The organism is Bifidobacterium dentium JCM 1195 = DSM 20436 (assembly GCF_001042595.1).
In the GTDB taxonomy this organism is placed as follows: domain Bacteria; phylum Actinomycetota; class Actinomycetes; order Actinomycetales; family Bifidobacteriaceae; genus Bifidobacterium; species Bifidobacterium dentium.
The window spans coordinates 2,189,597-2,304,939 of the sequence record NZ_AP012326.1; the positions used below are offsets into that span (position 1 = coordinate 2,189,597).

A 115,343-nucleotide genomic window follows, 5' to 3' on the forward strand; every position below is an offset into this window, starting at 1 on the left:
AACGCTCACTATTCTAAACGGAAAGCATCGACCACACAAGTCCGCCGTGTCCTGCCACTCCATGCAATTCGCCTGATTCCAGAAAACGGGGGACATTCAAATCATCCTCGGCAGACCTCATCCGTCCGATTCACCAAAATCGGACAACCAGAGAACGACAAACGGCTTGTGGGTGTCCGAATTTGAAGATTCGGACACCCACAAGCCAAAGAGTCACGAGCAACGGAACTCAGCGGTGGCGTACAGGCCCCAAAGAACTGCGATTCATGACTTTGGCGGGGATAAGACCCACACCATGCTGCGAGATGGAGAACGAGTTCTCGTCGCCCTCCCCAAGCAGATACAGCGCCTCACGCATGGCTGCGGTACCAAGTCGTTCGAAGTCCGGGTGAATCGTGGTCAGGGGCGGGAACATATTGTCCATCGCCGGCATGTCATCAAAACCGACGACGCTGACATCCTGCGGAATGCGCACACCGTGCTCGTGCAACGCGCGAGCCACGCCCACGGACTGGCTGTCGTTCGCGCACACCACACAGGTCGGCAGTTCACCGCCGGTGCGTCCGATATTGTCAAGCACATGATTCATTTTGCCGTACGCTTCCGTGGCATCCCACGATTCACATTGCACGGTCACGGAACTGATCGCGTTCGCCCCGCATAGCTTGTTCCAAGCGAGCAAACGGGTCGCCGCATCCCGCCATTCCTTCGGACCGGCGAAATACAACACCGAACGGTGGCCATATTCGCTGACCATTCGCATCACGTCAGCCATGGCACCCCACTGATCCACGCCCACCACGGAAACATGACGGCGGTCGGTGGACGTCATCAGCCGCAAACCGTCCTGCACGCTTACGCCTCCGTGAGTGGAAGTGACGATCACACGCGGCTGCGAAATCTGCGCACGGCATGCGGCGGAGAACATCACATCGGTCGGCGTCAGGAAAATGAACGCGTCCACGTTCTGTTCGTCGAAGGTGCGGCATAAATCGTCAAAATCACCTTGCGTACACAACGCCTCGTGCACCATGCTCACCGACATGAACAAACCATGCGACCGAGCCATGGACTCGATGGCGGAAATCGCGGAAATCGGACCATAGAAACGCTGGCCGCCGGCAATCAATCCGATGGTACGCGAGCGGCGCGAAGCCAGAGCGCGCGCGGAATTGCTCGGTCGATAGCCAAGTTCGTCAATGGCCTTCTGCACTCTCTCCCGCGTGGCGTCCGACACATCAGGCGAATGATTGATGACGCGCGACACCGTCTGATGACTCACTCCGGCAAGCTTGGCGACCTCGAACATGGAAGGACGCTTGTTCGCCGTTTTACGCCTGACTGCCATGCCTCATTGCCCTCCACACGCGACCATTGTTGCCTTCGACCATTCTACACGCAACTTCAGTTAGCGCTAACAGGCGTTCTCTCGCGTTCACTTAGTGCAGCATTCGTGCATGCCGGCAACCACCGGCGAACTTACTTACCGAGCTGCCAGACGGGCAAGTCGAGCCGCAAAATTCGGCCAGTCGGTACGCATGGCGGTCAGGAGCCTGCGATTGGGGACCTCGTCGATCGGAACCCATTCGACTTCCATGCTTTCGTCGTCATTCGCAGCCGGATGCACATGATGCCCGGGCTTCTCGAAGGCGAAGACGGTGGTATATGCCCACGGTCCGTGATCCTCACGGTAGGAGCCGACCACTTCAATGTCTTCCGGAGTGATGTTAGCTTCCTCGTAGGATTCCCGCAACGCACCTTCGATCGGGCTCTCGCCGTCGGCGGTGGCGCCTCCCGGAATGCCCCACGTGCCGCCTTCCGCGCTCCAGACCGCACGATGCTGCATGACGATATGCGTCACCTTGCCGGTCTCTTCATCGCGTCGGGCCAGCAGCACGCCGGAAGCGCCGTTGATGCCCCAATGCTTACGTCCGCAGGCGCAGTCCACCCAGCCGTCGCCAGGCTGATGCACATTTTCTTTGGGCGGCAACGGTTTCGCCGCTCCCGTTTTCGCATCATGAGTCACGCGCGGATACTGGTCCTCACGCGTCACATTCCACAAATCGGTCCATTCCACACCCAGTCCGGCCGCCAGTCGGCGCACCAACGGCAGGCTCAATCCGATGATGCCGTGTGGATCGCCCTCGATGGAATCGATGAACGCGCCACCGAAACCTTCCAGCGTAAAGGATCCGGCAACCTCCAGCGGCTCACCGGTGGCAATGTAACGCTCGATGTCAAGGTCGGAATATTCGCAGAAATGCAATGTGGCCTTACTCGCGCCACGGACCATGCGACCAGTGGCGAAATCAATCAGGCAGTGGCCGGTCCACAGTTCGCCGGTGGCGCCTCGCATGGCACGCAACCGCTCACGAGCGACGGCTTCGCTGTGCGGCTTGCCATAGCATTCGCCATCAAGCAGAAACATGGAGTCGCAGCCGAGAATCAACGGGCCGACGGTGGCGCGGGTAAGTCCCGGCTGACCTTCGACCGCATCGGTGATCGGCTCGGTGACGGTCGGAATGGCGACATCGGAAAAATCACGGGTCTGCACATCGTCGGAATCCTGCACGACTTCCGGTCGCAACGTAACGACATCGGCCGCGGATCCGGTCTCAAAACCGGCGACGGCCGTATCTCCCGCAATCTCACGGGACTTCAGCGGATATCCGATGATCCTCTCGCCCGAAGCGGCGGCTGCGGTCGCCGCGACGTTACGGTACGCCTCATGTACGGCCTCGGCCTTGGCGGAAGCCAGAATCATCACTCGCCGCTCGACCGACAGATCGGCGACGCGAACCCCGGCTTCGGCGGCGGCACGTTCCAGCGCAGCCGGCTCGTCGACGTTCGAAACGCGGATGGTCGGGCAGATGCCGGCTGAGAACAGCACGTCGCGACGTGGCTTGGATTTCGAGGCGAGAATCAGCGGAATGGAAGTACTCATGCGCGCTCCACCTGCACGCCCTTGGTGTCGACGCCGAGATGCAGCACGCGCCAATGGCCGGAGGAAAGCTCTTCCGCCGCAATCCGTTCGAGTTCCTCGCGGGCGTCGCCATGATGCAGCACCAACACGCACGGTCCGGCGCCGGAAACGGTGGAGGCGAACCCGTAGGAGCGCATCTTCTCGATCAGGGCCCAGGACGGTTCCATCAGCGATGCACGATACGGTTGGTGCAATCGATCCTGCGTGGCGGCGTACAGCAACGCATTGGCGTTCTTCTTCTGGCCAAGGGCGAGCATGCCCGGATTCATGGCGGCCGGCAACAGGCTCACACGGGACACATTGTGCACGGCATCCTTGAAGGCGACCTTGCCCGGCAGGGCCTGACGGGCCTTTTCGGTGGACAGCTCGTAATCCGGAACGAACACGGCGGCGGTCAGGTCATCGGCCACACGGTAGTTGATGGTGTGGAAGCCATTGTGGAGCGGATCACCGCCCGGGATCGGCACGGAACCGACACCTTCCGCGGTCTCCATATCCCACGACATGGTCAGGCCTCCGTACACGGCCGGCGCCACATTGTCGGGATGGCCTTCGATGGCGGCGGCCAGCTCGAACACGGCGTCACGATTGAGTTCGTCATCCTGCGCGAAAGCGGCCGCTGCGGCGATGCCGGCCACGATGGCTTCGGCGGAGGATCCCATGCCCCGTGCCTGCGGAATGCGGTTGTTCGCCTGAAGGATGAAGCCCATGCGCCCCAGCCCGAAGGTCTGGCATGCACGGCGGAAGGTGGAGACCACCAAGTGGGTTTCGTCGCGCGGCAGGGTGTCGGCGCCCTCGCCTTCGATCATCACCTGCGCCGCGGTGTTCACCGGGTCGGTGCACAACGTGAATTCAAGTTCGTCGTGGTAGTCCAGAGCCAGTCCGACCGTATCGAAGCCGGAGCCGAGGTTGGCGCTGGTGGCCGGAACGCTTACACGCACCTTGCGAGTAACTGGAGTCATGTCTCGTCGTCCTTCGTCACATCTTCATTACAAATCATGCACCGTATACCCGAACCGGTACAACGGTCAAATCACGGCACGCAATCATCATCGAAGTCGGGGCCCACGTTTGCCTTGCCTGCAATCGTGGGCCCCGCACCGCAATCAGTTCAATACGCGCAAAATCGACGGCTCGCCGACCACGCAATCGAGTTCACACACATCTTCGACGGTCTTGCGCAGGGTGAGCTCGTCGGTCATATGCGTGACCAGACGCAGCTGCTGCAGCTCGCCGTCATAGCCCGGATCCTTGAGGGTGGGCTTCAGATCCTGATTCACACCGTTGATGGACACGCCATGCTCGGCGAACTTGGCCGCGATGGCGGCGAGCACGCCCGGATTGTCGTGAATCACGAAACGTACGGCGAACTCGGCCTTGGACGCTTCGATCGGCGCCTTCTTCAAGTCGTTATACAGCGGAATGACCGGGCCCGTGCAGCCTTGCGCGATATGACGCGCCTCGGTGACCACGTCGCCGACCACCGCGGAGGCGGTCGGAGCGCCGCCCGCGCCACGACCGTAGAACATGAGGTCGTCGGCCGCCTCGGCCTTGACGAACACGGCGTTGAAGGAACCGTGAACGGATGCCAGCGGATGGTTGTTGGAGATCAGCGCCGGATACACTCGCGCGGAAACGCCGGCTTCGGTATTCTCCACGACGGCCAGCAGTTTGATGACCTTGTCTTCGGCGGTGGCCGCGGCGATGTCATCGGCGGTGATCTTGGTGATGCCTTCGACGGACACGTCGTCGATGGTCACATTGGTGTGGAAGCCTAGGGTGGCCATGATGGCGGCCTTGTTGGCGGCGTCATAGCCTTCGATGTCGCCGGTCGGGTCGGCTTCGGCATAGCCCTTGGCCTGAGCGTCCTTGAGCACGTCGTCGAAGTCGAGGCCCTTGGTGGTCATCTCGTCGAGAATGTAGTTGGTGGTGCCGTTGACGATGCCGAGCATGCTCGTCACCTTGTCACCCACCAGCGATTCGCGCAACGGCTTGAGGAACGGAATGGCACCGCCTACGGAGGCCTCGAAGTAGATATCGACGCCCCTGGCTTCGGCGGCCGCGTAAATCTCCGGACCGTACTTGGCGAGCAGAGCCTTGTTGGCGGTGACCACGGAAGCACCGGATTCGATGGCGGCGAGCACGAACTTACGGGCTACACCGGTACCGCCGATCAACTCGATGACGATGTCCGAACCGGTGGCCACGCTCATGGTGTCGGTGGTGACCACGGACTTGTCGATCCATGGGAACGGGTCGGTTTCGGCGGGGTCGAGGCAAGCGACGCCGGTCAGTTCGATCGGTCGGCCGATGCGCGCTGCGAGTTCATCCTTCTGCTCCACCAGCAGACGTGCGGTCTGGGAGCCGACGGTACCTGCACCCAGCAATCCAACGCGAATCGGTGCAACATCTTCCTGTGCCAAGGCATCCTCCCTCGAATGTGAAATATTGGTATAACGTTGCTCATTGTACGGGGCCGATATGACGAACAGCGGCGAAATTCCAAGAAAGAAATCGCTATTTGCGACAATTCTGCCGTGAACGTCCCCATACGTGACGTACCATGTTCAGTAGAAGGTAACCACGAACGCGTTCGTGCCGGCTTCAACGTTGAGCGCCCGCCGAACAAAGTCCACGAAAGGACATGCAATGGCAGGATTCTTCGCCTCTCTGTTCCACAAGAAGGCCGACGCCTCCGTCTCGAATCCCGATGAGGGGGCCTTTGTCGAGTCGCCCGCCGACGATTCCCGCACGGCATCGTCGCAGGAGGAACATCTGCCGACGCGAATCGCACTCTGCTCGCCTGCCGACGGCGCCGCGAAATCGTTGGAGGAAGTGGCCGACGACGTATTCTCCACAAAGGTGCTCGGCGACGGTTTCGCCGTAACGCCGAGCAATGGGCTGATCGTGGCACCGGTCAGCGGCACCATCTCGACCATCGCCAATGCGAGGCATGCCGTGGGCATCACGATGGAGAACGGCATTGAAGCGCTGGTGCACATCGGCATCGATACGGTGCAGCTCAAGGGCGGGCCGTTCACCTTGCTGGTACAGCCCGGGCAGAAGGTCAACGCCGGTGAGCCAATCGACGAAGTCAATCTGGCGGCCGTGCATGCGGCCGGAAAGCTCACCGACGTGATCGTGGTGTTCACGAACGCCGACGACATCGATGCAATCGACATCACCGCCCACGGTGCCGTACTTGCCGGCGGTCCGGTGGGCACGTTGATTGCGCGCTGACGTTCCGTCGATACGCGCCGTTACCGGCTGACGTCCCAGCTGAGGAGATCGTCGATGCTCTGACGGCGAATCATCACATGCGCATCGGTCTCGCCGATGCCGACGACCGCCGGAATCAACGCCTGATTGTAGTTGCTGGCCATGGTGCGCCCATACGCGCCGGTGACCGGCACCGCGAGGATGTCGCCGCGCGTGATGTCGGCCGGCAGCCGCACTTCGTTCACGACGATGTCGCCGGATTCGCAGTGCATGCCCACCACACGGCACAGTTTGGTGTCGTCCGAACCCTTACGGTTGGCAAGCCGTGCGGTGTAGTCGGAGCCGTACAGGGCGGGACGAATGTTGTCGCTCATGCCGCCGTCGACGGATACGTACACACGTTCATGCACCGGATTGCCGGCCTTGTCGGTAGCGTCGCCATTCAGCCGCACCGGTTTGACGGTGCCCACACGGTAGAGCGTCACGCCGGTCGGCGCGACCGTCCAACGACCCGGTTCGAAGGAGATGACCGGGGCGGGCATGCCGAGCGCACGGTTCACGGTGGTGACCGCGTCGGCAAGACGGCCGAGTTCCACGTCGATGTCCATGGAATCCTCGCCATCGGTGTAGGCCACGGAATAGCCGCCGCCCAGATCGACCTCCGGCAACGTGTACGCATCGGTGGCGTAGAAGGTCTTGCGTAGGAGCATCATGCGTTTCGCGGCTTGAATGAAGGCATCCGCATCATGAATGTTGGAGCCGATATGCGAGTGCACGCCGACCAGTTCAAGTACGTCCTGATGGCGTTGGATATCCTTCAGCACGGCGAGCGCCGGTCCGTCGGCCACCATGGTCATGGCTTCGGCAAGTTTGCGATCGCCTTCCGAAACCTTCTCGTGGCTCATATCATACGGGTATTTGATGTCATACCGCAGGGCACGGTCGGAACCGGCCTCGCCCGACTGCTCCCCCAGCCTTGCATTGCTTCCTGCCGGAGTCACGTCGGTCAGATCGTCCAGCACGCTCAGCTTGCTCGCGTCGGCGTCCACCGGCAGCAACGCCACGCCGAATTTCTGATCCTCGTGCGCGGTCGAAACGAATTCGTGACCGCCCGCATGGATGCCGGAGGTGACGCGCAGCATCACCCGTGCTCGCTTGCCAAGACGTTTGGCGATGTCGGCGATGCGAGCGGGCTCGTTCGGCTCGTCCACCACGATTTTGGCGAATCCCTGTTCGATGGCGAGCGCGATTTCCTCATCGGATTTGTTGTTGCCGTGCAATACGAGCCTACGGCCCGGAACGCCTGCGGCGAGCGCGATGCGCATCTCGCCCATGGTGCAGGTGTCGATGAGCATGCCCGCTTCGGTGACGATGCGGCAGATCTCCTTGGACAGCAATGCCTTGCCGGCGAAGCTTACGTGCGTGACGGTGTTGTTGAACGCATTGCCTGCGGATGTTACGAATTTCGAGGCGCGCGCACGCACTTCATCGGTGTCGATGACGTAGAGCGGCGAGCCGAATTCGTCGAGCAGGCTTTCGGCGGTGCGACCGTGGAAGGTGATTTCACCGTTGTCGTTCACGGCCGACCCGGCCGGCCAAATCGGGGTGATGGGCATGTTCGGCCTCACATCCTGTCGGGGGCGGTGACGCCGAGTAGGTCAAGACCTTCGGCGATTACGGTCCGGACGGCGTCGTTGAGCTTCAGGCGTGCGGCGGCGCGAGCCGGTTCCGGAGCCTTGGCGATGCGCACGGCCTCGGCGTCCTCTCCGCGGGCTTCCGGGTCGGTGAGTGCCATCGGCACCACGCGTTCCACGTTGTACCACTTGTGGTAGGTGGCGGCAAGGTCCTCAAGGTAGTGGGCCACGCGGTGCGGCGCGCGCAGATCGCCGGCTTCCCGAAGCAGGGCCGGCCACTGGGCCAAGGCGGCGAGCACTTCGCCATCGGCCACGGTGTCGAGCAGGCTCACGTCGGCGCCATCGTAGGTGATGCCGGCCGCGGCCGCGTTGCGGTCCACGTTGCAGGAACGGGCATGCGCATATTGCACGTAGTACACCGGATTTTCGTTGGAATGCGATGCAAGCAGGTTCAGGTCGATGTCGACCGGGGAGTTGTAGTCGGTGCGGGCCAGCGAGTAGCGGGAGGCGTCCACACCGATGGCCTCGGTCAGATCGTCGATGGTCACGACGTTGCCGGCGCGCTTCGACATACGTACGGCCTTGCCGTCCTTCATCACGTTGACGAGCTGGCCGATGAGAATCTGCATGTTCCTGCCCGGTTCGTCACCGAATGCGGCGCACATGGCCATCATGCGGCCGATGTAGCCGTGGTGGTCGGCGCCGAGCATGTAGATGGCCACGTCCGCCGGATCGGCTTCGCGATGGCGCTTGTTGCGATAGTAGGCGATGTCGGCGGCGAAGTAGGCGTAGTTGCCGTCGGACTTGATGATTACACGATCCTTGTCGTCGCCATGCTTGGTGGATTCGAACCAGGTGGCGCCGTCCTTTTCGTAGATGTCGCCGCGTTCGCGCAGGTCGGCGATGGCCTTGTCGACCTCGCCGTTCGAGTACAGGCTGTTCTCGTGGAACCACACGTCGAAGTTCACGCGGAAGTTCTTCATGGATCTGCGGATTTCGTCGAACATCATCGGCACTGCGCGCTTGCGGAATTCCTCACGCTGTTCGGAGTCACCTTCGCCGAGCGGTTCGCCCTTGTCGTCCTTGCCGCCGTCGATGCGCGGCAGATCGAGGATGTCGATGCCGTCGGACTTGGCTTCATCGATGACGCGCTGCGCGATTTCATCGATATAGGCACCCTTGTAGCCGTCGATCGGGGTCTCTTCGCCGTGGGCGGCCGCCACGAGGGATTTGGCGAAACGGTTGATCTGCTCGCCATGGTCATTGAAGTAGTATTCGCGCACGACCTTGGCGCCATTGGCTTCGAGCACGCGGGCCATGGAGTCGCCGACGGCGGCCCAGCGAGTGCCGCCGATATGGATGGGGCCGGTCGGGTTGGCGGAGACGAATTCGAGATTCAGGGTCTCACCGCCGAGATGGTCGTTCTTGCCGTAGGCGTTGCCTGCCTCAAGCACGGCATCGACCACGGCCGCTGCGGAAGCGGAGTCGAGCACGATGTTGATGAAGCCGGGACCGGCCACTTCCACGGACTTGATACCGTCGGACTGGGCCAGTTCGGCCGCGAACAGCTCAGCCAGATCGTGAGGTTTCATACCGGCTTTTTTAGCCAGCTGCATGGCCGCATTGGAGGCCCAGTCGCCGTGTGCGCGGTCCTTCGGGCGCATCACGGTGAGCTTGGACACCGGGGGGATCAGCTCGTCGGTCAGGGTGCCTGCCTTACCGGCGGCAACGAGAGCATGGGCAATCTTGGAAATCAGTTCACTTAACGCTTCTGGGCTCATTCTCCCCAGTCTACCGAGCGCGCCGACAGAACCCCGGCCCGAGCCCGCACGCCTCTTCCTCTCCTAGTCGGAATCGGAGGAATCGAATCTGGTCTTGAGGTAGTAGCCGGCATAGCAGAGGGCCACAAACGGAATCATGTACAGTAGCGTGGAACGCTGGGAGGGGTCGAGTACGACCAATGCCAGAGCCCCGACGCACATCACGATCGCGGCGATCGGCACGAACGGATAGCCGGGCGCCCGGTACCTGAGTTCGTCAACCGCATGCCCTTCCGCCAGCCATTGACGGCGGAAGCGAATATGGCACACGGATACCGACGCCCACACCACCAGCGTAGCCAGACCCGACACGGCTACCAACGCCAGATACACGGTGGAGGCGGCCACTACGGAGGAAAGCAGCGCCAGCAGGCTTCCCGCCATGCTGAACATCACCGCGAACACCGGCACGCCATGGAAGTTCGTTCTGCCCAGCACACGTGGAATCATGCCCTCCCTGGCCAGAGACCACACCATGCGCGAACACACATACAGACCGGAATTCGCAGCGGACAGCACGGCCGTCAACACCACGAAATTCATTACGTCACCGGCAAACGGCATGCCTATCGACTGGAACACCAGCACGAACGGACTGGTGTCGACACCCGACTTGTGCCACGGAATCAACGCGGCCATCACCGCAATCGAGCCGATGAAGAAAATCGCCAGACGCAACACCGTCGTATGCACGGCCTTCGGAATCGCCTTCGACGGATCTTTCGTCTCTCCGGCCGCAACACCGACGACTTCGGTTCCCGAAAACGCGAACACAACCGTCAGCAGCGTCGAGAAAATCGGCAGCACACCGTTCGGCAGCCATCCGTCGGCGGAATAGTTCCCGAACAACGGCGCATGCGTATAGCCGGCAATCGGAATCACGCCGAATATCGCCAGCAAACCGATCACGATGAACGCAATGATCGCGAAGACCTTGATCGACGCGAACCAGAATTCCGATTCACCATACAACCGTACCGACAGTACGTTGAGCAACAAGACGACCGCGATGAACATGGCCGACCATGCCCAAGCGGGAGAACGCGGAAACCACCGTTGCATCAACAGGCCGGCGGCGGTGAATTCCGAAGCGAGCGCCACCGCCCAATTGAGCCAGTACAGTACGGCGATGGTGAAGGCGGTGCCGGGGCCGATGAACCGCTTCGCATACAGGTGGAAGCTGCCGGCATACGGCATGGCCACCGACAGTTCGCCGAGGCTGAGCATGATGAAATATACGAGCACGGAGCCGATGCCGTATGCGATGATCGCGCCAAGCGGCCCCGCCTGATGAATCGTGTAGCCGGAGCTCAGGAACAGGCCCGTGCCGATTACGCCGCCCAGCGAGATCATGGTCAGATGGCGGGTCTCCATCTTGCGTTCGAGCCCGCCCTGCTCGCGTTCGACCGCGGTTTCATCGCCGCTTCCGGACTGCATGGTCATTCGTTCCAACTCCTTGCCTGCCTCCGCATGTGCGCCATGGCCGGGCGCGTCCATCATGACATTACACGGCATGTCTGAAGTCGGCCGGGACGAATCGGCACGAACGAATGGAAGAGTAAGAGCGCCATACGCCGTTGTACGGCACCCGATTGGTGAGGAATCCCGCCTTACACGATGCCTCGGGCAATATGCGCGAGGCATTCCCATGCGGCGGGATTCGGCATACCGTCTGATGGATCAGAGAACCGCGATGGCGTCGATCTCAACAAGAGCGCCCTTCGGAATCATATTGTTGCCGAAGGCGACTCGTGCCGGCTTCACGGAGCCGATGAACGCCTGCGCATAAACGGCGTCGACCTCTTTGAAGTCCTCGACGTCCTTCAGGTAGATGGTGGCGCGGCACACATGTTCGATGCCGGTTCCGGCAGTGTCGAGAATGTGCTTGATGTTCTTCAGGGCCTGTGCTGCCTGCTCGCCCGCGGTGTCACCCGCCAGTTCGCCAGTGGTCGGATCGATGCCCAGCTGACCGGAGACGAATACGAATCCATTGGCCTTGACTGCCTGGCTGTATGCTCCCAGGGCGGCAGGCGCTTCGGAAGTCGCCACCGCTTCCATCTTCTCGCTCATATTTTCTCTCCTTTGAACGCACACCGTTGCGCGGCGAACGCGAGTGGGCTTGATGGGGATCGAACCCACGACCTTCTGTTCCGGAGACAGACGCTCTATCCACTGAGCTACAAACCCGTGCGTCACCCTACTTTACACGCTCTTTTCCGCAATATGCGCAATCGTGAGCAAATTCCGTTGAAAAAACCTGTGATTCGGCCGAAAAACATTACGTTCTCGCCGTTTTCCAAGAATGTCGACATTACACTGGGGCTATGGGAGAGCATATGAACGATTTCGAGTACACGCGCCGTTTCTTCTGCCGCGCGATGCCCACCGAATTGGATGATGGGGACAATCCCACTCTGATCGTGCAAAGCTATTACGTGCACGAAGGCGGCTACGCGCTGCGCGTACGGCTGAAGACGCGTTCCGTGCGTCTTGACATGTCGCCCGACGTTCAACCGTTGCAGATTCTGGAACGGTATCGCGACGACTTTCGTTCCGGCTCAATCAGCGTGAAGGGCCCTTCCGTCGGCGGCACGCGTTATGAAGCCAGCCGCGACATCGACGCCCGCATCGCCGGCGAACTGATCCGTCGTGGCGGCGAGGTGACCATCAAGAACCGGTTCAGCGATTGGATCGACGAGGATGGCTGGAACATCGACGTATTCGGCGGGGCCAACGCTCCCCTGATCATCGCCGAAGCGCAACGCATCGGACCGGTCACGAACCTGGTGATTCCGAAATTCTGCACCACCGAAATCACCGATCAGCCCCGCTTCAGCAACGAGGGACTGGCCGCGAAGCCATACTCGCTGTGGCAGTCGGAGTTCGAGCGGGAACTGGAGGCGCAGGGGCCCCGGTTCCTTGAACTGTTCGGCAAGAACCGCATGGAATAGCGGTCCGACCGCCATTGAGCGCCGGTCGCGATCAGTACGATCAGTACATGAGCGTGGCCAGACGGCGCCGCGCACGCTTCAGACGCTCATCGGATGGTTCCGGAATGGTGAAATATTCAAGCAGACGCTGGCGTACCGGCTCGATATCGGCCTTGTGCCCGGCGGCCACGAAATCCAGCAGACGATCGAAGGCGTCCTGAATCTGGCCGCCGATCATGTCGATGTCGGCCACGGCAAGCTGCGCATCCACATCATTCGGATGCTCGGCGGCCGCAGCACGCACCTCACGCACGTTGGCGGAGCCGGAACGGGCCAGCAGCAGCGCCTTCGCACGTTCGCGAGCCGCGCGGGAGTCGTTCGGATCGGATTCCAGCACCTTTCCGTATGCGGCCGCGGCACCTGCATAATCGCCTTGCTGGGCCAACATGTAGGCCTCCTGATGTTCCGGCGGTATCTGGTCCTGGGCGGAAGCGGCGGATGCGGAATTGGCCGCATCGGAATCCGGATCGCCCGAATACGGCGCGGAACCGGTCACACCGGCCTGCTGGGCCGCAGCGATCAGCTTCGGCACCACGACTTCGGTGATCTGCTGCAGCTCCTCATCGGACGGCAGGCCCTGCAGAATCGGCATCGGACGACCGCCGATCAGTGCGAAAAGCGCCGGCGCTCCCTGCACTTGGAAGGCCTGCGCAATCGAAGGATTGGATGCGATGTCGATACGGGACAACTGGATCTGGCCGTTGAGCTGGTTCACGGCATCGCCCAGTTTGCGGGCCATGTCGAACAGACGGTCGTCGGTCGGCACCCACAGCAATAGCAGAATCGGGAACGTGGTCGAAGTCTGCACCATGGCCTGGAACGTGCCCTCCGTGGTGTCGATCACGTAGCCGCCCGCAGCCGGAGCACCGCCGGCCTGCCCGGGCTCGGCCTTCACCTGATGCTTAAGCGCCTCCAAATCAACGGCTCCAGCCAATGAAACTCCCGGATTGAACGGCCTTTGTTCTGCCATGATGCCTCCCAAGACACAAAAATCGTTGCTGGCACCCACTATAGGTACCAGCAACGATTTCAGTTCGGAGGTAGGGCCGCTTTCAGTTCCGGCCCGTCATGGCATCGTTCAGAGTGCTTCGACCTTGATGGGCTGGCGTTCCGAGCCCACGGCGGTAACCTGCTTGCCTGTGTTCGCCTTCGGAATATACAGCGCCACGACGTTCACATACGTGGTCTTCATGATGCTGGTGGCCTTGCCGTCGCCGAACAACGCCTTTTCGGCGTCGGAGGCCGGCTGCGATTCGCGGCCTTCGCCGGCGGAACGCGTCCATTCGGAATTGATCTGAGCCACCACCAGATCACCGCCGTCGGAGGAGCGCATCACGCATATTGCGTCATCCACCGGGGTGAAGGTCTGTTCCTGGGTGCCCTTGTTGAGTTCCATGGCCTTCTGCACCTGATCGGTCAGTTCCGATAGCTTCGTGCGCAAATCATCGTCGGCGAACTGCGAGGCATACTTGCTGTTCGCGCCGTGCTGCAACACGTCGGCGTATTCTTTGACCGCTTCCTTCGGCGTCATCAGCAGACCGGAATCCTTGTCGGTGCCCTGCTGGCTGCCGAGGCTCGCGATCTCGAACTTCGGCATCTTCACACCGGAGAACAGACGCGCCACACCCCACAGCTTGTAGTTCTGATGCGCGGAATCCTGCTTGAGCACCAGAAGACGCTTGGACTGCTGGTCCTCGGTGGTGGTGGTGATGGAGAACACCGTACGCGGCCAGCCGCTCTCGGTGGAGATGACGGTCTGCGCCAAATCGGTCGGAATGGTGGTCTTGCGGTCCAGATTGTCGGTGGCACGCGCCACTTCAAGCTCGCTGGTGCGAATGGTCAGTTCCGGGCCTGACAGGATCGTACCAAGTTCATCGGTATTGCGATCCTGATTGTACTGGTCGAGTGTTTTGAGGATCCGCGTACGGATCTTCTTTTCCTGTTCCGCAGTCAGATTCGGTGCCGCGGAGGACGACGACGTGGACGACGACGCTTTCGGTAACTGGCCTTCGCAGCCGCCCATGCCGATCATCAGTCCGACGGCGAGTACGGCCGCCGCGATTTTGCTGAAACGCTTACTCATCACTTGGCCTCTTCCGTTTGATCGTTGCCGTCGGCACCGTCGTCGGTATTCGACTGTACCTGCTCCTGCGCGAGTCGCGCGAAATACGCCTGCAGCTCATCCGCCGAAATTACGGAGGTAGCCTCGCCGTCACTGTTGCCGGCGGTATCCGTGGTTGCGCCGCCATCGGACGGCACGGCGTTCGCCTGCTGATCGGCGACCAGATTGCGCGCCGCCGGATCGATGATGGTCGGCTGCTGATCGTCTGGTTCCTGAGCGCGTGCGCCGGAACGATGCGACGCATGGCGACGGCGCTTGCGCTTGGCCGTCGAGGCCTTTTCATTACGGGAGGCGCTGGTTTCGGCGTTCTTCACCCATGTCGACACCGCTTCGCTGTCGCCCTGTTCGGAGCCGACGCCGGCAACGGCCGCGGCCGCCCGATGACGGCGCTTGTGCGGAGGCATGGCGAAGACCGAGGCGGCAAGTATCGCTAGGATCACGAACAGACCGCCCGCAAAATACAACGGCATGGCGAAATCAGGAAGCGTCTGTCTGGTCCAATCCAATGAAACGGTGGCGTTCTTCGCATCACCGAAATCAATCAGTGCAACGGCATTGGTGCCGTCATCGGTCGAGGTGCCCTTGATCTGCAGATTGGCGGTTCCGTTTCCGCATGAGGTCTTCGTCCACATATCGGAGTCCTGCACCGCCACCTGGTTGTCGGATTGGTCCGCGGTTCCCTGGGCCGCGGCCTTTTGCGTGGATAGCGCGGACCAGTCGGACAGTCCGGTGATACGCGTGTATGGCGTGCCTGCAATCCAGCCGGCGACATCGCGGGCCGACCCGATGACGATGCATACGTTCGCGGATGCATCCGAGGCCTTTGCCGTGATGTTCACGCGCTTGTCAATCAGGGAAAGCACACCGGGATCGGTCACGACATAGCGTGAACCGTTCACCGACGAACTGGCGGTGATCCGCGCGCTCGGCTTCCACATGGTGGCGTTCAATACGCCGAGAACGATGCACGCGACGGCGAGCAAACCAAGAATGGGCGTAACGATGCCACGCATGATCTTGGCATGGCGCGTGGGGCCTGCCTTAACCTGTGGCTGTTCTTGTTCTTCTTGCGGTAAAGTCATAGCACCAACCATTCTACAGTCTCCCCATATAAAGCCCCCTGAACCGAGGAAAATCAAGGTTTGCCGGTATGGTTGAACCCATGCGCAGAACTACTTTCCTGAAAGCCGCAGCGGCAGCCTGCACCATGATCATGTGCCTGGGCGTCTCAGCCTGCGGCAATGGCTCCGATTCGAAGGCCTCGTCCTCCTCATCGGCCTCGTCATCCGCGTCTTCCTCCAGCTCATCATCGACCAAAATGCATCAGATCGCGGGCGTGACCGCCACCGGCGAGCTCGGCAAGAAGCCGACCGTCGCCTTCAAAACCCCGATGACCGTCGAGAACAACAGCTATGCCATCCTGCAGAAGGGTGACGGCGCCGTCATCGAAGACGGCGACCGCGTATGCTCGCAGGGCATCGCCATCAATGTAAAGGACGGCTCGGAACTTATGAGCACGTGGGAGAAGAACACTCCGGATTGCTCCACCGTGGTCTCCTCCGACACCAGCCAGATGACCGCGGCCTACTACAATCTGATCAAGGGCCAGAAGCTCAACTCCACCATCGCCATCGGCGTCAATGATTCGAATTCCTCAGGCACCTCGTATCTGATGGTGCTCACCTTCGTGTCCAAATCGAAGGATCTGACAAAGGCCGAAGGCACCAAGGTCATGGATGTGCCGTCCGACCTGCCGAAGGTGACGCTCGACAAGGACGGCAAGCCGTCGATCGACATGAACGGCTACAAGGGCTCCGATTCGCTGGTGTCGCAGGACCTGATCAAGGGCAACGGCGCGGAGGTCAAGGACACGCAGACCGTTGTGGCGAATTACACCGGCTGGCTGCTTGACGGCACCCAGTTCGATTCCTCCTGGGACCGTGGCGAATCCAGCTCCTTCTCGCTGGACAGCGTAATCAAGGGATGGAAGCAAGGTCTGGCAGGCCATACCGTAGGCTCGCAGGTGCTGCTGGTCGTGCCGCCGGATCTCGGCTATGGGAACAAGAAGCAAAGCTCCATTCCGGCCAACTCCACGCTGGTGTTCGTGGTCGACATCCTCGCCGCGTACTGATCCGCCGTTCAGGTGCATCATCCGATAGTGGGGGCCTTCCCGTTTCTGAACCGCACCCCGATTATTGGACTGAAGAAATTCGGATTCGATGATTGGAGGTGTGGTTCTTTCGTATGCGTGAGGATCGGAGGAAGCACTATGACGACGGGTTCCGGCGCGAGGCGCTGAGGCTCATTGAGGCCGGCGTGGGCAAACGCTCCCTCGCCCGTCGGTTTGCGATGCCCGTGCAGACTGCGGAAAAATGGATCATGCTGTACAGATCCAACGGCGGGGAGGCGGTCATGGGAACCACCGGCAACAGGCGTTATGACTGGGAGACGAAGGTCGCGGCGGCGCGGGACCACGTCGAGAACGGCTTGAGCGTGGCCGAGGTCATGGCCAGGTACGGGATAGCGAGCATCGCCCCGCTGCAGCGTTGGTGCCGCGAATACCGTGCCGGTGGCGCGGAGGCGTTGAGGCCGAAGCCCAAGGGCAGGCCTAAAGGCGCGAAATCCAAGCCAAGGCCGAAACCCACGCGGGAGCAGGAGCTGACCGAGGAGGTCGCCTACCTGAAGGCGAAGGTCGCGTACCTGGAAAAACTCCGGGCCCTGCGGGCGCAGAAGTCACGAAGCGCGAGCGAAGCGCCGTCGTCCGACTGCTCGCAGGGCAGGGGCACCGGCTCGACCACCTGCTGAAGATCAGCGGGTTGGCGAGATCCACGTATTTCCACCATCTGTCGCATCCGGCGCATGAGACGCGCCCCGACCTCGATCCCATGGTCGCAGAGATCTGGGAAAGGACGGCCAACGGGTGCGGCCACCGGCAGATCCATATGTGCCTGGTCCACGAGTTCGGACAGAAGGTGTCGGCCAAGAGCGTCCTGAGGGTCATGCGCCGCATGGGACTCAGATGCCCGATCCGCGCCAGGAATCCATGGAGAGGCTACAGCTCGTACAGGGGCGACGCTGGCGGAGGGGTGCCGAACCTGCTCAAACGCGACTTCACCGCCGGCAAGCCGTTCGAAAAACTCGGCACCGACGTCACCGAATTCAAGGTCGCGGGCGGCAAGGCCTACCTCGCGCCCGTGTACGACATGGCCAGCAAGGAAATCGTCGCCTGGGACGTGAGCCGGCACCCCGGCATGGGGCAGCAGCGGCGTCTGCTCGCCATGCTCGAAGCCAGGCTGCCCGGGGGCGCGAACCCGATCCTGCACTCGGACATGGGATGGCAGTACCAGCACCCGTGGTGGCGCGGGGAGCTCGAACGGCTGGGCATCCGCCAGTCCATGAGCCGCAAGGGCAACTGCCTGGACAACGCCGCCACCGAACAGGTCTTCGGACACCTCAAGGACGAGTTCTACCGGGGGCGCGAATTCGACTCGTACGAGCAATTCAAACGAGAACTTGACGCGTACGTCATCCACTGGAACACCAGACGACGCCAGATACGACTCGAGGGACACACCCCGGAGGAATTCCGAAGCGTGTCCCTCGCAGCCTAGACCTGTATCCTATTTAACAACGTCCAACAATCGGGGCGCAGTTCATTTTGCCGGGAAGGCCCCCACTCGTTATCTACGCTCACATCACGCAGCACGGCCTTGCCCTTGATGGTTTTCGACACGTGATCAAGATCGACATACATGATTGCTCTCCTTACGAGATGAATGATTCAAATGATTTCCAGCCGATTGAACAGCACGTAATTGGCCGCGACCAGCACAATGGTCAGAATGCCCAGCACCACACCCCAATTCGGCACAAGCAGTGAGGATTTCACAAGCCAACGCATCACCGGCGCGCAAGACAACGGCGCAAGGACCATCATCAACACCGCAAGATAGCCATAGGCGCGATTCCCACCGAGATAACCAAGATTGATTGGTCAGAACCAGCACCAACAACGTCCACCCCGCGCACACGCGAAAACGCGTCTGATCGGCATAAACAAGTCGTTAATCATGGCGCTTCCTTTGCAACCAGCACAATACGGCGACTATCGTCGGAAGACCAACCAGGGTCATGGCGATGCCGATAAGGTTCGCGACGTTCGCCCCGGGCGTTTCGAGACCATCAAGTTGGAGATAGAGAATGGGATTCAACTCTTCCACATGGCTTGAGAAAGAGCATATGGAGGAAAACTGGATTATGCCCGGAAGCATCCACCACAACAACAGGAAGGCAACCGGCACCAGCACTTCCACGTTCCGATGCCTTACGAATGGCGAAATCGCAACAGCCAAGCAAGCGAACAATCCCGACAGCGCTGCCATCAGCAATCCGACGACGACAATACACAGCACCTGGTTGAACCGATATATCGGGTAAATCCATCCATTCGCTGAAATCAGAATGAACTGGAAGCTCGCAATATCGGCATCCGAACTCTCCACGCCATCGATAAACGACAGACGGGGATTTCCCGCAGCGGCAAGCAGAACATCGATGACGTAGGGAAGCACGCCTCCCAAAGCTCCCAGCAGAAAACCCGAGCACAAGGAGGTGCGTTCCACGACGCCATAGCTTGAACGGGCTTGCAGGAACGTCAATCTGCCGCTGCGACGTTCCACGGCCAGCGTGCTTCCTCCGGCCAACGCAGCCAGGAATGGGAACAGAAACTGATATAGCGTGGTCCCGCTGCCATATGTCGAGAACAACAACGTCTCGTCCAAAAACGTCGGCTGATGATATGGCAGCCTGTATCCCGCATGCCGCATCGTCCACCACTGGAACACGGCCATGAATACCGCCAGCGCCAACACCAACAGGAAACGGATGCTCAATAACCCGCGTCTGATCTGCCCGCAAAGCAAGGAACCATTGACCATTCTCACACAACCTTCTCCAACGATTCGACGGTTGGAGGCACAAACATCATGCACCTCCAACAATCGATTTCAGACAGAATCCGGGCTCCACACGCCCCAGGCCTGAGTCGCATCACTGTACTTAGCCGTATTCTGCAGCCTGAGATGAATATGGCACGGCTTGTATCCATTATTTTCAAAAACATATTGACCGTTCTTCCTATAATTGGCCAGTAGGTGGCACGGAATACCCTAACGGCTTCAGCTGTGCATCAATCGGTCAAGCGGCATGTAGTCGACCACTCGCCATCGAATGGAACTGATCAGCGATGAGGTTCAACTCATCACGGTGATGCGAGGCGATGATTACGGTCTTCCCCTGTTCACGCTGACGCCGCATCTCCTCCAGGAACACGCCCACCGACTGTTCGTCCAAACCATTGGTCGGTTCGTCCAACAGAATCAGATTCTGATGCTCCATCAGCGCCTGCACAATGGCCAGCTTCTGACGCATGCCCAGCGAATATGATTTCATTTTTTCGTCGGCGTGCTCCCACAACCCAAATTCTTTCAATAGCCGTTCCGTCTCATCAGAATCGAAATCCTTGTTGATGCCGGCCAAGTATTTCAGGTTCTGCATACCCGTCTCCGACAGCACGAAACCTGGGTTCTCGATGATTACTCCCACGGAATCAGGCAGTTTCCGGTTGAATTCGACCGACTTGCCGTTCATGCTCACCGTGCCCGTATCCACATGGATGAATCCACAGATTGCGCGCAGCAGCATGGTCTTGCCCGACCCGTTCGGACCGACCACCCCATAAATCCGACCACGCTCGAAACCCGCGTTGACTTCGCACAGCACCTGCTTGCCTTTGATGGTTTTCGATACATTCTCGATGGTGACGTACATAGTTCCTCCTTGTTATGTTCGAGGTGGTTAGATAATTTCCAAACGCTTGAACAGTGCATAATTCGCCACGACCAATGCAATGGTCATAACCAACAACACAGCAATCCAACGCGGTTGGCCGAACGACACCGAAACACCGACCAGCCAGCGCATCAACGGCACATACGACAACGGCACAAGGTACGACACCATCGCTGCAAGATATCCGAATGCACGGTTCCCGCCGAGATAGCCAAGATTGACGGTCAACAGCAACGCCATCACCGTCCATCCCGCACACACCGCACCAGCCGTAAGCGATGCACTGTGTTCTTTCACTATGGCCAAGGCCACTGCCAATTGCAGCCCGGCATATGCCAGACAGTACGCAGACAGAACCATGCAATAGCTCACGAACCTCGACCATCCGCGACGACGGCGCACATACACCATTGTCTCGGGAATGCTCAGATACTTCGACGGTTGCTCCAGCGGCAGCACCACACCGAACACCATGAAACAGATGGCATACAAGTTGCTCATGAGACTGGAGCCCGAAGCAGCGTCGGGCATACGAAACATGCCGATGAAGATTCCGCGGTCCTGTCCGCTCGTATAAAAGCGGTACGTCAACACAGCATAGATGGACACCAGCGCCAACCTTGTGCCAGTGCCACCACGCAATGTTTGGAGGACTCGTTTCCATACCATCATGACATCCTCAAACGATCACGACAGTTGAACACCGCGATATTGGCGATGCCCATGAGCAGGCAATAACCGATGAACGGCACTACTTGCTGGATGAACACCAACGTCAGGGAATCACCAATCGGATACCAGAAATAGAAAACATATCTGGTCAGGTCGCCAGGCATCAGTTTCAGACAGAAATCGGCAATGATGGGAATGGCAATGGCTGGCGGCAATATTTGTCCCCATGCTATGCCCAGATTCATCAGTAACCAAACGAACAACGTGACCGATGCGTTCATCATGAGTAACTGCAACAACATGATGGCACATAACGTCCACTCCTGTGGAGTGCTTACACTTTCTCTCAGCACACCTGCCACCACAAACAACACCGACACAGGAAGTGCCGTGACGAATGTCGAGAATACCAGCCACCGAGTATTCAGACGGAATTCGTCAACCGGATTGCGACGGACACGTTCAAAGGAATCGAACCGCGCAGCCCCCATGCAGAATAGTACGAGGCACGCCGGCAGCATCGTTCGCTCCGCAACCTCTACCATGAATCCGTAGTACATAGTATTCAAAGGAAATGGTTTGCACGCGATTAAGACAATATACGCCACACCACAAGCCAAGCCGAACCTCATAAGATTCTTCACGCGTCTAGAAACGCGGCCGAGAGGCACAAACAATTCGCTACTCATGAAATTTCCTTTGCAACCAGCACAGCATAACAACGATTAGGGGAAGACCTGTCAGTGTCACAGCGACTCCTATAAGGTTGGTCAGCGTCGAACCTGACGCGGTAAATCCATTGACCTGCAAATAGAGAATCGGATTGATGTCCTCCGCATGGCCAGGATGAGGAACCAGTACCGGAAAAGCCCACCATAACAACAGGAAAGCGGTAGGAACCAATACCTCAACATACTTATGTGTCATAAAAGGTGATGACGCTATGGCAAGGCAAGTGAATAATCCCGAAAGAACAGCAACCAACAAACCGACAGTTGCAATGCACAGTACTTGATTGTATCTGTAGATCGGATAGACCCATCCTTCCGACCAAACAAGAATATATTGGGAGCTGGCGGCTTTCGCATCAGAATTCATCACGCCATCAATGAACGACAAATGCGGATTCCGAATCGCGCAAAATATAATACTGGTAAGAAAGGGAAGCACACCGCCAAACGCCCCCAGCAGAAAACCCGAGCATAAAGATGTGCGCTCCACAACACCATAATTTAAGCGAGCTTCCAGTAATTCCAGCCGATGACTCTGCTTTTCCGTAGCTAATACGCTGCCGCCAACCAATGCAGCTAAAAACGGAAAAAGAAAAAGATATAACGCCGTACCACTGCCATCAGGCGAAAACAGCAGCACCTCATCCAAAAATGTAGACTCATGATCATGTATTCTGTATCCCAAATGCCTTATCGACCACCATTGAAAGCCGACGATAAAAAGCGATAACGCAACAACGACCAGGCAACGTACGTTACGTAATCCGCTTTTAATCTGAGCACGCATCAATCCAATATTCACCATCGCAAATCTCCTACACAGATGAAGGTGCTCCGGCTGAACCTTATAGATTCAGTCAGAACACCTTTTTGCAACATCAAACTGAATCAGGACTCCACCCGCCTTGAGCAAAAGTTGTTCCAGCATAGGAGCCAGCATTCTGCAGACGAAGATGAATCTGACGAGGCTTGTAGCCATTCCACCCGTATGCATACTGGCTGATGAATCGCCCTTGCCCAGTCGTAAACTGCACCGTGTCGGAGCCAACATCACCATTGCTAAAAGATAATGCCCATGCGCGGATGAGGTGGTTACCCGTAACACTGTTCGCTTTGATATACGCTGAAGAGGCATCCTGCTTTTGCCTATTAGGCGTATCATATGTCTGCCAACCCTTCATGTACGCACTCCATGCGGTATCGCCATGATTGTTAGCCAGGCGGGAGCCGCAAAACAACACATAGAGGCAACAGCAGCGAGAATAGCCACACAGCATCTCATCATTCTGCTCATACGTAATGATTTCATCACTGAAACCTTTCTTCCGCAATGATTCACAAAGCGGATGCCTTGCAGGTTCCAATGTAGGAAGACCGTAATGGAAAGCATAGGCTGTCTGCAGATAACTGCAGGGAAAACCACTGTTCCATGAAACGTCCGAGCGGCAACCTCGAGCGACGCGATACACTGCAACCATGGCATTCAGGGGGAATACGAACATTCGCAGCATACGCATCGGCGTGCTTGACAATGATGCCTGCGCATTGAATTACATCATGCTGATGCTCAAGCAGCTCAACAACCGAAACGGCATGACGCTGGCCCCATGGACCACTACCTTTCCGGCACGTGCACTGCAGGAATGCCAGCATGGCATGCAACATACGGATATTCTACTGCTCGACATGGCTCTGAACGGCATCACCGGCCCACAGGTCGCGCAATCGATCCACCACATCTCACCGACCACGGCGATCATCGGAATGACCTCGTATGAGCCGGAACTCTACCAGACAGAAGCATTGAAGGCCGGCATCACGACGATATTGGACAAGACGACGCTTGCCGACAATCTTCCCAAAGCGATCATCGACGCATTGGTCGCTCCCCCAGAGTCACTGGAGTCCGAATACGAATCATCCAGCGCACAAGCGCCTTTGCCAAAACTCACTGATGCCGAGCAACGCATCCTTACGCTCAGTGCCTCGGGCCTGAACGCCAAACAAATCGCAACCCACCTTGGCATTTCCGCCGACACCGTTTTCTCACACCGGCGTAATATCAAGACAAAATTCCATATTTCCGACTGGTATGACGTCATCGCACGGAGCCAACAGCTACATATCATCTGAACCTATTGCAATGATTGCGGTACCAGCGATAACGCACAGTTCACTCTCAAGGAAGAGGACGATGACGGCACACACCTCTATGCTCCGACGGCTCCCGCATGCCATGCCACGCACAGCACTTGCCGCATGCACATGCGTGCTCGCCATTGCGGCGACCGTCAATATAGGCGTTGATTGGGCGATCGACGACTCAGAATGGGCACGATACCTATGCTGCGGCCTCGTCACCACAGTCGCCGCCATATGGTTCGCATACAAACCACAACAAGGTAGCTACGTGATCATCGCCGTGGCCGTAGGCGATTTCCTAATCGGAGGTACGGCGTTTGCGCCCATGCTGATTCTGGCACTGCTTGCCACCGGAAGTATCGGCTATACAAGTCTTGTGGAAGGGGTTCTGTCCGGTATCGCATTGCTTGCGGCCGTGTTCTTCTCGCCTTATACGGTTGCGTTCCCCGTCATTGACGACAGTCTGCTCTCGTTCCCCTGTCTTGTCGCTCTGACTTTAAGCATCAGTGCGCTGATCCGCAGGAACGGGGAACGGCAACGCCAATTGCAACGGGAGCAAACACTGCTTGCCAACGCCGGAATCGCGCAACGTTTGCACGACTATACAACAAACGATCTGAGCGACATCGCTATGATGGCCGATCACCAGCTCGCAATATGCGACAGCGAGCAGCGGGAAGCATGGTCCAGCGTCAAAAACCTTGCCCTTGATGCACTGACGCATACCCGAAAGGCCATTCGCACGCTTGAAAGCGACAAGACAACCGTCAAGCGGTACAACGGCACAAAGACGGATGACCGCCATCAGAACCAGTTCGTCTCCCCGCGGCACGGCAACGCCACGCCAATGCAGGTCTCCGGGGCCACCGGAATCGACAGGCTCGGCGAACTTAACGAGCTCATCGCCACCTGCCGGAGCAATCTGGCGGCAAACGGCTACACAGGCGAGGTAATTCGTTTCGGTACGGAACCGACGCAGCTGGGCGACGCGACGGCAACACTTGTTATCGGTCTCGTCCGCGAACTGTTCGGCAACATCGCCAAACATGCCCGGGCATATGCTGGCTATATCATGCTGATCAGTTGGGCCGACGCCGCTTTCGTGATCGAGCTTTCCGACGTTCCGAAACCGAGTGCCGATGCCGGTCTGCGGTCCGGCCTGGAACGATACCGTCGGACCATCGAGTCGATGCAGGGGCAATGGAACGTCGAGAGTGCGGACGACCATTGGAGCATCCATGCAGAGGTTCCGTATCGGCGCACAATCTGTTGACACCCATAGAACACGATTGAGAAAGTCCTGGAAGTCGCCCGACACTCAAACTGGGCCAATTGCCCCAATCTACCGACGCTTACGGGGCGCTCACCGTCGGTGGTTTGAGAACGCCGGCTTGGGATTGGGGAAACTTCCCGGAATCTTTGTCAGAACAGACGCAGGAAGTCGTCCTCCACGCCCTTCATCTCCTCGTAATCGAGGATCAGGCAGCGGAAGCCACGGTCCTCGGCGAGTACGCGGGCCTGCGGGGTGATGGTCTGCGCGGCGAAGATGCCACGGACCGGAGCAAGCAGCGGATCGCGGTTGAGCAGTTCGCAATATCTGGTGAGCTGCTCGACGCCGTCGATACCGCCGTTGCGTTTGATCTCGATGGCCACATGCGTGCCTTCGGCGTCGGTGGCCATGATGTCGACCGGGCCGATGGCGGTCGGATATTCACGACGCACGAGCTTCGCCCCCTTGCCGATACGTTCGATCTGTTCGGCCAGATAGCGTTGCAGATGATCCTCGACGCCATCCTTGGTAAGTCCCGGGTCCTCGCCCAGATCGTAGGATTCGTCGGAATAGATGTGCTGCAACGTCACCTCGAGCACGTCGTTCGACTTGTCGGCCGAGGCTCGGATGACTTTCTGTGGCACGGCGGTGTCGACGTCATCGTCGGCATTGTCGGGCGTGATGTCCTTGATGGTGCAGGGCGCGGCCATCCAGTTCAGTGGCTTGTAGGAGCCGAGTTCGGAGAAGATCAGCAGGCTGTTGTCCGCCTTGATCAGCAGCACGCGTTTGGCGAGCGGCAGGAAGGCGTTCAGTCGTCCGGAATATTCGGCGGAGCAGTCAGCAACAATAATTCGCACGAGGCACTACCCTACCATGACCGGATGTGGGCGAGCGGAACCCCGCATACGCAAAGCGGCCTCCCGCCTCGATTGAGGAGGAAGGCCGCTTGCAATCACGCTGCCTGAAAGGGATTACTCGGCGCGCTTGACGTCACGTCCACGCTCGACCGCAACGGTGAGCTTGTTCGAGTCGAAGGAGATGAAGCCGTCGGTCACTTCGAAGGAGTGACGTTCGCCTTCCGGATCCACCACTACGATGGTTCCTTCCTTGATCACGGTCAGCACAGGCTCGTGGTCGGGCAGGATGCCCATTCCGCCCTCAGAGGCCGGAATGGTAACGGACTTCGCCGTACCGTGCCACACGGGGTGGTCGGCGGCGACGATGTTCACCTGCATGATCGATCCGGCCATCACGCACCGAATTCCTTCTGCATGTCGTGCCACTTCTTCTCGAGATCCTCGATGCCGCCGATGCCGGAGAACGCCTGCTCCGGAACGTCGTCATACACACCGTCGCAGATGCGGGTGAAGGCTTCGATGGTCTCGTCAGCCGGCACGTAGGAGCCCGGACGACCGGTGAACTTTTCGGCGACGTAGAAGTTCTGGCCAAGGAACTGCTCGATCTTACGGGCGCGGTTCACGGTGGTCTTGTCTTCTTCGCCGAGCTCGTCGATGCCGATCAGGGCGATGATGTCCTGCAGCTCCTTGTTACGCTGCAGAATCGCCTTGACGCGGTTCGCGCAGTCGTAGTGGGCCTGGCCCACGTAACGCGGATCGAGGATTCGCGAGGTGGAGCTCAGCGGGTCCACTGCCGGATAGATGCCCTTGGAGGCGATGTCACGGGACAGCTCGGTGGTTGCATCCAGATGGGCGAAGGTCGTTGCAGGGGCCGGGTCGGTGTAATCATCGGCCGGCACGTAGATGGCCTGCAGCGAGGTGATGGAGTGGCCGCGGGTCGACGTGATTCGCTCCTGCAGCGAGCCCATCTCATCGGCCAGGTTCGGCTGGTAGCCCACTGCGGACGGCATACGGCCGAGCAGGGTGGACACCTCGGAACCAGCCTGGGTGAAGCGGAAGATGTTGTCGATGAACAGCAGCACGTCCTGGTTCTGCACGTCACGGAAGTACTCCGCCATGGTCAGTGCGGTCAGCGGCACACGCAGACGGGTGCCCGGCTGCTCATCCATCTGTCCGAAGACCAGTGCGGTCTTCTCGAGTACGCCGGCCTCGTCCATTTCGCCGATCAGATCGTTGCCCTCACGGGTACGCTCGCCGACGCCGGCGAACACGGACACGCCGCCGTGGTTCTGGGCGACTCGCTGGATCATTTCCTGAATCAGCACGGTCTTGCCCACGCCTGCGCCACCGAACAGACCGATCTTGCCGCCCTGCACGTACGGGGTCAGCAGGTCGATGACCTTGATGCCGGTCTCGAACATCTGGGTCTTGGACTCCAGCTGGTCGAATGCCGGCGGGTTGCGGTGAATCGGCCAGCGCTCGGACACGGTGATGGTCTCGCCGGGCTTCTTGTTGAGGATGTTGCCGGACACGTCGAACACGTGGCCCTTGGTGACGTCACCGACCGGCACGGAGATCGGACCGCCGGTGTCGTGTACGGTGGCGCCGCGCACCAGGCCATCGGTCGGCTTGAGCGCCACGGTACGCACGGTGGAGTCGCCGAGGTGCTGTTCGACCTCGAGGGTGATCTTGTGCGTGGTCTCGCCCTCTTCGTGAGCGCCGGTGTTGGTCAGCTCAACGGTAAGTGCGTTGTAAATGTCGGGCAGGTGGCCCACCGGGAATTCGACGTCGATGACCGAGCCCTGGATGCGCGTAACGCGTCCAGCGGTCGGCTCTGCAGCCGTCTCGGGAGCCGCTGTGGTCTGATTGTCAGCCATATGCGTTCCTACTCTTCCTTCTTATTCAGCGCGTCGGCGCTGCCGATGATTTCGGTAAGTTCCTGGGTAATCGAAGCCTGGCGGGAAGCGTTGAGCTTGCGGGTCAGGTCGTCGATCAGGCTGCGGGCGTTGTCTGTGGCCGTATGCATGGCGTTCTGTCGGCTTGCAGTCTCGGATGCCGCCGCGGTGAGCAGGCATTCATGGATGCGGGACTGAATGTACTTCGGCAGGATCGCGTCAAGTACTTCGTCGACGTTCGGTTCGAACGCATAGAGCGGGGTCGCGGCGTCGGCATCGGATTCGGACACAGGACCGGAGCCCTGCTGTTCCGGAAGCACGAGCTCAACGGGCAGCATACGCAGCACACGCACCTTCTGGACCACCATATTCACGAATTCGGTGAACACGATGTAGAGTTCGGAAACCCCACCCTGGTCCGCCGGCTTCATATAGGCGTCCATCAGTGCCTTCGAGATGGATTCTGCGACTTCCACGCCGGGCTGGTCGGTATCGCCCTCCCAAGTACCGGCAACATCACGGTTGCGGTACTTGTAGTACGTCACACCGCGGCGACCATACACATACAGTTCCGGCTGCTTGCCTGCCGCGTCGAGGCGGGCGAGCAGCGATTCCGTTTCGCGGATGATCGAGGAGGTGTACGGGCCTGCCATACCACGGTCCGAGGTGAGGGCGAGGACAGCCACGCGAGGGTTGTCCTCGTCCTTCTTCACGATCGGATGATCGATATGGGTGTGCGCCACCAGCGCTTGCACGGCGTCGAAAATCGCATCGGTATACGGCTTCGCGTTCAGGGCCACGTCACGTGCCTTGGCGATATGCGAAGACGCGATCATCTCCTGCGCGTTGAAGATTTTCTCCAGCGACGCAGTGGAGGCGATCCTAGATTTCAATGCGAGTTGCGAGCCCATGAATCACTTCTCTCCTGCGACGATCTTTTCCTGCTCAACCGGAGTGGCGTTCTTGACGTCAGGCTTCTTCTCGACCAGCGGTTTGCCCGCGCTGGTCACGAAGGTCTCACGGAACGCTTCCACTGCCTTGTCGAGGGCTGCCTCGGTGTCGGCGGTGAAGTCTTCGGTCTCACGGATGGTCTTGAGGATATCGGTGTTGTGATCCAGATAATCCAGCATGGCCTTCTCGAACGGCAGCACGTCGCCCAACGGCAGGTCATCCATCTTGCCATGGGTGCCGGCCCACACGGAGACGACCTCCTGCTCCATCGAGTACGGGGAGAACTGAGGCTGCTTCAACAGCTCGGTCAGATGCGAACCACGGTTCAGCTGAGCCTTCGAAGCCGCATCCAGATCGGAGGCGAACATGGCGAAGGATTCCAGCGAACGGTACTGTGCCAGCGAAATCTTCAGCGTGCCGGAGACCTTCTTCAAAGCCTTGGTCTGGGCGGCGCCACCGACTCGAGACACGGAGATGCCGACGTCCACTGCAGGACGCTGGTTCGCGTTGAACAGGTCGGACTGCAGGAAGATCTGGCCATCCGTGATGGAGATGACGTTGGTCGGAATGTACGCGGACACGTCGTTCGCCTTGGTCTCGACGATCGGCAGACCGGTCATCGAGCCGCCGCCGAGGTCATCGGAAACCTTGGCGCAACGTTCGAGCAGACGGGAGTGCAGGTAGAACACATCGCCCGGGTAAGCCTCACGTCCCGGCGGGCGGCGCAGCAGCAGGGAGATCGAACGGTAGGCTTCGGCCTGCTTCGACAGATCGTCGAAAACGATGAGCACGTGCTTGCCGTTGTACATCCAGTGCTGTCCGATGGCGGAACCGGTGTACGGTGCGATGTACTTGAAGCCTGCGGAATCGGATGCCGGGGAGGCCACGATGGTGGTGTACTCCATGGCGCCGGCCTCTTCGAGGGACTGCTTCACCGATGCGATGGTGGAGCCCTTCTGGCCGATGGCGACGTAGATGCAGCGGACCTGCTTCTTCGGATCGCCGGATTCCCAGTTACGCTTCTGGTTGATGATCGTATCGATTGCGATAGCGGTCTTACCGGTCTGGCGGTCGCCGATGATGAGCTGGCGCTGGCCACGGCCGATCGGCGTCATTGCGTCGATGGCCTTCAGGCCGGTGGACATAGGCTCGTCAACCGGATGACGATGCATAACGTCAGGTGCCTGGGCCTCGAGAATACGACGGCCTTCGGTCTTGATTTCGCCAAGACCGTCAATCGGGTTGCCTAGCGGGTCCACGACGCGGCCGAGATAGCCGTCGCCGACGGGCACGGAGAGCACTTCGCCGGTACGACGCACTTCCTGGCCCTCCTCGATACCTGCGAAATCGCCGAGGATAACCACACCGATCTCGCGGGCGTCAAGGTTGAACGCCAGGCCAAGCGTGCCGTCTTCGAAGGTCAGCAGCTCATTGGCCATGCAACCAGGCAGTCCCGTCACGTGCGCAATGCCGTCGCCAGCAGTCGCGACGTAACCGACCTCCTGGGTCGGCGTATCCGACGGCTTGTACGACTCGACGAAATCATCGAGCGCCTTGCGTATCGTGGTGGGATCAATGGTAAGTTCTGCCATGATCACTCCTTATTGTTGTTTTTAAATTCAGTCAAGTCTTGTTTCAGGCTTGTTCACCGTGCGGCGAACCGCGTCAGGCGGTTGCCTTCACCGTGCGCTGAAGATGCTGCAGTTGTGCGACCACCGTGTTGTCGGTGACCTCGTCGCCCACCTGGATGCGCATACCACCCATGACGGTCGGATCGACCACCGAGTTGATATGCACCGGATGGCCGGTCTTGGCCGAGTAGACGGCGACGAGCTTGTCGACCTGCTCATCGGTCAGTGGCTTTGCCGTGGTGACGGTGACCATGGACTCGCCCATATGGCGGGAGAGCTTGTTGATCAGCCACTGAATGGTCTGCAGATAGCGACGATTGCGCAGATTGCAGGTCGCATGCTCCGCCAGACGCTTGGTCACCTGATTGAAGTCCGCATCGCCAATCAGGCTGTACAGCAGCTTGATGCGGGCTTCGGCGGGGACGGTTGCGTCATAGAGCTTGGATCGTACGACCGGAAGGTTGAGCAGTGCGGAATGCAGCTGGGCAAGTTCAATGGAAACCTGCAGCGTGGCATTGGTGTAATCCGCGTAGTACATCATGCCGTCAACGCCGAAATCCTCCACGGCGTTGGCGATGTCGGACACGCGGCTCCAACGGCGGGATACCAAATCGCTCATGATCTCCATCGTGAGCGGATGGGACTGTTCGCCGATCAGGGTCTTCAGCACTGCGACCTTGTCTTCGACAGGGCGCGACGGGTCGGTGAGGGCACGTTCAAGCTGGATGTTGTGGTCGAGCACGCTGGTGATCGTGAACAGCTCGTTCCCGATACGCCATGCATCCTCGCCGGAGCCACGCAGCTTGGGGGCCAGCGAGTCACGCGAAACGCGATCTGCGATGCGCGATGCCTCTCCTCGCATTGGTCACCTCCCTTTCTTGAAGGTCTTCAATCACTTCTTGTCGCTGTCCATGTCGGCGATCATCCGGTCGATCATCGACGACTGCACATCATCATTCTCGAGCTTGCTGCCCAGGATCTTGCCGGCCAGTGCCGTTGCCAGCACGCCGACCTCACCCTTCAGGCTGACCAGCGCCTGCTGCTGCTGAGATTCGATGGAGCGCTGGGCGGTGGCGGTGATCTGCGCGGCGTCGCTCTCGGCACGGGAGCGTGCGTCAGCGATGATGTGCGATGCCTCCGCACGTGCATCATCACGGATCTTGGAAGCCTCGACGCGGGCGGTGCTCAGCTGGGCCTCGTACTTCGCCTTGGCTTCATCGGCATCCTTCTGGGCCTGCTCGGCCTTGGCGATGCCACCCTCGATCTTCGCGGCGCGCTCATCGAACACGGCCTGGAACTTCGGCAGGAAGAACTTGTAGAAGAACACGGCGACGATGATCAGAATGACCAACGACCAGAAAATGTCGTAGCTTTTCGGAAGGAACAGTTCCATCTCGCTAGCTGCGGTCACCATAGTGTCTTCCTCCTTTCACGTTCGTTTGCGTCTTCGGTGTTACCTTGGGTCAAGGCTTACTTGATGAAGGCGAGCACGAAGCCGAGCAGTGCCAGCACCTCGACGAATGCCAGACCCAGGAACATGAGGGTCTGCAGACGGCTACCGAGCTCAGGCTGACGGGCGGTGCCTTCGATGGTCTTGCCGATCAGGATGCCCAGACCGATGCCAGGGCCGATTGCGGCGAGGCCGTAGCCAACGACGTTCAGGTTGCCGGCAACCTCAGCGAGGGTAACGATATCCATGATTGTTTCCTTTCTGGTTATTGCTTAGCAAAGCAACACTTACAAAGCCGGCGATCAGTCAATCTCCGGATAGCTCATATTGATGTAGGCGGTGGTCAGGATGGCAAAGATGTAAGCCTGCAGGCAGGCGACCAGCGCCTCGAACAGGAACATGAACATGCCAGCGGCAAACGTGATGATGCCGAACGGCATCATGAGCTTGTTCACCACATCAATAAGGAAGAACTGCGTGGCCGAGAGGCACAGCGCAAGGATCAAATGGCCCGAAACCATGTTGGCGAACAGTCGGATCGTCAACGAGAACGGGCGGATAATCAGCAGCTCAAGCAGCTGAATCGGGGACAGCAGAATGTAGATCGGAGCCGGCACGCCCTTCGGGAAGATCTCATCCCTCAGGAAGTGGCCAAGGCCCTTTTCACGGATGCCGGCAATCCAATACTGGCAGAAGCACCACATGGCAAACACCAACGGCAACGTGATGGACGCGCTTGCCGCGATATTGAAGCCCGGAATGATGCCGCACAGATTGAAGATCAGCAGCGTGCAGAACACGGTGGTGATCATCGGCACATAACGTTTGCCGCGCAACTCGCCCATCACCTGATAGACGATGTTGTCGCGGACGAATTCGATCAGCCATTCGACTGCGCCCTGCCAGCGGCCGGGAATGAGCTTTGCACGGCTAGCCGTGATACCGAGAACCAGCATCATGATGACGGTCGCGAGAATACGGACCAGAATGATGCGGTTGATGGCGAACGGCGTGCCCTGGAATACGAACGGATCGGGAAGGAAGTCATTGATACTCGGCATCTCGGGACCATCAGCAATGGTCAGCATGCCCTCTCCCAATGCACCAATCATTCACGCCTCCTGCTCTTGTGTCAGCTGTTAGTTTAGCCCAACAACCGAGTCGAATGTGACGTTCTGGTTACTAAACCAGTTCGTCCTTCGAAGCATGTGTCAACGTGACCGGAACCGCATCGACACATTCAACTCCGAATGGCTGGAAAGGATTATTAGCCTGTGTCTCGACAACATCTCCACGCACGGCCCCTCCTTTACTGCCATCTGACGTTTCCGGCGTTTCGCACGGAGCTGCGACAACTAGACACGGCTTCATGTTCTGTCGGTGGCGTCAACGTTTCGTCGCTAACCATCATTAATGATAAAACGCTTTATCGAAGTCTATCCCACCTTTGGAATACCAAGATAAACACTAGCAGACGTATCGCAATCGGAAAAATTCCGAATACGACATGGCCGGCCTGGAAGACGCGACCTGAATCAGCCCCGAATCACACCGTATCCATCGCGCGAGAACGGCGTGAACGCGTCGACGCGCGGACTTCCGGGCTCATGCCGAATGGAGCGATCCGTACCAAGGCGTTTCTCGGCGCGCAACTGCGGCACCTCGCCCAAATCGTACGGCGTGGTCTGATAAACCCAGTTCAGCCAGTTGCGCCACAGCAGATTCGCATGGGCGCGCCAGGCGAACACCGGCTCGAGCTGCGGATCGTCATGCGGGAAGTAGTTCTCGGGGAATGGCACATTGGTCATGCCCTTCTTCATATCACGCTCATACTCTTCGGAGAGCGTATATTTACCGTATTCCCAGTGACCCAGCGCGAACACCTCGGAGAAGTCTCGCGTGGCGATCAGCCCCGGACCGGACTTCGGCCCCCAGGTAAGCACCTGCAGATCCGGATTGCGCGCGATGTCGCCCTCATCCACACCGGCAAGACGAGAATGCGGCTGCAGGCTGATCTCATCGAAACCGTTCGTCAGAAAGCAGTACTCATCCTGCAGATACTGCGGGAACACTCCGAAGATCTTCTCGGGAAGATTCACCTTGCGCACGCCGTAACGGTAGTTGAGCGCACCCATCGCACCCCAGCACAGATACATGGTGGAGAAGACGTGACTGCCCGCCCAGTCAAGAATCCGCTTGAACTCGTCCCAATAATCAACCTGTTCGAAGTCAAGGTGCTCCACCGGCGCGCCCGTCACCACGAAGCCGTCATAATAATTGTCTTCGAAAGTATCGAGCGTCTCGTAGAACTTCACCAGATGGTCGGCGCTCACGTGCGTGGCCTCATGCGTAGAGGTCTTCATGAAGTCGATCTCGACCTGCAGCGGACTCTTCGAAATCAGGCGCAGCAGCTGCGTCTCCGTCTCGATCTTCTTCGGCATGAGATTCAGGATCACCAGTTTCAGCGGGCGCACACGCTGACGCTCCGCTTCTGGCTTTTCAAGCGCGAAGATTCGTTCCGAATCGAGGATGGCTCTGGCCGGCAGGCCGCTGGGGATCTTGATAGGCATAGTCCCTATTATGGTGCGGGCACGGATATGGAACGCTCCCCTAACGGGCCTACCGATATAGGAAATATTGATAATGCGTTATCCGACGGGGGTTCACGACATCAACCAATTACGACACGCCGACTTGACATTTATTCGCTCATTCGTAAAGTAGATAGAGCTGTCACGAAGACAAGCCGTCGCGGGGTGGAGCAGCTCGGTAGCTCGCTGGGCTCATAACCCAGAGGTCCATGGTTCAAATCCATGCCCCGCTACCAATTGAGATAAGCCGTCAGATGAATAATCTGGCGGCTTTTTCGTTCACGGCAATGGCAGTTTCGCATTACGAGCGGGTACTGCACACTCCAGCACCACATAGCGCCGTTATCACCGCACAAATTGGCCCATTCCCACGGAAAACCGATCCGTTTCCACAAAAACCGACCTGTCTATGACATCAAACGCTGGAATCAGACCACTTTTTATGGGAATGGGCCACTCAATCACGGAAAACGGAAACCAGGTGGTTTCCCACGCTTTTTGCAAGATCCAGCCGCGTGACGCTCCTCAGCAATCCGCCCAAAGCCAAAGGTTGTTCCTACTGGCTGAAAATCCCGCAATCTCCAAGGTTCAACGGGATACATTGACCTCGTTGACTACAACAAGGAGGTCACAAATGACACAAGATACCGCTCCCCTCAAGGGAATCAAGGTCATCGACTGGACTCAGGTGCAGTCCGGTCCTTCCTGCACGCAGATGCTCGCCTGGATGGGCGCTGAAGTCATCAAGGTGGAGAAGGTTCAGGGCGGAGACCCGACGCGTAACGAAATGAACGACGTGGACGGATCGTATTCCCTGTACTTCCTTCAGCTCAATGCCAACAAGAAGTCCATCACACTGAACATGAAGGATCCAGAAGGCAAGAAGATCCTCGCCGATCTGCTGAAGGATGCCGACGTATTCGTCGAGAACATCGGCCCGGGCGATGTCGAAAAGCTCGGCTTCGGCTGGGACGAGGTGCACAAGATCAATCCTCGCTGCATCATGGCATCCCTCAAAGGATTCAACAAGGGCAGCCGCTTCGAGCATGTGAAGGCATTCGAGCCCGTCGCCCAAAGCGCCGGCGGTGCGGCTTCGACCACCGGCTGGTATGACGGCGAGCGCAATGTGCCAACCCAGTCCGGTGCGGCTTTGGGCGATTCCAACAGCGGCATGCATCTGCTGATCGCCATCCTGTCCGCACTGCTGCAGCGCCAGCGCACCGGCGAGGGCTGCTACGTCTACCAGTCCATGCAGAACGCCGTGCTGAATCTGTGCCGTGTCAAGCTGCGTGATCAGCTGATTCTCGATCGTCTCGGCAAGCTCTCCTATTATGACTGCTATCCGAACTACAAGTGGGGCAAGGCCATTCCGCGTGCGGCCAATGCCGAGGGCGGTCTGGTGCTCGGCTGGTGCTATCGCGCCAAGGGCTGGGAGACCGATCAGAACGCCTATGTGTATATCGTGATCCAGCAGTCCAAGAAGGGCTTCGAGAACTTCTGCCACGCCATGGGCTTCGAGGATTGGATCACCGATCCGCGTTTCAACACCGCCAACGCCCGCGATGAGCATAAGGAAGAGGTGTACAAGCGCGTCGAGGAATACACCATGCAGTACGACAAGTACACGCTGACCAAGGAGCTGGGCGCCAAGGGCGTTCCGGTCGGCCCGGTGCTGGACTGGAACGAGCTGGAGAACGATCCGGATCTGAATGATGACGGTACCATCGTCACCATCGATCAGCAGGATGCCCGTGGTGACTTCAAGACCATCGGCATGCCGTTCACCATGAGCAACTTCACGCCTGATTACCAGCGTGCGCCGAAGCTTGGCGAGAACAACGAGGAGATCCTCAAGGGTCTGGGCTATAGCGACGACCAGATCTCCGAGCTGCTTTCCAATGGTGTCATCGGTGGCAATGATGGCGTGAAGGCTGATCTGAAGTAGCCTTTGCCGCTCGTCGCGACTTTCCTCAGGGGTCGAATCCTTCCGGTTCGGCCCCTTTTTATGTTTTACCGTGGATTGGCGCCCCATACGCCGCGTGGCTTTTTCATATCGATTCGAATGCAGTGGGCATTCACTGGCATCTGATGCAACCACCATATGATCGGCATGCACTGCGTTATGCGCGTTGCTCACACATGCAGCAAAAAGCCCCGCACCTTTCGGTACAGGGCTCATCAAACCTATGGAAACGGTTCAGTGCACGCAGAACGGTACGAGCCAGATCCACAGCAGGCAGGTGGCTGCGAACACGACGGTCGAAACGGCCGTGGTCGAAGCGCCTTCCTTGACATAGATGTTGTAGCGGCTGGAAATGATGATTCCGGAGAATGCCGGCGGCAATGCCACCGCCATGACCAGCATGGAGATCTTGTCGATGTCGCCGCCCATGCCACATAGCAGACCCACGCCCAGGAACACGGCCGGGGTGAGAATCAGGCGGAAGAACGTGTTCCAAATGGTTTCCCAGCCGAGAGAGAACTTCACGGTGGACAGCGCCAAGCCTGCGGCGAGCACGGCCACACCGGAGTTGGCCTTGGCGATCAGGTCGAAGGTCGGCGCCACCTGATCCGGCACGTGGACGCCCAGCAGCACCAGGATGATAGCCAGCAACGGCGCCCAGCAGACCGGCTGCTTCAGTGCATTGAGCAGAGCCTGAAGGTTGCCGTTCTTATTCTTGCCCGCATTCGAGGAGCCGTGTACCAGGAGTTCAGCCGTCTTATCCGCCTTGGCATCCTTGGACGGATCGACCGTGACATCACCCTTTGCGTCGACCACGGTTTCGGCGGACAGTTTCGCACGGTCCTTGGCCTGGCCGAGATTGATCAGATACATGCCGATAGGAATGGTCACGGCGTTGACGACGATGGAGATGATGGCGATGACCAGATTCGTGCTCACGGTGTCGCCGTAAATCGGGTCGAGCACTGCGAATCCGAGGAATCCGATGGTCGGAGAGCCTGCGATCAGCGCACTGACGGCCGCTTCCTGGATGCTGCGGTGAAACAGCAGACGGCACAGGTAGTAGCAGACCATGAACATGACGATGACGCCGATGAAGCCGATGGCGGTCAGCGTTGCGTCCTGTGCGAGCATTTCGCGGGTGGCCTTGATGATGGATACGAACAATGCCGCAGGAAGGGCGATGTTGAGCACCACTTTATTGAGACCTTGACGCTGATCATCGTCAAAGTAGCTGAATTTGCCACAGATATAGCCCAGTGCCATGATGACGATGATCGGCACAATATCGTTTATCAGAATATTTACCATTATTCAGTTCTTTCGATCTGGAGCACAGACCCGCGGGCGCACGCATCCCACCGTTCGCACGCCCGCGGACTCGCACTCACCTGGTTACATGCGTGCACCGGAGACGTAATCGTGCGAGGTGACTTCGGAATCGACCAGAGGACCGACCACTGGCTTCGGGTTCAGCGCGCCGATGTTGCCGGATTCCTTGCCCGCATATTGCGCGATCTGCACGTGCACGAAGCTCGGACGCCCGGATTTGACCGCTTCCTCGACCATCTTTTCGACATCTTCAGGGGTTGTGGCGTAATAGCCCTTGCCGCCAAAGGCTTCGATCATCTTCTCGTAGTGTGCCTCATAGGTTAGGGTCAGCGGCGACGGGTCGCCATCATTGCCGAGGTTTTCGAAGTCGCCACGGTAGATGCCGCCGTTGTTGAGCACCACGAAGGTGATTGGCAGGTTATAGCGGCAAGCCACTTCCACTTCCATGCCGTCGAAGCCAAAGGCGGAGTCGCCGCCTACGTACAGCACCTTCTTGCCCGTGGAGACCGCAGCGCCGATGGCGTAGCCTGTGCCGCAGCCCATCACGCCCCACGTGCCGCAGTCCAGACGATGACGTGGCTCGTACATATTGATGATGTTGCGGCAGTCATCCAACGAGTTGGCTCCCTCATTGGTGAGGATGAGATCCTCATGGTGACGGTCGTAGACCTTCTTGATGGCGCCAAGCGCGTTGTAGTGCCCCATCGGCACCTGATCGGAGTTCTCCTTCGCCGCGAACTTGGCCACGTTCTTGGCACCGGCTTCCTTCAGCATGCCGAGCCATTCCTCAGAAGCCTTGAACGGGAACTCAGCCAGCGAGCCGTTGAGCATGGTCATGGCGGACCTGATGTCTCCGACCACCGGAACGGCGATCTCACGGGCGTTCTCGATCTCTTCCGGATCGATGTCGATCTGGATGAACTTCACATCCTTGTTCCACAGCTTGCCCTGGCCGAAGGAAAGCATCCAGTTGAGGCGTGCGCCCACCAGCAGCACCACATCGGCGCTGCCCAGGGCCAGGGAGCGGCAGCTGGCGGTGCTGTGCGGATCATCGTCCGGAATCACGCCCTTGGCCATGGACATCGGCTGGAACGGAATGTCGGTCTTCTTGACGAATTCGCGCACTTCCTCTTCGGCGCGGGCCATCGCCGCACCCTTGCCGACGACCATCAGCGGACGCTTGGCCTGACGGAGCAGTTCCAACGCCGCATCAACGGATTCGCGTGCCGGCGGCATGGACGGAGCCGGATCGGTGGCGGTCCACAGCAACCTGTCGGCATCATCCTGGCTCAGCGTCTGGGCGACGGTATCGTCCGGGAAATCGATGTACACGGCACCCGGGCGACCGGAGGAAGCGACATGCATGGCGCGCGCCACGACCAGCGGAATGTCCTCGATCCTGTCCACGCGGAACGATGCCTTGCAGAACTGCTTGGCATAGCTCATCTGGTCAAGACCCTCATATTCGCCTTCGGAAAGATCCACGACGTGGCGGGTGGACGATCCGCCGATCATGATGACCGGATAACCGTTCGTAGTCGCCTCAAGCAATGCCGGCAATCCGTTGAGGAAACCGGGGGCGGATACGGTCAGGGCCACCGATGGCCTGCCGGTAATGAATCCATCGGCCGCGGCCGCGTTGACCGCATCCTCCTCATGGCGCATACCGATGTAGCGCATGCCCATGCCTTGGGCGATGCGGGCGAAATCGGTGACCGGGATGCCGACCACGCCGTACATGTTCCTGATGCCGTTCTCCATCAGGACCCTTGCAAGGTAGTGAGGGGAATCGGTCAGATTCTGACGCTGCACGTTCTCGTTTTCGTCTGTCATTGTTACCTCCAATCAAAACGACAACGTCATGATTGTAGATAGGCAAAAATGTGAATTCGTCGGTAGTAAAAACCGTTCGTCAGTGGCTTAAAATCAACGATTTCCCGGTATCGAAGTCGTATGCTTGATTTTTTTGGAGGGGGTTCCCCGAAGTCTTTCGATAGCACCCCCTATCACATGGATCGAAACACCCTTCATCGACGTTGCACGGCAAACAGCATGAATGCCCCCGTCGCCAGCGCGGCGATCACTATACCAAGCGCCAGCATGAACGAGCTTCCCGTTTTCGGCATCTGCATCTCGTCGGCCGCCACCACCCTGACGCGCTCAAGCTCATCGGCATATGAGCTGACCGTCGCCCCGACACGACTGTCGCCTTCATATTTCCAGACGAATACGTACCAACCCGACTGCTGTGCGCTGATGTGCACCGGATTGCCATGGGCATCCTTTTCACCGTCGCCCACACGAAAGGTGCCGCTGACGGCCGGGTAGTCCCAGGTGCCGATCAACCGGTGATTGTCATCCTCCTCAGGCTCTTCATGGGTGTCCGGCTCGCAATCATCGGCGGCCCACCACACACTTACCTGCGCATATGGCGTATCCGCACCGAATCCATAGTCTTCGTTGCCGGAGAATGTCCCATGATCGTCCGGAAAGCCAGATACGGTGATGCTGTCGGAAATCTCCTGCCCTATCGTTGCGGTTTGTCGATCCGCCTTGGATCGCACCTCGAGCCGTGCACGATTCACGTTCGTCTCCTCGGCGTCGAGGAACGCACTGACCACATCGCCTTCCAACGTCCGTTTGACCGCATCCGTCTGCAGGTCGCGTTCGATGGCCCACACCCATGTACCGAAGCCGCCATCACCTCGCGCCGCATATGCCGTTGATCCAGACGGCTGGGTGACCGCGAGCGCCTCCCGCTGCGGTTGTTGGGCATTCAACGTGATTGAACCGTATGCCGAAGGGGTGTATCCGGCCACCGCAAGCCGTGCTATAAACGTCTGCGCGTCTTCGCCATCATCGGGTACGATGCGTTGACCGAGCCGTTCGCCTTCCAGCCCATCGAAATACCAGCCAGTGGCCTGATATGCGGCGTCTTCCGGCCATGTTTGGCCTTCAGGCATGTCGAGACGTACGGTGTCGCGCACCTCCTGACCTGCATCGACCTGTTTCGAGGCGACCGTCGTCGAAATCCGCGGATGCGTCGGCATGACGACGTCGAAGGTCAGCAGGTCGGCACTGTATTGCGTCTGATCGTCGAAGGTGACCATCTGCTGTGCGGTGGTGGCCTGTTCCGAAGCAAGCCGTTTATAGGTCACCTGAACATTGACGTCGCCGCTGCCGGTCGCTTTCCAATGCAGTCTCTGCGCCTCCTTGGCCGTGACACCCGTCACTTTGGCCTTGTCATTGTCGAATACGGCGGGTCCGCTGATGACGGCGGTGAAACGAATGCCCGCCAAGGAATCACCGTTGGCATTGCGGGCCATGATATTGACGTCGCCCTCACTCAGTCCTTTCGTGTTCTCCCGTGTGACGACCATGGAATCACAGACGTTGGCCGCGGCTTCCTTCCAGAGTTCGTTCACTTTCTGTTCCAGCCCGGCGTAGATGCCGAACAGGTATGTCTCATGACGACCCCAGACGGTCTGATCATCGTAGGCGCGATGTACGAGTACGCCGATGGCGGCATGCAGCAATGCATCGGTTTTCAGACGGTTGCCGTTAATCAACCAGGCCAGACGACGTGAGGTGTCGTCTGAGGCCATGATGACGGAATCGGTGGTGATGTAGTCCGTTTCCATTGCGATTTGCCGACAATAGTAGTTGTGCCCTTGTGTGCCTCGGGCACTTACCCCAATGGTGTATTCCCTGCCATCGAGCGTATATGGGTAGTAGGTTCCCGCCCTGGCTTTTTCCAGCTGAGCGGCTTGCGCCGTCGGACATCCCGCGGCCACGACCATTATCAGTGCCAGCACCATGCTGACGAGGATGGCGAGGCTCCGTTGCTTCATCGCATTCATGACATTTCCTTAGTGAAGATGTTGTCGCACGTTTTTCGTGAGGTAAGTCGAGGGTGCCATATGAGCGTTGCGATGATGGCGATTTTCGGAGGTTGTGGACGACTCAACGTCTGCTTCGGCGTGTTGTGGATAACTTGGTGGCCGAAACAACGCAAGTTATCCACAAAAAACGATTCACCCGACGCAATCGTCGAAGTTATCCACCGAAAAAATGGATTTAGGGTGCATCAAGTTCCCTTCGGGAGCGTCACGCCTCTATAATCGGCGGTATGGCAGTAGAAAAGAGCGCATCCGCGCACACCAGCAAAGCAGCACCGGCAACCGACAAGAAGCCGGTCCGCAAACGTCGTACGACCAAGGCCAAGGCCGCGGTACCACAGGTGGTCGGAGAGGCTCCTGCGCCCATTATCGAACGCACGACACCGGAACAGTTCGGTCGTGTCAATGTCATGGATATCACCCCGGCCGCCGACAACGGCCTGTTCCCCGCTAGGGTGGAGCTCGGGGAAGCATTCACGGTGACTGCCCAGGTATTCATCGAAGGCCGCACCAAGGCCGGCGCCACCGTGTCGGTACGCAGCGCCCGCGGCCGTGAAGTGAGCCGCACCCCGATGATCTGCTCGAACCCTGGTCTGGACCGTTGGACCGCGATGGTCAGCATCGGTGAACACAGTGACCTTAAGCCTTGGGACGCCGACTACGCGTCCGTCAAACGCCAGCTGGGCGATTGGAATGTCGTGATCGAAGGCTGGGAGGACACGTATCAGTCCTGGCTGCATGACGCCGCCATCAAGGTCGAGGTGGGCGATGATGTGGAGAACGCGCTGGAAAGCGGCGCGCAACTGCTCGCCCGTTGGGCCGGCGCCAAGGATTCCAAACTCTCTGCGGCCGACAAGAAGATTCTGCAGGCGGCCGCCAAGACCATAGCCGACAAGTCACTGTCTCCGGCCGACCGTCTCGCCGCCGCCGAAACAGCTGATATCCAGCGCCTGCATGAGACCAATCCGCTACGAGACGGCCTGTCCGAATCGAATCCGCAGCGGTTCCGCGTGGAACGTCCGAAGTCCAGCTTCGCCGCATGGTACCAGTTCTTCCCGCGTTCGGAAGGCGCCTACTACGGCGAAGACGGCAAAATCGTGCAGGGTAATCTCAAGACCTCTCTGGCCGGCTTGGAGCGTGCGGCCGCCGAAGGGTTCAACATCGTGTATCTGCCACCGATCTTCCCCATCGGTGTGACCAATCGCAAGGGACGCAACAATTCGCTGATCGCAGGCCCGAACGATCCGGGCTCCCCGTTCGGCATCGGTTCCGAATTGGGTGGCCACGACACCGTGGATCCGTTGCTCGGCACCATGGATGATTTCAAGGCGTTCTGCGAGCGCGCCCATGAGTTGGGCCTTGAGATCGCGCTTGATTTCGCTCTGCAGTGCTCGCCGGACCACCCGTGGGTCAAGCAACATCCGAACTGGTTCCGCACCAAGCCCGACGGCACCATCGCGTTCGCCGAAAACCCGCCGAAGAAGTATCAGGACATCTACCCGATCGACTTCAACGCCGACATGGAAGGCATCGAGAAGGAAGTCGAACGCATCATGAACCTGTGGATCGAGGCGGGCGTGACCATCTTCCGCGTCGACAATCCACACACCAAGCCGGTACGTTTCTGGCAGGATGTGATTGCCGCCGTGACCAAAAAGCATCCGGAGGTGCTGTTCCTGGCCGAGGCATTCACCCGTCCGGGCATGATGCGCGCCCTGAGCTACGTCGGATTCACCCAGTCGCACTGCTACTTCCCATGGCGTAACGGCAAGGGCGAACTTGAGGAGTACCTCGAGGAGACCAACGGCGACGGCGGTTTCTACCAGCACAACACCTTCTGGCCCACCACGCCCGACATTCTTACCGCCTACGTGCGGGACAACGGCATCGCCGGTCATGCGGTGCGTGCGGTGCTCGCCGCGATGGGAAGCCCAAGCTGGGGCATCTACAACGGCTTTGAGCTGATCGAGAACAAGCAGCGCCCGGGCTTCGAGGAGCAGATCGACAACGAGAAGTACGAAATCAAGGTTCGTGATTGGGCCGAAACCGACAAGTACGGCATTGCGGAGCTGCTGGGTTCGCTCAACAAGATCCGCGGCGAGCACCCGGCGTGCCGCAGCTATCACAATCTGCATGTTCTGCCGAGCGACGATGCGAACATCATCGCATTCCTGCGCCAGACCCCGGCCGAACTGACCGGCACCGGCAAGGCGGATACCGTGATCGTGGTGGTCAATCTTGACGGACACAACGCACATCAGGCCATCGTGCACTTGGAGCGTGGCGAATTCGGTCTGCCGACCGACAAGCCGGTGAAGGTACGCGACGAACTGACCGGCCGCGAGTTCGAGTGGGGTTGGGACAACTTCGTCTCACTCGCACCGTGGGCCGACGTGGCGCACGTGCTGACGGTGGTCGAGGACTGATTCCGCTCAGCCCGTCGCACCTGATTGAACAAGGTCCCCCAAGCGAAAGGCGTCGTGGTACGTTCAGCATCGGAGAGGCCGGCAGGCCGTCCGAGATGCCGATTGCAGCAACAAACTCCATTACGCAACATATCGAATGAACAACACCGATGATGCCCGGAAGCGGGTATCCTAAGTAACGAACTACTGCTGATCACACCGATCAAGGAGAAAACAATGGCAGAAACTTTCAACGTCGTGGTGGAAATCCCGCGTGGATCCAAGAACAAGTACGAAGTGGATCACGAGACCGGTCGCGTGTTCCTGGACCGCACCCTGTTCACCTCTATGGGTTATCCGGATGATTACGGCTACATCGAGGGCACTCTGGGCGAGGACGGCGACCCGCTCGACGCCTTGGTCATGATTCCGAATTCCGTGTTCCCGGGCTGCGTGGTCGAGTGCCGCGCCGTCGGTCTGTACCACATGGTTGACGAAGCCGGTGGAGATGACAAGGTGCTGTGTGTGCCGGCCGATGTGCGTTTCGATGACATCAAGGACGTTGATGACGTTTCCGAGTACCACAAGGCTGAAATCAAGCACTTCTTCGAGCAGTACAAGGCTCTGGAGCCGGGCAAGGAGGTCCTGCCGGGCGATTACTGGACCGGTGTCGCCAAGGCCGAGGAAGAGATCGTGGCCGCCCGCAAGCGCCTCGAAGAATCCGAGAAGTGATTCTTTTCCACAATGAGTAAGGCTCGCCGATATCAATCGGCGAGCCTTTTCTGTTCCCATAGCGGCCCAAAACCTCCATACACTGGAGGAATCACCCCGCTCAAGGCCCTTTCAGCGGCCCAAATCAGCCAGCCACTGGAACAATCCACCCGTTCAAGGCCCACTCAGCAACTAGATTCATCCAGTCACTGGAGGAATTATCCCACTCAAAGCCCTCCCAGTGACTCAAAACCTCCAGCCGGTGGATGAATCACCCCGCTCAGGCCTCTCCAAACGGGATGATTCATCCAGTCACTGGAGGAATCACCCCGCTCAGAACCCATGCAACGACCCGAATCATCCAGCGACTGGAGGATTCGCCCCGCCACATGGCCATATTTTCGCGAGATGCGCTATAGTGGGGTCTTGTAATTCACGGCATGCGAACAGTATTCGCTGAATTCAAAGCCCGCTGGAAGCCATTGGCCCGCGTGCGGCAGTTCTATGTCGGTACCCCTAGGCGTAGGCGGAAATAACGAACCGTCGAGGCCCATCCCGTGGGGAGACCGGCGGGATGAACCTATTTACCAGCTATGTTGATTCAAACCCTACTTATCGCCGTTTCCGTGTCCATGGACGCTTTTGCCGTCTCCATCGGCAAAGGCCTGACCGTCAAGAAGCTGCGCGGCATCGACGCATGCAAAACCGCGCTGTGGTTCGGCGGATTCCAAGCGCTTTTCCCTCTACTCGGCTATTTTGCGGCCTCCACCTTCAGTAAATACGTAACCGCCGTGGACCATTGGATCATTTTCGGACTGCTCGCCCTGATTGGCGGCAACATGGTGCGCGAAGCGTTCGGCGAGGATGAAGAGAACGCCAAGGAGACTGCGGAATTCGATTGGCGCCACATGCTGCCGCTCGCCGTGGCATGCAGCATCGACGCGTTTGCGGTCGGCGTGAGCTTCGCCTTCATGACGCTCAACATTTGGATTTCCGTAATCATCATTGGCGTGACCACCGGCCTGTTCTCCGCCGCGGGACTGTATATCGGCCGTGCATTCGGATTGCGTTGGCAGAAGCCGGCGCAGATCGCAGGCGGCGTAGTGCTGATTCTGATTGGCGTGAAGGTGCTGCTGGAACATCTGGGAATGCTGGCATTCTAAGGGCATCCTTCCTCGGATGCGTTTCCCACGACGGCTAGCTCACCGGCACTCATGGTGAAGGGGTCCGCAATCGCAATAATTGCGGACCCCTTCACCATGTATTCGGCTTCAGAACATATTTCAGAACATGACGGTGGCGAGAGAAGCGATGCCCACCGCAGCACCGGCAAGCATGACCGGCACCAGCGCAAGTCCGATCCATGGTTTGTTGGCTTTCGGATCGGGATCCGCATCGCGCCGCCACAAATAGGAGCACACGCCGAACGCTACGATGACGGCCAACGTCACCACCGAGGCGATCACCCATGCCAACATCGACCCATATTCGGTGGAGGCGGCATTCTCACCGGTATGCACCAACGGCAATATCGTCGGCAGGAAGCACCAGCCGGCGGACGAAATCATCGCAACGCCTTCGAGCACATTATGCGACAACGAACGAATCAGATGCGTACGGTTCTCGCGCGCCATCTGACGGCCAAACACAATCACGATCAGCAGCACCAACAGTCCTCCGACGCCGGCGATCCAACCCTCCTGCATCCAGAACGTGTCACGGTGAGCGATGTCGGCAGGGAAAATCGCGCGCCCCAGCATCATCGTCGTGGCGCACACCACCGACAGCAAACCTGCGATCACGGAGATCACATGCCCGACGGTGCCGTCACGGAACGGACTGAACACCGTAAGCAGCACGATCATCACGACCGAGGCGACGACCGTGTACGAGACGATAGCGGGATTATCGGGGTTTCCATAGGAGATACCGGGAATCAACGCCAACACGACCAATACGACGTAAGCGACGATCTGGATCGCCAGGACCTTGCCGAAGGATCCCCTCGAATCATGCGGACGAGTCGCGGCATCAGTTGCGGACATCTCAGCCCCCTTTTCATAATGTGGTCAAACCGTATGTGCTAGGAACCAATGTAGCCGTAAGTGTCCACATCATGCGTCTACAATCATGAAACACCGGTAACACTGCAAGAGTACAATCGCGGCATCAGCAACAAACCAAAGGGGACTAACGTGACGGACCTTACGCTTATGACGTTCGCTAGCGACCCCGCCACCGTACTTCCCTCCCTCGCCCTGCTTTCGCATCGCGTGCGCGTATTGCCGATGGATGCGGCGAGTTTGGTGAAGATGCCGGAAAACACGATTCTCTTTCTTGACGCACGTGACGATCTAGCCACCGCGAAGACGCTGTGCCGTCTGATTCACGCCTCCGGACTGTCCACGCCGATTGTGCTGATTCTCACCGAGGGCGGCTTCACCGTGGTCAATTCCCAGTGGGGCATCGCCGACGTGGTGGTTTCCACCGCCTCCCCGGCCGAGGTCGAGGGGCGCCTGCGTCTGGTGTCGGAACGTGGCAACGCTCCGACGGGATCCGCAGCCGGAGCCGCCGAAACCGGCGTACAGAACGAGGACGGTCTCATCCGTTCCGGCGATCTGGTCGTGGACACCAATGGCTATACGGCAAGCCTGCGCAGCCATCCGATCGACCTTGCCTACAAGGAATTCGAGTTGCTCAAGTATCTTGTGCAGCATCCGGGACGCGTATTCACCCGTGCGCAGCTGCTGCAGGAAGTATGGGGCTACGATTATTACGGCGGCACTCGTACCGTCGACGTGCATATCCGTAGGCTCCGCGCCAAGCTGGGCGGAGAATATGAGCATGTGATCGGCACCGTGCGTAATGTCGGATACCGTTTCGACCCGCCGGAGGAAGAGGAAGGCGAGAACGCCGCCAAGGCAAGCGCCGCACATGCCGATGCAAGCGAGGCGTAGCGCGTAAAGCATCGCAATCGCACGATCGCCTGAGTAGAATCATGGGCAATGCCACGAGAGTCCAAAGCAGCGCGCCTGAAACGCATGCACCATGAATACGAGGAATTGTGCGAGACGATTCCCGAGCCGAAGTGCGCGCTGAATTTCACCAATCCCTTTGAGTTACTGGTGGCGACCGTGCTCAGCGCCCAGACCACCGACAAGCGCGTGAATATGGTCACGCCCGTGCTGTTCGGCCGGTTTCCGGGACCCGCCGACCTGCAGGCCGCCGATCCCGAACAGGTTGAGGACATCATCCATTCCATCGGCTTCCACCGCACCAAAACGAAGAACATCATCAGACTCTCGCACGACCTGTGCGAACGATATGACGGCACAGTGCCCGATTCGATGGAGGAACTGACCGCATTGCCCGGAGTCGGCCGCAAAACCGCGAACGTGGTATTGGGCAACGCCTTCGACAAACCAGGATTTCCCGTCGACACGCATGTGATTCGTGTGACCGGACGTCTGCACTGGCGTAGTGACTGGGCTTCGCCCACTCCGGATCCGGTGGCCATTGAACGCGAAATCACCGCATGCTTCCCACCCTCGGAATGGACGGACCTGTCTCACCGGCTGATCATGCATGGCAGAACCACCTGTCACGCCCGCAAACCGAACTGCCTCGACTGCCCGTTGAACGATACCTGCCCGAGTGCGTTCAAGGTGTAGATACCGCATGGGAACCAAGCCCGTGTAGTATGCGTCCACTACACTCGGGCATATGCAGAAGAACGGGAAGAAGCAGCGCGATTGGCACGACGCGGCTACACGGTGGCTGATTTTCTTTGGCGTCGCCATCGTATTGAGCGTGATGCTGTGGCTGGGATGCTCGCTGACGAACCGACGCAACCCGATTCCCGTATTCGGCACGCTCACCACGGATTCCACCGTGTCGATCGGCCTGCGCGACGCTCCCGAATCCCTCGACATCCGCACCCAGCAGGGCCATGCCGTGGAACAGGCGCTACTCGGCAACGTTTACGAAACGTTGGTGTCCCGCAGCGAGACCAACAAGCTCCAACCCGGACTGGCCTCATCATGGCAGATCTCCGACGACGGACTGACCTACACCTTCACCCTGCGCAGCGGCGTGAAATTTTCCAACGGCCACTCACTTGACTCGGCCGACGCGGTCTGGTCGTTGCAGAACGCGGTCAACAATCATTATGTCGACGCCGACCAGCTCGACGGATTGCAGCAGGTCGACAATCCCGACGCACATACGCTCGTCATCACCCTGTCCAAACCGAATCCGCGGCTGCTACGCGCACTCAGCGGACGGGCCGGCATCGTATACGATGAGGAAAGCGACAATGACTATGCGAAAACCGCCGTCGGGTCCGGCCCCTTCACCGTGGCGCGTGCGTCGAAATCCGAAATCGTGCTTCAACGCAACGATTCGTACTGGGGCACCAAGGCTGCTTCCTCGCAAATCACCCTATACTATTACTCCTCCGAAAGCTCGCTGACCAGCGCCATGGAAGGCGGCAAAATCAGCATGGCGCTGCCGCTCAGCGCCGACGCCGCCGAAACGCTCAACGCAACGCGCGGCATCAGCGCGGATTCCGGCATCAGCTTCGACAAGGTGATGCTGGCGTTCAACAATGCGAACGAATCCATCCTCGTCGACCAGCAGATGCGCAAGGTCATGCGCTACGCCATCGACGCACGATCAATCGCGAAGACCGCCAATGACTCCTACGGGGCGCTCGGAGGGCCGATCAGCCCTCTGGAAGACGGTTATGAGGATCTGACGGAACTGTTCCCCCACGACCTTACGCAGGCGCAACAGCTGCGCTCCTACTTCGGCACCGGTTACATCGGCACCATCGACCTGCTCATCCCCCAGCAGTACGAAACCATCGGCAACACCGTCAAAGAACAGATCGAACAGCTCGGCGTCTCCGTCAACATGGAGGTCCTTGACACCGCCACCGTGCAACAGCGCGTCAACGACGGCAGCTACACCATCGCGTTGATCACCATGAGCGGCGAGAACGACGCTTCCGTCTTCACCGACGGTCAATCGGTGTTCCATTTCGAAAACGGTGACTGCCAGCGAGCCTATGCGGATGCGCTCGCAGCGACGAACGACGACGATTATCAGGAAAGAATGCGCACCTATGCGCGCACCGTCAGCGAGAACGCGGCCTGCGACTGGCTGTACACGCGCAAGAACTTCATGGCGGTTTCCGACCGGCTGCAGGGATATCCGAAGAATCTGACCGACCGTCTGTTGCCGCTGAGCAGGGTCGCATTGCACTGATTTTTCCGTGTCATTCCGGCGATTGACGAGAATCGTCCGTATTGACGCCAGTTGTCACAATCGCTTTCTAGACTAACGCTTATGACTGAAAGCCAAGCTAATACCATCAATGCGAACCTCACGCCGCTGCCCGACAAGGTCGGCGTGGACGGTCTCGAAGACAAGTGGCGCGGCGTCTGGGACGAAGGCGGAGTCTACAAGTTCCGGAACACCCGCGACCGTAAGGCCGTCTATTCCATCGACACCCCGCCGCCCACCGTTTCCGGCCATCTGCACGTCGGCCACGTGTTCTCCTACACGCACACCGATATAATCGCCCGTTTCAAGCGCATGAACGGCTTCGACGTGTTCTATCCGATGGGCTGGGACGACAACGGCCTGCCGACCGAACGCCGTGTGCAGAACTACTATGGCGTGCGCGTGGACACCTCCCTGAAGTACGATCCGAATTTCGTGCCGCCGTTCGAAGGCACCGACGGCAAGAAGATCGATGCCAAGGATCAGGTGCCGATCAGCCGCAAGAACTTCATCGAACTATGCGAGAAGCTCACCGCCCAGGATGAGAAGCAGTTCGAGGCGCTGTGGCGCTCCCTCGGCCTGTCCATCGACTGGTCGCAGACCTACCACACCATCGGTGAGCATCCGCAGCGCGTGGCCCAGAAGGCGTTCCTGCGCAATCTGGCCCGTGGCGAGGCCTACCAGAAGGACGCTCCGGGCCTGTGGGACGTGACCTTCCAGACCGCAGTGGCCCAGGCCGAGCTGGAATCGCGCGAATATCCGGGCTTCTACCACAAGATAGCCTTCCGTTTCGAAGATGGCACCCCGATCTATATCGAAACCACCCGTCCGGAACTGCTGGCGGCCTGCGGCGCGCTGATTGCGCACCCGGATGACGACCGTTACAAGAAGTATTTCGGCCAGTACGTCTACTCCCCTCTGTTCCGTGTGAAGGTGCCGATTCTGGCGCACAAGGCCGCGGAGATGGACAAGGGCGCCGGCATCGCCATGTGCTGTACGTTCGGCGATGTGACCGATGTCGAATGGTGGCGTGATCTGAATCTGCCGCTGCGTTCCATCATCCAGCGTAACGGCCGTATCGTCATGGATACCCCGGACTGGATCGAAGACGGCAAGGGCCGCGAGATCTTCCAGGAGACGGCCGGCAAGACCACGTTCTCCGCACGTAAGATCATCGTCGATGCACTGCGTGAATCCGGCGATCTGGACGGCGAGCCGACGCCGACCAAACGTATGACGAACTTCTACGAGAAGGGCGATAAGCCGCTCGAAATCGTCACCTCCCGCCAGTGGTATCTCAAGAACGGCGGCACCGACCAGCAACTGAACGCCGAGTTGATCGAGCGTGGCAAGGAGCTGAACTTCCATCCGGACTTCATGCGCGTGCGCTATGAGAATTGGGTGCATGGCCTCAACGGCGACTGGCTGATCTCCCGCCAGCGCTTCTTCGGCGTGCCGTTCCCGCTGTGGTACCCGGTGAAGGAGGACGGCACCGCCGACTACGATCACCCGATCGTGCCGAGCGAGGACATTCTGCCGATCGATCCGACCGACGACGTGCCGGAAGGCTACAGCGAGGACCAGCGTGACGTGCCGGGCGGCTTCACTGCCGAACAGGACATCATGGACACCTGGGCCACCTCGTCGCTCACCCCGCAGATCGTGACCCGCTGGGAGGAGCCGGGCGAAGAGAACCGGGCCATCTTCAACGCCACCTTCCCGATGGATCTGCGCCCGCAGGGCCAGGACATCATCCGTACATGGCTGTTCTCCAGCGTGGATCGCGCGCATCTCGAAAACAAGTGCCTGCCGTGGGCCAGCGCCACGCTGTCGGGCTGGATTCTCGATCCGGACCATAAGAAGATGTCGAAGTCCAAGGGCAACGTGGTCGTGCCGGACAAGCCGATCAAGCAGTTCGGCGCCGACGCGGTGCGCTATTGGGCTGCGGCGGCCCGTTTGGGCTTGGACGCCACCTACGACGAAGGTCAGATGAAGATCGGCCGCCGTCTGGCCATCAAGCTGCTCAACGCCACCAAGTTCGCGCTGGCCATCGGCCGCGAGGACGAGAACCATCATGTGGGCGCTGCGGCCACCGCAAGCTGGAATCCGGCCGACGTGACCGAGCCGCTGGATCGTGCCGCCATGGCCAAGATGGCCCATGTGGTGAGCGAAGCCACCAAGAATCTCAACAACTATGAGCATTCCAAGGCTCTTGAGGTCATCGAGAACTACTTCTGGCAGTTCTGCGACGATTACATCGAGCTGGTCAAGAACCGCGCCTACGGTACCGCCGATTCCACCGGCCATGTGCCGAGCGAGAAGGCCGTGAAGTCCGCACGCACGGCTCTGGGCCTGGGTCTGGACGCATTCACCCGCCTGCTGGCCCCGTACCTGCCGTACGCCACTGAAGAAGTGTGGAGCTGGATGCATGAGGGCGAGGGTTCCGTGCATCGCGCCGCATGGCCGAAGGCCGAGACGTATGCCGCCGCCGCGTTCAAGGCGTCTCCGGAGCTGCTCACCCATGCCGGTGAGGCGCTGGCCGCGCTGCGTGGCATCAAGTCGAAGGCCAAGGTTTCGATGAAGACCCCGATTCTGTCGGTGAAGCTGGGCGTCTCCGACGAGGTGCGCGGCTCCATCGAGAGCGCACTGGCCGATATCGCCGAAGCGGGTCGCGTGGTGGGCCGCATCTCCTTCGTGGGCGCCGCAGCGGCGGCCAAGGCCATCAAGGAGACCGCTGAAGCCGCCAAGGATGCCGCGGCGGAGGCCAAGGCCGAGGCAGAGGCCGCGATCGATGTGATCGTGGCTGACAGCGAACTCGGTGAGCCACCGGCCAAGAAGCCGAAGAACCAGTAAGCCGGAAAGACCCTGGTCGTTGGGCCCTTCTCCCCGTCAGAGGGAGGAGGGCCCGATTCATAGCACGGGAACGGAAAGCAGATACTGGGTGTCGTGACCGGTCGCACCGACCGTGCCACCTGTGATATGACGACTGCCGAGATGTTGGACGGCTTCCTGCAGCATTTCCGCGGCGGAGGCCAGTTCGACGGTCTCATCGATCAGATCGCTGGAATCAGCCTCGATCGGCGCACGCGAACTGACGATGCTGTATGCGCTGATCGGCAGCGACCCCGCACCGGCGGATGCCGCACCCGAAGCACCCGAAACAGCGTCACCTGACGTTGCGGAGTCCTTTGCGTCGCTTTCCGACGAACCGTCCACTCCCCCGACCTTCGCCATGTTCTTCGACGTAGTGTCGGCGGCGGCACCGAACGATGAACGCAATCCGCCGGCGTAGCTCATCACATCATCCATGCTGATGGCGTTCCGGTCGTCCACCAAGCTGTCCGTGGCACCGTCCTCGCTCTGCTGACGAATCGCCTTGGCCTGCGCATGCTCAACCTTGCGTTTGGCCTTCTGTCGGGCCTTCTCGGCTTTTGCGGGCAACGTCGTACCGTCGGACAAGGTGTGGCCGCTGTGCAGGGAGGCAATCCGCACCGTGCCGCGCGTGGTCGTCGCGGAATCCTGGGACGAGGTGCTGGAAGCGTTGGAATCATTGCCGGCGGCATCATCGGTTTCCAACTGATCGGCGAAGCGTACCGCAATCTGATGGAAGGCGCTGGCCTGACCGGTATGTTCGCTGGCATCCGCCAGTGCGTTCATGGCGTCGGCCACGTTGCCGGCGGCCGCGGCAAGTTTCCTGTTCGTGTCGATGCCGCTGCGCACGTCCGCAATCGCCTGACGTTCGTAATGCGAGGCCGTTGCGGCCGTGGCTCCGAGCTCTTTCAAGCGTGCGGTGTAGGCATCGGTGAAATCCATGGAATAGGGGATCATCGCGCTCGATAGCTGCGATTGCCCTGCACTGTAATCCTTGGCGCCCCGTTGCTGTTCCTCGCCGGCGCGTCTGCCCAATTCGCCAAGCAGTCCCGACGTGCCGCGCCGTTCGATGGTACGAATCACGTCGTCCACGGCGTCGGCGGCACCGGCATGCCGGTAGGCGGCGCTCACATCGTTCACCGCGTTGGCGAGATCGACCACGGATCGTGCCACGTCAGTATCGCCGTTGAGTTCGGCGGCGGTGCCTAGAATGGCGGAAAGTTGCGTGGAATCGCCGATCGAACCGGAAAGATGGGTCGTATATGAGCCGACATACGCATCGATATAGCCGTCGAAGGCCTGCTGATGCGTGGCCGTCCGCTCGGCGATGGTCTGCGTGGCCAGTTCCTTTTCCCGGTCGCGCAGTGTTTTCAGCTGTTCGATGAGCTGATGATTGCTTTGCGAGCCGACATTCGTCAGACCATCCACCAGGTTGGAGGCACGGTCCGTCAGATTGTTGAGATTATCGGCAAAATCATCATCGTCTTCGGCCCGCACGGCAGCGACGGCCAATGAACTCATCGTGAAATGCCTGGCATCGACATATGTGGTGAAGGTCAGTTCCTCACCCGGCTCGCCAATGGCGGCGATCAATGTGGAGGAATTGCCGGATATCACGCTCACGCCATCGTCGGATACGACGTCGCTGCCGACGCGGCTGGGAATGGTGAAGGCGACCACAGGTACGAGATCGCGTGCATCGTCGGTAATCGTTTGGGTGGCGCCGTCGACGGCCTTGACCGTCAGACGGATACCGACCATGCCGGTGGCGCCGTTCACCTGCTGCACGCTCACGTCCGGGCCATTCAACGTGAACGTGGCGCTCACGGACCATGGCAGCGATACCGTACCGGCGGCGATGCGTTGGGAAGCCGTGGAGCCGCTGTCCGTCAGATACAGCCGCCCGGGCCGGTCGGCCGCCGTATAGGAACTCATCACGTCATGCGAGGCCACGTCGACGGCATAGCGTCCATCCTGGCGTATCCGGCCTACGATGTCGGATACGCCTACGCCGACCACGGGCAACCCGCACAGTACGACCATCGCGATGGCGGCGGCGCATGCGCGACGCATCGTGCGAACGTTGCGATGACGAATGCACATGCCGGACCTTCTTAGCAGTCAGAATATTGTTCCACAACAAATTGTTCCAAAACAAACAATCTACTGCGCGGTATGCCCGCAGAGTCCGGAAAATGGGCAGATCAGGCGAACACGTCGAGTACGCCCGGATCGCCTCCCGCATCGGCGATGCGCTTATGACGGCGCTTGGCCTCGGTTACCACGAATTCGCGGTACATTTCGGCGATATCGGGGTCAAGACCGGCATCGACGGCAATGCGATGCAACCGTTCGATCTGGTAGTCCTCACGCTTGTAGTCGGCCGGGGCGAAGCCGGCACGCGCCTTGAGCACGCCCACCTGGGACGTGTACTTGAATCGTTCCGCCAACAGCGACACGATGGCCGTGTCGACATTGTCGATTGACTGACGCAACGACTTGATCTTCGCCACGGTTTCGGCGACCTGGGGATCGCCTTGGGCGGTATCCGCATCGATGACGGTTTCGGTTTCGTCCGGTTCTGCTGGCCGAAGCCAGTCGTGTTCGCTATCGCTCATGGTCACCAGAGTACCGCTACTTTGCGAAGTAACGCTGCAGCACGATCGTGGTTTCGGTGCTTACCGGAACGGTTTGGTGAATGACGTTGAGCAGCTCTTCGAGCTTGCTTGGCGATTCCGCACGCACGGTGAGCATGTAGCTGGGCGAGCCGGCCACGGAATCGCACGACATGATGCCATCGACATCGTGCAGTTTTCCCGGAATTTCGGATTCGCACGCATAATCGGTGGGGGTGACCGCGATGTAGGCGCTGACCGGCAGACCTCGCTTCTCATCATCGATGATCGCCTTGTATCCGCTGATCACGCCGCGGCGTTCCAGCTTCTGTACGCGCGACTGCACCGCCGACACCGACAGTCCGGTCGCCTCCGAAAGCTGGGCCAGTGTCGCACGGCCATCCTTCTCCAACATGTTCAGGATGCACGTGTCGATGCCGTCGATCTGGCATGCGATCGATCGCGCGCTCTCCGCAGTGGTGCCACTACTTGTCATAAACGGTCCCTCCTCATACCAAGCCCATGTATCCAATATCGGCAATGCCGATACCCCTAGCGACAATCGGCGTAATACCCCTAACCATACCTATTTCAGTGCACATCACCACGCATCATTTTCGCTACAAGAGTGCCGTCTTTTTGCAGACGCAGCGTTTCACACTGATTATTTCCACCATCACCCTTCTATATATTGCAATATTTACTAATATCAGTTTCAGAAAACGTATTTTTTATTCTTTTTGAAAAATACGAAAATCCTGTTTATATAGTGGCCACGGATCGGAACGCCGCAACGAAGGTGCCGTCAACGCAACACGAAGGGGCATGCAACCCGTTCGTTGCATGCCCCTTGATGGATATCGCACATCAGCCGATGGCCAAGTGTTTCGGCCACGCCCGCAATTGGCGCGGACGGACGTCGGCGCTATCAGTTGCCGCTGGTCACGTTACCGCTCTGCTGAATCAGCGAAGCCATGAAGTCGCGGTTGGTCGCGGTCTTCTTCAGACGCGGCACAAGCGTCTGGTAGGCCTGCTCCGGCTCGAGACCGCCGAGCAGACGGCGCAGACGGTAGATGATCGGCAATTCCTGCGGATCGGTGATGAGCTCCTCGCGACGGGTGCCGGAGGCATTCACGTCGATGGCCGGGAACAGGCGCTTGTCGGCAAGCTCGCGGCTCAGACGCAGCTCCATGTTGCCGGTGCCCTTGAATTCCTCGAAGATCACCTCGTCCATCTTGGAACCGGTTTCCACCAGTGCGGAGGAGATGATGGTCAGGGAGCCACCGTTTTCGATGTTGCGGGCGGCACCGAAGAACTTCTTCGGCGGGTACAGGGCCTGGGCGTCCACGCCACCGGACAGGATACGGCCGGAAGCCGGTGCGGCGATGTTGTAGGCGCGGGCGAGGCGGGTCATGGAATCGAGCAGCACGACCACGTCCTGACCGAGCTCCACGAGGCGCTTGGCACGTTCGATGGCGAGTTCGGCGACGGTGGTGTGGTCGGAGGCCGGGCGGTCGAAGGTCGAGGAGATGACCTCGCCCTGCACGGTACGCTCCATGTCGGTGACCTCTTCCGGACGTTCGTCCACGAGCACGACCATCAAGTGGACTTCCGGATTGTTGGTGGCGATCGCGTTGGCGATGTTCTGCAGGGTGATGGTCTTGCCGGCCTTCGGCGGAGAGACGATCAGGCCGCGCTGGCCCTTGCCGATCGGCGCCACGATGTCGACGAGACGGCCGGTGAGCTTGTTCGGCGTGGTCTCCTGCTTCAAACGCTCCTGCGGATACAGCGGGGTCAGCTTGTTGAACTGCGGACGATTCATCGCCTCTTCCACGGACAGCCCGTTGATGGAGTCGATGGACTGCAGCGGCACGAACTTCTGGCGCTGGTTGCGACGGTCGCCCTCACGCGGAGTACGGATGGAACCGTGCACGGCGTCGCCCTTGCGCAGACCGTACTTCTTGACCTGACCCATGGAAACGTATACGTCATTCGGTCCCGGCAAGTAGCCGGAGGTGCGCACGAATGCGTAGGATTCGAGCACGTCGACGATGCCGGCGACCGGTACGAGGTCTTCCTTCGGCTCCTCGCGACGCTGCTCACGCTCGGCATGGTCGTTGTTGCGATCGTTACGCTCGTTGCGATCGACATCACGGCCACTATCGCGGCCGCGACGATCCTCACGGTCGTCGAAGTCGCGGTCGCGTCCACGCATGCGGCGTCCGCGGCGGTCGGTGCGATCGTTGTTGCGATCGCGCTCATTGCGGCCACGGCCATGACGGGCGTACTCGCCATCCTCGGCATTGGCGTGGTGATTGTCTTCGGCATCGTTCTGCGCGGGCAGAGCGGCGAGAATGTCATCGAGATCGCGCACGACATCCTCATCCTTCGTCTCTTCCACGGGAGTACGGCGGCGACGGCGGGGCTCGTTGTCGAAATCGTCCTTGCGACGGCGACGACGATCCTCCTGCTTCGGTTGGGCACCATCGATATCGAGTTCGGCAAGCAGGTCGGCTCCGCCTTCGGCATCACGACGCTTGCGACGCTCGCGACGCTGTTTCGGGGCTCCGCCCAATGCGTCAAGCGCCTCCACTGCGGCCTTGGCCTCGGCGGAATCCGCCGGAGATTCATCGGCTGCGGGTTCAGTCGAAGCCTTTACGGCCTTCTTACGGCGGCCAGCGGGCTTGTCCGCCGGCATCTCTGCGTGCGCCTGTTCGGCGGGTTCCGTGGATTCGGCGGGCTTGACGTCCAACTCATCGACGGCGGCATCGGCGTCGACTGCGGGCTTTGCCGCTCGAGTGCCCTTCGGCGTACGTACGGTAACGCCGGCCGGCGCTTCGCCGCCGGAACGGGCGGCCCGAAGCGTTGCGAGGAGCTCGGGCTTACGCATGGTGGAGGTACCGCGAAGTCCCATCTGCTTGGCGAGCTCTTTGAGCTCAGGCAATTTCATATCTTCAAGATTTGGGCTTGTTGCCACTGGTTTATGCCTTTCCTTGGCTTCACAGGCACACGCCTGCAACAGCTTAAAAAAGAATTGCGGAAAATCCGCCGTATGAAAGGTTCGCCGCGAATCATCACGGTTTTCGAACTTCGTCAACCATACAACGCAATCCAGACCAACGCAAAAACCATGCGCACGTCGCGCGGCCGACGGCAACGAAAAAGCCCGTCGAGCCGAAGCTCAGCGGGCTGGAGAGGACTCTTCGTCTTCTACTTTTCTTCGTGGTAACTCTTATCGGTGTTGACCGACCACACATTCTTCTTGGAGGTCTTGCCGTTCCTGATGTTGCCGACGGCCTCGATGGCGGTGGCCATGGAGTGGTCCATGTTGTTGTAGCGGTGCTGGCCGTTACGTCCGACGCAGTAGAGGTTGCCGAAGGAGTCGAGGTATTCGACGAGTTCCGGCATGCGATCGTAGGTGTCGAAGTAGGCCGGATACGCCTTCTTGACGCGTTCGCGATGGGAGTCGAGCACGTCTTGCGGACCGTTGATGATCTGCATGCGGGTGAGCTCCTGGATGGCGAACTTGGTGGCTTCCTCGTCGGACATGTTCCAGAAGGAGTCGCCTTCCTCGCAGAAGTATTCGAGACCGATCCACACGGTGTCGTCGACGTCCTTGACCAGATACGGGCTCCAGTTGTTGAAGATCTGCAGACGGCCGACCTTATAGCCCGGATCCTGCACGTAGATCCAGCAATCCGGCACGATCGGCGGATTGCCGAGGGTCGGGATGTCGGTGGTGTTCTTCAAACGCAGATGCTTGACGAGCAGGCCGACGGTCACGAAATCGCGGTACGGCAGGCCGTTGGCGATTTCCGTCATATCGTTCGGAGCGGGCTTGTCGGAGGCGTCCACGGCATTGACGAGATCCTTGACCGGCATGGACGAGATGAAATTATCGGCGGTCATTTCGGTGCGGTTGCCTTCGGAATCCTCATACACGACGGAGGCGATCCTGCCGTTGGCCTGACGGATCTCGACCACATTGGCGTCGGTGATGACCTTCACACCGGCGGCTTCGCAGTTGGCTTCGACGGTTTCCCACAGCTGGCCCGGACCATACTTCGGGTACCAGAACTCTTCGATGAGGGAGGTTTCGACCTCGGAATTATCGCGCTTCTTCGGCATGAGCTTGGCGAAGGCGTTCTTCAGCACGCCCATGATGCTCAGGCCCTTGACGCGCTGCGCACCCCAATCGGCGGAGATCTGCGATGGGTGGCGGCCCCACAGCTTCTCGGTATAGCCCTCGAAGAACATGGAGTAGAGCTTGCGACCGAAACGGTTGATGTAGAAGTTCTCCAGATTGGTTTCCGGCAGCTTGTGCACCATGGACTTCAGATAGCTGAAGCCAGCGACCAGGGTCAATTTCGGACCCATGGCCTTCAACGTGTTGGCGCTCAGCGAGATCGGATAGTCAAAGAAGTGACGGTTCCAGTAGATCCGGGACACACGATGACGCTTGAGCATCACCTTGTCTTCGACTTCCGGATCCGGTCCGCCTGGCTCCATGTCGTGCTCACGGCCGAGTTTCCTGTCGTCATAGCTGGGAGCGCCCTGCAGCGGCAGGACTTCCTTCCACCAGTCCATGATGCGCTCGTCCTTCGAAAAGAACCGGTGACCGCCGATATCCATACGGTTGCCGTCGTGCTTGACGGTGCGGGAGATGCCGCCGAATTCGCGGGTCGCCTCCAACACGGTCACATCGTAGTTTTCGGAGCCACCGTCCTTTGCGAGCTCCCAGGCAGCGGTCAGGCCGGCAGGGCCACCGCCAATAATCACCACGGATTGCTTTTGCGTCACTTTGAGGTCTCCTTATAAAAACAAAATCAGACACAGTCTACTAGAAGGTAAGGAAACGCACATTGCGACATGTGCGGATGCACACAAAATTATTCCCTGAGCCAAACCCATAATCACCCGTACATATCCCCTTGCACATGTCTGATGCCGTCTTCCGATTCATACGGAAGACGGCATCGGGCGATCGTCACAAGCGATCGGCATCAACGACGCATGCGCCACACGCTCAGCGAAACACCGGCCAGCGTCAGCCCGACCGCCAGTACGGCGAGCACCGCAATCGCGCTTCCGGTACGCCCCAGCGACACCGACTGGCCGTTCGTCGCAGACGTCGTCTTACCGGCATCATCGGTCTTACCGGCATCATCCGTCGCCACATCGGTGTCCGTCGTCGTATCGGTGCCAGTCGCCGTATCGGTGTCCGTCGTCGGATCGGTGCCAGTCGTGGGATTGCCGGACGGCTCCGGCGTCGGCTCCACGTCGACCTGTTCGACGATGCGGGCATCCTGTCCGAGCGTCTTATGATCAGCCGCCAGGCAACTCTTCAGCTCGGTCAGCTTGTACCACGTCGAACCATCGGCGATCGGCGTGCATTCGGAACGGAACGCGATCTCGTTCTCGTTGTACAGCATGCGCACAATGGGCGTGTATGCGCTGCCGGTGGCCGGATCCTCACCCTGTTTGGCGTACACATCCCACTGCACGTTCGTAGCCATCGGCGTCACCGATTCGCCACGCCACTCGTTGTTGTCGTAGGTGTACACGTCGGTGGTGGAGGCCGGGGCCTGCTGCGTGGAACCGGGCAATCCAAGCAATGCGGCGAACGGCATCATGGTCTCGGCATGGGCGAACCGGAAGGTCGCCACCGTGGACCCTCCGTTCACCCTCTCGTCGATGGCATCGAAGAAATCATCCAGCAGAGGCTGCGCGATGGAGTAGGTCTCGCTCTGACCGGCGTAGCTCGGCCCCTTCTCGTAAAAATCTTCGGCATCCAACGCCCAGGCGAACAATTTGGCGTCCTGTGCATATTCACCCTGGAAATACTGGTTGAAATCGAAGGTGTGGTCACCGGTGTTCTCGTTCTGCATGTCGGCGGCGATGATATACAGGTTGTACAGGTTCATTGCGGCGTTGTACTCGCTCTTGATCTTCTTGGAGCCTTCGCCGCACGCATTGGCGTCCTTGGACGCGTCGGCGCCCGGCGCGCAGTTCTCGGCACCCTTCTTGGTGCCATCGGCGGTGTTGTACCACGTGTATTCGCCGTTCTCGAGTTTGGCAAGGAATTCGTCGGTGAAGATCTGCGACAGCAGGTCATGCGAGGCCCGTTTGATGTCGGCATTGTCGCCGATGGTCTCCTCGGCACCGGCGATGATCTCATCGTTGGCCACGAAATTCTGATAATCATTCGCGATGTCGTATGCCTTGGTACCCGGCGTCTTTTCCGTACCGTCGGGATTCTGCACCTTATGGAAGTACAAGGTGTCGGGATTCTTCTGGAAATCCTTGCCGTCGCCGGAATCGGCGGGATCCGTCGGCTTGACGACGCTGTCGGTCAGCTTGCCGCCGGAAGCCGCATTGAACCCCTTCTCGAAGTTTTCGCCGGATTCGGTGGCACGCGCCTCGCCGGAGGACTGGTAGGAAATCGTACCGCCATCGACTGCAGCCTGGTCGAACAGCGACTGATTGCGCTGGTACGCGCGCTCGCCGATGCCGTAATGCTGATCCGCACCCTGTCCGGTCAGCATGCCGTAGCCGTTTTCGACGTTGGCCGCGGTGATGTCGTTCAGGTTTTTCATGAACTCGGTTTTGATGGCGTCCGACTTGAATCCACCATCCCGCTCGGCCGCTTCGGCCATCTTCATCAGCAGTGCATCATACTTGTAGCTGGACAGGCCGCGTGATCCGTGACGGGCCATGCTTTCGGTATAGATCGGCTCGTACCCTTCCGGAGCTTTGCTATAGGATGCCACGGTTGCGGCGCTTGGTGCCACATACGGCTGCTTGCTGCTGTAGTATTGGCCATCGGATTCCAGGGCCAGGGCCGGGCAGACCGTTCCCGGCATCAGCATGGCGGCCGCAGCGACGCATGCAACGGAACCGACGATCCTCTTCATCATTCGTGTCGACATCAACATTCACTCTCATCTCATAGGCGGATGGGCGGGCCCGCGGTTCGGACACGCCATGAATGTTGTATGCGCACGAATCAAACACGACATGCGCATCAGGTGACATTCCGGCAAACTGTGGCCGCACAATCGGTGAACGGCCGACATGCGACAGCGAGACCGGCGGATCAGTGAATGTCGTCGGGGATGTCGATGTCGGTTTTCTGCACCTCTTCGACGTTCACGTCCTTGAAAGTGACGATGCGCACGTTTTTGACGAAGCGGCTGGAACGATACACGTCCCACACCCACGCGTCGGTAAGCTGTACGTCGAAATAGACGTCCTGGCCGGCGGAACGTACGTTGAAATCGACCTTGTTGGCCAAGTAGAAGCGACGCTCGGTCTCCACCACATAGGTGAACAGTTTGATGACGTCGCGATATTCCTTGTACAGTGCCAGCTCAGCGTCGGTTTCGTAGTTGTCGAGATCCTCGGCGCTCATCACTTGTCTTCCATGTCACGTTTACGGCCGCGGCCCAATGTACGCCACCAAGCCTCCTTGGAGGTCTTACGTTCGGAAGAACCATACGGCCAGTTGTTGTCGGCATCGGCATCGCCGTTGACCGACTTGTCGGAATCATCGCTGGCTGATATCTCGTCGGGCTTGGTCTCGACGGCATCGGCCTTGCCGGGTTCCACGCCGATATGCTCGTAGGCCTCCTCACGGGTCATGCCCTGATTCCCGTCGGGCTGGCCGCCGGCCTCGGCTTCCTTCCGTTCATTGATGCGAATGGCGATGGAATGCTCACGAGCGCTCAACGCTTCCTTGACGCCGGGATTGTCTTCGATCACATGCATGCCGAACGCGTCGAGGGAGCGAATCGGGTCGAATTCGTCAACCAACGTGTCCATGACGATCAGATCCTGATACCGGTTTTGCGAGGCGTTCCATAGCGCATCGCGGGAACGGCCGGACGGCACGAATCCCAAGGACTGGTATACGGAGACGGAACGCGTGTTCTGTTCGGGGACGGCCACCCAAATCCTATGCATGCCAAGGCCTGCCGGTTCCGGCGCAAAGCCGTACGTCATCACACGCGGCATGATGTCACGCGAATATCCGCGTCCACGGAAGTCCTGCCCCAAGATCACCTGAATACGGGAGGAACGGGCCCATCCGTCGATGTCGATCAGGAAAATCATGCCGATCACATTGTCGGAGGCCGCCGCATCGATCTCACCATCCCCGTCATGATCGGATTCCGTGATGATCGACCATGCTACGGTACGTCGGGATTCCGGATCGCCCACACCGGATTCGGTCGGCGTCTCGCCGTTGGCCCAGGCCACGGAACGACGCACCCATGCATGCACGGCGGCGCGTTCGGCGACACGATCCTTGCCAGTGATGCCGGAAGCTCCCGGATATGCGTCAATGGCGTCCATGCGATCGAGATCAGCGACGGTCGCCGGACGCAGATGCACCATTTCACCACGAATCGGCGGTATGGTGATCCGTGCCGGCAGTTCGCGGGATTCAACGCTCACTATCGACGACTCAGCATTCTCTGGCATGTCTTCGTCCCTCGTATCGTTACAGGTGCGGCCTATGCCACAACCATTCCGACGGTATTGTACTCGACTGGAGGATAGCTGGGAATCGAAAGGGGGAGATTCCCGATGAAATCTCCCCCGATACGGTAAAAACACGCCGGAAATCCGTTTTTAGGGGATTCCGACGTGTCCTTCGACCCGCTGATGGACTGAGCAGTGAAGCACAGACCGGGAAAGACCGTAGTCGACCTCTCCCCCTTCGCCTTACTTGATCTTACCCATCACGATCTTGGTGACGGCCTTCGCGTCGGCCTGACCGCGGGTGGCGCGCATGACGGCACCGATGATCGCGCCCATCGGCTTCATGTTGCCGCCCTTGAGCTTCTCGACGATGTCCGGATTAGCGGCCAGAGCCTCGTCGACGGCCTTTTCCAGCGCGCCATCATCGGAGACGACCTGGAAGCCGTGCTTCTTGACGACCTCGGCCGGGGCACCCTCACCGGTAAGCACGCCGGCGACGGTCTGCTTGGCGAGTTTGTCGTTGAGCTTGCCGTCGGCGATCAGCTTCTCAACCTCAGCCACGTCGGACGGAGCGATCGGCAGCTCCTCAAGGCTCACACCCTTGGCATTGGCCTCGCGGGACAGCTCGCCCAGCCACCACTTCTTGGCACCTGCGGCGCTCGCACCGGCCTTGACGGTCTCCTCAAGCAGATCCAAGGCATCGGCGTTGAGCACGTCGCGCATCTCCAGATCGTTGAAGCCCCACTCGCCCTTCAGACGATTGCGGCGCTCGCGCGGCATTTCCGGCATCTGGGCCTTCATCTCTTCGATGTGCTCCTTGGTGATGTGCAGCATCACCAAATCCGGATCCGGGAAGTAACGATAATCGTCGGCGTCGGACTTCACACGGCCGCCTGCGGTGGTCTGCGAAGCCTCATCCCAGTGGCGGGTCTCCTGCAGGATCTCGCCGCCTTCGGAAAGAATCTGCGCCTGACGGCGAATCTCATACTGCACGGTCTTCTCGATGCCACGGAACGAGTTCACGTTCTTGGTCTCGGAGCGGGTTCCGAACGGATCGGACGGGCTGTTGCGCAGCGACACGTTCACGTCGGCACGCATATTGCCCTGCTCCATGCGGGCATGGGAGATGTTCAACGCACGCACGATGTCGCGAATGGCACGCACATAGGCGCCCGCGATTTCCGGAGCGCGCTCGCCCGCACCCTCGATCGGCTTGGTCACGATCTCAATCAACGGCACGCCGGCACGGTTGTAGTCGACCAAGGAGTGGTTGGCGCCTTCGATACGGCCGTCGGCACCGCCGACGTGGGTGTTCTTGCCGGCGTCATCCTCAATGTGCGCGCGTTCGATCAGCACACGGAAGACGGTGCCATCCTCAAGTTCCACATCCAAGTAGCCATTGCCGTTGGTCGGCTTGTCGTACTGCGAGATCTGGTAGTCACGCGGCATGTCCGGATAGAAGTAGTTCTTGCGGGAGAACTGGCTCCACTCGGCGATTTCGCAGTGCAGAGCCAGACCCAGCTTGATCGCGTAGTCGACGGCGGTCTTGTTCAGCACCGGCAGGGAGCCCGGCAGTCCCAGACTCACCGGGGTGAGCTGGGAGTTCGGGGCACCGCCGAAGGAGACTTCGGCCGGGCAGAACAGCTTGGTGGTGGTGGACAACTCCACGTGGGTTTCCAAGCCGATGACCGGATCGAACTTCTTGACGGCATCGGCGTACTTCATCAACTTTTCAGCCATTGTGTTTTCTTTCCTCCGATGCTTTCTACTTGCTCAGGCCGTCGAGCCACGGGGTGTTCAGGGACTGCCAGATCGGGCCGTTCCAATCCTCCTCAAGGGCGGCTTCGAGAGCTGCGGCCGGCTTGTACATGGCTTCGTCACGCTGCTGCGGGGCGAGGAACTGGAAGCCGACCGGCAGGCCGTCATCACTCAGGCCGGCCGGGATGCTCATGGCCGGGACTCCGGCGAGGTTGGCCGGAATGGTGGTGATGTCGATGGCGTACATGGCCATCGGGTCTTCGGTCTTCTCACCGAACTTGAAGGCGGTGACCGGGCTGGTCGGACCGACGAGCACGTCAACCTTCTCGAAGGCCTTCTTGAAGTCGTCGATGATCAGGGTGCGAACCTTTTGCGCGGAGCCGTACCAGGCATCGTAATAGCCGGCCGACAGAGCGTAGGTGCCTAGGATGATACGGCGCTTGACTTCGTCACCGAAGCCGGCCTCACGGGTGTAGGCCATCATGTTGGCGGCGGTCTGCGGAACGCCCGCCGGCGGCATGACGCGCAGGCCGTAGCGCATGCCGTCGTAGCGGGCCAGGTTGGAGCTGACCTCGGACGGCATGATGATGTAGTAGGCGCCCAAGGAATATGGCGAGTGTGGCAGGGACACTTCGGTGACTTCCGCACCCATCTCTTCGAGCTTCTTGACGCCTTCGTTGAAGCGGGCCATGACGCCCGGCTGGAAGCCTTCGCCGCCAAGTTCCTTGATCAGACCGACCTTGAGGCCCTTCAGATCACGCTTCATGCCTTCGCGGGCGGCCGCCACCATCGGGCGCGGACCTTCCGGAATGGAGGTGGAATCGCGCTTGTCATGGCCGCCGATCACTTCCTGCAACAAGGCCGCATCGAGTACGGTGCGGGAGCACGGGCCAATCTGGTCAAGCGAGGAGGCCATGGCGATCGCACCGAAACGGGATACGCCGCCGTAGGTCGGCTTAACACCGACGGTACCGGTCAGCGAGCCCGGCTGACGAATGGAGCCGCCAGTGTCGGTTCCCAAGGCGAGCGGGGCCTCGAACGCGGCCACCGCAGCTGCGGAACCGCCGCCGGAACCGCCCGGCACACGCTCGGTATCCCACGGATTGTGGGTGGTCTGGTAGGCGGAGTGCTCGGTGGATGAGCCCTGCGCGAATTCGTCGAGGTTGGTTTTGCCCAGCAGCGGCATGCCCGCGGCCTTGAGCTTCTCGATGACGGTGGCATCGTATGGCGGCACCCAACCTTCGAGGATCTTGGACGCGGCGGTGGTTTCGATGCCCTTGGTGACGATCATGTCCTTGATGGCGATCGGCACGCCGGCAAGTTCCGGCAGCTGGGCCTTCTCGTCGTCGGATTTGGCATCGAAGGCGTCGGCCTGTTCAAGAGCCTGTTCGCCGGAGACCTTCAGGAAGGCCTTGACGCTCGGCTCAGCGGCTTCGATGACGTCGAGATGGGCCTCGACCAGTTCACGGCTGGAGACCTCCTTGGCCTTGACCTTGGCCGCCATCTCGGCGGCGGACAGCTTGACGAGTTCAGTGGTGCTCATATCACTCCTCCCCCAAAATGCGTGGTGCGACGAACATGCCGGCCTCGGAGACCGGAGCGCCTGCGGTCGCTTCTTCCTGGGTCAGTGGAGTCTGCGGAACATCCGGACGCAGATAGGCCTCCAGTGGAATCGGGTTGGCGGTCGGCGGTACGTCATCAGTGGCGATTTCCTGCACCTTGTTGATGGATTCGGCGATGACGTTCAGATCGCCCTGCAGACGGGTGATTTCCTCATCGGTGAGTGCGATTCGGGCCAAATCGCCCAAATGCACGATTTCTTCTTTGGTGAAAGTAGGCATGCCCCTAACAGTAACGCGTCTGTGTGACGAGCACACGTCTTTTCATTCGCCAGCCCAATGCAGTCCGCGGCGGCTCCTCCCCTGCCTGTTGCAGTCCCGCATCGGCCTCTTCGCCAACCCAATGCAATCCACATGGCGGATTATTCCCCAGCCTTTGCATATGGCGGATTATTCCAGTCACTGGAGGAATCACCCCGCTCAGACGCCCATCAGAAACCCAATCCCTCCAGTCACTGGAGGAATCACCCCGCTAAGACACCCATCAGCGGGATAAAACACCCAGTGACTGGAAGAAATACCTCGCTCAGAAGCCCCGTAACGACCATATCCATCCAGCGACTGGAAGAATCACCCCGCAATATGACCTCTCGGCATGCGGATTCATCCAGCAGCTGGAGGAATCGGACGATGCGTTACCGTATCGACGGCAGAGTTATGCACAGACACGCCGAGAGACCTTTGAGTTATCCACATTTGCCCATCGCGCTTCCCTCGGCACCAAGCTACAGGGTAGCGCCGAATTATGAAAGCGTATCCTCAGATTGACAGGCTTCTTGATCAAGCCGAAAGCGCACAACGATGTGCGCACAGTAGCAAGCCCTTGATGCAGAAAGGGCTCTATCGCAGATACCTCGCGGGGGATCTGGTCAAGCCGTATCCCGGACTGTTCGCACGTTCGGCATACTGGAATCGTCTGAATGCCGCGGAACAGTCGTTGCACGCAGCCCGTACGCTCAAGGATCTCCACGGCAATTGGATCTTCGCGGGAATCACCGCAGCGGCAGCGTATGGTTTTGAACACCAATGGCTCCTGCATCATCAGGGATTGACCATCACCCTGCCCACACGCGGCTCATATCGTTCACATGACAAGCTCAATGTCATCTACAGTCCATTCCCGAAAGACAACGCGGTCATCGTGAATGGCATACCGGTCACCAATCCGGCGCGTACGCTTCTTGATTGCGGCCACATGCTGGAATTCCGGTTCGCCTTGCCGATTTTCGATTCCGCCGCCGAAGGGGTCGGCAACGATCGGGTATTGCAGGAATGCGTCCGTACCACGCGTGACTGCACGACGATCTTCAGACTTATGCAGCATGCGGATTCGAGTAGCGAGAACGGCGGCGAATCCTTGGCACGCGGAACCATGATCGAAGCCGGCTTTTCGATTCCTCAGCTTCAGATACCCTTCACTGATCCCACAACCGGAGAGCGGTTCCGTGTGGATTTCTTGTGGCGTGCGGATGATGGCAGGATCATCGTAGGCGAATTCGATGGCACGGCGAAGTATGTGGATCCGGAAATGACCGGTCGGAAGAGCATACAGGAAACCGTCCAAACGGAACGTAATCGTGAGCAGGCCTTACGTCGTGCCGGAGTCACGGAAGTCGTCCGATTCACCTTCGATGACGTCCTGCAACGCAACCCGCTGATAGCGAAGTTGCGCCGCGCGGGAGTCCCGACCGTACCATGATGCGTTCATTTCCAGTCGCCGGAAGCATCAACCGCAGCCCGTCAAGACCGGGGAACGGCATGCTGAGCAATCCAGGCGTGCATGGAGACTGCGGCCGCAGCACCTGCATTGATGGAGCGAACCGAACCGAATTGGGAGATGTAGACCACATCGTCGGCCAGCTCGAGTGCCTTCTCGGACAGACCCGGGCCTTCCGCGCCGAAGAGCATGAGGCAACGCTTGGGGAAATGATAGGTTTCCATCGGCACGGCACCGGGAATAATGTCAAGAGCAATGATGCGTGCGGTCTGCAGGTCGGCGATTTTCGACTCTAATTCAGCCAGTTGCGCCAGCTGCTCTGTGTTTTTTTGAGCGTCATATGTAGCCAAAGTATTCGATACGGTGCCGGATGATTGGGGTTCGGCACCGGTATCGGCAATGTCAGAGACATCGGTTTGCGGCGGTACGAAGACGCAGGCATCGTCGGGACGTGGTCCGGCCGCGGTTCCACGCATGCGGCATGCGATGGCCGCAGCCTGCGATTGCGCCGCGGCGATTTCACCTGAAATGCGGTATTTCCAGCATTCGACGAGTTCAGCGATGGATGGATGGTTTTCGACGTGTTGGTACAGTTCCGTCATGAGTGCGCCCTTGCGATTCCATTTGTGCGGCCCGACGATGTGTACGCGGGATGCTTGGAATGCATTGGCCGTGCGCACCATGGATCCGATGTTGAAGTCATGCGTCCAGTTCTCCACGGCGACTTCGAACTCATGACGGCCATGCGCGTCAAGATCGGCCTTGATGGCCGCGACGGACCAATAGCGGTAGCGGTCAAGCACATTGCGACGATCGCCTGCATCAAGCAAGGATGAATCGAATCGCATATCGAAATTCGGGGATTGCGGATTGTCCGGACGCGGCTCTCCCGGATGGGTTTCGGCCCACGGGCCTACGCCCACCTCACGGAATACCGGTTCGCCGGACGCTTTCGCCGCGACATCGATAGGGTTGGGTGCGTGCATGGTTCCTTCCGATTTTCATCCCGTACGCGTCAGCATCAGGCAGGGCCTAGGTTTTTCCGCCCTCTGATGCAGGTGAGCAACGAGCCGACTCAGTGAAGCTCGGACTCCTTGTACACTTCGATGAATGGCAACTCGGACTCATCGCCGGAGACCGGATTGACGACCTTGATGGTCGGATGGGTCATATCCACGCCACCAATCAACGACGCCACGGCGAGCACTTCGGCCCCTTCCCTCTCCACGACGGAAAAGTCGAGACTCAGTTCGTTGCCATTACGCAAGGTGACAAGCGAGGAGGTTTGCACATACGACTTTTCGGACAGCCAGGAGTCGAGCAGCACCACGCGCTTGCCCGTGATGGACGGTCCCTTGATGGACGGGTACACGAAATCCATGACGAATCCGTTCAAGTCTTCACCACGGGAGGCCGCAGCCTGGATCATGGCGGAGACCAACGGCACCGCAGCGGCGGTCAACGCGCCGACGGCATCGACATCATCAACGGAATAGCCGGCTTCCTCCAACGTATCAAGCAAGATATGCCCGACGACGGAGGCCCCGCGATGATCGAACGTCACGGATGCAAGCTCTGAGAACGGCTTGTCCTTCATCTCGGCCTGCAGCAGGGTCTTGAGCTGATCGCGCGGCTCGAGCATGGCGAAATCGACGGTGGACGGCTCAGTGGCGGTGGCGGTCGATGCGACCTCGGTGGCGGCCGGCACGGTCTTACGGAAAGTCTTCTCGTCAGTCATGGCTCCAGCCTATCCTTTCGGCTCGTCAATCCCTCGCATCATCTACGGTTTCGGGCGCCGTCAGCTCACGGATATCCGCCTTCTCGGATGGAATGATTTCCACGGATTCGATGACCTTGCCCTGATCCACGCGTTGCAGTTTGCGAGCGGTGACCAGCACGCGGGACTCCAATGACGAGGCGAACGCATTATAGGCGCCAACCGTTCTGGTAATCGCCGTACCGAGTTTGGTGGCGCGCTCCCCCAGCACCGCGAAACGCTCATACAGTTCACGTGACAGGTCGAACAGCATTTTCGCGTCATCGGTAAGGCTCTGCTGTTGCCAGGCGTAAGCCACCGATTTCAACACCGCCCACAACGTAATCGGTGAGGTCAAAGCCACCTTACGGGCGAATGCGTCGTCCATCAGCGTCGGATCGGTCTCCAAGGCGGCCTGCAGCAGCGACTCGTTCGGGATGAAGGCGATCACGAAATCCGGCGCGTCCGAGAACGCGTTCCAGTAGGCCTTGTCCCCCAGCACCTTCACATGCTCGCGCACTGCCTTGGCATGGGCCCTCAGCAGATCCGCCTTGCGCGTCAGCTCTTCCTGCGAAGCGGTGTCGGGAATCTCGCAGGCACGTTGATAGTCGGCATATGGTGCCTTTGCGTCGATCGGAATGGTTTTACCACCAGGCATGTGGATCACCATGTCCGGACGCTGGGTATGCCCGTCCGCGTCGGTGACGACCACCTGCGTATCAAAATCGACATGTTCCAGCAGACCCGCCGATTCGACGATGTTACGCAATTGCGCCTCGCCCCAGGCGCCACGTACCCTGTTGTTGCGCAATGCAGCCGACAGCGAGCTCGTCTCACGGTCGAGCCGCGCCTGCTGTTCCCCCAAACCCTTGAGTTGCTCGCCGAGCGCACCCATTTCACGCTTGCGCCCCTCTTCGATTTGGGAAACCTTCTCCTGAAGGGCGTCAAGATTCTTCTGCACAGGAGCCAGAGCGGAGAGCACCTTGCTCTGCTCCCGCAACTGCCGCTCGCTTTCGGTCTGCCGACGTTCCGCCTCCGCGGCGGCCTTTTCACGCTCACGCTCGATTCTCGTCTGCTCGGCGCTTTGCGCCTGCGCCAGCTGGGATTTGAGATATGTCAGCTGCTGATTCAATCCTTCGGACTGCGTGCGGTACTGTGCCACGGATGTGGTCAGATCGCCGATCCGTCGCCGACCGTCCTCGATCTGAGCCTTCGCCTCGTTCAAGTCGGCGGTACGCGCATCCCGCGCCATGTCCTGCCCTCTGGATCGCCCCGCGAAAAAGCCCGCGGCCGCTCCAAGCGCGGCCACGATCACCATCAGCACCATTACAAACACAGGATTGTCGAACATATGTTCTAGTAAACAGCATGCGGTGGACCACGTGTCGCAGCCACGCCCGAATCCACTCGACGAACCGCATTCATCCGTACGAACGACCACCCGATACCCCGCGCTGGATTATGCTGGGGAGCAGTCGTACGAGAGCGAAGGAACACAAGAGGCTGGTATGGGATTCGATTTGTTCATGGCCGCAGTCGCCATCGTGGTCGCCTCCATTGCGACATGGGGCATTCTCAGGTTCTTCCTCGGCCAATCGCCGACCGACGGCAGATCGTCGACGCCACCAACGCCGGACGATCGCAAGGAACCCCCGGCAACCGAAACATCGGCGGACCATGTGCGGAACCATTCCAGCCCCAGCACCGATCCACCATCATCGGAAGCCGAACGGTCCGCCAACAAGCGGCCCGAAGCCGCCCCTGCCGCCAACTCCGCGGAATCCGCCGATGACGACCAACGCATCGTTCCGCTGCTCGTCATCGCCACGATTCTTACGATTCCAACGTTCGTCGTCACCATGCTCATGCTCGGCAGCGTAACCATGCCCGACTGGCTGACCAATCCATGGCTGCATGCCATCGTGATCACGCCGGTCATGTTCTATTGCGGTGCGCCGATTCATCGCCACGGCATGCCCGCCCTGCATCAACGCACGCCGAATGCGGATTCGCTGATTTCGCTTGGCATGTCAATCGTCTATGTCTACAGTCTGCTGCTATGCGTGGTGTCTTGGATTTTTCCGGTCGGCTCACGCGATCCGTATTTCGCGTTCGTCGGTGTGGTCGTGATGCTGGCATTGATCATTCGCCTGATTCGCCGGAAGCTGGTGATCGTGCGGTTCCCGATCGAACATCCCGAAGATTTTGAGCAGGCGCTGAAGATTCGCGCAACCAATGCGTCGGCACAGCCGACACAGTCAACACATGGAAAAAGCGCGGAAGAGGTTGTCTTCCGCGCCAGAATAGGCCATGTGATCCACACTCGCGTACTACAGATCACCACTGCAGTGACGATGGTCGTCGCCGTGTGGACGTTCGCGCTATGGCTGGTGTTCGGCATGCAGCCGAAGCTTGCGGTTGCGGTGCTTATCGCCGCTACCGTGTTATCGGTCGCCGGCCTGGTGCTTGAGGTCGGCGACCGCGTTTCCTCCCTCTGACAAGGGAGGAAACGGTAGGGTCGATGCCGGCGGACCTCACTGAGGTTCGCCGGCAGCCTCTTGTTCCCGCAGGGGAACGGCCCGGCTTACTTGCCCATGTCCGCCAGTTGATCGCTCGCCCATGCGGACAGTTCGAGATGATCGCCGCCGGTCTGATCCACCAACACGGTGTCGCCGTCATGCACCTGGCCAGCCAGCAGCATGCGCGCCAGCTGATCGCCGACCTCGGTCTGCACCAGGCGACGCAGCGGGCGAGCGCCATACGCCGGATCGTAGCCGGTGTTGGCCAGCCATTCGCGTGCCGAATCGGTCACATCGAGCGTGATGCGACGCTCGGTCAGGCGAGCGGAGACCTGCGCCACCTGGATGTCCACGATGCCGCCCAGTTCCTCACGGGTGAGCGGGTGGAACATGACCAGCTCGTCCAAGCGGTTGATGAATTCCGGCTTGAACTGCATGTGCACGGCATCCATCACGGCCTTCTTCTTGGCGTCCGCATCCAAGTCCGGATTGACGAGGAATTGCGACCCCAAATTGGAGGTCATGATCAGAATCGTGTTCTTGAAGTCCACGGTACGGCCCTGACCATCGGTCAGACGGCCATCGTCGAGCACTTGCAGCAGCACGTCGAATACTTCCGGATTGGCTTTCTCCACCTCGTCGAACAGCACCACCGAGTATGGACGGCGGCGTACGGCCTCGGTGAGCTGGCCGCCCTCCTCGTAGCCGATGTAGCCCGGCGCGGCGCCGATCAGGCGAGACACGGAGGCCTTTTCCATGTATTCGCTCATGTCGATGCGCACCATGGCCTTCTCGTCGTCGAACAGGAAGTCCGCGAGCGCCTTGGCCAGTTCGGTCTTGCCCACGCCGGTGGGGCCTAGGAACAGGAACGAGCCGGTCGGACGATTCGGGTCGGAGATGCCGGCACGCGAGCGCCGCACGGCGTCCGAAACCGCTGCGATGGCTTCCTTCTGGCCGATCACACGCTTGCCGAGATACTCCTCCATGTGCAGGAGCTTTTCATTCTCGCCTTGCATGAGGCGGCCGACCGGGATGCCGGTCCATTCGGATACGATGCCGGCCACGGAATCGGCATCGACGTGGTCGGGCACCATCGGTTCGGTTTCGGCGACCGCGGTGCCGTTCGCGTCATTGTTGTCGGCGGCGGCTTCCGCTGCGGCCAGTTCCTTCTGAATCGCGGGGATCTCGCCGTACGAGATGCGGCTGGCCTTCTCCAGGTCGCCTTCGCGCATGGCCTTGTCGGCTTCTACGCGCAGGTCGTCGAGCTTGGCTCGCAAATCGCCGACCTTGTTGTGGCCGGCCTTTTCCGCATCCCAACGTGCCTTGAGGCCGCTCAGCTTTTCGCGGGCGTCCGCCAGATCGGCCTGCAGCTTCTCGAGGCGGTCCTTCGAAGCGGGGTCTTCGGCCTTCTTGAGCTGCATCTCCTCCATTTCGTAGCGGGTCACCTTGCGTTGCAGTTCGTCGATTTCCTCCGGCGAGGAGTCGAGTTCCATACGCAGGTGCGCGGCTGCCTCGTCGACCAGGTCGATGGCCTTGTCGGGCAGCTGGCGGCCGGAGATATACCGGTTCGACAGGGTTGCGGCGGCGACCAGCGCATCGTCGCCGATCGTCACCTTGTGGTGCGCCTCGTAACGTTGCTTCAGACCACGCAGGATCGCAATCGTGTCTTCCACGCTCGGTTCGCCGACGAAGACCTGTTGGAAGCGGCGTTCCAGTGCCGGATCCTTTTCGACGTTCTCTCGATATTCGTCGAGCGTGGTCGCACCGATCAGGCGTAGTTCGCCGCGGGCCAGCATGGGCTTGAGCATATTGCCTGCGTCCATGGAGCCTTCGGCGGCGCCCGCACCGACGATGGTGTGGATTTCGTCGATGAAGGTGATGATCTGCCCGTCAGACTTCTTGATCTCCTCGAGCACGCTCTTCAGTCGTTCCTCGAATTCGCCGCGATACTTGGAGCCCGCGACCATGGAGCCGAGGTCGAGCGAGATCAGCTTCTTGTTCTGCAGGGTGGTCGGCACGTCACCGGCGACGATGCGCTGCGCCAGACCTTCCACGACGGCGGTTTTGCCGACGCCCGGCTCGCCGATGAGCACCGGATTGTTCTTGGTGCGCCGGCTCAGGATCTGGATGACGCGGCGGATCTCTTGATCGCGGCCGATCACGGGGTCGAGCTTGCCGTCTTTCGCGGCGGCCGTCAGGTCGGTGGAATACTTTTCGAGCGCCTTGTACGATCTTTCCGCGTCGGGGCTGGTCACTTTCGCGCCGCCACGCACGCCCGGCACCGCCTTGCGCAGCGCTTCGGCGGTCACGCCGTTCTTTTCAAGGATTTCCGCGGATTGGTTCGGCTTGCTTGCCGCGATGCCGATGAGCAGGTGTTCGGTGGAGACGTATTCGTCGCCCATCGCCTGCATTTCCTTTTCGGCCTGCGCGATCGCGGCGGTCAGCTGACGGCTTGCCTGCGGCTGCGATGTGGTCGAACCGCTGGCAGCCGGCAACGCGACCAAGGCGTTGCGCACCGCAGCGCCGATGGCTTGCACGTCGCCGCCGGCAGCCTGGATGAGGCCGCGGATCACACCGTTTTCCTGGCGCAGCAACGCATCCATCACATGCAACGTGTCGACTTGCGCGTTACCTGCCGCGGACGCGCTTTGAATGGCGTCTCCGATGGCTTCCTGCGCCATCGTGGTGAACTTTTGTTCCATATCATCCTCCATGATTCGCGCCGCTCGCGTATCGTCTTCGTAGCTCACTTGCCGCGAATCGACCGCAATCCGGCGCATATGTCGTTGTCTGATATGCTCAACCGACTTCACCGCCATTCTATTCCCAAAACTTGAGTCATCAACACTCAACTTTTGTTTTTCTTTTCCAGCGAATAGTGATCCAGATACACAAAAACCGGCTGATTCATGACGGAAAAATGTCATGAATCAGCCGGTTTTTATGGAAATAAGCTCTTTGTCGGCCAGCAATCAGCCACGCAACACCACATTGCGCAGCGAACCGATGCCCTCGACGTGCACGACGGCCTCATCACCCGGATCAAGATGTCCGGAAGCGTTCGGCGTGCCGGTCATGATCACATCGCCCGGCAGCAGCGTGGTGAAGCTCGAAATCGCGGCGATCTGCTCCGGAATGCCATGAATCAGGTTCGCCGTGGTACCTGACGCCATCTCAACATCCTCACCGTTGAGCGTGAACGAGATCTTCGCGTCCTTCCAGTCCAGGTCATCACGCGTCACAATCCACGGACCGAGCGGACAGGCGGTATCGAAACCCTTCGCACGTGTCCACGTCGGATCGAGTCCCTGCAGGTCACGCAGCGTCACGTCGTTCACGCAGGTGAAGCCAAGCACATAATCCATGGCCCGCTCCACCGGCACGTTCTTGGCGATGCGCCCCATCACCACGGCGACCTCCGGCTCGAAATTCATGTCGTTGGAGCACGGCGGAATCACAATCGGATCGTCCGGGCCAATCACGGAAGTGCTCGGCTTGGTAAAGATCACCATATCCTCCGGCGCATGCTTGATTTCGGAGTGACCGGCCTCATGCATGAACTGCGCATGCGCCTCGTAGTTTTTGGCCAGACCGTACACCTTCGACGGAATCACCGGCGCAAGCAGACGGATGCCGTCACCGTCGACCGGAAAGCGCTCGCCGGTCGGCTGGACGGCGGCGCCGGACAGTGGATAACCGTCCAATGCCACCAGATAATCCTTGCCGTCGCTCTCGTCGGTCTGCACGAAAGCGTACTGCGGTACATCATTATGCGAAAAACGTGCGATTCTCATGCCCTTTAGTCTACGCCGGTTCAGACGGCCCGCTCGACTTCGGTGCGCGCCTGGAGATTGAGTCGCATACGCAGGGTGCCGACCTCCTGCTCCAATTCGTCGATTCGCCGCACCTGCTGGTAGATCATCAGGTCACGTACATCGACGCTGCCGTCACGCGAGGCAGCCGGAAAGGTGATTGCGCGAAGAGGCGCCTGCGATTGCGAAGGGGACCGGTCCGAAGTCACGGTCTGCATCGACGCGAGCACGTGCGCACTGGCAGCATCCAATCGATCATCATATCGCGGACCGGCCATCGCATCGCCCGAGCTCTTACGCCACCTCGCAAAGCAACGCTCGATGCGCTTGTAACCGATCAGCGCCGGGTCGAGCCCCGCCTCACGGAACAGTTTGACCGGTGATTCGCCGGCATGATACCGCCGCATGCACGATTGCTTGAACGCCTCGGAATAGGTGATTCTTCTCGCCGTGGCCTCGGCCACCGCAGGCAATGTCTTCAGATAGGCGACCTCTTCAGGACTGAACATTCCTCCGCCGTTAGACATGACGACCCTCCTCCGTGCTACATGTGTTCACACCCGGGATCAACGTCGAAAACCGCCTCCGTCTTACCGCCTCGATTATTGCCCGATGGAGTTTATGGTAGATGAAAACAAGTCTCATCTCAAGCGCAATTAACTTATACCCCTAACTCCCTCCTTGTTGCTACCAATTCACCTTATTTTTGTTGATTTTTTCAACGACTCACCCACCCTAGTCATCAGCATATATAAAACACCCTAATTCATCACCCTTTCTTAAGATATTTATGTAAATCAATTGACTTATTTACCGTATTCCATATCACTGTGGAACCTAACGGGAAAAACCTTCCCGCACCTTGCCGAACGACATGCAAAGGTGCCGCCCGCGGTTTTCGCAAGCGGCACCTGATCCGGATTTTCGCCCGGAGTTTTCCGGTCAAGGCGTTCCGGCAATACCCCCTTCAGTCACATCGTTCGGACGTCAGGACTCGACCAGCGTGTTCCGGGACTTGAGCGCCACGGCCGCGCCGGCACCGGCCAGCAGCAACGCCACGATGGTGAACAGCACGGTTCCCGCGGCACCGGTAAGCGGCAGCTGGGTGATGGACTTCACGTTCTTCACCGTAATCGCACCGTCAGCACCGGAGGTGGCCAGTCCCAGCACGTTGCTGCCGTCAGCCAACGCAAAGGTCGCCTTCTTGGCGTTCTGGTTGATAGAGACCTTGATGTTGAATTCCGCCAGGAACTGCTTGGAATAGTTCAGATCTTCGCGGGTCGCGGTTTCCTTGACGGTGTAGGTGCCTTCCGGCAGGGCGAACACCTTGACCTTGCCGTTTGCGTCGGACTTGATGTCGGCGGAGGCGGAGGCGGCGGTGCTCAGCATGTAGCCGTTGTCGGTAGGCACGAACGTAAGGGTGTTGCCTCGCGCGTCCTTCACATTGAAGGTCACGCCTTCCAGAGCGTTCTCTTCATCGCCGACGCCGATCTTGGTGAATTCGAACTTACCGGTGATGAGTTCGACCTCATCGCCGTCCGTCGAGGTGTCCGGGTCGGTGGCCACGGTTGGCGTATTGGTCACCGTCTCGCTTTCCTTGACTTCTTCGTTGATTACGCCGGTGTACTGCACGTAGATGGTCTTGCCCGCATTCGCGAGGCCGGCCTCGCTGGCCGCATAGTTGCTCAGATCGACCGTGAACTGGTCCGTGCCGTTGCCCTTGAGCTCGTTAGCGGTGAAACCACTGACCACGTAGTTGTTGTCAGCCGGGATCTCGGTTACGTTAACCGTCTCGCCATCGACGGTGATCGTGGAGGAACCGCCTTCGACGTACACCTTGATGTCATTATTGACGGTCAGGCCCACGCCCGGCTTATCCATGATCTTGAACATCGGATCGGTCTTACCCAGCATGTTCGGCAGCTTGACCTGGATGGTGTAGTTCGCGACACTGCCGACGCCCATGGCCTGGGCCTTCTCTTCGGCGGTCTTTCCCGGGGTCGGCGGCGTGTTCGACTTCGCCACGACGGTACCGAGGGTCAGCGGATCACCAGACTTGCGGACGAACTTGGTGTAGGTTGCGCCGTTGGCGGTCACCTGCGTGGCCACGACCGTAGGCACGCCGTTCGTGTCGGTAATCAGATACCAGCCTTCGGTCACGTTCAAGGTAACCGTCGACGCTTCAAGCGCAGCGGTCTTCGTATCGGTCGGGGTCAGTCCGGAAACGACCAAGGCGTCAGCGAATGCGCGCAGTTGTGCGTCGGTGAATGTCGCCACGTACGCGGCCGGATTGTCCTTGTACGGGTCCGGAATCTCACTCACGCCGCCCGCACTCTTCGCCGCAGCCTCAACGGCGGTCTTCGCCGCATCGACGGTGTTGACCTGCACCTTGCTCATGGTCGGCGCGGTACCCTGCGGATCGGCGAATTCGGCGAACTTGTATGCCTTGAACTCGGAACCCGCGGCCGCGTTCGTCACGGTGATTTCGGCTGCGGTCGTCGGATCGGCCTGTGCGCTCGCAGCGCCTAGGGCCATGCCGGCCAGCAGCGTCGCCGCGGCGGCCACGCTTGCAAAAAGCTTCCTCGCGTTCATGATGAGAAACCTCTCTTCCTTGTAATTGTTGCTTGGGTGTTCACCATTGATTCGAATGTTGTGCGTTATCAGGATTCGTGTCCGGCCGGGGCACCATCGGCTCGGCCGGATGCGTCCGTTCAGTCATTGGTTGCTGCCATCACCCCCATCAGTACAACCGTTTCTTGCTGCTCCAGATGGAGACGATGATTCCCGCCACGACGGCGATCAGACCGAAACAGCCACCAATGAGCAGCCACTGTCGACCGGTGAGGTCACCTGCCGCGGGGAGCGTCGCAACCGAGATATAGCGATTGACGAACGCAGCCGTCAGATCGTCGGCCGGCTGTTGTTTGTCGGCTGCGATGTCCCGGCCATCGCGATCCTTGACCTGCACGACCTGCGTCACCTTCGCCTCGTATTGGCCGGCCGCATTCTTGGCGACGGTGACGGTGACGTGATATTCGGACTTGTCAAAACGCCAACCGTGCCTGGCCGCAGGCTGTACTTCCACCACCTTGAAGGTGTAGGTGTCGGCACCGTCGTTCAGCGGAGTCGAGAATGTCAACGGATCACCTGCGGAATCGACGGTGAATGCACCCGGCTTGGAGATATTCGCTTGCAGGTTGCCGATCGAAGTCGTCTGCTTGCCGCCTTCGAGACCTTTCAGCATGGCACCGGTGTTCTGCGCCTTCTGCGTATCCGACGTGATGTCGGTCAGTTCGAAGTCGAAGGATTCCGCATAGTCGTTGCCCTGGGTCTTCTTGCTGAGCTTCACGCCGTCCTGCAGCGTAACCGTGTTGCGTTGATTCCGTACCGTGCATTCGTAGGTTTTCAGCGGCTTCTGCAGGTCGGCGTTCTTGTCGGCGAGCGCCCACAGCTCATTCTTATCGATCGTCACCGTGACGTTCGCGTCGCCGACTTGGGTGTAGCCGTCGACCGCGTCTTCGGTAAGCGTGTATTCGCCTGGCGCAAGTTTGACGAAACCGTCGTTCCATTGATTGTCGGCGTTCAACGTCACTGTGAGGTCGACCGCATCGTCGTAGCCTTTGAGGTGCATCTGCACTTCCGTACCGTCGACAGGTTGCACATCGGGCCATTCCTTGGTCACTGCGACGTTGGCGACCGGTATCTGCAGTACCGGATGCCGGTAATTCGCGCAACTCGACCTGTCGTCGGTGGTGTAGCAGACTTGGGCCGTCTTGTTGGACCTGAAGCCGGCCTTGCCCGCCGAAGTGGCTCCGGTATCGGCATCGCCCGTCGCGTCATAGCCGGTCTTCGCATATGTCTGATAGGCGGAGTCGGTCGGTTCCACGTTGTACGACAGCGTATATGTCATGCCGTCCTTGAGCTCGTACGATTCGTTGAATTCGGCCCTGACGATGCCGTTGCCGTCTTCGCTGTACCACAACGCGTAATCCGTATCGAGTACCGGAGCGGTTTCGCCGGCCTTGCCACCGGTGACGTTCAGCGTAACACCGCTCGTTACCTTGTAGAACGTCTTGCCATCGAACGTTCTCGCAGTGGATTTGTCGTAGGCGATGCCGCTCTGCTTGGCATACTCCGACAGTTCGTCGGTGATGGAGACGCCCGTATACACGTGCTTTTCGGTGATGGTCTTCTGGATATCGTTGAAGATCTGTGCCAGCTGCGTGGCGCTGGAGGCCGAATAGTAGTAGTCGCCGGAGGCTCGGTCGCCCAGATTCCAATACCCGGTGGCATTCGGATAATTGCTCGAGATGCCGTGCATGAACTTATTGGCGTTGCTGGCGGACGATACGCTCGCCGACGGATTCGCGCCATCGAAAATGCCGATGGAGTACACCGTGGTGCCGGCATTCTTCAGTTCCTGGGATTTTTTAATGGCGGCATTCGCAACGTCGCCATCAAAACCACTCCAATGATTAGGCTCGCCATCAGTGAAGAAAATCACGTATTTCTTCGCTCCGGCACGGCCGCCGGCAAGCGCCTGTTGTGCAACCTCCATTGCAGCATCGGCATACGTTGCGCCAGCCGCCTGCAAACCATTGACGCTTGTCTTCAGCAAGCCAGCATCCGTCGTAAGCTCCTGTACAATCTGTGTGCAGTTACCCGTGTCAGATTGCCTGGAATTGCTTATTCGACAACCATCAGCGCCTGTCGCGGTCCCGATTTGGTTGGCATATTTCACTAGGGCAACTTTTACTTTATCGTTATCGTCCTCAATCGTGTCGTTGGTCTTGGCTGTCTCATCCAGAAAAGAATTCACAGCCGTCTTCAAAGCGCTAATCTTCGATGGAGAGCCTCTACCGCCAAAATCATCGTTCATGGAACCGGACACATCCAGCACCAAGGCGATGTCTATCGGGGTGGTGTCCGTGGTGGAGGTGGAGGCGTCCTTGCCGATTACGTTAAGTTTGAGTATGTAGGCGCCATTGCCTTGGTATTCGATGCTCTTGGTATGCTCCGGCGTCGACAATCCCGAGGAAGCGGACTTCAGCATGCCCCGGTACGACGCAATACCAAGACGTACCGTCTTATCGGCATTATTCTTAGTTTCGTCGTCTTTCGCTTCGTTCTGATTCGCCACGGTATCGGCATCATCGTCATCCGATTGAACCGACCGCTCAACGGTCGTAGGGTTCTCGGTTCCCGTTGGTTTCTGGGTTGGCGTTGCGGAGGCCGTCGCGGGTTGCGCTTCCGACGGAGTGGCAAGTTCTATAACAGGCTCGTCGGCTGATCCGGCCTTCTGCTCTTCAGATTGTTTCACGAGCTGTTCCACAGGCTGTTCCGTGGATTGCTCCGCGGGTGCGCCCTCAGCCGCAGGATTTTCGGACCCTTCGGATACATTCTCGGACGGGGTGGATTCCGCTACCGGAGCAGCCTCGGATACATCGTTCGATGCACTGCTCGCGGAAGCCGTCGCGACCTGTTCGGCCGCCGCCGCATCGGCATCATCGGCCAATGCCATCGTACTTGCACCGGCCATGCCACCCAGCATTGCGAGGGTAGCCGCCATGGCCATGAGCTTCTTTCCAAGATCCTTGCGATGTCGGTCGCTCAAGCCGGCAAGCAGATCCTTGATTCTCTTCATAGCATGTCCATCTCTTCGTCTCGACGCGTAAGGCCGGCTCCGTCACGTGCCTTATGAAACGGACTGTAGGGAAGAAAGCCCTGCGGCGCATACACCCTCCTAGGGGGAGCCTCCAACCACTTGCATCATCGAAAATCGTTGGAATTCCAACAAGACCATACCCTCTTCGGCAACCTCTTCAAGACGTGAAAACATCCTCTTTCAAGGAGGCGCGCAAAAGCCCCATGCCGGTTGCGACGCATCGAAACCACCATGGTCGCGACATGATGATCATCCGCCGCTCAACCACGAGACGGCCAGCATTCGGCATGACGCATGATCCTACGCTTCGGACGAATCAGTCTGAGCACGATGAAGCACAACACCATGCCGCCAACCAGAACGCCGACGCCCACCCACAGTCCGATGCTGCGCGCATCATGCAGGTCGGTCGGGTCGGGTGCGGGCATGGGAATCGACACACGATGCCCCGAAACCAGCAGCCGCTGGGTATTGATGCCATACGGCGTGCAAGTCATCAAGGTCAGACGATCCTCCCCCGGCTCGATTGTGAGACGTGATGTGTCATTCGGATCAATCACGCCGATGCGATCCACCTGGTAGCCAAGGGTTTCACCCATCACCTCGACATACATGAAATCACCCTGCTTCATCTCGTCAAGGCGGGTGAACATCATCGCCTCGACCAGACCACGATGCCCGGTGATCACCGCATGCGTGTTCGTGCCACCGACCGGCAGGCTCGTACCATACAAATGCCCGGCACCCTTGGCGAGCGCCTGCTCCGACGTACCATGATAAATCGGCAGTTTCACGCTGATTTTGGGAATCGACACGGTTCCCATAATGCCGGAGCCGGAATCAAGCAGACCCTGATACTCCTCATCCTGACTGGAGACGGAATCCCCGTTACCGGAACTCTGCGAAACGCCCGCGGCCGACGCGAAAGGATCCACGGCCTCACCAAGAATCGGCTGCCCTTCCTTGGCAAGACGTGCGTTATAGGCGCGGGCATCGGCAAGCCGGTCCTCAGCCTGCGGGTACGGCCAGCCCGCAACCGTTTTCGCCACCGCATCGGAAGTATTCGACAGACTCCGCGCCGATCGCACCTGCATGACCACCGGAAACAAGCCTACGCATAAGGCCGATGCGATCAACAGCGCCGCAAGCGCACGCATCACCACGAACTGCACGAGCCGCATGCGACGCCGACGCACCACATCCGATACGTCAACCACCTCAGCAAACGCCACAGGCTCCCACCGGAGGGCAACGGCCCGAGACACCTCCCGCCGCACGCTGACTCTGCGAAGCATCATGCATCTCCTTCGAACGCAACAATCTTCGCATCACCACCCCTGCAATCCATGCCCCCTATTGGAGGGGTCCATGATCATTCCCGCAGGCAGGAACGTATGGGCCGACGCTAGATGAACGCACGCTCGCCGAAGATGGCGGTGCCGACGCGCACAATGGTAGAGCCTTCGGCGATGGCGAGCTCCATATCGCCGGTCATGCCCATCGACAGTTCCAGGCAGCGTTCGGTTCCCGGCGTCTTGGACGCAAGGATCAGATCGCGTGTCTTGCGCAGATGCGCGAAGCATTTGCGAATCGTGGTCTCATTGTCGACATGCGCGCCAATCGTCATCAGACCTTGCAATTCGAGGCCATCCAACGTGCCTATCTTCTGTGCGATGCGGATGGCGTGTGCCGGATCGCAACCTGACTTCGACGCCTCGCCGGACTCATTCACCTCCAGCAGCACGCCGACCGTAATGCCGCGCGCGACGGCCCTGCGCGAAATCTTCTCCGCCAAATCGACCGAATCCACCGACTCGATCGTGTTGATCACCGGTAACACTTTGCCGATCTTGTTGCTTTGCAGTTGACCGATCAGATGGAACGGAATATGCGTACCGTCCGCATCGCCGGCAACCGCGCCGCCGGCAACCGCCTCGGCAGTGGCCGCCCCCAACGTAAAGCCGCGTTGCGCGCACTGCTTCAGCAATCCTTCGGCCTTTGCCATCACTTCCTGCGGACGATTCTCTCCGATCATGCGCACCCCGGCGTCGATCGCGGTCATGATTTCGCCGACGTCACGCGTCTTCGTGGCTGCCAGCAGTTTCACCGAACCGACTTCGCGACCGGCTTGGGCTTCGGCGGTGGCGACACGGTCCAGCACACGATGCACGCCGTCCGTAATCTCTTGTGCGCGCGCCGCATCGATCACCTCATTGGCAAGGTTTTTGTGGTCCATATAAGCAGTCATCTCATCGCCCCTTAACGTCGGATTCCCGATCCCTTTCCCTAGGGTATGAAGAAGCCCGTACGAGCCGGCCTGAAGTGAAGCGATAAAGCGGTCGGCAATAGTCGTACGGGCTAACATCAGACGACAGTAGAAGGGGGACTTCAAGACTCCGTCTGTAGTTTCTTTATGACTCAAAATGCCTTGATTGTTATGGCATATTCCATAATTTGAGACATTTCGAGGAAAATTTCGAGGGGTTAACCCCCTTGGGTTTCTGATTGTCTAGTAGGCACTCAGTCCTTGTCAGCATGTTGCTGCATTGCACGAATGTTTCCACGACTCAGGATTTGATGGTTTCGAACCGTTGCTCAAGCTCCCCGACACGCTGCCTCAACGCGATCACCTGGCAGGTCAGCGACTGGATCTGCCCCATTTGCATGGTGATGAAGCGGTTACGCGCATCGGTCGGCATCACGGCCATCGCATCCGGCCGTTTGGCCTCGTTCATGATCTCATCATCATGCTTCCAACGCGCGATATTGCGTTCCACACGCTTATGCCCGACGATCATGGGGCTCAGGCCGGCCGACGTAAAAATCACGCTCGGTCGCTCACCCTGTAGATAACGACTCATGCAACTGACTTGGAAATCATGCGAATACGTGATGCGATTTTCCGTAACCGCCTCGACCGCCGGCAGCGACCGTAGGTATTCGACTTCCGTCTGACTGAATCGTCTTCTCGTCATGTTCCACCCACTTTCACATTGTCATTACCGTTGACTCCGCTTACGCGCCGCGCGACATGGATACGGCTTACGTGCTCTGGACGGTTCACCCTATCATCAGAAACTCGAAAATGACGGGGGCAAAACCACCCGTATCGCTACGCGCTAAACCTCGTGTAAGCTATATCACACAATCGATTCAACGCTTTATCATACAATTCACCCCATCTCACCCCTTATGTGAATCGCTTCCTTTCCGGAGGAGAAGGTAGAGTCCTGTATGACCAACCACTCAAGGAGGTACGATGCCAGGCCGTTTCGCTCCGACGCCGTCAGGCCGCATGCACATCGGCAACATCTACGCGATGCTGGGTGCATGGCTTTCCGCACGCAGCAGCAACGACGCGATCTACCTGCGCATCGAAGACATCGACGAACCACGCGTCGTCCCCGGAGCGGCCGACCTCATCATGGACGACCTGCAATGGCTCGGCCTTGACTGGGACGGCGCGCCCGTATATCAATCCGCCCGACACCCTCTGTATGAAGATGCCCTGCGCACCTTGCAGCGTCTCACCATCGACGATTCGGGAGCCGTCACCGCAGATGCCACCGGAAACGCAACGCCGTTGATCTACCCCTGCTTCTGCTCACGCGCGGACATTCGCGCGGCTTCAGCACCGCAGGAAGGCGACCGTTTCATGATCTACCCCGGCACCTGCCGCAGGCTCGCCGAGACGAATCCGGACGAAGTACGCGCACGGCTTGCGCAGGGCAGGCGGCATTCCCTACGTATCGCCATGCCCGCTTCGAATTCGACGATTGCGTTTGAAGACCGTGTATTCGGCCATCAGGAATTCAATGTGACCCACGAGATCAGCGACTCGGTCGTTCGCCGGGCCGACGGCCTGTTCTCCTACCAGCTGGTGGTCGTCGTAGACGATCTTGCCATGGGCGTCGACGACATCGTTCGTGGACGTGATCTGCTACGCTCCAACGCCCTGCAGATATGGATCCGGCAAGCCCTCACCGGCTCCACCGACTACTCTTACGCCCATCTCCCCCTCATCGACAATGCGAGCGGGCAACGACTTGCCAAGCGCGAAAAATCACTGGACATGGGCATCCTTCGCAAGCATGGCGTCACACCCGAACGAGTCATCGGATACTGCGCCTGGCTGCTCGGGCTCCAAGGCGATCCGCATTCCACGCATCCGCAACCCATGAGCGTCCAAGAGGCCCTGACCGAATTCAGCTGGGCCAAGGTCAGAACCGACACCGCCGACCGTTCCCTTGACCCGCAGGCATTCAACACCTATTTCGGTCTCTAACGGCACGATGGTCGCTATCTGATCCACAGCTCATTATCGAGCGGATATTCGTTGGTCGTGCATCCGTCCAGATGCATGGACTGTTCCTGCATCAGCGGCGCAGACTGCCCGGCACCGGCGCACGGCGTCTCATTATCGGTATGACCAAGTCGATGCCCCACTTCATGATTGATCACCATTACGCGGTATCTCGCCATGTTCCCGCCTGCGGAAAGCCAGGCATCCGTGCCGCCATTCCAGCGATCGTCGTTGATGATCACGTTCTCGCCCACACGGCAACTGTATTCGGTGGAGCAACCCGACGAAAACGTGGTCATATATTGCGCTTCGGAAAGCACGATATTGAAGTCACAGTTTCCTTCCGCGCCCTGCACGAACGTAGCACCGGCACGCGGCCATCCGCGCTCATCGTTGAGAATACGGTAGACGGCATTGGAGAAGTCATCGAGCGAACCGACATCACCCTTCTCCGCTACGCAATAGGTGTACTGCGTGGGTTCATGGCCGTTATCCCGTGCCGTCTGCTGGGCCTTGGCGAGAATCTCGTTCCTCTGGTCATCGGTCAGCGGTGCCGATTGATGCTGCAACTCAGCCTGTACCGAATCCTCAGCATTGTCATCGTCTTGCGATTCGTTCGACTGTTCGGCAGTCGCATCGTTCTTGGAATGCTGCCGTTTCGCCGTCGTCTTACCGGTCGTCGCCGACTGCGAGGCCTGCGCAGCCCGTTGCGCATGTGCCTTCATCCCGTGCACACTGCAGGACACCATCGCAATGACCAGAATCGCAAGCACGCAGGCCACCGTCCAGCGGCGAATGCGAAACACCTGCCGCGAATCCATCGTCACGGCCGTCTTCGGATTCAGCGCACGTAGCACATACCGTATGAATCGCACCATGGCTCCTTCCCACAATATGCGAAGGTCCGCGGAAAATATCCACGGACCTCAAGCATAGCTGTACATCAGGCGAACAGCGACTTAAAGAGGAATGCGCCTACGATCGCACCGGCAATCGGAGCCACAACCGGAATCCAGGCCTCACCCCAACGGGAGGATCCCTTGTGCGGAATCGGCAGAATGGCGTGCAGCAGTCGAGGCATAAGATCGCGGGCCGGGTTCAGACCAGGGCCGGTCGGGCCACCCATGGAGGTGACAAGGCCCCACACGATGAAGCCGACCACGATGGCTGCGGCGGCGTGATCTTCCTTGCCCCATGGCATTTCGAGGCAGCACAGTGCGCCAAGCACCAGCATGAGGGTGCCGAAGAACTCGTTGACGAAGTAGTTGACGCGGTCGTTGTGAGCATCGGTGGTGCAGAAGGTGCCGAGAATGGCGTTGGCATCTTCAGTATCCTTGTAATGCGGCCAGTAGGTGATGTACACGATGAGCTGACCGACAACGGCACCTAGCAGCTGGGCGATGATGTACGGCAGCACCTGGCCCCACGGGAACATGCCGTTGATGGCCTGGGCGAGGGTCATGGCCGGGTTGATGTGCGCACCGGAAACGCCGCCGAACATCAGCACCGGGAACATGACGCCGAAACCGTAGCCCATCGCGATGTTCAGCCAGCCGGCATGATAGCCCTTGGTGTTCTTCAGCTCCGCATTGGCGACAGCGCCGTTACCGAAGACCATCAGTACGGCGGTACCGACGAATTCAGCGGCGAGTTTGATAAAGAGTGAGTATTCCACTTCGTCTTCCTCTTATTGCTTCTTCTCGTATTGACACAAGATTAAATTGCGATTCCGCTCTAAGCGGACAACAGGGCAAGATACTACTCCCACCCATGTCTTTTCGATCCGGAGACCACTGATATATATGAGACGGCATAGATAAAGGAGCGGCCTGCAAGAAGAGCGGTCACGAATTGAACGAAGAATTATAGGAATACCGCTTTCGATACGACGGGCCGTATGATACCCCTAAACATCCCTGTACAAAGAACCTCTTGCACCGCTCCGACGCTGGGGAGAAGCTTCGCCGACGACCCAATCGGTTTGTATAGGTCGATGACCGAACGTAGTCGGCATACAATCAGTCTTTCACTGCTTTTCCTCACACGGAAATTCTTGACAGATAGAAGGAATCTGTCAGGAATTTCATCCGGTACCTGATACAACCTTTCAGCTCGCGTTCACAAAACAGGGGCTCGGGGGAGAAATTGTACACATATGTACCCTGAGAAAGGCGAGAGATGCGAGATTATCTCGTTGGTTTAGGAAAAAATCCGATTCAACGGCTTCCCGCACCGCTCGCGATTGAATCAAGAGAGGGTACCATGAGAACAACCAACAATCGAATACACATCCCATCCGCTCTATCGGCTCTGATTGCAACAGTAGCGATTATGGTCGTGAGCGTATTCCCCTCGGCTCTGGCATATGCGGATGGCGGCTCCGCCCCGACCGTGCCGGTACAAGTGTCGAAGGTCGACGCCGACGGCACCGCGCTCAAGGGCGCGCAACTGCGCATCTCCCATAAGGACGCCAATGGCGCGGACGTCATCGACGCCGAATGGACCTCAGACGGCACCGTGCACACCGCCAACCTGCCCGCAGGCGACTACACGCTTACGGAGACCACAGCCCCTGAAGGATACGACAAGGCGGCCGACCAGACGTTCACCGTCAAGGCTCCCGAAGATCCCACCCCGACGGACTATTCCTTCACTACACAAAGCTCGTTGACTTCGGGCGCGCTCGTGTCGAAGGACGCCTCCAAGACGGTCTCCCCCGTGTACTGCTTCAACCTGCGGAAGTCCAGCCCGACGACCGGACTGGACTACACGAGGATCGAAGGCTCAGCCACCGCGTTCAGCCAGCTCGCCCAGCGCGCACGCCCCGGCACCAACCTGTATCAGGACGTGCTGCGCGTGCTGTACAACGGCTATCCGAACAACAAAGCAGGTATCCAACAGAAGTACAATCTGAGCGATCTGGAGTTCGCGGAGGCGACTCAGTATGCGATCTGGTACTACACCGACTCCCGTCCGGTCGTGCCGCATCCTTATTCCGACGCCGTTCAAGCGCTGGTTGACAGCACGGCGAACATTCCTTCGGGACAGACCCTGGACATCTACAAGACATCCAACGATCAATATCAGAATCTGCTGGCTACCGAATTCCATCAGGCCACCCCGCCGGTCAGCCTGATCATGGTCGGCCAGAAGACCCAGGCCCCGACGCCGACGCCGTCTCAGCCGACGACTCCGACTCAGCCGAGCACTCCGAGCACGCCGAGCACGCCGAGCACGCCGAGCACGCCGTCTCAGCCGAGCACACCTGCGCAGAACGCTCCGGTGAAGCCTCTGGAGAAGACGCCGCAGAAGCCGTCCAAGGTGACCACCACCCAACCACAGGTCAAGAACCTGTCGAATACCGGCAGCAACGTCACCATCCTCGCAATCGTGGCCGTAATCGCCCTTGTGGCAGGCGGAGCCCTTGTTCTCGTGCGCCGTCGCATGAACTGAACACCATACGCTCCTCATCCGTTGTGGGGGTGTGCCCGCGTACGCGGACACACCCCCACAACGCATGTAAGGACCGGCCGTGGGACATCGAAGAGCATCAAGGACCAGGGAAGCGAGTGAACGCCCAACATGCTCATCCACTGTTACCGGTGCGTTACGGAGATCTCGGTCCCGGATGCAAAAGAAATCATTCTTCGCTTCACGCCATCTGGCGTTCCAGTCCGAAGTCGACGGTTCGCCGATCATGCCCCAGCGTGGCGATATGGGTGAACGTCTCATAATCGGGAATATCGGCGAGCATGACATCCCCGGCGATGCAGCGGTCGTCAAGGATGACGGCACGGTCCATGGTCTTCCAGCAGTATTCCAAGTCGTGCGTAACGGTCAGGATGGTTCGCCCACAGGCATGCAGCCGGTTGACGTAGTCGATCAGCAGATCCCGGGTGATCGGATCGATCGAATTGGTCGGCTCGTCCAGCATGATGACGTGAGGGTCGAACAGCATGCCCGCCACCAGACCGGCACGCCCGCGCATGCCGCTGGACAGCCTGGACACCCTCGTATCGAGGAACGGGTCCAGTTCGAACGCCCGCACCAACGGTTCCCCGCCGAGCCGGGAGGGATCCATGCCTCCCGTGCCATCCGGATCGAACAGCAGGCCACGGAACCTGATATTGTCCCGGACGCTCATCGCACTGATGAGATTCGCATGCTCCGTCATCAGGAGCACATCCCGCATCGACGGTACGAGCATGCCGTTGATGACGCAGCGTCCGCTTCGTGGACGCAACAGTCCCGTAATGAGTTTGAACAACGTCGTCTTGCCCACGCCGTTATAGCCGAGGATGGCCACCGACTGGCCTTGGGGAACCGTGAAGGAAACGTCATCCAGCACGGTTTGGCGCCTGCCGTACCCGAACGTGACATGTTCCACCGCGACGGACATACCCTCCAACGCCATCCCATGGCCGTATCGTCCCGCATCCGACCGCAAGGTCGGGATGAACCTGCCACGGAGCACGCGCGTCGTGATGGCGAAAGCGCCCGCGCCGCATAATGCGGCCACGATGGACGAGACCGTCAGGGCGAGCACCGGATCCACGAGATGCCACAGGGCGACATTGGCGAACACGGGCAGGGCGAGTGCCAGCGGCGTAAGGTACAACGCCGAATCCGGGTTCAGCAGACGTAGGCATATCGCCAGTTGCGTACCCAACGCGGCCCACGCCCCGTTCAGCACGAACGCCATAACAAGCTGCATCACCGTCACGGGCATGTCGGATGGCTGCCAATGGTCCACGGCCAGTCCCGCCACCAGGGATACCAGCAGGAACGCCGATGAGACCGCCTCATAGAACCAGAGTTTCGCGGTCAGATATTCGCGCAGCGGCAGGCCGGCCTGCACGATCAGCTCGAACACCCCTGACCGGTAGTCGTCGTACGTGGTGTAATCCACGCAGAGCGAGAAAAGCAGGGCGAACCCGGGCGCGTCGATCATCGCGGTGGACAACGACTCCCCCGCCTCCAAGAAGAGCGGGTTCAGGGCCAATATGAACGGCCAGATCAGCGCACACCACAGAGCCCTGTCAAACGACGTGTACAGGCGGAACTCCTTGAACCAGATGGCCTTCATAATCGCTACCCCACAATCTGCAGAGAAAAAGACGACCCCAAGTCCGTCGCCAATCAGTTCCCTGCCATGTCGGCATCAGGGGCGGAAAGACCCGGATGGCGTCTTCCATCCTACGCCCGGGTCCTTCCGCCATGCGGCCGCGAGAATGACCACGTAGACGAGACAGAGGGCATCCTGGACCCATCCCAGCGTCCGTGGGTTCAGCCAGCCGCCCATAAGCCACCCATGCCTGCCCATCCCTAGGGAAAGCCAGACCAGCAGGTGCGTGACGACCGACACGACGATGCTCCAGAACGGGTAATAGCGCACCACATGCACCAGCGGGACCGCACACAGCCCCAGCATGATCCACATGACCATCCAGGCCGCGCCGCCGGCCGGCATCAGCCAGACCGCCGCGACCGAATCCGACCGCCACAACGGTGTAGACGAACCATTCAAGCATGTACAACGCCGTCTGCCTTTTCATGATGAGTCCTTCCTTTCATGGAATCATCGATTGCGGATTTGTTGCGGAACGCCCTCGACGAGGCGTCCCACAACGGTTTTCAATGCAGGACGAGGCAAATCAAGACGACGAGCATGATGAGGGCGAGTGCCAGCAACACGCAGGAGACACGCCTGCGGCCGGCTCTCGTCAGGGCGGGATCCGTGACGCGGTACAGGCCGTATTCCGAGGCCAGGAGGATCGCGAACGCCACCAGCAACGACGCCGCCAGCATGACGAGGTCCTTTTCACGGATGGACTGGAACACCATCCCGCTCCCATAGATGACCGTAAGCATCGCGCTCAGGCCGTGCCCGTTGAACGACGAGTTCCCGACCGGCTTACGGTTCGCCTCGCCGACCCTGCGGACCAGTTCGCGTATGCGACCCATATCAACTCCTTAGCATGACATATGACGGCTATAATCACCACCATTACCGTGACAAGCTCCCTCATTCCTTTTCATGATTGCTTGCCTTTCCCAACCCCATGCCGTGATGCCACACAACACCGTATGACGTCACGACATGCCTTTCCAGCTCTCTTCATCATTGAAAACGAAGTACCCCCAATGATAGATACCGGTCATGGGCGTCGCAAATCACCGTCCCCAAAAATGAGGACGAAAGCCAGCGACGACCCATTATCCGGCGATATGCCCGGCATCGGTACCTCGCATACAGTGACGGAACGGAATTCCGTCTGCGAGGTCAGGATGCATGCATCAGAGGGGGCGGTCCGACGAACCGCTCATCGTTCCACATACAATTAGACATAAGAAGATCACAGCAGATCCCGTTCTCTCGCATTATGCAAAACGGTGAAAGGCGGTAGTCATGGATACCATTCATCAGATATTATCTTGGGCCGGTATGACGGGAATCATCCTAGCGGTGGTGATTTCGGCATACTTGGCGTTCGTCCGCCATGAACATACATCGGATATCTCGGTCAGGCTCAACGGCATACTGATGGCGCTTTCCACGGTCCTGTTCGTCGCTGGCCGGCTTCATGGCACATCGCAGTCCGCCACGGTGCTGTGGTGGATCGCAATCGCATTGGTTGCCGTCTCGATCGTGTTGCTCGTCATCGCTGCTTGCCGTCCCTCGGGCAACGGGTCGACGACGACGCTCATTCGGATCTTATTCGTCCTGTACATCGTGGCGATGGCCGTCCTGCTGTTCAGCCTGCTCTGAGGGAAAAGCGACACCGCCAATCATCACTGTCCGGACGAAGGATGGGCCATATAATCCCGTCAGGCACATGGCCCGCGCACGGTCCAAGCACGGCGCATGCAAGAAGCCTGGAGCATCGGCAGCAGGGCTTTCCTGTAGGCCATCACGTAACCAGTCCGTCGAAATGGACACCCGCATGTCCGGATTACGCCAGGACAACAGGCATGCATGCACCAGTTCATGAATGGTCATGCATGCCCTTTGATGGAGAGCCTCACGATCAGACCTGCCACGGCGCATACCGCAAGGCACGCGAGTAGCAGCATCAGGGCGGATCGCGGGCTGCCCAATCCGAATTGCATCATGATCCCGTTCGTCGAGGGTCTCGTTTCGAAGTAGACAGCCCCCCAGAGTGCGTCCGTATGCTGCTGTCTGCCTGGCGTGGAGAGCATCGCCCAGACAAGCCCTCCCACCAGCATCATGAGCCAGAGGACGGTGCCCGCGCAGATCGTCATGAGGATATGTTTAGCGATGCTCATATCGCATGCTCCTTTGATGGGTTTGTATGCCGAGGATGGAGTAAAGGATCATCGCCGCCAGTATCGCGACGAGCACGACGGCAAGGATCGGCCCACGCAGATCGAGCAGACCTATGGCGAACAGCAGGAGGGTTCCGGCAAGCGCGAAGGATCCGAGCCCCACGATGGCGGTGAGTGGATTGTGTTTCGTCATCGGGAAGACGATTCCCAGCATCGTGCAGACGATGGAGCCCGCGACGATGCCGGCAAGCGAGTAGAGGCAGCCAAGCGGGGTCGGCCCACCCCATGGCAGGGTGGGCAGGCTTATGGCCAGCCATATCGGAACGTATACGGCCAATTGCGAGCAGATCATGCACAGATACGTGTATGCGGCCGATCCGCGGTGCAGGTTCCATATCGCCACAATGCCGTTGGCGAACTGGGACAGGCCCGTGAACGTGACGATGCATGCGGGCAGTGTGGCGAATCCGGTATCACCCCGCACGCATAGCACGATGGCCAGGGCGGCGGCAAGGATGCTTTCTAGGAACGTGTCCTTGGACCGAAGCACGTACGCGGCGAACATGGTGATATCACCCCGTCCGGCCGCAGGGCAGTGGATGGGCAGATAGTCCGCCTGCTCGCGGTATCGGGGCGGTGAGACCGCCACGTCCGCAAGCGTGACGGCCAGGAGCAGTGCCGATGCGCCGATTCCCGTGGGCAGTCCGCCGATCCGGACGGCTAGGTCACCGACCACCGTGGCCCATAGGATGGCATCATCCCCACCCAGCCAGCGTTCCTGGATGTCCATCACCAAAGGCAGCACGAGCATCGCATAGCCGACCAGCATGGCCACCAAGCCGCAGATCGCCGTCACCGACGCGAACTGCGGCAGTCCGAGCATGCGCATCGCACGACCGATCAGATCCCATGCCAGGCTCAGCATGGCGTACAGCAGCAGGGCCGGTAGCAGGAGATGCAAACAGGCCAGGCCGATCGCATCGACCCCGGTTGACAATAGCAGTGAGACGGATATGGATAACACCGACACCGTCACGGCGGCCAGCACCACACCCATCTCGCTCGCCTTGATCGTCAGCCCACGCAATATGCCCGTGACGGGCAGACCGCTGACGATCCTGAGCGCGCCGTCGGCTTTGGAGAACAGCATCTTCACCAAGAGGAACACGCCGATGACCCATGGGATCGTGGAAACCCATGACAGGTCGAGCATCATCGACCATTTGTCCCGATCGGCGCCCAACGGTCGGAGGAAGAAATACGCCACGACGCAACTGAACACCATCCAGGCGGCGGCCAAAGCCGTCAGCGACCAACGGACCATCCCGCTGCGCAACGCCCCGTACTGGATCAGCGTACGCCGGAAGAACCTCATCAGCAGCGTGGACACGACCATGAACCGGATGATTCCGGCACGGGCCTTTCCCGTCATGGTTCGGCCTCCAATGTCCTGACACGGTACCATTCGGCGATTCCGCCGTACCCGTCGATTATCGACCGTGTGGGCAGGGGCGCGCTCATACGCCCGTTGCGCAACAGCACGATCTGGTCCGTGGTCCGTTCGAGCAATGCGAAATCGTGGCTGCATATCAGCATCGACAGACCCCTCCCACGCATGCGAAGGAATTGTTCGACGCACAGGTACCAGGCGTCTATGTCGATGCCGTTGAGCGTCTCGTCCACGATGGTCAACGGACAGTGCAATAGGAACGCGCAGCACAGCTGGGTCTTCTTCCTCATGCCATGCGAATATGAGTCGATGAGCCTGTCCTGCACGCCCTCCATGCCGAACAGGGCGAACATGCGGCCCACCTCGGAGCGATCCGCACGCACGCCGTACAGCCGTGCGAGGGTGGACACATACTCCCATCCGGTCAGGAACGCTGGCACATCATCGTTGCCTCCCACATGCATGATGCCGGTTTTGGCCTCTGCGGAGGTATGCTTCCGGCCGAGCATGGTGATGCTCCCCTCCCGCAGGTCGAGCACGTCGCATACCAGATTGATCAGGGTCGTTTTCCCGGAGCCGTTGGAACCGATCATTCCCACGATTCTCGCCTGCGGGACGTGCAGGGACACGGATCGCAACACCTCGCCGCGACGCCCGTAGCCGAATGAAACGTCACGTATGTCCAGCATGATTCCCTCCTATGCATGCGTCCCTACCCGCTTCGAATCCGCGGACAGGGACGTTTTGGCAAACCGTCAGGTCCTGCATTCGACGACGGCCTCGATTCCCCACTGCACCCAATACCAATCGAGCATCAGTCTCACCTCCTTCGGCCGGCTCGTCATGGTGAGAGTATGCGCCCGGAGCATGCCCGCGCAAACGGGTGTCATATGAAATCAGACGAGGCGCATCGGTCTCTTGTCTCACGGCGTACACCGGGTCCCGCTGCTATCATCGGTTGGATACGATCGGGAGGTATGTTCGAGGCAATGGGCATACGCATGAAGACCCTTGGCGTCGTGGACAACGACAGGTTCGCCCTGTGCGCCCTGAAAGCGTACCTGGATCAGACGCTCGACGGCATCACGCTGGCGTGGATGACGGAACACGCGAACACGGCGATCGCACGATGCGTGACGGGCGAACGGCCCGACGTGCTGCTGGTCGACATGTCCATGGGCGATATCGATGGCGTCTCCGTCATACGGACGATACGCGAAAGGGACCGTCATACGAGCCTGGTGGCCATGACCTCGTTCCCTCTTGACGAGTATGCGGCCGACGCCGCCACGGCCGGAGCCCAAGCGATCGTAAGCAAGAACGATCTCCAGGGCCTGCAGGACACGATCAGGCTCGCCGCCACGGGAGGCACGGGATCTTTCGAGGGGCTTCGTTTCCCGACCGCCGCCCAGGCATTCGCACGGATCCTCCGGGAGCCGAAAACGGGAATCGCCCGTCTTAGCGGCAGGGAGATCGAAATCATCGAACTATGCCGGCAGGGCAACACGTCCACACTCATCGCCGAACGGACCGGGCTCACCGTGGCGAGCGTCAACACCTACCTGCAGCGTGCCTGCGAGAAGCTCGGGGCCAGGAACCGTGTCCAGCTGGTGTCGATGTGGCTCGAACTGAGCAGGCCGAGGCACTGACCATGACGGGGCGAGACATGGACGGCGCTGTAGGCGCGCCCGGCAGGAGATTCATGCTGACGGCCTGCTGCTGCGCCATGCTCGCAGACCTGTACTTCACGGCCGTCGGCGGGAATCTGGCGGATGGTCGGTCATGGATCCCGCTCATCCCATACGTCCTGCTGTGCGGCGCATTGCCCTTCAGACCAAAAACGGCGGGCCTGCTGCTCATCGTCTACTGGTGGATACTCGTCTGGTTACCGACCGGTTCGGCCTCCGACCTGCTGTTCAGCTCCTGCCTGGTCTGGGGCGTGCTCTCTTTCCTGCTGTCTCCGTGGATGACGCTGCTGGCGCAGTCCTGCAACGTGCTGCTCCTATCCCTGACGGTCCTGCGGGATACAAGCGAGCCACGCGCGGTCATCGCGGTGCTCGTCATGCAGATCGCGGCCACGGTCGCGGGATACGCGCTCAGAAGGCACCGGCTTGACGATACCGCACGCGAACAGCGACTCCGCCTGCGGACCACCCAGGAGCGCATCGCGATATTGGAACGCAACATGCGTCTCGCCAGACGTTTGCACGATGATCTGACCAATAACCTCGCATCGATCGGCATGCTTTGCGAGGCGCACCTCCTGTCGTGCAGCGACCCCGACGAGCGCCTGCTACTGACATCCATCCGGGACAAGACCTGTGAATCGGTCTCCTGCGCGCACGAGGTCATCGACATACTCCGGGGGCAAACCGGACCGGATCCCGCCTCCCGTGCGAGACCGGGCGGGTGGGGGCGGACGATCCGCGGCTTGGTCGAGGCCAGGCAGGCCGAACTGCGCAGGCATGGCTTCGAGGGTTCCGCCAGCGTCACCATCGATCCGGATGCCGTGCTCCCAATGGCGGTGGCGGACGAGATCGTCTCGCTGCTCGCCGAGGTGTATTCCAACATCCGGGCCCATGCCTCGCCGACCGACGGGGGATTCTCCCTTGAGCTCGCCGTCAGCGATGACGGAATCCGTCTGGTGCAGATGAACATGTGCCGTCCCGACGACCGTACGGTATCAGGACGTGGCCTGCAGCTCCACCGTCATATCATCGCCACCCTTGGCGGCACGCTGTCGACCAGCCTGGAGGACGACGTATGGACGTTGAAGGCACACATCCCGAAGCATTCCCCGCAAGCGTGAACACTAAGAGCAAGCCAAGACCAATGGAAAACAAAAAACCCTTGGAACCTAACGATTCCAAGGGTTTTGCTGTGCCCCCTCAGGGATTCGAACCCTGGACACGCTGATTAAGAGTCAGCTGCTCTAACCAACTGAGCTAAAGGGGCGTTGGTCTGGCGAGGTTTTGTTCTCGCTGAGCACGAGAAGTAAATATACTCAGATTCGAATCAAATGCAACTCACGGCGTGTCGCGGACATAAAACCGCGGAATTCCGGTGATCATCGGCAATTTCGCCGTGACGGATAATCTCGCAAGTTTCATGGATGAAACCGCCTCTACCGGTCCCCCGACTTCATCAATTACAATTTCTCCACAAATTAGGTGTTGACCCTAATGAGAATCCCCCTACGCCACAACGGTGCAGGGGGATTCTTGATGCTTAAGCTCAGACGTGCAGTCTGAAGTCATTCACCGCGGTCGGACACTCGTCCGGATCGTAGCGAATGGGACCGAAATCACTCAGCGACGACCTTCACGAAGAAGGAAGCGGTGATTTCCGGATGCAGAGCGACGGTCGCCGGGAAGTCACCGGTGGTCTTGATCGGCTCAACGGTGATGTTCTTCGGGTTGACCTCGACCTTGGAAGACAGCGCAATGGCGATCTTCTCGGCGGAGATGCCACCGAACAGCTTGCCGGATTCGGAGACCTTGGCAGCGATTTCGACGGTGGTACCCTCGATCAGTTCCTTGGCGGCAACGGCCTCTTCACGGGTGGCGACGGCCTTAGCCAGACGAGCGCGCTTCATGGCCTCGATCTGAGCGGCGGCACCCTTGGTCCAGGCGAAGCCCAGGCCCTGCGGGAGCAGGTAGTTACGAGCGTAACCAGCCTTGACGGTCACGACATCGCCCGGGTGACCCAGGTTAGCGACGGACTTGGTAAGAATAACCTTAGTTTCAGCCATTGTTCAAACCTCTCTAAGATCAGCGGCCGGAAGTGGCGTACGGCAGCAGAGCCATCTCGCGGGCGTTCTTGATCGCCTTCGAGATCTTGCGCTGTTCCTGCACGGTCACACCGGTGATACGACGGGAGCGGATCTTACCGCGATCGGAAATGAACTTGCGCAGCAGGGCGACGTCCTTGTAATCGATCTCGGTGATCTTGGCAGCCTTCAGTGGATTCGGCTTCTTCTTAAACGGCTTGACCGGCGGCTGCGGCCTCTTGCGTGACATCTTGATGTTCTCCTTACAATCTGGGATTGCTTTTCAGCTTAGAATTCCGGTTCGCCGTCATTGCCTCCGAATTCGGAGGAGCTGGCACCGAAAGATCCGAAGGACGCGGCGGAGGAATCCGCGTTGCCCCACGGGTCGGCAGCCGGTGCTGCGGCAGGTGCGGCGTTGGCGGGAGCGGAGGCCCCACCCTGATAGCCCGCGCCACCGGAATATCCGGCACCGCCCTGGTAGCCGCCGGCGTTGCCGCCGAAGCCACCATTGTTGTTCGCATAGCCTCCGTTGTTACCGGTGAAGCCATTGCCGCCACGATTGCCGGCATAGCCACTGGCACTGGAGGTACGCGTAACTTGGGCGGTTGCGTAACGCAGGGACGGGCCGATTTCATCGACCTGCATCTCAACGACGGTACGCTGGGAACCATCCTGCGCTTGGTAGGAACGCTGCTGCAGACGACCCTGTGCGATTACGCGCATGCCCTTCGACAGGCTCTGCGCACAATGCTCGGCCATGTCACGCCACGCGGAGCAGCGCATGAACAGGGCCTGACCGTCTTCGAACTGGTTCGAATTACGGTTCCAGGTGCGCGGAGTGGAGGCAATCGTGAAGCTGGCCACGGATGCACCGTTGCCAGTGGTACGGATTTCAGGATCAGCCGTGAGGTTACCCACCACGGTGATAATCGTTTCGCCTGCCATGACGTTACCTACTTACTTATGCAGCTTGAAAAGCTTGAAATTACTTACTTGCGAAGAATCTTCGTGCGGATGACGGATTCGTTCAGGTTCAGCAGACGATCGAGTTCGTCGCTGGTGGCCGGCTCGGCGGAGTAGTTGACCACGACGTAGTTGCCTTCGGTCTTGTCGGCGATTTCGTAGGCAAGCTTACGACGGCCCCAGATGTCGATGTTCTCGACGGCACCGCCTTCCTTGGTGACGAGTTCCAGATACTGCTCGGTCAGCTTCTTCAGACCACGCTCATCCAGCTCAGGATCGGCAATGAACATCAGTTCGTACTTATGCGCAGACATCACCCACCTCCTTCGGACTATCGGCCATGGACTTTCCATGGCAGGAGTGTGTATGCGTACTGCCTTCACGCATCTATATATAAGGTATAAAGATACAATTCAGACAACCTGTTCAGCATATCCCGACACCCAGACGAGTTCTTTCCGTTCACTCTCTCGGCGAAGGGGCCCGCACCCAAGTCCGCCGTCAATCAAAAAGCCCCGCCGCATGGGCGAGGCTCCATCATACGAATCGCACATTCACGAATCGCACAGATCACGCATAGATATTGCGCGGGCGCATATCATCAGGCAATCCATTGAGCAACGTGGAGACCGAACCGGACTCGAACACGGAACGGATGCCGGCGGCCAGCAATGGCGCGGCGGACAGTACGGTCATGTTCGGCAGACGCTTCTCTTCCGGAACCGGCACGGTGTCCGTAAGCACGATTTCCCTGGCACCGCAATCGCGCAGGCGTTCCACGGCCGGGCCGGAAAGCAGGCCGTGCGTGGCGACCAAGGTCACCGACTTCGCGCCGGCTTCACGCAGGGTGCGCACGGCCTCGCAGATGGTGCCGGCGGTGTCGATGATGTCATCGACGACCACGCATTCGCGCCCTTCGACCTCTCCGATGATGCCGTGCGCCACCGCATGATTAGGACGCGTGGTGTCGCGGGTCTTGTGGATGAATGCGAGCGGCAGACCGCCGAGCTTGGCGGCCCACTGTTCGGAAACCTTGATGCGGCCGGCGTCCGGGGACACGATGGTGGTGTTTGCCAATGGCATGTTGTTACGCACGTAGTCGAGCAGCACCGGCATGGCGGTGAGATGGTCGACCGGACCGTCGAAGAAACCCTGTTCCTGGGCGGCATGCAGGTCGACCGTCATGATGCGGTCAGCGCCGGCGGCCTGGAACAGGTCAAAGATAAGCCGTGCGGTGATGGGTTCGCGCCCCTGGTGTTTCTTGTCCTGACGAGAGTAACCGAGGAACGGCGCGACCACGGTGATGGAACGGGCGGAAGCGCGCTTCAGCGCATCGACCATGATGAGCTGTTCCATAATCCACTTGTTGATCGGCACGGTGTGTGCCTGCATCACGAACACGTCGGCGCCGCGCACCGGCTCGGTGTAGCGCACGTACATCTCCCCGTTGGCGAAATCGTATGAGGTGGTCTCGAGCACATGGGTGCCAAGGTACTTCGCGGTTTCCTCGGCTTGTTCGGGGTACGCACGACCCGTCACCAACGCCAGTTTTTTATCCGGGGTGCCTTCGAGAATCGCCGACATGCTTCGCCTTCCAATATACGGGTGCGTGAAATTAAGCCAAACTCAAATATAACAATGCGGGTGCCCACGCCGCGCGGAAACGATGCGGCCCGTCACGCGGTCTTCAAAGATACGGATGCCGTGAGGGTGAATCACTTGCGATCGTCACCCGGCTCAAGAAGAGAAGATGCCTCACCGCAAGAACGTCATATTGTCTCAGGAAGATACGGGTCGGATGTGCACTCAGGTTGCGCACAGTCACACAAAAAATTCCTGATACTGCGATGACGGCCATCCTTCCGTCCGGATTGGACCGCGCACGATCGGATAAAAAAGACCTTTTCGAAGATAGTGCGTTCAGATTCCGTACCGCATGGGCTCAATTCACGTCTCAGACGACTTATCCATACCCCCTTACCTCACGATTGCCTTCAGTATGCGGCCTTATGGAGTCATTGAAGGGTATATGAAAAGCACGATTTGCCAAAACAGCCGTCTTGACAAATCGTGTTTGCACATCCAATTTCACCGAACCGCACCGCCGCTATGCCGGCCGTCTCGGATTACTCGGCGAATGCCTCGCGAATCTGCGCGGCATTGCCATAAGAAGCCTGCGCACCGTAACCCGTGGCCGCATAGGCGGACACGTACGCGGCAAGTTGCGCGGACTCGGACAGCGACATGCCGGAGGCGAGACCGGCCAGCACGGTACCCATGAAGGAATCGCCGCAACCGGTGGTGTCGACGGCCTTCACGCGAACCGGTGCAATGCGCTGAATCGGCTCTTCCGCGGTGGCGTCGAGCACCACGGAACCGTCGCCTCCCAATGTCACGATCGCCTGATCAAAACCGAACGACCGCATTTCGTCCAGAACATGACCCCAGTCGAAAGCGTCCCAGTCATCATCCTCAGGCTCGTCAATGCCGAGCAACTGCGCCATCTCATGCTCATTGACGAGCAGGATGTCGGAGGCTGCCACCAGTTCCGCAGGCAACGACGGCGTGAACGGCGAATCGTTGAGCAGCACCTTCACACCCGCCTCATGGCAGATGCGCGCGGCGGCGGTCACCGTCTCGATCGGACTTTCGAGGCACAAGCCGAGCACGGAAGAACGCACCAGCGCCTCGCGTACGGATTCCACATAATCCACGGTCACCTGTGCGTTGGAGCCCGGAGAATACACGATGGTGTTCTCGCCGGCCGCGTCCACGGTGATCACTGTGGTTCCGCTCGGACCGAGCACGCGGCGCACATGCGTGGTGTTCACACCGGCCTCGGCCAGAGCGCCGAGTAGGAATTCGGCATTGCTGTCGGAGCCAACCGCGCCGAACATCTGCACGGTGGCGCCGATTCGCGCGGCCGCAGCGGCCTGATTGCCTGATTTACCACCCGGCAGCAGCTGCAACGGGCCACCGGTGATGGTCTCCCCCGGCCCTGGCAGTCGTTGCGCGGTAACGGTGTAGTCCGCGTTCATGGAGCCGATCACCGACACCGTGCCGTGAATTCGATCCAATGCAGAGAGCACTTCGATCGCGCCCATCCTTGTCTCCTTAAGATGTTGTGTTCCGATGATTGTCAGTTATCGAAGATTCGGATTGCCGGTGGGCGGTTCAGTCATCCATACCGCCCACCGTCCGTGAAACATTCCGTGAAACTTACTGTTCGGCCTGTTCGGCCTGTCCGGCCTGTCCGGCTTTTCCGGCCTGTTCGGTTTCCAGCGCATGATTGCCTTCGTAGATCTTCTTCTTGAACACGAAGAACACGATCAGGCCCAGCAGCGCGGTGACGGAGCCGATAAGCAGCAGATTGGAGAAGCCTGCGGCATCGCCGGTGGTGCCGACGATGGAGGAGCCGGCCATCGCGTTGGAGCCGAGCAGGCTGCCGATGATGGCGATGCCGATGGACGGCGAGACGTTCATGGCCAGATCGTTCATGCCCACGCCACGACCGGACTCATCCTTTTCGATGGTGCCCAGCACGGTGGAGACGACCGGCGAGTACATCAGACCGCAGCCGGCGTAGAACACGCAGGCGAACAGGGTGAGCACCAGGAAGCCGGAATTCACGCAGAACGCGGCACCCGTCCATCCGACGAACATCAGCGTACCGGCGGTCACGAGTCCCGCCCTGATGCCGATCTTACCGACGATGAGTCCGGAGCAAGTGCCCACGATGGCGGCGACCACGTACGCCCACACGATGTACAGCGACACCTGCGTGGTGGTCATACCGTACAGCTTGGTGCCGATGGCGTTGAAGATGGGCGACAGTGCGTAGTTCACGAAGTAGAACACGAGGATCAGGCTGATCGCGCGCAGCCAGCGGGTGTTCTTGAAGAACGCCGGGGTGATGAACGGGTTGGAGGCCTTGTTGATGTACACGCCGAACGCCGCGTACAGCAGTACGGACACCACGAGCATCCACCATGCCATGTACGAGAAGAACAGGGTCAGGAACGCGGTTGCGAAGCCGAAGATCACGAAGCCGAGCGCGTCGACCTTCTGGCCGTTGCCGCTCTTGGCCGGCAAGGTCTTGAGCAGGATCGGCAGGAACAGAATGGTCACCGCCGGAATCAGGAACAGATACTGCCATGCGATGGAGCTCAACATACCCGCCGCGAACACGCCGATGGATGCGGACAGCTGATATGCGGCGGTGAACAGGCCGAAGAAAATCACCTTCAGATCATTGCGCAGATATTTGGTCGCGACCACCAGGAAGGCGGAGCCCGCCACCTGTTCGCCGGCGGTCTGCAGCACTCGTGCGATGATGACGGTCCACAGATTGGCGGCAAAGAAGAAGTTGGCGATGAAGCCGAACAGCGATCCCACGAAAAGGGTGATAAGACCGACCGTCACGAGGCGGCGCAGGGAGACGAAGTCACCCAGAGAACCGTAGATGAAGCACACGATGCCAAGCACGATGCTCGGGAACGCGGTGATCAGGGAAGCTTGATTCGGCGCACCCACATCGGCGCCGACCTGCTGGAACACAAGGTTGAAGCCCTGCAGGCACAGGGTGCCGAGTACGAAGGTGATGAGCAGCGGAATCAGGGCACGGATGGCCATCTTGTTGCTGGTGACCGGATCGTCGAACGGATCGGCGGATACGTTTACATTGTTATGAGTCATATGATCGACTACTTTCAAATTTCACATTCAATAGGGAAACGGAACGCGCAATCTAGGGCGCGCAACCTTATTTCGCGCCCTTGGCAAGCCCGGAAATACGCGTCATGAACTCGTTCAAGAACCTCGGCACATCCACGCCCACGGCCACCTTCATGGTCTTGTTCGCATCGTTGAGTCTGGTTTCGTCGCCGATGGTGCGGCCACGGGTCGGGCCGTCCACATCGACCTTCATGTTGATGTCGAGCATGGTCACGAGCGTCGGATCGACCGCCACGCCCACGGCGAGCGGATCATGCAGGCCGCAACCGCCAAGATGCGGCGCGGTGGTCTCGTAGGCCTTGATGTAGTAGTCGGTCATGTCGGCCAGGAACGTACCCGCCTTGGTGCCGAGCTCACGCCACTGCTGGGTTTCTTTGTAGGTGAGCAGGGTTTGCAGGGTTACGTCGAGGCCGATCATGGTCACGGGTGCGCCGGAGCGGAACAGACGGTCGGCTGCGTCTGGATCCTGTGAAATATTGGCTTCGGTCCACGCGTTCACGTTGCCCGGAACGGTCAGAGCACCGCCCATAAGTACGATTTCGCCGATTTCATCCTTGATTTCCGGCGCCTTGTCGAGTGCGGCCGCGATGTTGGTCATCGGACCGGTCGGTACGTAGACGAGGTCCTTGCCGTACGTTTTGACGGCGTCGATGATGAAGTCGACTGCGGATTCGGTTTCGACGGAGCGGTTGGAGTCGGGAATGGTCACGTCGCCGATGCCGTTTTCGCCGTGGATGAACGCAGAGATCGGCAGTACGTCGAAATGGTCGGTGGTGCTGGAGTGCGGCAGTCCTTGGTAGACCTTGACTTCCGGATGTCCGAGCAGGTCGGTTACGGCCAGAGCGTTGCGCACACCCTGTTCGACGAGCACGTTGCCGTAGGTGCCGGTGATGCCGATGAGTTCGATCTCCGGGCTTCCCAAGGCGTAGGAGATGGCCAGAGCGTCATCGACACCGGTATCCAAATCCAGAATCAGTTTTTTCATGGTTATGCCTTTCCTCATTGACGGACTGACGACGGTCCGCCACCACACGTCCCATTGTCGTCAGCTTTGTTGCATAAAAAAGCAGCGAGTACATTCTCGATTTGCTGTTGGATTCATGATAAAGCGTTTTATCATGAGAGTCAAAACACTCACCCATCTGCGTGTCGTTTTTGTCCCACCGCTGGAACCAGCCCCATCCGTCCCGACTTCGGCGTCGATGCCTACAGGATGGCGCAATCCGCCGGAAGGAAGGAGCTCCGCGCCTAGGCGCAGGCGGCCTGAACCAGTTTCGGAGTGAGCAGCTGGACTCGCGGATGACGCAGCCAAGGGCGTTCGCCTCCGTCTTCAGCACTCACGGAGTCGGAATCATTCCCGTCTTTTGCGCCGGTGCGTCCAATCGTGGCGTCGATGCGGACGGAGAGCATCCGCCAACAGGCTTCCGCCAGATCGGTGACGCTTTGCTCGACGGTGGTCATGTGCAGGCCAAGGCCGAATCTCTTGAGGATATTGTCGTAGCCGATCACCTGCATGTCCTGCGTCGCCTGCAGTCCACGCTCGGCAAGGCGCTGGCGGAATCCCAAGGCCATCACATCGTTGCAGCAGAACACCGCCGTGGCACCGCCGTCGATAATTCGATCGGCAGCATGATATCCGCTGTCGAAACGGTAGTCACCCGCAACGCACAGTGCGGGATCGAAACGCTCCCCCGCCTGTTCGATGGCATCCACGAAACCACGTTTGCGGTCAAGCGCGCTCGATTCCGCGACATCGCCCGTCACGATGCCGATATGACGGTGCCCGCCTTCCAACAGATACCGTGCGGCGAGACGGCCGCCCACATAGTTGTCGAATCCGACGGCATCGCACCAGCCGTTCTGTACGAGGCGGTCGATGAGCACCACCGGACAGGCCACCTGCTCCACGTCGGCTCGCAGCTCATCTTCGGCGGCGCAGGACTCGCGCGCGGGAATCAGCATCATGCCATCGACACCTCGGGAGGCGAGTCGGACCATCAGATCATGTTCGGTGGCACGCGAATCGTCGGAATTGGCCACAATCAACGAATAGCCTTGTGCGGCGCACTCATCTTCCACGCATTTCGACAGTGCGGCGAAAAACAGGTTTTCGATGTCGGGCACAATCAGCGCCACGAGTTTCGACTGTTTGGTCACCAGGCTGCGCGCGCTCTGGTTAGGCACGTAATGCAGTTCTTTGGCCGCCTTGGCGATAAGCTCGCGCTTCTCCTTCGACACGCGTGCCGGACGTCCGTTAAGCACCAGCGACACGGTGGTCACCGACACTCCCGCCGCCCGCGCCACGTCTTTCAGCGTTGCACGCCGTGCCATACAGCCCCCTTAGAACATCGTTCCTTCTAGCATAAAATCATCGCGGACCACAACGCGCTGTGCCGATATTCGCTTGCGCACCGTGCGTCGGCACGGCACCGTACCGATCGGGCACGGCGGCCCGTAGCGCCACCCGAACCATGCAAATCTCTTCGCGAAGTCACATGCCGCAACTATTCCTCTCACAGAGGAAAAACACGAAGTCATTTTCTCAGCAAGCGATTTTCTCATGGATTTTTTGTAGACTCGTCAAGTCTCGTTGAAATTCACAAGCAACAAGATAGAGGGAAAGAAACTGTGAAGATCGAAAAAAGCAATGCCAAATCAAGGCGCGTGATTGCCGCAATCGCCATAGTGGCGGTTATCGCGATCATATTAACCGTCGCCGTGACCATCATCATCGGCAATCAGCGAGAACTGACGCAAGCCGCCAGCGACACCTGCAAGTTGAACGCGAAGACGCTGACCGTGCATCAAGACAGCTTCAAGGAGGCGCAGTCCGAAGCCGAACAAGCCGCAAAACTGACGGTCGACGATGTTGCGAACGGTTCCACATTGGAAACGCTCAAGGATGCGATGAAGCTTGCTGACGCCGTCGACGATGCGCCGACCTGCCCAGCCAAGGGCAATGCGGATGACTTCACCAAGGCCACCAACGACATCAAAGACTACGCCGACAACCTGCGCAATATCACCAATGAGCTTGATTCCGCGGTCAAGGCCGTTCTCGCCTCGCAGGAAATGAAGCTCGATTCCGCCAAATAGCCGAATCCGCCATCGACGGCCTCTTCCGACCGCAGTCGCCCTGTCGAGGCCGAACGGCCCGGAAGATGGCCCGATAGGTTGTGTCAATCGTTGGCGGCACCGTCGCCGCCAACAACGCAATCGATTTCATAAGCATTTTGCCAACGCCCGACACGCATCGTACGCTCCGTTCAACACCCCCGACAGCAATGTTCGCTTGCAGGGATCATGCCGCAAACACACAGCAGACGTTCCGCAACCCGTAAGCCACCTTTTTCGTCCAGACTACGCCATTAGAATGGCTCTGATTCACGCAGAATTTACCTTGTATACGCAAGTAAGTCAGATGAACAGAAATACCTCCGAAGGACGCGACGATGCAGAACATTCTGACCAATGGTCATTCGAAAGACCTTCCATATCTGCAACCGGTCGCCTCCAGCAAACGACTTGGATCTGTCATCGGCAAAACGCATCCCCTTTCCGCTCCCTCTTCTCCCGCAGTCGGCCAACGTATGAACATCTCACTTTTCAGCACCAGAAACGCCTTCCAGCCAGCCAACGCATCGACGGACCAGCCGCGGGAACAATCACTGTTCGTCAGCAAGCGAGTGATTCACTCGTCGGCTACGCAATGCAAAGGCCCACGACGCAAAGCTACGCAGCGGCGCCATTCCACGCCACGCAACACCACCCGTTACAGCTTGTATACGCAAGGCATGCAATCAAGCGTGAGGCCTGCCAAGCACAATGTCAGAGCCGTCGGCGCACCGACGCAGACCTCGATGCCAACGTCTGTGCGAACGCAGCCGGCCTCAACCGCGATATCGGCGGCGTCCGACCCGCTCGTCACAACCGGCAAGGCTGAGGAGCTGGCCGTAATCACGGTACGTAAGGTGCATGCCGCCGCACGGTCCGTTCATCAGGCCGCTCAGCGAACGGCCGCAACCGTATGCCGTGCCGCGGCGAAGGTACATGATCGATGGCGCGCTTTCACTAACCTGAAACCCGTACGCAAGTTCATCGACATCGCCAAGATGCTGTACGGCCTGTGGCGCAAGCGCATGAAGTTCTCCTATGCGTTCTACACGGTCGTGTTCATGCTGCTTACCTCGGCGGAGGTCATCTTCCTGCAGTGGGGCATGTGCAGCGAGCCGGAATATGCCGACGACGCGCAAATCGACAACACCACCAAGATTATGCAAAGCGTGGCCGGTCAGCTGACGAAATTCGTCAGCCAGATGTGGTTGGAGCAGAAATACGTATTCCTCATCAATTTCGTTGGTTTGGGATTGGTGTATCTTGCGCTGATTTTCATTACGAACAGATTCTGGATCGCGACCATCATATTCGGCACCGTCATGACCGCATATGGCGTGGCCAACAGCATCAAGGTGCAATTGCGTAACGAACCGATCATTCCGGCTGATCTGACGTTCGTTTCAGGCGGTGACACCGGCAGCATCATGTCATTCATACCTAAGGCCAGCGAAGCACTCGTCAACGGTGCGATCCAAGTTCTGCTCTGGTTCCTGCTGATATGCGTGATCCTGTTCGTATTTGACGGCCGTAGGAGATTCATCCATTGCTCGTGGCGCCATCCGATCGCGAATGTCAAGAACATCGTCGGCAATGTCTGCCGTATTCTCGCGGCCGTGCTCAGCGTGGTGCTGCTCGGCTCATATACGGTGGGCCTAAGCACGCCTGATTCATGGTCCTATTCCTGGGCTACGGATATGGGCTACCGTCCGGAATTGTGGAATTCCCTGATGGACGCGCAGAACAATGGCCCGGCAACCACGTTCCTGAGTCTGACCAAGGTCAAGGCCATGGATAAGCCGGAGAACTACAGCCAGAAGACCATGGAGCAGATCGCCGAACGCTATTCCGCCGCAGCGGAGACCATCAATCAGAACCGTGGCAGTGAACTGACCGATAGTACGGTGATCCTGGTTCTGTCGGAGTCATTCTCCGACCCGACACGCGTGCCGGGCGTGAGTTTCAGCATCGACCCAATGCCGAACATCCGCACTATCAAGAACTTCACGACATCCGGCCTGATGCTCTCCCCCGGCTATGGTGGAGGCACCGCGAATATCGAATACCAGGCATTGACCGGTATGAATCTGGCCAATTTCAACGATTCTTTGATTGTGCCGTACCAGCAGCTTGTGCCGAATCAGAGCGACCCGTACTCGTTCAATCAGATCTGGACGCAGAAGTACGGCGAATCCGCCACCACTGCGGTGCATCCGTTCCAGCAGAGCATGTATCTGCGCAACATTGACTACAAGAAATTCAAGTTCTCGTATCTGTACACATGCGACAGCGAGGAACCGCTCACGCACACCGGCACCATCGACCGTTCGCCGTATGTGAGCGACAGTGAGGCATACCAGAACGTTCTCGATTTGATCAATGAGCAGAAGGATAGCGACAAGTCGCAGTTCCTGCAGCTCGTGACCATGCAGAACCACACGCCATACGGCGATTATTACGACAATAACGAGTTTGTGGAGGCCGATACGTCGGAGAACATTTCCGACAGTGAGCGCAACGACATCAACACATATGCCAAGGGCGTGAACTACACCGATCAGGAAACAGCCGACTTCCTCAATCAGCTCAATCAGATCGACAAACCGATCACCGTGATCTTCTACGGCGACCATCTGCCTGGCATCTATTCCACCGCCAATAAGGATGCGAACAACAAGGTGACGCTACACGAGACCGACTATTTCATCTGGTCGAACAATGCGTCAGCCTCGCATGACACGAAGCTGGATCAGACCGAAACCGCCTATACTTCGTCGAATTACTTCATGGCCATGGCCGCCGAACATATGAACGCCAAGGTGTCACCGTTCCTTGCCATGCTGACCGAACTGCATCAGGAGGTGCCGGCCATGAGTCGAGTGATCACCTCCAGCGGCGGTATCGGCCAGGGGCATGCCACCTATCTTGACCGTGATGGCAATACGATTGACACGAAGCATCTTTCGAAGAAGGTCAAGCAGTTGCTTGCCGACTACAAGCTGGTGCAATATGACCAGACCTCCGGAAAGAACTACCTTAAGGATCTGAAGTTCACGCAGGTGCCATAAAGCCGTGGTTGAAGTGAAGCTTTACAACGAATCTCCGTTTTCTGATATTAGCGCTCAGACGAAGACTCGTTTTAGAGCTTCGCTCCGTCCGATGCTCCAGCGCGATTGCCGAGTAATCGAGCCGCGCAGTCGAAGCAGAATCTTATGATTTCGTAGAAATGACACCCTTTGGCCAAGCCTTGGATGACATATTTGACCAGCGCCATTCCCTCGCCTGCAACTTTCGCACCACCCAACAACGCCGCGTGCTTCTGGATCTCCTTACCCATGAGATAGTTGCGTTTATACTGCTGCTTGAGTGTGAAATTATGCGAGTGAACGACTTCCGCGCTCGCCTCGTACGCGATTTTGTATCCGGCATGAAGGAACGCGGCGGCAATCAACATGTCTTCGTTGGTGTCAATCGGATGCTCAAACCCTCCAACTGCAAGATATGCCGAGCGACGATACGCCGCGCACACGTCGGAGGCAAAGAACGCTTTGATGCCCAATCGTTCGATATCGGAAGCGTCACGGATATGGGATTGTTCGGGATAATTGAATTCCCGGACCAGACGCTCGGCAGGGCGTGCATCCGGGCGTGCAATCTGACGCCCAGTGACCAAAGCCACTTTTTCATCAGAAAAAGGTTTCATGAGATTTTCGATATAGTGCTCATTCGCAGGCATGGCATCTTGGGTCAGAAACAGGACGAAATCGCCATTGGATTCGCGTAAAGCCATATCCCGAGTGGCGCCATGATCGAAATCCTTGCGTTCGATTCCGATGAATCTGATGTTCTGACCAGTATGGTTTGCAATATACTGACTCACCAAAGCCGGAGTGCCATCATCCGACTGCGAATCAACGACGATGATTTCCGCAGGCGACAGGCTCTGGCCAATCAGTTTATCGAGCAACACGGTAATCTGGCTACCCGGGTTCAGCGTCGGAATGATGACAGAAATCAAATTTGACTCTTTCATTATATCCAGTCCCTTCTTCGAAGCTTCAAGCCGTATTATTAATAAGATAGATTTTTAATGCAATAAATACTTACAATAAATATAGATATTATCTGCGCAAAATATTCAAACATTTTTTAAATCCACCAGTCAAAGCAACAACTAGAACAAATAAACCAGTAAAGGAAAAAGTACACATCAAAAGAGAAATCCACGTATTCAGAGAAGAAAGAAAATTCCTCTTACACAGCATACACGGGACAAAAGCAACGAGACCACACATAAGAGGAGTCACAACTTCCTTGCAATAGTCTCGAATTTGACCTTCAAGAGCAATTTTTTCCACATAATACACGCAAGTGAATATTTGCAAGCAGTAACCAAGAGCAACACCAATTGCAAGATTGGTCAAATTGCCAGTCGATGCTCCTAGTAACATGGAAACAACAATAATAACCGTCGCAATTGATGTCTGCCTCAGAAGTAAATCAGTGCGTCCCGCACTTTGTAGCATTGGACCAGTGATATTACCTAATAATTGACAAAATAATGAACATGAAAGAATAGCAAATAGCGGTACGCAGTTCTTCCAATTGTCACCATAGAATATGGTGACAATTTCATTTGAACATAATACAAATAAAAATGTAACATATGCTCCAACTATCGCTAATACAAAAGTTACTTTATGATAAAAATCACGAAGTCGATATTTATCATTTTGATACTTAGCTAAGAATGGTTGTATCACACTGGCTAACACTTGTGGAACGAACGTAATTGGATACGCTGTCAGTTTGTAAGCCTTATCATATAACCCTAAAGATACGGAATTAAATGCTCTACCAATAACAAGATGATCTAGGTTCCTAGCAAAATAATTTACAAAATTTGCACCAGCTTGAAAAAGCGAATATTTTGCGATTACTTTCATTGAAGAAACAATATGTAAATCAGTAAAGGAGAGCTCTTTCTTTATTGAGAGATAATTCCACAGAAAAACCAGTATCGCTGTAATGTTTATGTTCGCAACCAGAGCAAACACTCCAAGTCCCACATACGCAAGAACAATTGCAACAAGGCCTCCAACAATCGTTGTTACGAAGAGTCTTACTCCAATTAATTTAAATTTTTTACCTTTAAGGAGTAAACCATTGGGGACCATGTTGACTGTATTAAAGAATACGGATACAGACACCCAAGCACATAATGAAGTATAAGTAGAATCATGGAAGAAGAAGCTTAATGGTGTCCCCAAAAAGATGAAGACACAGGAAAGACAAAGGCCAAGACCACATGAAAAGATAAAAATAGATCCATAATCCCTTGAATCGAGATTTTGATACTGAATAATTGCTGGGCCTAATCCCAAATCAGCCAATATGCTAAAGAAACTTGTGAAGACTGTAACACCAGCCATCACCCCATACTGTTCTGGCGTAAGCAACCTGGCAAGTACAACAGTGATTGCCATTTGCATTATCACTGTAGAGTATTTCGACACTGCTTGAATGAAAGCAGCCTTTAAGAAACTCATCTCTCCGTGTTTTTTTGACACATCACTCATCGACTATTCTCTTCCACTCACTCACAATAGTTTCAAGAGAAAATGACCTTGCGCGTTCCAACGAGAGTGCAGAGTATTCTCTCCGTAATTTCACACTGGAAATTAATTTACCCATTTGTCGACAAAAATCTTCCACATCACCATCATGAGCAAGCAATGCATACCGCCCATCGTCAGTCACTTCGCAAAGAGCAGGTATATCGAATGCAACGATGGGAAGTCCAACACTCATAGCCTCTGCGGACACTAATGAAAAGCCTTCCCAGCGACTTGTCATAAGGAAGATACTTGATTTTAGATAATGATCGAGCAAATCCTGCCCCTGCAAGGCTCCTCTCAAGATGATTTTATTCTCAACATGCGCTCTTTGAATAAGATCTAAAAAACGATTTTTGTCTACACCGGTTCCGGCAACATTAATGTACCATGGTTCTGGGAGCGTGCGTGCAATCGCTATAAGATAATCCAATCCTTTTTGTTCTATAGTCAAACGTGACGTGAACGAGATAACGTGGCTGTCCATATCCGCCACAGAATGGTGTGGGTCAAGAGTGATTGGATTATGCAAGACGAATGAATTTGCATTATATTGCGACCATTTTTCGCACGAGTATTTCTCGAGACAAATTATTCCATCTGCTTTCTTGGCAAATTGAAGTAAAGAGTCACGGTCATTAAAATATTTTTTTGTTTCAACATACATATCAAAATTGTTATGCATCCACAAATAAATACGTATAGATGGGCAAAATTCTTTTATCTTTGGAACAAGATGAAAGAAATGCGGATTTAGAACAACTGTATTAATCTTATTATCATCTAAATATTTTAAAAAATGAGTTTGCCAAAGGGACATAACCTTCCCCCCAGAAAACAATTTTATTAAACGGAAAAATTGATTCTTAATATATCTCTTTCCAGTAG

The 115,343-nt window shown here is 58.7% G+C and carries 97 protein-coding genes, 3 tRNA genes and 4 pseudogenes (1 of these 104 cut by a window edge); 25 read left to right on the plus strand and 79 right to left on the minus strand.

Annotation, left to right across the window (positions count from 1 at the left end; all coding sequences use genetic code 11):
- Positions 1-229: 229 nt before the first annotated feature.
- From BBDE_RS09210 to BBDE_RS09225, 5 genes and pseudogenes are all read right to left on the minus strand, one after another.
- Complete coding sequence (locus BBDE_RS09210; RefSeq protein WP_003838761.1) at positions 230-1,348, minus strand: LacI family DNA-binding transcriptional regulator; 1,119 nt, start codon at positions 1,346-1,348, stop codon at positions 230-232.
- A 135-nt stretch (positions 1,349-1,483) separates the two neighbouring features.
- Positions 1,484-2,551: pseudogene (locus BBDE_RS09215) on the minus strand (Maf family protein); the annotation flags it as partial.
- Positions 2,552-2,643: 92 nt separating this feature from the next.
- A pseudogene (locus tag BBDE_RS11710) lies at positions 2,644-2,944 on the minus strand (Maf family protein); the annotation flags it as partial.
- The gene (gene thrB / locus BBDE_RS09220) at positions 2,941-3,945 is read right to left on the minus strand and encodes a homoserine kinase (RefSeq protein WP_003838757.1); all 1,005 of its coding nucleotides are present in this window, start codon (positions 3,943-3,945) and stop codon (positions 2,941-2,943) included. The gene thrB and the pseudogene BBDE_RS11710, both read right to left, overlap by 4 nt.
- Before the next feature lie 144 nt (positions 3,946-4,089).
- Positions 4,090-5,406 carry a homoserine dehydrogenase gene (locus BBDE_RS09225; RefSeq protein WP_003838755.1) on the minus strand — a complete coding sequence of 439 codons (1,317 nt, stop codon included), beginning with the start codon at positions 5,404-5,406 and terminating at the stop codon, positions 4,090-4,092.
- 226 nt (positions 5,407-5,632) lie between these two features.
- Here BBDE_RS09225 and BBDE_RS09230 point away from each other — a divergent pair, with 226 nt between their 5' ends.
- Positions 5,633-6,223, plus strand: coding sequence for a PTS sugar transporter subunit IIA (locus tag BBDE_RS09230; RefSeq protein WP_003838754.1), 591 nt, complete (start codon positions 5,633-5,635; stop codon positions 6,221-6,223).
- Between the two features lie 20 nt (positions 6,224-6,243).
- On the opposite strand, the gene BBDE_RS09235 is transcribed toward BBDE_RS09230, so the two are convergent.
- From BBDE_RS09235 to BBDE_RS09255, 5 genes are all read right to left on the minus strand, one after another.
- A complete protein-coding gene (locus BBDE_RS09235; protein ID WP_003838752.1) occupies positions 6,244-7,818 on the minus strand; it encodes a diaminopimelate decarboxylase family protein in 1,575 nt (524 codons plus the stop codon).
- Between the two features lie 8 nt (positions 7,819-7,826).
- The gene (gene argS, locus BBDE_RS09240; protein WP_003838751.1) at positions 7,827-9,617 is read right to left on the minus strand and encodes an arginine--tRNA ligase; all 1,791 of its coding nucleotides are present in this window, start codon (positions 9,615-9,617) and stop codon (positions 7,827-7,829) included.
- Positions 9,618-9,680: 63 nt separating this feature from the next.
- Positions 9,681-11,099, minus strand: coding sequence for an amino acid permease (locus BBDE_RS09245; protein ID WP_012902499.1), 1,419 nt, complete (start codon positions 11,097-11,099; stop codon positions 9,681-9,683).
- 237 nt (positions 11,100-11,336) lie between these two features.
- Positions 11,337-11,726, minus strand: a complete 390-nt coding sequence (locus BBDE_RS09250) for a Rid family detoxifying hydrolase (protein ID WP_003838747.1) — start codon at positions 11,724-11,726, stop codon at positions 11,337-11,339.
- A 44-nt stretch (positions 11,727-11,770) separates the two neighbouring features.
- A tRNA-Arg gene (locus BBDE_RS09255) sits at positions 11,771-11,843 on the minus strand.
- A 137-nt stretch (positions 11,844-11,980) separates the two neighbouring features.
- Between BBDE_RS09255 and BBDE_RS09260 the strand changes: the two genes are divergently transcribed.
- The gene (locus BBDE_RS09260) at positions 11,981-12,607 is read left to right on the plus strand and encodes a CYTH domain-containing protein (RefSeq protein ID WP_003838743.1); all 627 of its coding nucleotides are present in this window, start codon (positions 11,981-11,983) and stop codon (positions 12,605-12,607) included.
- Positions 12,608-12,647: 40 nt separating this feature from the next.
- Here the strand turns inward: BBDE_RS09260 and BBDE_RS09265 are convergent, their stop codons facing one another.
- The 3 genes from BBDE_RS09265 to BBDE_RS09275 all read right to left on the minus strand — a co-directional run bounded on the left by BBDE_RS09265 (position 12,648) and on the right by BBDE_RS09275 (position 15,862).
- On the minus strand, positions 12,648-13,616 hold the full coding sequence (locus tag BBDE_RS09265; RefSeq protein WP_003838741.1) for a tetratricopeptide repeat protein: 969 nt from the start codon (positions 13,614-13,616) through the stop codon (positions 12,648-12,650).
- 108 nt (positions 13,617-13,724) lie between these two features.
- Positions 13,725-14,729, minus strand: a complete 1,005-nt coding sequence (locus BBDE_RS09270) for a hypothetical protein (RefSeq protein ID WP_012902500.1) — start codon at positions 14,727-14,729, stop codon at positions 13,725-13,727.
- Positions 14,729-15,862, minus strand: coding sequence for a hypothetical protein (locus BBDE_RS09275; protein WP_003838737.1), 1,134 nt, complete (start codon positions 15,860-15,862; stop codon positions 14,729-14,731). Before BBDE_RS09275 ends, BBDE_RS09270 begins: the two co-directional genes overlap by 1 nt.
- 68 nt (positions 15,863-15,930) lie before the next feature.
- On the opposite strand from BBDE_RS09275, the gene BBDE_RS09285 reads away from it, so the two are divergent.
- The 3 genes from BBDE_RS09285 (at position 15,931) to BBDE_RS09295 (ending at position 18,379) form a co-directional block, all read left to right on the plus strand.
- Complete coding sequence (locus BBDE_RS09285; RefSeq protein WP_171843667.1) at positions 15,931-16,899, plus strand: FKBP-type peptidyl-prolyl cis-trans isomerase; 969 nt, start codon at positions 15,931-15,933, stop codon at positions 16,897-16,899.
- A gap of 113 nt (positions 16,900-17,012) precedes the next feature.
- A complete protein-coding gene (locus tag BBDE_RS09290) occupies positions 17,013-17,573 on the plus strand; it encodes an IS3 family transposase (protein WP_003837948.1) in 561 nt (186 codons plus the stop codon).
- Entirely contained in the window at positions 17,534-18,379 is an 846-nt protein-coding gene (locus BBDE_RS09295) for an IS3 family transposase (protein WP_080513433.1), read from the plus strand. The genes BBDE_RS09290 and BBDE_RS09295 overlap by 40 nt, the downstream gene beginning before the upstream one ends.
- Here BBDE_RS09295 and BBDE_RS11450 read toward each other — a convergent pair.
- The 8 genes from BBDE_RS11450 to BBDE_RS11215 form a co-directional block, all read right to left on the minus strand.
- A complete protein-coding gene (locus tag BBDE_RS11450; protein WP_003838731.1) occupies positions 18,376-18,522 on the minus strand; it encodes a hypothetical protein in 147 nt (48 codons plus the stop codon). The two genes, BBDE_RS09295 and BBDE_RS11450, sit on opposite strands and share 4 nt — an antisense overlap.
- Before the next feature lie 27 nt (positions 18,523-18,549).
- Entirely contained in the window at positions 18,550-18,705 is a 156-nt protein-coding gene (locus BBDE_RS11455; protein WP_003838729.1) for a hypothetical protein, read from the minus strand.
- Between the two features lie 127 nt (positions 18,706-18,832).
- The gene (locus BBDE_RS09300) at positions 18,833-19,759 is read right to left on the minus strand and encodes an ABC transporter permease (RefSeq protein ID WP_228369772.1); all 927 of its coding nucleotides are present in this window, start codon (positions 19,757-19,759) and stop codon (positions 18,833-18,835) included.
- A 205-nt stretch (positions 19,760-19,964) separates the two neighbouring features.
- Positions 19,965-20,597: an ABC transporter ATP-binding protein gene (locus BBDE_RS09305; RefSeq protein ID WP_003838725.1), complete on the minus strand. Its 633-nt coding sequence runs from the start codon at positions 20,595-20,597 to the stop codon at positions 19,965-19,967.
- Between the two features lie 27 nt (positions 20,598-20,624).
- On the minus strand, positions 20,625-21,290 hold the full coding sequence (locus BBDE_RS09310; protein WP_003838723.1) for a hypothetical protein: 666 nt from the start codon (positions 21,288-21,290) through the stop codon (positions 20,625-20,627).
- Positions 21,287-21,979: a hypothetical protein gene (locus BBDE_RS09315; RefSeq protein WP_003838721.1), complete on the minus strand. Its 693-nt coding sequence runs from the start codon at positions 21,977-21,979 to the stop codon at positions 21,287-21,289. Before BBDE_RS09315 ends, BBDE_RS09310 begins: the two co-directional genes overlap by 4 nt.
- Positions 21,972-22,826 (minus strand): hypothetical protein, encoded by an 855-nt coding sequence (locus tag BBDE_RS09320; protein WP_003838719.1) that lies wholly within the window; start codon positions 22,824-22,826, stop codon positions 21,972-21,974. The genes BBDE_RS09315 and BBDE_RS09320 overlap by 8 nt, the downstream gene beginning before the upstream one ends.
- A 73-nt stretch (positions 22,827-22,899) precedes the next feature.
- Complete coding sequence (locus BBDE_RS11215) at positions 22,900-23,202, minus strand: hypothetical protein (RefSeq protein ID WP_126622072.1); 303 nt, start codon at positions 23,200-23,202, stop codon at positions 22,900-22,902.
- 295 nt (positions 23,203-23,497) lie between these two features.
- Here BBDE_RS11215 and BBDE_RS09325 point away from each other — a divergent pair, with 295 nt between their 5' ends.
- Positions 23,498-24,154, plus strand: coding sequence for a DNA-binding response regulator (locus tag BBDE_RS09325; protein WP_003838713.1), 657 nt, complete (start codon positions 23,498-23,500; stop codon positions 24,152-24,154).
- Positions 24,155-24,215: 61 nt separating this feature from the next.
- On the plus strand, positions 24,216-25,436 hold the full coding sequence (locus BBDE_RS09330) for a sensor histidine kinase (protein WP_012902504.1): 1,221 nt from the start codon (positions 24,216-24,218) through the stop codon (positions 25,434-25,436).
- A gap of 149 nt (positions 25,437-25,585) precedes the next feature.
- Here the strand turns inward: BBDE_RS09330 and nucS are convergent, their stop codons facing one another.
- The 10 genes from nucS to BBDE_RS09380 all read right to left on the minus strand — a co-directional run bounded on the left by nucS (position 25,586) and on the right by BBDE_RS09380 (position 34,787).
- Positions 25,586-26,290, minus strand: coding sequence for an endonuclease NucS (gene nucS / locus BBDE_RS09335; protein WP_003838710.1), 705 nt, complete (start codon positions 26,288-26,290; stop codon positions 25,586-25,588).
- A 114-nt stretch (positions 26,291-26,404) separates the two neighbouring features.
- Positions 26,405-26,683 carry a F0F1 ATP synthase subunit epsilon gene (locus BBDE_RS09340; RefSeq protein WP_003838708.1) on the minus strand — a complete coding sequence of 93 codons (279 nt, stop codon included), beginning with the start codon at positions 26,681-26,683 and terminating at the stop codon, positions 26,405-26,407.
- Positions 26,683-28,167 carry a F0F1 ATP synthase subunit beta gene (gene atpD / locus BBDE_RS09345; protein WP_003838706.1) on the minus strand — a complete coding sequence of 495 codons (1,485 nt, stop codon included), beginning with the start codon at positions 28,165-28,167 and terminating at the stop codon, positions 26,683-26,685. The genes BBDE_RS09340 and atpD overlap by 1 nt, the downstream gene beginning before the upstream one ends.
- Before the next feature lie 8 nt (positions 28,168-28,175).
- Positions 28,176-29,096 (minus strand): F0F1 ATP synthase subunit gamma, encoded by a 921-nt coding sequence (locus BBDE_RS09350; RefSeq protein WP_003838704.1) that lies wholly within the window; start codon positions 29,094-29,096, stop codon positions 28,176-28,178.
- A 3-nt stretch (positions 29,097-29,099) separates the two neighbouring features.
- Positions 29,100-30,728: a F0F1 ATP synthase subunit alpha gene (gene atpA / locus BBDE_RS09355; protein WP_003838702.1), complete on the minus strand. Its 1,629-nt coding sequence runs from the start codon at positions 30,726-30,728 to the stop codon at positions 29,100-29,102.
- 73 nt (positions 30,729-30,801) lie between these two features.
- Positions 30,802-31,629 (minus strand): F0F1 ATP synthase subunit delta, encoded by an 828-nt coding sequence (locus tag BBDE_RS09360; RefSeq protein WP_003838701.1) that lies wholly within the window; start codon positions 31,627-31,629, stop codon positions 30,802-30,804.
- A gap of 30 nt (positions 31,630-31,659) precedes the next feature.
- On the minus strand, positions 31,660-32,181 hold the full coding sequence (locus BBDE_RS09365; protein ID WP_003838699.1) for a F0F1 ATP synthase subunit B: 522 nt from the start codon (positions 32,179-32,181) through the stop codon (positions 31,660-31,662).
- 56 nt (positions 32,182-32,237) lie between these two features.
- Positions 32,238-32,465: an ATP synthase F0 subunit C gene (atpE, locus tag BBDE_RS09370; RefSeq protein WP_003809874.1), complete on the minus strand. Its 228-nt coding sequence runs from the start codon at positions 32,463-32,465 to the stop codon at positions 32,238-32,240.
- Between the two features lie 54 nt (positions 32,466-32,519).
- On the minus strand, positions 32,520-33,329 hold the full coding sequence (gene atpB / locus BBDE_RS09375) for a F0F1 ATP synthase subunit A (protein WP_003838697.1): 810 nt from the start codon (positions 33,327-33,329) through the stop codon (positions 32,520-32,522).
- Between the two features lie 423 nt (positions 33,330-33,752).
- The gene (locus tag BBDE_RS09380; protein WP_003838694.1) at positions 33,753-34,787 is read right to left on the minus strand and encodes a homoserine O-succinyltransferase; all 1,035 of its coding nucleotides are present in this window, start codon (positions 34,785-34,787) and stop codon (positions 33,753-33,755) included.
- Between the two features lie 180 nt (positions 34,788-34,967).
- Between BBDE_RS09380 and BBDE_RS09385 the strand changes: the two genes are divergently transcribed.
- Positions 34,968-35,044, plus strand: a tRNA-Met gene (locus BBDE_RS09385).
- A gap of 398 nt (positions 35,045-35,442) precedes the next feature.
- Positions 35,443-36,753 carry a formyl-CoA transferase gene (gene frc / locus BBDE_RS09390; protein ID WP_012902505.1) on the plus strand — a complete coding sequence of 437 codons (1,311 nt, stop codon included), beginning with the start codon at positions 35,443-35,445 and terminating at the stop codon, positions 36,751-36,753.
- A 252-nt stretch (positions 36,754-37,005) separates the two neighbouring features.
- Here the strand turns inward: frc and BBDE_RS09395 are convergent, their stop codons facing one another.
- The 3 genes from BBDE_RS09395 to BBDE_RS09405 all read right to left on the minus strand — a co-directional run bounded on the left by BBDE_RS09395 (position 37,006) and on the right by BBDE_RS09405 (position 41,963).
- On the minus strand, positions 37,006-38,082 hold the full coding sequence (locus BBDE_RS09395; RefSeq protein ID WP_003838691.1) for an AEC family transporter: 1,077 nt from the start codon (positions 38,080-38,082) through the stop codon (positions 37,006-37,008).
- Between the two features lie 84 nt (positions 38,083-38,166).
- Entirely contained in the window at positions 38,167-39,936 is a 1,770-nt protein-coding gene (gene oxc, locus BBDE_RS09400) for an oxalyl-CoA decarboxylase (protein WP_003838690.1), read from the minus strand.
- Between the two features lie 194 nt (positions 39,937-40,130).
- The gene (locus tag BBDE_RS09405; protein WP_012902506.1) at positions 40,131-41,963 is read right to left on the minus strand and encodes a hypothetical protein; all 1,833 of its coding nucleotides are present in this window, start codon (positions 41,961-41,963) and stop codon (positions 40,131-40,133) included.
- A gap of 269 nt (positions 41,964-42,232) precedes the next feature.
- On the opposite strand from BBDE_RS09405, the gene BBDE_RS09410 reads away from it, so the two are divergent.
- From BBDE_RS09410 to BBDE_RS09420, 3 genes are all read left to right on the plus strand, one after another.
- Positions 42,233-44,428 (plus strand): alpha-1,4-glucan--maltose-1-phosphate maltosyltransferase, encoded by a 2,196-nt coding sequence (locus BBDE_RS09410; RefSeq protein ID WP_003838684.1) that lies wholly within the window; start codon positions 42,233-42,235, stop codon positions 44,426-44,428.
- A 216-nt stretch (positions 44,429-44,644) separates the two neighbouring features.
- Positions 44,645-45,139, plus strand: a complete 495-nt coding sequence (locus BBDE_RS09415) for an inorganic diphosphatase (protein WP_003838679.1) — start codon at positions 44,645-44,647, stop codon at positions 45,137-45,139.
- A gap of 572 nt (positions 45,140-45,711) precedes the next feature.
- Positions 45,712-46,281 carry a manganese efflux pump MntP gene (locus BBDE_RS09420; RefSeq protein WP_003838678.1) on the plus strand — a complete coding sequence of 190 codons (570 nt, stop codon included), beginning with the start codon at positions 45,712-45,714 and terminating at the stop codon, positions 46,279-46,281.
- 120 nt (positions 46,282-46,401) lie between these two features.
- On the opposite strand, the gene BBDE_RS09425 is transcribed toward BBDE_RS09420, so the two are convergent.
- Positions 46,402-47,163, minus strand: coding sequence for a hypothetical protein (locus BBDE_RS09425; protein ID WP_003838676.1), 762 nt, complete (start codon positions 47,161-47,163; stop codon positions 46,402-46,404).
- Between the two features lie 150 nt (positions 47,164-47,313).
- On the opposite strand from BBDE_RS09425, the gene BBDE_RS09430 reads away from it, so the two are divergent.
- From BBDE_RS09430 to valS, 4 genes are all read left to right on the plus strand, one after another.
- Entirely contained in the window at positions 47,314-48,075 is a 762-nt protein-coding gene (locus BBDE_RS09430; protein WP_012902508.1) for a winged helix-turn-helix transcriptional regulator, read from the plus strand.
- A gap of 48 nt (positions 48,076-48,123) precedes the next feature.
- Positions 48,124-48,789 (plus strand): endonuclease III, encoded by a 666-nt coding sequence (nth, locus tag BBDE_RS09435; protein ID WP_012902509.1) that lies wholly within the window; start codon positions 48,124-48,126, stop codon positions 48,787-48,789.
- A gap of 52 nt (positions 48,790-48,841) precedes the next feature.
- Positions 48,842-50,386 carry an ABC transporter substrate-binding protein gene (locus tag BBDE_RS09440; RefSeq protein WP_003838671.1) on the plus strand — a complete coding sequence of 515 codons (1,545 nt, stop codon included), beginning with the start codon at positions 48,842-48,844 and terminating at the stop codon, positions 50,384-50,386.
- Positions 50,387-50,467: 81 nt separating this feature from the next.
- Positions 50,468-53,257 carry a valine--tRNA ligase gene (gene valS / locus BBDE_RS09445; protein WP_003838669.1) on the plus strand — a complete coding sequence of 930 codons (2,790 nt, stop codon included), beginning with the start codon at positions 50,468-50,470 and terminating at the stop codon, positions 53,255-53,257.
- A gap of 57 nt (positions 53,258-53,314) precedes the next feature.
- Here the strand turns inward: valS and BBDE_RS09450 are convergent, their stop codons facing one another.
- From BBDE_RS09450 to gatC, 11 genes are all read right to left on the minus strand, one after another.
- Positions 53,315-55,378 (minus strand): hypothetical protein, encoded by a 2,064-nt coding sequence (locus BBDE_RS09450; protein ID WP_033489379.1) that lies wholly within the window; start codon positions 55,376-55,378, stop codon positions 53,315-53,317.
- Positions 55,379-55,479: 101 nt separating this feature from the next.
- A complete protein-coding gene (locus tag BBDE_RS09455; protein ID WP_003838666.1) occupies positions 55,480-55,893 on the minus strand; it encodes a chorismate mutase in 414 nt (137 codons plus the stop codon).
- 16 nt (positions 55,894-55,909) lie between these two features.
- Entirely contained in the window at positions 55,910-56,386 is a 477-nt protein-coding gene (locus tag BBDE_RS09460; RefSeq protein ID WP_003838663.1) for an Lrp/AsnC family transcriptional regulator, read from the minus strand.
- 432 nt (positions 56,387-56,818) lie between these two features.
- Positions 56,819-58,840: a transcription termination factor Rho gene (gene rho / locus BBDE_RS09465; protein ID WP_456318624.1), complete on the minus strand. Its 2,022-nt coding sequence runs from the start codon at positions 58,838-58,840 to the stop codon at positions 56,819-56,821.
- Between the two features lie 260 nt (positions 58,841-59,100).
- On the minus strand, positions 59,101-60,690 hold the full coding sequence (locus BBDE_RS09470; protein WP_003838657.1) for an NAD(P)/FAD-dependent oxidoreductase: 1,590 nt from the start codon (positions 60,688-60,690) through the stop codon (positions 59,101-59,103).
- 203 nt (positions 60,691-60,893) lie between these two features.
- Positions 60,894-62,825: a histidine-type phosphatase gene (locus tag BBDE_RS09475; protein ID WP_012902513.1), complete on the minus strand. Its 1,932-nt coding sequence runs from the start codon at positions 62,823-62,825 to the stop codon at positions 60,894-60,896.
- A 161-nt stretch (positions 62,826-62,986) separates the two neighbouring features.
- Positions 62,987-63,301: a DUF2469 domain-containing protein gene (locus tag BBDE_RS09480; RefSeq protein ID WP_003838651.1), complete on the minus strand. Its 315-nt coding sequence runs from the start codon at positions 63,299-63,301 to the stop codon at positions 62,987-62,989.
- A complete protein-coding gene (locus BBDE_RS09485; RefSeq protein WP_012902514.1) occupies positions 63,301-64,374 on the minus strand; it encodes a GNAT family N-acetyltransferase in 1,074 nt (357 codons plus the stop codon). The genes BBDE_RS09480 and BBDE_RS09485 overlap by 1 nt, the downstream gene beginning before the upstream one ends.
- 243 nt (positions 64,375-64,617) lie before the next feature.
- Positions 64,618-66,114 (minus strand): Asp-tRNA(Asn)/Glu-tRNA(Gln) amidotransferase subunit GatB, encoded by a 1,497-nt coding sequence (gene gatB / locus BBDE_RS09490; RefSeq protein WP_003838646.1) that lies wholly within the window; start codon positions 66,112-66,114, stop codon positions 64,618-64,620.
- 25 nt (positions 66,115-66,139) lie between these two features.
- Complete coding sequence (gene gatA, locus BBDE_RS09495) at positions 66,140-67,675, minus strand: Asp-tRNA(Asn)/Glu-tRNA(Gln) amidotransferase subunit GatA (protein ID WP_003838644.1); 1,536 nt, start codon at positions 67,673-67,675, stop codon at positions 66,140-66,142.
- A gap of 1 nt (position 67,676) precedes the next feature.
- Complete coding sequence (gatC, locus tag BBDE_RS09500) at positions 67,677-67,973, minus strand: Asp-tRNA(Asn)/Glu-tRNA(Gln) amidotransferase subunit GatC (protein ID WP_003838642.1); 297 nt, start codon at positions 67,971-67,973, stop codon at positions 67,677-67,679.
- A 604-nt stretch (positions 67,974-68,577) separates the two neighbouring features.
- On the opposite strand from gatC, the gene BBDE_RS09505 reads away from it, so the two are divergent.
- Positions 68,578-69,450 carry a hypothetical protein gene (locus tag BBDE_RS09505; RefSeq protein WP_228369712.1) on the plus strand — a complete coding sequence of 291 codons (873 nt, stop codon included), beginning with the start codon at positions 68,578-68,580 and terminating at the stop codon, positions 69,448-69,450.
- Between the two features lie 41 nt (positions 69,451-69,491).
- Here the strand turns inward: BBDE_RS09505 and BBDE_RS11715 are convergent.
- The 4 genes and pseudogenes from BBDE_RS11715 to rmuC all read right to left on the minus strand — a co-directional run.
- Positions 69,492-69,752 (minus strand): annotated as a pseudogene (locus BBDE_RS11715) (TrmH family RNA methyltransferase); the annotation flags it as partial.
- Positions 69,753-69,976: 224 nt separating this feature from the next.
- Positions 69,977-70,454: pseudogene (locus tag BBDE_RS11720) on the minus strand (TrmH family RNA methyltransferase); the annotation flags it as partial.
- Positions 70,455-70,543: 89 nt separating this feature from the next.
- Positions 70,544-71,206, minus strand: coding sequence for a type I phosphoribosyltransferase (locus BBDE_RS09515; protein ID WP_003838637.1), 663 nt, complete (start codon positions 71,204-71,206; stop codon positions 70,544-70,546).
- Positions 71,207-71,231: 25 nt separating this feature from the next.
- Positions 71,232-72,575 carry a DNA recombination protein RmuC gene (gene rmuC / locus BBDE_RS09520; RefSeq protein WP_003838636.1) on the minus strand — a complete coding sequence of 448 codons (1,344 nt, stop codon included), beginning with the start codon at positions 72,573-72,575 and terminating at the stop codon, positions 71,232-71,234.
- Positions 72,576-72,732: 157 nt separating this feature from the next.
- On the opposite strand from rmuC, the gene BBDE_RS09525 reads away from it, so the two are divergent.
- Positions 72,733-73,722 (plus strand): hypothetical protein, encoded by a 990-nt coding sequence (locus BBDE_RS09525; protein ID WP_003838635.1) that lies wholly within the window; start codon positions 72,733-72,735, stop codon positions 73,720-73,722.
- Positions 73,723-73,808: 86 nt separating this feature from the next.
- Here BBDE_RS09525 and clpB read toward each other — a convergent pair whose 3' ends face one another.
- From clpB to BBDE_RS09565, 8 genes are all read right to left on the minus strand, one after another.
- Complete coding sequence (clpB, locus tag BBDE_RS09530; protein ID WP_012902516.1) at positions 73,809-76,445, minus strand: ATP-dependent chaperone ClpB; 2,637 nt, start codon at positions 76,443-76,445, stop codon at positions 73,809-73,811.
- Between the two features lie 270 nt (positions 76,446-76,715).
- Positions 76,716-77,537 carry a fumarylacetoacetate hydrolase family protein gene (locus BBDE_RS09535; protein ID WP_003838630.1) on the minus strand — a complete coding sequence of 274 codons (822 nt, stop codon included), beginning with the start codon at positions 77,535-77,537 and terminating at the stop codon, positions 76,716-76,718.
- A gap of 20 nt (positions 77,538-77,557) precedes the next feature.
- Positions 77,558-78,082: a hypothetical protein gene (locus BBDE_RS09540; RefSeq protein WP_012902517.1), complete on the minus strand. Its 525-nt coding sequence runs from the start codon at positions 78,080-78,082 to the stop codon at positions 77,558-77,560.
- A 460-nt stretch (positions 78,083-78,542) separates the two neighbouring features.
- Positions 78,543-80,147, minus strand: coding sequence for an isopeptide-forming domain-containing fimbrial protein (locus tag BBDE_RS09545; protein ID WP_003838625.1), 1,605 nt, complete (start codon positions 80,145-80,147; stop codon positions 78,543-78,545).
- Between the two features lie 148 nt (positions 80,148-80,295).
- Entirely contained in the window at positions 80,296-83,199 is a 2,904-nt protein-coding gene (locus BBDE_RS09550) for a DUF7604 domain-containing protein (protein WP_003838623.1), read from the minus strand.
- Positions 83,200-83,480: 281 nt separating this feature from the next.
- Positions 83,481-84,515: a class C sortase gene (locus BBDE_RS09555; RefSeq protein ID WP_390622458.1), complete on the minus strand. Its 1,035-nt coding sequence runs from the start codon at positions 84,513-84,515 to the stop codon at positions 83,481-83,483.
- A gap of 110 nt (positions 84,516-84,625) precedes the next feature.
- Positions 84,626-85,468 (minus strand): YggS family pyridoxal phosphate-dependent enzyme, encoded by an 843-nt coding sequence (locus tag BBDE_RS09560; protein WP_012902518.1) that lies wholly within the window; start codon positions 85,466-85,468, stop codon positions 84,626-84,628.
- Positions 85,469-85,787: 319 nt separating this feature from the next.
- A complete protein-coding gene (locus BBDE_RS09565) occupies positions 85,788-86,195 on the minus strand; it encodes an HTH domain-containing protein (protein ID WP_003838615.1) in 408 nt (135 codons plus the stop codon).
- A 284-nt stretch (positions 86,196-86,479) separates the two neighbouring features.
- Between BBDE_RS09565 and BBDE_RS09570 the strand changes: the two genes are divergently transcribed.
- Complete coding sequence (locus tag BBDE_RS09570) at positions 86,480-87,505, plus strand: glutamyl-Q tRNA(Asp) synthetase (protein WP_012902519.1); 1,026 nt, start codon at positions 86,480-86,482, stop codon at positions 87,503-87,505.
- 14 nt (positions 87,506-87,519) lie between these two features.
- Here BBDE_RS09570 and BBDE_RS09575 read toward each other — a convergent pair whose 3' ends face one another.
- Positions 87,520-88,401: a DUF3152 domain-containing protein gene (locus BBDE_RS09575; RefSeq protein WP_003838611.1), complete on the minus strand. Its 882-nt coding sequence runs from the start codon at positions 88,399-88,401 to the stop codon at positions 87,520-87,522.
- A 65-nt stretch (positions 88,402-88,466) separates the two neighbouring features.
- Positions 88,467-89,198, minus strand: a complete 732-nt coding sequence (locus BBDE_RS09580) for an MIP/aquaporin family protein (RefSeq protein ID WP_003838609.1) — start codon at positions 89,196-89,198, stop codon at positions 88,467-88,469.
- 656 nt (positions 89,199-89,854) lie between these two features.
- On the opposite strand from BBDE_RS09580, the gene BBDE_RS09585 reads away from it, so the two are divergent.
- Entirely contained in the window at positions 89,855-90,976 is a 1,122-nt protein-coding gene (locus BBDE_RS09585) for a thioester-forming surface-anchored protein (RefSeq protein ID WP_003838607.1), read from the plus strand.
- 199 nt (positions 90,977-91,175) lie between these two features.
- Here the strand turns inward: BBDE_RS09585 and BBDE_RS09590 are convergent, their stop codons facing one another.
- From BBDE_RS09590 to BBDE_RS09600, 3 genes are all read right to left on the minus strand, one after another.
- Positions 91,176-92,609 carry an ATP-binding cassette domain-containing protein gene (locus BBDE_RS09590; protein ID WP_003838605.1) on the minus strand — a complete coding sequence of 478 codons (1,434 nt, stop codon included), beginning with the start codon at positions 92,607-92,609 and terminating at the stop codon, positions 91,176-91,178.
- Positions 92,610-92,684: 75 nt separating this feature from the next.
- Positions 92,685-93,050, minus strand: a complete 366-nt coding sequence (locus BBDE_RS09595; RefSeq protein ID WP_230454341.1) for a 4-hydroxybenzoyl-CoA reductase — start codon at positions 93,048-93,050, stop codon at positions 92,685-92,687.
- Between the two features lie 107 nt (positions 93,051-93,157).
- Positions 93,158-93,487 (minus strand): hypothetical protein, encoded by a 330-nt coding sequence (locus tag BBDE_RS09600; protein ID WP_003838602.1) that lies wholly within the window; start codon positions 93,485-93,487, stop codon positions 93,158-93,160.
- A 445-nt stretch (positions 93,488-93,932) separates the two neighbouring features.
- On the opposite strand from BBDE_RS09600, the gene BBDE_RS11615 reads away from it, so the two are divergent.
- Positions 93,933-94,292, plus strand: a complete 360-nt coding sequence (locus tag BBDE_RS11615; RefSeq protein WP_003838599.1) for a hypothetical protein — start codon at positions 93,933-93,935, stop codon at positions 94,290-94,292.
- A 227-nt stretch (positions 94,293-94,519) separates the two neighbouring features.
- On the opposite strand, the gene BBDE_RS09610 is transcribed toward BBDE_RS11615, so the two are convergent.
- From BBDE_RS09610 to BBDE_RS09620, 3 genes are read right to left on the minus strand one after another with little or no spacing between them, the layout of a single operon-like run.
- Positions 94,520-94,810: a hypothetical protein gene (locus tag BBDE_RS09610; RefSeq protein ID WP_003838596.1), complete on the minus strand. Its 291-nt coding sequence runs from the start codon at positions 94,808-94,810 to the stop codon at positions 94,520-94,522.
- On the minus strand, positions 94,797-96,242 hold the full coding sequence (locus tag BBDE_RS09615; RefSeq protein WP_012902522.1) for a hypothetical protein: 1,446 nt from the start codon (positions 96,240-96,242) through the stop codon (positions 94,797-94,799). The genes BBDE_RS09610 and BBDE_RS09615 overlap by 14 nt, the downstream gene beginning before the upstream one ends.
- Positions 96,239-96,949, minus strand: a complete 711-nt coding sequence (locus tag BBDE_RS09620) for an ATP-binding cassette domain-containing protein (RefSeq protein WP_003838594.1) — start codon at positions 96,947-96,949, stop codon at positions 96,239-96,241. Before BBDE_RS09620 ends, BBDE_RS09615 begins: the two co-directional genes overlap by 4 nt.
- 288 nt (positions 96,950-97,237) lie before the next feature.
- Between BBDE_RS09620 and BBDE_RS09625 the strand changes: the two genes are divergently transcribed.
- Together BBDE_RS09625 and BBDE_RS09630 are read left to right on the plus strand one after the other, a co-directional pair.
- Positions 97,238-97,909, plus strand: coding sequence for a response regulator transcription factor (locus BBDE_RS09625; RefSeq protein ID WP_003838592.1), 672 nt, complete (start codon positions 97,238-97,240; stop codon positions 97,907-97,909).
- On the plus strand, positions 97,879-99,069 hold the full coding sequence (locus BBDE_RS09630; RefSeq protein WP_003838591.1) for a sensor histidine kinase: 1,191 nt from the start codon (positions 97,879-97,881) through the stop codon (positions 99,067-99,069). The genes BBDE_RS09625 and BBDE_RS09630 overlap by 31 nt, the downstream gene beginning before the upstream one ends.
- Before the next feature lie 72 nt (positions 99,070-99,141).
- Here BBDE_RS09630 and BBDE_RS09635 read toward each other — a convergent pair.
- The 10 genes from BBDE_RS09635 to BBDE_RS09680 all read right to left on the minus strand — a co-directional run bounded on the left by BBDE_RS09635 (position 99,142) and on the right by BBDE_RS09680 (position 108,057).
- Positions 99,142-99,215: transfer RNA gene (locus BBDE_RS09635), tRNA-Lys, on the minus strand.
- A 349-nt stretch (positions 99,216-99,564) separates the two neighbouring features.
- Positions 99,565-100,011, minus strand: a complete 447-nt coding sequence (gene rplI, locus BBDE_RS09640; protein ID WP_003838590.1) for a 50S ribosomal protein L9 — start codon at positions 100,009-100,011, stop codon at positions 99,565-99,567.
- Positions 100,012-100,030: 19 nt separating this feature from the next.
- Complete coding sequence (gene rpsR / locus BBDE_RS09645; protein WP_003838589.1) at positions 100,031-100,279, minus strand: 30S ribosomal protein S18; 249 nt, start codon at positions 100,277-100,279, stop codon at positions 100,031-100,033.
- A 38-nt stretch (positions 100,280-100,317) separates the two neighbouring features.
- Positions 100,318-100,974: a single-stranded DNA-binding protein gene (locus tag BBDE_RS09650; RefSeq protein ID WP_003838588.1), complete on the minus strand. Its 657-nt coding sequence runs from the start codon at positions 100,972-100,974 to the stop codon at positions 100,318-100,320.
- Positions 100,975-101,018: 44 nt separating this feature from the next.
- The gene (gene rpsF / locus BBDE_RS09655) at positions 101,019-101,306 is read right to left on the minus strand and encodes a 30S ribosomal protein S6 (RefSeq protein WP_003838587.1); all 288 of its coding nucleotides are present in this window, start codon (positions 101,304-101,306) and stop codon (positions 101,019-101,021) included.
- A 256-nt stretch (positions 101,307-101,562) separates the two neighbouring features.
- Entirely contained in the window at positions 101,563-102,576 is a 1,014-nt protein-coding gene (locus BBDE_RS09660) for a ribose-phosphate diphosphokinase (protein WP_003838586.1), read from the minus strand.
- Positions 102,577-103,118: 542 nt separating this feature from the next.
- Positions 103,119-104,096 (minus strand): ribokinase, encoded by a 978-nt coding sequence (locus BBDE_RS09665; RefSeq protein ID WP_003838584.1) that lies wholly within the window; start codon positions 104,094-104,096, stop codon positions 103,119-103,121.
- Positions 104,097-104,211: 115 nt separating this feature from the next.
- Positions 104,212-105,687, minus strand: coding sequence for an MFS transporter (locus BBDE_RS09670; protein ID WP_003838583.1), 1,476 nt, complete (start codon positions 105,685-105,687; stop codon positions 104,212-104,214).
- Positions 105,688-105,754: 67 nt separating this feature from the next.
- Positions 105,755-106,711 (minus strand): nucleoside hydrolase, encoded by a 957-nt coding sequence (locus tag BBDE_RS09675; RefSeq protein WP_003844490.1) that lies wholly within the window; start codon positions 106,709-106,711, stop codon positions 105,755-105,757.
- Between the two features lie 263 nt (positions 106,712-106,974).
- Positions 106,975-108,057 carry a LacI family DNA-binding transcriptional regulator gene (locus BBDE_RS09680; protein ID WP_003838581.1) on the minus strand — a complete coding sequence of 361 codons (1,083 nt, stop codon included), beginning with the start codon at positions 108,055-108,057 and terminating at the stop codon, positions 106,975-106,977.
- A gap of 297 nt (positions 108,058-108,354) precedes the next feature.
- On the opposite strand from BBDE_RS09680, the gene BBDE_RS09685 reads away from it, so the two are divergent.
- A complete protein-coding gene (locus tag BBDE_RS09685) occupies positions 108,355-108,822 on the plus strand; it encodes a hypothetical protein (protein WP_003838578.1) in 468 nt (155 codons plus the stop codon).
- Between the two features lie 356 nt (positions 108,823-109,178).
- A complete protein-coding gene (locus tag BBDE_RS09690; protein ID WP_012902524.1) occupies positions 109,179-111,908 on the plus strand; it encodes an LTA synthase family protein in 2,730 nt (909 codons plus the stop codon).
- Between the two features lie 71 nt (positions 111,909-111,979).
- Here the strand turns inward: BBDE_RS09690 and BBDE_RS09695 are convergent, their stop codons facing one another.
- The 3 genes from BBDE_RS09695 to BBDE_RS11240 form a co-directional block, all read right to left on the minus strand.
- The gene (locus BBDE_RS09695) at positions 111,980-112,873 is read right to left on the minus strand and encodes a glycosyltransferase (RefSeq protein WP_003838573.1); all 894 of its coding nucleotides are present in this window, start codon (positions 112,871-112,873) and stop codon (positions 111,980-111,982) included.
- An 88-nt stretch (positions 112,874-112,961) separates the two neighbouring features.
- Positions 112,962-114,419, minus strand: coding sequence for a lipopolysaccharide biosynthesis protein (locus BBDE_RS11235; protein ID WP_003838571.1), 1,458 nt, complete (start codon positions 114,417-114,419; stop codon positions 112,962-112,964).
- A protein-coding gene (locus BBDE_RS11240; RefSeq protein WP_012902527.1) for a glycosyltransferase crosses the window boundary here: on the minus strand, positions 114,412-115,343 show its 3' portion. Its footprint extends 175 nt past the window's final position; 932 of the gene's 1,107 nt are visible here — the last part of the coding sequence; the start codon falls outside the window, past its right edge; the stop codon is at positions 114,412-114,414. Before BBDE_RS11240 ends, BBDE_RS11235 begins: the two co-directional genes overlap by 8 nt.

What these genes read in the sequence shown, in the direction of transcription:
- BBDE_RS09575 (WP_003838611.1), bottom strand. Translation starts at nt 88,401, where the DNA reads ATGGTGCGATTCATACGGTATGTGCTACGTGCGCTGAATCCGAAGACG.
- BBDE_RS09265 (WP_003838741.1), bottom strand. Translation starts at nt 13,616, where the DNA reads ATGGCAGAACAAAGGCCGTTCAATCCGGGAGTTTCATTGGCTGGAGCC.
- BBDE_RS09350 (WP_003838704.1), bottom strand. Translation starts at nt 29,096, where the DNA reads ATGGGCTCGCAACTCGCATTGAAATCTAGGATCGCCTCCACTGCGTCG.
- BBDE_RS09460 (WP_003838663.1), bottom strand. Translation starts at nt 56,386, where the DNA reads ATGACAAGTAGTGGCACCACTGCGGAGAGCGCGCGATCGATCGCATGC.
- BBDE_RS09275 (WP_003838737.1), bottom strand. Translation starts at nt 15,862, where the DNA reads ATGGTTGGTGCTATGACTTTACCGCAAGAAGAACAAGAACAGCCACAG.
- BBDE_RS09615 (WP_012902522.1), bottom strand. Translation starts at nt 96,242, where the DNA reads ATGACGGGAAAGGCCCGTGCCGGAATCATCCGGTTCATGGTCGTGTCC.
- BBDE_RS09570 (WP_012902519.1), top strand. Translation starts at nt 86,480, where the DNA reads ATGCCAGGCCGTTTCGCTCCGACGCCGTCAGGCCGCATGCACATCGGC.
- BBDE_RS09525 (WP_003838635.1), top strand. Translation starts at nt 72,733, where the DNA reads ATGGGATTCGATTTGTTCATGGCCGCAGTCGCCATCGTGGTCGCCTCC.
- BBDE_RS09565 (WP_003838615.1), bottom strand. Translation starts at nt 86,195, where the DNA reads ATGACGAGAAGACGATTCAGTCAGACGGAAGTCGAATACCTACGGTCG.
- BBDE_RS09310 (WP_003838723.1), bottom strand. Translation starts at nt 21,290, where the DNA reads ATGATGGTATGGAAACGAGTCCTCCAAACATTGCGTGGTGGCACTGGC.
- BBDE_RS09485 (WP_012902514.1), bottom strand. Translation starts at nt 64,374, where the DNA reads ATGCCAGAGAATGCTGAGTCGTCGATAGTGAGCGTTGAATCCCGCGAA.
- BBDE_RS09270 (WP_012902500.1), bottom strand. Translation starts at nt 14,729, where the DNA reads ATGAGTAAGCGTTTCAGCAAAATCGCGGCGGCCGTACTCGCCGTCGGA.
- BBDE_RS09415 (WP_003838679.1), top strand. Translation starts at nt 44,645, where the DNA reads ATGGCAGAAACTTTCAACGTCGTGGTGGAAATCCCGCGTGGATCCAAG.
- BBDE_RS09610 (WP_003838596.1), bottom strand. Translation starts at nt 94,810, where the DNA reads ATGAGCATCGCTAAACATATCCTCATGACGATCTGCGCGGGCACCGTC.
- BBDE_RS09250 (WP_003838747.1), bottom strand. Translation starts at nt 11,726, where the DNA reads ATGAGCGAGAAGATGGAAGCGGTGGCGACTTCCGAAGCGCCTGCCGCC.
- BBDE_RS09405 (WP_012902506.1), bottom strand. Translation starts at nt 41,963, where the DNA reads ATGAATGCGATGAAGCAACGGAGCCTCGCCATCCTCGTCAGCATGGTG.
- BBDE_RS09230 (WP_003838754.1), top strand. Translation starts at nt 5,633, where the DNA reads ATGGCAGGATTCTTCGCCTCTCTGTTCCACAAGAAGGCCGACGCCTCC.
- BBDE_RS09360 (WP_003838701.1), bottom strand. Translation starts at nt 31,629, where the DNA reads ATGCGAGGAGAGGCATCGCGCATCGCAGATCGCGTTTCGCGTGACTCG.
- frc (WP_012902505.1), top strand. Translation starts at nt 35,443, where the DNA reads ATGACACAAGATACCGCTCCCCTCAAGGGAATCAAGGTCATCGACTGG.
- BBDE_RS09210 (WP_003838761.1), bottom strand. Translation starts at nt 1,348, where the DNA reads ATGGCAGTCAGGCGTAAAACGGCGAACAAGCGTCCTTCCATGTTCGAG.
- BBDE_RS09550 (WP_003838623.1), bottom strand. Translation starts at nt 83,199, where the DNA reads ATGAAGAGAATCAAGGATCTGCTTGCCGGCTTGAGCGACCGACATCGC.
- clpB (WP_012902516.1), bottom strand. Translation starts at nt 76,445, where the DNA reads ATGGAACAAAAGTTCACCACGATGGCGCAGGAAGCCATCGGAGACGCC.
- BBDE_RS09475 (WP_012902513.1), bottom strand. Translation starts at nt 62,825, where the DNA reads ATGTTGATGTCGACACGAATGATGAAGAGGATCGTCGGTTCCGTTGCA.
- gatA (WP_003838644.1), bottom strand. Translation starts at nt 67,675, where the DNA reads ATGAGCACCACTGAACTCGTCAAGCTGTCCGCCGCCGAGATGGCGGCC.
- BBDE_RS11235 (WP_003838571.1), bottom strand. Translation starts at nt 114,419, where the DNA reads ATGAGTGATGTGTCAAAAAAACACGGAGAGATGAGTTTCTTAAAGGCT.
- BBDE_RS09505 (WP_228369712.1), top strand. Translation starts at nt 68,578, where the DNA reads ATGCAGAAAGGGCTCTATCGCAGATACCTCGCGGGGGATCTGGTCAAG.
- BBDE_RS09440 (WP_003838671.1), top strand. Translation starts at nt 48,842, where the DNA reads ATGCAGAAGAACGGGAAGAAGCAGCGCGATTGGCACGACGCGGCTACA.
- BBDE_RS09420 (WP_003838678.1), top strand. Translation starts at nt 45,712, where the DNA reads ATGTTGATTCAAACCCTACTTATCGCCGTTTCCGTGTCCATGGACGCT.
- BBDE_RS09395 (WP_003838691.1), bottom strand. Translation starts at nt 38,082, where the DNA reads ATGGTAAATATTCTGATAAACGATATTGTGCCGATCATCGTCATCATG.
- BBDE_RS09260 (WP_003838743.1), top strand. Translation starts at nt 11,981, where the DNA reads ATGGGAGAGCATATGAACGATTTCGAGTACACGCGCCGTTTCTTCTGC.
- argS (WP_003838751.1), bottom strand. Translation starts at nt 9,617, where the DNA reads ATGAGCCCAGAAGCGTTAAGTGAACTGATTTCCAAGATTGCCCATGCT.
- BBDE_RS09380 (WP_003838694.1), bottom strand. Translation starts at nt 34,787, where the DNA reads ATGCCTATCAAGATCCCCAGCGGCCTGCCGGCCAGAGCCATCCTCGAT.
- valS (WP_003838669.1), top strand. Translation starts at nt 50,468, where the DNA reads ATGACTGAAAGCCAAGCTAATACCATCAATGCGAACCTCACGCCGCTG.
- BBDE_RS09320 (WP_003838719.1), bottom strand. Translation starts at nt 22,826, where the DNA reads ATGGTGAATATTGGATTGATGCGTGCTCAGATTAAAAGCGGATTACGT.
- BBDE_RS09340 (WP_003838708.1), bottom strand. Translation starts at nt 26,683, where the DNA reads ATGGCCGGATCGATCATGCAGGTGAACATCGTCGCCGCCGACCACCCC.
- BBDE_RS09690 (WP_012902524.1), top strand. Translation starts at nt 109,179, where the DNA reads ATGCAGAACATTCTGACCAATGGTCATTCGAAAGACCTTCCATATCTG.
- BBDE_RS09665 (WP_003838584.1), bottom strand. Translation starts at nt 104,096, where the DNA reads ATGGGCGCGATCGAAGTGCTCTCTGCATTGGATCGAATTCACGGCACG.
- BBDE_RS09675 (WP_003844490.1), bottom strand. Translation starts at nt 106,711, where the DNA reads ATGAAAAAACTGATTCTGGATTTGGATACCGGTGTCGATGACGCTCTG.
- BBDE_RS09365 (WP_003838699.1), bottom strand. Translation starts at nt 32,181, where the DNA reads ATGGTGACCGCAGCTAGCGAGATGGAACTGTTCCTTCCGAAAAGCTAC.
- oxc (WP_003838690.1), bottom strand. Translation starts at nt 39,936, where the DNA reads ATGACAGACGAAAACGAGAACGTGCAGCGTCAGAATCTGACCGATTCC.
- rpsF (WP_003838587.1), bottom strand. Translation starts at nt 101,306, where the DNA reads ATGTCTGCGCATAAGTACGAACTGATGTTCATTGCCGATCCTGAGCTG.
- BBDE_RS09545 (WP_003838625.1), bottom strand. Translation starts at nt 80,147, where the DNA reads ATGAACGCGAGGAAGCTTTTTGCAAGCGTGGCCGCCGCGGCGACGCTG.
- BBDE_RS09245 (WP_012902499.1), bottom strand. Translation starts at nt 11,099, where the DNA reads ATGACCATGCAGTCCGGAAGCGGCGATGAAACCGCGGTCGAACGCGAG.
- BBDE_RS09585 (WP_003838607.1), top strand. Translation starts at nt 89,855, where the DNA reads ATGGTCGTGAGCGTATTCCCCTCGGCTCTGGCATATGCGGATGGCGGC.
- BBDE_RS09425 (WP_003838676.1), bottom strand. Translation starts at nt 47,163, where the DNA reads ATGTCCGCAACTGATGCCGCGACTCGTCCGCATGATTCGAGGGGATCC.
- BBDE_RS11615 (WP_003838599.1), top strand. Translation starts at nt 93,933, where the DNA reads ATGGATACCATTCATCAGATATTATCTTGGGCCGGTATGACGGGAATC.
- atpD (WP_003838706.1), bottom strand. Translation starts at nt 28,167, where the DNA reads ATGGCTGACAATCAGACCACAGCGGCTCCCGAGACGGCTGCAGAGCCG.
- BBDE_RS09650 (WP_003838588.1), bottom strand. Translation starts at nt 100,974, where the DNA reads ATGGCAGGCGAAACGATTATCACCGTGGTGGGTAACCTCACGGCTGAT.
- BBDE_RS09515 (WP_003838637.1), bottom strand. Translation starts at nt 71,206, where the DNA reads ATGACTGACGAGAAGACTTTCCGTAAGACCGTGCCGGCCGCCACCGAG.
- BBDE_RS11215 (WP_126622072.1), bottom strand. Translation starts at nt 23,202, where the DNA reads ATGAAGGGTTGGCAGACATATGATACGCCTAATAGGCAAAAGCAGGAT.
- atpB (WP_003838697.1), bottom strand. Translation starts at nt 33,329, where the DNA reads ATGATTGGTGCATTGGGAGAGGGCATGCTGACCATTGCTGATGGTCCC.
- BBDE_RS09625 (WP_003838592.1), top strand. Translation starts at nt 97,238, where the DNA reads ATGTTCGAGGCAATGGGCATACGCATGAAGACCCTTGGCGTCGTGGAC.
- BBDE_RS09535 (WP_003838630.1), bottom strand. Translation starts at nt 77,537, where the DNA reads ATGAGAATCGCACGTTTTTCGCATAATGATGTACCGCAGTACGCTTTC.
- atpA (WP_003838702.1), bottom strand. Translation starts at nt 30,728, where the DNA reads ATGGCAGAACTTACCATTGATCCCACCACGATACGCAAGGCGCTCGAT.
- BBDE_RS09330 (WP_012902504.1), top strand. Translation starts at nt 24,216, where the DNA reads ATGACGGCACACACCTCTATGCTCCGACGGCTCCCGCATGCCATGCCA.
- BBDE_RS09235 (WP_003838752.1), bottom strand. Translation starts at nt 7,818, where the DNA reads ATGCCCATCACCCCGATTTGGCCGGCCGGGTCGGCCGTGAACGACAAC.
- BBDE_RS09680 (WP_003838581.1), bottom strand. Translation starts at nt 108,057, where the DNA reads ATGGCACGGCGTGCAACGCTGAAAGACGTGGCGCGGGCGGCGGGAGTG.
- BBDE_RS09555 (WP_390622458.1), bottom strand. Translation starts at nt 84,515, where the DNA reads ATGCTTCGCAGAGTCAGCGTGCGGCGGGAGGTGTCTCGGGCCGTTGCC.
- rho (WP_456318624.1), bottom strand. Translation starts at nt 58,840, where the DNA reads ATGAAATTGCCTGAGCTCAAAGAGCTCGCCAAGCAGATGGGACTTCGC.
- BBDE_RS09560 (WP_012902518.1), bottom strand. Translation starts at nt 85,468, where the DNA reads ATGACTGCTTATATGGACCACAAAAACCTTGCCAATGAGGTGATCGAT.
- BBDE_RS09315 (WP_003838721.1), bottom strand. Translation starts at nt 21,979, where the DNA reads ATGAGTAGCGAATTGTTTGTGCCTCTCGGCCGCGTTTCTAGACGCGTG.
- gatC (WP_003838642.1), bottom strand. Translation starts at nt 67,973, where the DNA reads ATGCCTACTTTCACCAAAGAAGAAATCGTGCATTTGGGCGATTTGGCC.
- BBDE_RS09600 (WP_003838602.1), bottom strand. Translation starts at nt 93,487, where the DNA reads ATGGGTCGCATACGCGAACTGGTCCGCAGGGTCGGCGAGGCGAACCGT.
- rpsR (WP_003838589.1), bottom strand. Translation starts at nt 100,279, where the DNA reads ATGTCACGCAAGAGGCCGCAGCCGCCGGTCAAGCCGTTTAAGAAGAAG.
- gatB (WP_003838646.1), bottom strand. Translation starts at nt 66,114, where the DNA reads ATGGCTGAAAAGTTGATGAAGTACGCCGATGCCGTCAAGAAGTTCGAT.
- BBDE_RS09410 (WP_003838684.1), top strand. Translation starts at nt 42,233, where the DNA reads ATGGCAGTAGAAAAGAGCGCATCCGCGCACACCAGCAAAGCAGCACCG.
- rmuC (WP_003838636.1), bottom strand. Translation starts at nt 72,575, where the DNA reads ATGTTCGACAATCCTGTGTTTGTAATGGTGCTGATGGTGATCGTGGCC.
- thrB (WP_003838757.1), bottom strand. Translation starts at nt 3,945, where the DNA reads ATGACTCCAGTTACTCGCAAGGTGCGTGTAAGCGTTCCGGCCACCAGC.
- BBDE_RS09455 (WP_003838666.1), bottom strand. Translation starts at nt 55,893, where the DNA reads ATGAGCGATAGCGAACACGACTGGCTTCGGCCAGCAGAACCGGACGAA.
- BBDE_RS09660 (WP_003838586.1), bottom strand. Translation starts at nt 102,576, where the DNA reads ATGTCGGCGATTCTCGAAGGCACCCCGGATAAAAAACTGGCGTTGGTG.
- BBDE_RS09305 (WP_003838725.1), bottom strand. Translation starts at nt 20,597, where the DNA reads ATGTACGTCACCATCGAGAATGTATCGAAAACCATCAAAGGCAAGCAG.
- BBDE_RS11450 (WP_003838731.1), bottom strand. Translation starts at nt 18,522, where the DNA reads ATGTATGTCGATCTTGATCACGTGTCGAAAACCATCAAGGGCAAGGCC.
- nth (WP_012902509.1), top strand. Translation starts at nt 48,124, where the DNA reads ATGCCACGAGAGTCCAAAGCAGCGCGCCTGAAACGCATGCACCATGAA.
- BBDE_RS09325 (WP_003838713.1), top strand. Translation starts at nt 23,498, where the DNA reads ATGGCATTCAGGGGGAATACGAACATTCGCAGCATACGCATCGGCGTG.
- BBDE_RS11455 (WP_003838729.1), bottom strand. Translation starts at nt 18,705, where the DNA reads ATGATGGTCCTTGCGCCGTTGTCTTGCGCGCCGGTGATGCGTTGGCTT.
- BBDE_RS09695 (WP_003838573.1), bottom strand. Translation starts at nt 112,873, where the DNA reads ATGAAAGAGTCAAATTTGATTTCTGTCATCATTCCGACGCTGAACCCG.
- BBDE_RS09285 (WP_171843667.1), top strand. Translation starts at nt 15,931, where the DNA reads ATGCGCAGAACTACTTTCCTGAAAGCCGCAGCGGCAGCCTGCACCATG.
- BBDE_RS09480 (WP_003838651.1), bottom strand. Translation starts at nt 63,301, where the DNA reads ATGAGCGCCGAGGATCTCGACAACTACGAAACCGACGCTGAGCTGGCA.
- BBDE_RS09670 (WP_003838583.1), bottom strand. Translation starts at nt 105,687, where the DNA reads ATGACTCATAACAATGTAAACGTATCCGCCGATCCGTTCGACGATCCG.
- BBDE_RS09620 (WP_003838594.1), bottom strand. Translation starts at nt 96,949, where the DNA reads ATGCTGGACATACGTGACGTTTCATTCGGCTACGGGCGTCGCGGCGAG.
- BBDE_RS09540 (WP_012902517.1), bottom strand. Translation starts at nt 78,082, where the DNA reads ATGTCTAACGGCGGAGGAATGTTCAGTCCTGAAGAGGTCGCCTATCTG.
- BBDE_RS09290 (WP_003837948.1), top strand. Translation starts at nt 17,013, where the DNA reads ATGCGTGAGGATCGGAGGAAGCACTATGACGACGGGTTCCGGCGCGAG.
- BBDE_RS09590 (WP_003838605.1), bottom strand. Translation starts at nt 92,609, where the DNA reads ATGAAGGCCATCTGGTTCAAGGAGTTCCGCCTGTACACGTCGTTTGAC.
- BBDE_RS09450 (WP_033489379.1), bottom strand. Translation starts at nt 55,378, where the DNA reads ATGTGCATTCGTCATCGCAACGTTCGCACGATGCGTCGCGCATGCGCC.
- atpE (WP_003809874.1), bottom strand. Translation starts at nt 32,465, where the DNA reads ATGGATATCGTTACCCTCGCTGAGGTTGCCGGCAACCTGAACGTCGTT.
- rplI (WP_003838590.1), bottom strand. Translation starts at nt 100,011, where the DNA reads ATGGCTGAAACTAAGGTTATTCTTACCAAGTCCGTCGCTAACCTGGGT.